Raw genomic sequence first — 115,343 nt, 5'->3', positions numbered from 1 at the left:
CTGCTTGTCTAGCTTGGTGAGCATGTCAGACAAGCCCATGGCGTTGGCCACCGGCGCCCTTAGGTTATGCGACACAATGTAGGTGAACTGCTGCAGATCGCGGTTCTGCTGGTACAGGTCGCGGGTCATTTGCAATTGCCTTTCTTCGGCTTCCTTGCGCAGGGTAATGTCTTTGAGAATGGCCACGTGCTGCAGAATAGTTCCTTCTTCGTTAAGGACCGGGGCAAAGTCAACCGATACCCACACCCGTTTCTGGTCTTTCCGCCAGGCGTTGAACAAGATGTTGAACGGCGCTCCCTGCTGCATCTTCTGCTCTATGGCCAGGGCGCTTTCCTGCTCGGCCTCGGGGCCGCACAGCAACTGCCGGGGGTTCATGCCCATGGTTTCTTCGTACGAGTACCCCAGAATGTGGGACAGGGCATCGTTCACCCACTCCACTTTGTGCTGGGCATCGGTGATGATGACCCCGTTGTTGATCTTGCTGGCCACCAATGACAGTTTCTCCAGCTCCCGTTGCACTTTTACCCGCTCGGTGGTATCAGTGAAGTACACCGAGAGGCCTTCTTCAGAGGGGAACGCCTTTACCTCAAACCACCGGCGAAAACGCTTCACAAAGGTTTCCAGGTAAAGGGCCTGCCCCGTGCGCATGGCCTGGTGGAACTGGCCATAGAAGCTTTCCTCGGCCAGCTCAGGGAACAGGCTCAGGAACGGCTTGCCCAGGCACTCTTCCCTTACCAACCCCAGAACGCGTTCGCATTCCTTGTTGATGAGCCTGAACCGCCAGGATTTGTCCAGCATAAAGAACGCATCTTTGATGCTTTCAAACACCGTGTTGAGGGTTTCTGCCTGTTTCTGGATGGTGGCGTGGGCCAGCCGCACATCGGTCACGTCTTTGGCGATGGAGTGCGCGCCCACCACTTCTCCGTCAATGCTCAGCGGAATCTTGGTGACGTTCAGGTAAAGGGGGTGCCTTTCTGGCAGCGGAATTTCCATGTCAAAATTCACTACGTTGCCTTGAAACGCTTCTTCCAGTTTGGCAAGGCACACCTGCCGTACCTCGGGCGGCAGAATATCGGCCAGGCTCCTGGAGACCACCTCCTCTTTGGTGAGGTTTAGATAGTTTAGGAAGCCCGGGTTGGCGTCCAGGATAATGCCCTCGCGGTTCTCGTAGATAACCTGGTCTGGGTTGTTGTCAAACAAAGACCGGAAGCGCCTTTCGCTCTGCTCCAGCCTTATGGTGGCCAGCTTTCGCTCCGTCACGTCGCGGGCACTGATCACCACGCCGTTCACGGCGGGATTGTGCAGCTGGTTACTGGCAATGGCCTCTACCCACACCCATTCTCCCTGGGCCGTTTTGTACCTGATGTCGGGCACCTGCACCACTTCGGTGGTCTTGAGGAGTTCCCAGGCCCTCTGCGTGGCGGCCATGTCATCTGGGTGCACCAACTCAAACACACTGAGGTTGATCAGCTGGTCGGGGGTATACCCCAGGGTGCGGCCCACCGATCCGCCCAGGTAGGTGTATTCCCCTTTCTCGTTCAGCAGGCTGAGCATGTCATAGCCGTGCTTCACCATGACCTGGTGCCACTCATCTTTCTGCTGCAGCTTCTGGCTGGCGGTGATCTGGTCTGAGGCATCCCGGCCCACACCGTAAAGAATGTTCTCCTCTTGGCTCCAGACCGCCGACCAGGAGATGGCCACATGGGCCCCGTTCTGGTGGATGTAGTGGTTGATGAAGTTCTTTACGGTCCCGTCCTGCAGTGCTTTTTGCAGGGTTTGCTGGGTCCTGGCCCTATCCTGGGGAGATATGAAGTCCAGGAAGTTCTGCCCCAGCAGATGGGCACTGGTATAGCCCAACGCTTCTTCACAAACCTCATTGATAAAGATGATCTTACCAGTGGCATCAATGGCGCAGAGCAAATCTGGTAATTTCCCCATTACCTTCTCTACCACCCTTTTCTCCCAATCTAATTCTACTTGCTTAGAATTCACCTGCTATCTCACTATTGTTCTAGCGCAAGTTACCACATTCAAGAATCATATAAATAGCATTATTATAATAACTCAAAAAGTCATTCATATTATTCAAGTGATTCTTATCTACTGCTCCATCAAGCATATAAATCATTTCAGGCGAAACTCTCTCCCCCACCCCGAACCAGGCCAATAAACCCGAAATAGAATATTATTTAGCCAAAACTCACCACAAGCCAGATAGACACCCCTTGCTATAATGATAGAATGGCAGCGTATTCACAGAAAAGCGACACAAGCAGTTGAAGAACCGGCCCGCGTCTGTTTGCGTCCCCTCTTTTAGGGCTACTTTTGCAAAAACAGGCCAAAAACCGGGTGGGAGCGGTTAAACAAGCAAACGCTGCCGCTAGCGCCTATGAATGTATTTACCCAACAAACCTAAAACGTACCCCCAGCGGTGAATACTTGCCAGGGCCAGGCAAAGGAAGCCAAAACTTGAGGAGTTGTAAGGAAGGTTCAGCAGGAGCAGCCGATGACCGTAAGCAGAAACAGCCTATGCGCAGTTCGCGTTGTCTCCTTTAAGGAAGGAACAGCAGGAAGGAGGTTTGCTGCCAAAAGCCGGAAAATGACAGGAAAACGGATTACAGGTCGGCTACTACCTTTTTGAAGTCCCGCTCGTTCAGGGGTTTGACCAGGCTGGTGGTAATGCCCAGGGAGCGCATTTGGTTCAGGTCAGAATCATTAGACGAGGTGGAGAGCACCACAATTTTGGTCACCGCCTGCTTGGCCATGGGCAGTTTCTTGTACTCTTCCAGAAACGAGAAGCCATCCAGCACGGGCATGTTAATGTCCAGCAAGATAAGGGCGGGAAAATCTTCGGGGCACTGCAGGTTCTGCAGGTACGCCAACCCCTCTAACCCGTTCAAGGCCACAAAGATTTGCTCGGCAATACCGGTTTCCTCAATAACGGTCTGATTGAGGAAATTGGTGATTTCATCGTCCTCTATCAGTAGAATCGACTTGATTTTTTTCACGCACTATCTATTTACCAGGGTTGGGGACCTTTTGTCTGGTAAAATAAAGGGAAAGCAATCAAAAATCAGGTATATGAAATGTAAGAATTTGTTTGAGAGGTAAAATTTTACCCTGTTCCGTTTTTCTGCCTCGGTTTAGCTGGAAAACAGCGCCCGCAAGGCGGGACTCTCCCAGAAAACAGGCGGACGCAGCCCCTAAAAGCCCGGATTGAGCCCTTTGCGGTTGGCGTACCTGCGCAGGACCAGGAAACCCGCCATTCCGCTCACCAACGACGCCATTAAGATGGCAAATTTGGCGTTGGTCTGGAACACCGGCTCCTGGAAGGAAAGCAAGGCGATAAAGATGGACATGGTAAAGCCAATACCGGCCAGCAAGCCTACCCCAAACATCTGCCCCCAGGAAACACCCGCGGGCAGGGCACTCAGGCGCATCCTCACCGAGAGCCACGACAGCAGCAGAATGCCCAGGGGCTTGCCCACCACCAGGCCCAGCAAGATACCCAGACCCAGGGAACTGAACAACCCCTCCACCATGCCCGCCTCAAACCTGATGTTGGTGTTGACAAAGGCAAAAATGGGCATGATGACAAAGTTGACCGGGTTCACAAGGGCGTGCTCCAGTTTCTCCAGCGGAGATTCCCTGGCGGTGTCGTTGGTGGGAATGGTAAGAGCGGTCAGTACTCCGGCCAGGGTGGCGTGTACCCCAGAATGATGGATGAAGTACCACATGAACACCCCGGGAACCAGGTAAAACAAAAGCGAGGTCACGCCAAAGCGGTTGAACGCAATGAGAAGCGCCATAATGCCCCCGGCGTACAGCAGGTAATTGAGGTGCAGGTCTGAGGAGTAAAAGATAGCGATGACCAGAATGGCCATTAAGTCGTCTACAATGGCCAGGGCCGTAAGGAAGATCTTGAGGCCAATGGGCAGGCGGCTGCCCAAAATGGAGAGAATGCCAATGGCGAACGCAATGTCTGTGGCCATGGGAATGCCCCAGCCGCTGGCCGTGGGCGTACCGGCGTTGATGGAAGCATAGATCAGGGCCGGGGCCATTACCCCGCCAATGGCGGCAAAGATGGGAAGTGCGGCTTGCCTGAACGAGGAAAGTTCCCCTTCCACCAGTTCGCGCTTTATCTCCAGCCCTACCAACAGAAAGAAAACCGCCATCAGGCCATCGTTCACCCAGAGCAGTACGGAATACCGCAGCCCTACCGCCTCAGACTCATACCCTACTTCCTGCGCCAGAAAACGCTCCAGGCCCTCGCCCAAGGGTGAGTTGGCCACCAGCAGGGACAAGGCCACGAAGAACATGAGCAGAAACCCGCCTGCCGAGGCAGACTTGAAAAAGGACCTGAATACACGGAGGTTGATGAGGCGATGGAGCATAGGTAAGAGGTTAGAGCACGCCAACCCTGAGGATTGGCTTTACAATTTTCAGAAAAACGGCCTGAGCAGATGGCTGGGCGACTTCAATCCCCTATACCCTTTTCTGGAACTTACTGTTGCGCAGCAAAGAAGCTGCCCTTGCGCCCGAGGGCGCTTCCCGTCCCAAACAGCCCATCCTTCGGTCTGCCGTAGGGCTCAGATGATTTTTCAAATCTTCTTAAAATAGGTATCTCTTTGCCCTAAAACCAAGTACATGGGAAGAAACACCCGCAGATCACAAAAACATCCAGGAATATGGCTACCTCTACTGGCAATCTTCCGGCTCAGTTTCTCCGCCAGCTGCCGTATGCGGCACAGGTGGACCTGCCCCACCTTGCGCCCGGGCTCCAGCAAGAGTTTTACCGCTTGTACCTAGCCAAGCAGAAATCGGTCCTGCTTGCCTATGGGCTGTGGGTTTTCTTTGGCTTGCACTACGCCTACGTGAACAAATGGGGCATCCAGTTCCTGTTCTGGATCACCGCCGGCGGACTGGGCGTATGGTGGTTCATTGACCTGTTCAGGATTCCGAAGATGGTGCGCCGGTACAACCACGCCCAGGCAATGCAGGTGCTGGCCACGTTGCGCAGGCCCCCGCACCTGTAGTGCAGCGCACCCGCGTTTTACGGCTTCTTTTACAAAAATGGCCCTGAATCAGATTTTTGTTCAAGGGAATGTTCTTTGATCAGCGGTTCTTTTTCTCCTGCTGCAACAGTTTGAGCAGCACGCCGTTGGTCCAGCCGAATCCGTCCTGGTTGGGGTACTCGCCCCCGCCCCCTTCGGCCCCGGGCTTTTCCACGTTATACTTCTCGGTGAGCTTGCCGCTTTGCTGGTACACCGCCCTGTTCTGCCTGACCCAGTTGGTGGCAATGGTCCTGGCCAGGGCGTTGTGCTTGTAGGCCCGCAAGCCCTGAATGGTCATCCACTGCAGGGGCGCCCAGCCGTTGGGGGCGTCCCACTGCTGCCCCGAGGTGGTTAGGGTGGTTACCACGCCGCCTGGCTTCAGAAAGTCCCGCTCCAGCCGCTGGGCCACCGCCTTGGCCTGCTCTTTGGTGGCCATGCAGAAAAACAAGGGAGCAACCGCCGCCAGGGTGGGAATGTTGGAGGTCTGCTGCCGGGTAAAGTCGTAGTCGTAGAAGAAGCCGTCCTGGGCGTTCCAGCAGTACTGGAGCAGGGCATTCTTGCGCCGGGCCGCCTTTTGCTGGAAAAGCTGCTCCTGCTCCAGGTTGCCCTGCAGCCGAGCCATCTCGGCCAGGGTGATCTCCATGTGGTAGAGCAGGGCGTTTAAGTCAACGGGCACCAGCTGCGTGGTCCTGATGGTCTGGAGGGTTTTCTGGTCCAGGAACCAGCGGGTGCTGAAATCCCAGCCCGACTCGGCGGCGGCCCTGATGTCGCGGTACACCTGCTCGGCCTGGCGGCCAGAGGCATGGGCCACCTCCACGTCTTCCTTGTAAGCCTCGGGGCGGGGCGAAGGGTCATCGTCCCAGTACCGGTTCAGGATGCTGCCGTCGGGCAGGCGCACCACCCGTCGGTAGGCCGGCGCCGCGGCAGAGAGGGTTTCCTGGCCATTCATCCAGAACGCGTACTCTTTCTGCAGGGCGGGTTCATATTTCTTCAGGATGGCTCTGCCTTTTTCCTGCGCCAGCACCCGCAGCATGAGGGCGTAAAAGGGCGGCTGCGAGCGGCTGATGTAATACGTTCGGTTGCCGTTGGGAATATGCCCCACCGTGTTGATGAGGTAGGTGAAGTTGTCTACCATGTTCTGGATCAGCTGCACCTGCCCGCTCTCTTGCAGGCCCAGCATGGTAAAATAACTGTCCCAGTAATAGATTTCGCGGAAGCGCCCCCCGGGCACCACGTACGCGTGCGGCAGGGTGATGAGCGAGCTTCCCTCTGGGATGGGCTGCCGGGTAAGCACGGGCCACAGCTTGTTGATGTGCCTTTCCACGGGCAGGGCAGCATCTGATCTAAACTCGGTGGCCGGCTCCGGCGGCAGGGTGAAGTGCCGCAGGACAAACGCCTTGAGGTCAAACCCGGGTTTGCCTTTTTCCCGGTCATAGGCCTGCAGAATCTCCTCCGGCGAAGAGTTGGGCAGGCAGTCGGGGAAGGTTTTGGAATCTGGGAAAACGGCTGCCAACTGCACTTGCCTGAACAGTTCGCCTAGTTGCTCATGTGGCCGGTACTGCGCCTGGGTGGCTGCGGCCCAAAGCCCAAGCAGCAGCACAACAAAAGAAACTTTGGCAGCGGCAGGCCAGCGGCGGTAACATGGGTGCTTCATGCAGAGAGGGAATTGCTTCAACCTCCTTCCTTACGCAGAAGCCGCCGCCGAAGGATACATTTCCCTGCTTTGAGGTTCTTGCCTGTTTTATCCCGTTTTCGGTAAAACGGCCTCAAAACCGTGGGAAATTACTCTCCCCCTCTTTCGCCAGTTCTTAACTGGAGTGCAGCAAGCGGTCAATGTCCTGTATTTTCCCGAACACCACCAGGATGTCACCGGCCTCAAAGACCGTTTCTGCTTTTACCACCCCCAAAACGGCAGGTTTATGGTGCACCCGCCCGAACAGGTTACGGGCCTCGCGGCTGCGCAGAATGGTCAGGACGTTCACCTGGTACTTGGCCCGGAAATTCGCTTCGGCAATGGTCATGCCTACGTACCGGTCTGGCACCTTCGCCTCAATGATGTTATAATCCTCGGTCAAATCAAAGGAATCAATTACTCCCCGCATTTCCAGGATTTTCGCCAGACGCTCGGCACTTTCCTGCTCAGGGCGGATGATCTGGTCCACGCCAATGGCCTCCAACACGGTCTGGTGCAGCGGAGAGATAGCCCGGCTCATCAGGCGTTTTACGCTTAATTGCTTGAAAATTGCGGTGGCCATCACCGAAGCCCCGAAATCTTCGCCAATGCCCACCACCACCACATCGGTATCAGCAGTGGGTAAGGTGGAGAGGGCCTGAAAATCACTGGCGTCCATGCAAATGGTATGGGTTACCCGGTCTTTGTAGGTTTCTACTTTGTGCATGTCCTTGTCTACTGCAATTACCTCATGCCCCATTTCGGTTAACTTGATGGAGAGCGAAGACCCAAAATATCCCAACCCAATGACAATGTAGCGCATAGCTTGATCTGTTACGTGATAATGATGGTTTCTTTAGGGTACCGGTAGCGCAACGTAGACACTTTCCGGAACAGCCCGATGATCAAGGTAAGGGTGCCTACCCTCCCCAGGAACATAGTTACGACCAGGACAACCTTGCTGGGCGCACTCAGCAGCCCGGTGATACCCACCGAAAGCCCAACGGTACTGAAGCCCGAAAAGCATTCAAAGGCAACCGCAGCCAGCCCCATTTCCGGATCAAATAAGGTAATCAGAAACACCGCCAACCCAATCACCAGCAAGGAAAGCATGATGATGGCAAATGCTTTGTACACCGATTCCTTTTCCAGTTCTCTTTTAAACACTTCCACCCTGTTCTTACCCCGCGCCAGGCTATAGATATTCAGGAACGCCACCGCAATGGTAGTGGTCTTGATCCCGCCGCCCATGGAAGCGGGGGAAGCGCCAATCCACATCAGCAGCAGGTACAGCAAAATGGTGGGTGCCGTGAGCGCCGCCATGTTTACGGTGTTGAAGCCCGCCGTTCTGGGCGTCACCGACCCAAAGAAGGCTCCCACAATCTTGCCCGGCAAACCATGCTCGGCCAGCGTGTTGTTGTACTCCAACAGAAAGTACACGACCATGCCTGCCGCCAGCAGAATCAGCGAGGTGATGGTCACCAGCAGGGTGTTCACGTTCAGGACCCGGGGCGTGTGCTTCCTGGGCTGGGTTGGAAGGAGGGTGTTCAACCAGGTAAGCGTTTTGTATCTGATGTACCGGTAAAGGTTGAACACAATAGGAAAGCCCAGCCCTCCCAGAATAATCAGAACGGCAATGATAATCTGTAAAGGGTAATTAAAACGCACGATAGGATCATACAGACCCAGCGATAAAGTAGAGAACCCTGCATTACACAACGCCGACACGGAATGGAATACCGCAAAGCTGAGCTTGTCAGGCATAACCTCGTCCGGAATACCCTGGATGACCCCATACAGCAGCAGGGCCCCTAACAATTCCAGCCCCAGGGTAAAGCTCACGATTTTGAAAAGGGTCTGGGTGATCTGCCCCAGATTGTCTTCGTTCAGCCAGTCTTTCATGTACAAAGAACTCTTGAGGGAAGCACCCTGGAAGAAAATGCCAAAGAAACTGGCGAAGGTCATAATTCCCAAGCCTCCTACCTGAATCAGGATAAGGATGATCACCTTTCCCGTAGGTGTGAATACAGTAGCCGTGTCTAGGGTGACAAGCCCTGTGACGCACACCGCGCTTGTGGCGGTAAACAGGGCATCAATGAAACGTATTCCCCTGAACGTAGCCTGAGGCAACAGCAGCAGCAACGTGCCCACCGCCACAAGGAACACAAAGCTCAGCACAAACAGTAAAGCGGGATGCACCGTGCCCCGGTAGAAAAGCAGGGTTTTCTTGGAGACTTCTATGAAGAAAACATAGAAGATGATAAAATGAAGAGGTTGCTCGCTGTCAAAGAACCGCAACAGGGTACTGGCGCTGGTCACTTTGTTCAGGAGCAGGAACCTGGCTATGAGTTCCACCAGCATAAAGGCCAGCAACAGCCCCTCAAAGATCAAAGACGGCCTTCGTACCTCCTGCTTGACAAGCACCAAAATTCTTATGCTTACCGCTGCTAAGACAATAAGAAAGAATACGTGGTAAAAGTAATGCAGCCATTGCCCCGCATCCCCCACCTGCTCGTATCCAATGTCATAGAGAAAAACCAATAGCCCCAGGCTGCTCAGGTACAGCAAGAACGCATCCAGGTAATCTACCGCCTTGGGGGTATTCCTGAGGGCAGCCTGTAGCGGCGAAATAGTACGGTGATGTTTTGGTTGGATCATGTTGCTTGGCCACGCCGGTCTCTTCACGTAGCTGAACGTCCTGATTGCCCCCGTTTACGAAACAAAAGCAAAGAAGCCGGAACATTTTCAGCCCACCAAAGTACTTAAAAAGCAAATGGAAACTACAAACCCAGACGATCATGGATACCTATAATCTGAAACCCGAGCACATGCGGGCTCCGGAACACCTGAACGAGAACGAGATACGGCAAAGCCTGCACGAACTGGACTCCAAGATAAAAGTATTGCAGGGCCGCGCCAATGCCACCACTGCAGACTCAAACAACACGTACCACAAGCACATTGCGGCCCTGGAGGCCAAGCGCGCGCTCATCGCCCAGAAACTGGACAACACCTCCGGCCATACCGAGAGCACCTGGCAGGACATTAAAAAAGGCCTGGACGACCTTACCGATGGCATCAAGAAGCTTTTCTAACCCTTTTTACAGGCGTTCCTAAGCGGGCATGTTCTCTCAGGGCAGGCCATGAAAGAGCCATTCCCAGATAAAAGGAAAGCGTTTAGGGGCTGTTTTGCTGAAAACAGCCCCTAAACGCTTTCTTATTGCACAAGGCGTTACGCACGCCCTCTGCCTTAATTTTTGGAATACTGCTCTGTGATGATGCTCAGAATGTCTGAGGTAAGCGGCTTGGAAAAGAAGTCGTTCACCTCAGACAAGGTGCGGGCGTGCATGATGTCGTTTTTGTCCACTGCCGAGGACAGCACGAAGAGCAGGCACTTCTGGGTGAACTCCGCGGGCAGCTTGCGATACTCCTCAATAAACTCCCAGCCGTCCATGCCCGGCATGTTTATGTCCAGGAAAATAATCTCGGGGAAATCCTGGGGGGCGTTCTGCACCAGGTGGTGCAGCGAGGTTAACGCTTCTTCTGCCCATAAATAACTGTTCACGGTGTCCGCAAACCCCTGACTCTTGATCACGCTTTCGCAAAGGAAGTTGTGGATCTCGTCATCATCAATCAAAAATACTTTCCGGTACTTAGTCATTTTTTAAGTGGTCCTTGAAAACACTCTACACGCGGTTCTTCCCGTTCCGGCGGTCTGCTTTTTCATTCAGCATCGTTCACCCCGGTTCGGGAACAAGTTCTTGTCGTTTTAGAATAAAGAGCGCCGAAATTAACACACGTAACGCTACTCCCCAATTTTTTAGGCCTATTTCAGCAAGATATTGCCGCCCGCCTACCTGTCTGCCTAAAATCCTTTTTTGATGACCTGTTTTTTAGCCGGAAAGCTTCTCTGGATCAGGCACCTGGTTTGCCCTTTGGCTGCTGGCCTGCCCTACGTTGTTGAGCGGTTGGTAAAACTGATAAGTTTCAGTTAGCTTCTGGAAGGCTTCAGATCTGCAAATTGCCTGCTTTCCTGGCCCTACAGCTTTTTCAACCTTCGCTGCTGCCGTTCTGCTGAGGCATGACACCGCTTAGGGCTTTACTCTTTACCACCACCTTCAAAAACAAAGGTCCTCGCTGGTGCTTGTAAAAGACAGTGTATGACCATCATACCAAAAATCGGTAAATAAAATTTTAACAATAATAATATAGACTATTCCTATTAAAACTAAAAAGGTCTATATTTCAGGCATACAAATCAAATGAGCGCTCGTAAGGAAGAAAAATACAACTTCCACTTGTGATCTTTTGCCGCGTCTGCAGCTAATTCTAACGAAAAACCCCAAGCGCTATTGAGTATATTTTTACTTTGCCACCAATGAAACACCTTTCCTGCTGCCTCTTTCTGGCGTTTTTCATACTGATTGGTTTTGCAGGTCCCGAAACCCGGGCGCAGAACAGACCCAAAACAGAACCTAATACTTTGGTTTACAAATTAAAGGCTACGGCTAAAAATGCCATGGCCCGAAGCGCTGCGCCCTCCGCCCTGCAGCAAGTGGTGCAGAAGGTAGCAACCAGCCAAGCTACTCAGAAATTTCCGCATGCCAGCCCTTCCGCTTCGGCCAGGACCCTGGGCAAAAACGCAGTGGACCTTTCCTTGATTTATGAACTCAGGTACTCGCCGGGTCAGTCTTTTGAACAGGTAAAAAAGCAGTTGCTGGCTACCGGACTGGTGGAGTATGTGGAACCCCTGTACTTACATGAGCCCCTGCACGTACCCAATGACCCCAAAGCCGACTCGGTAACTGGCTCCCAGCCTTACCTGAAGAAGATTGGGGCCTACAAAGCTTGGGACCTGACCAAAGGCGACACCTCGGTGGTAATCGGTATCCTGGACACGGGTGTCAAGCTTACCCACCAGGACTTGAAGAACAATCTAAAATACAATTACAATGATCCCTTAGACGGCATTGACAACGACCAGGACGGCTACGTAGACAACTTCATGGGATGGGACTTTGCCGACAATGACAATGACCCCACTGCCAATGCCAACGGCCATGGCACCCACGTGACGGGCATTGCATCCTCCCAGGCAGACAACGCCCTTGGAATTGCAGGGGTAGGTTTCAACTGCAAATTTCTTCCGGTCAAGATCTTCGCGTCTACCCCTACAGGCTCGTTCAGGGGATATGAGGCAATAGTGTACGCGGCCGATCGGGGATGCAAAGTCATTAACCTGTCCTGGGGCGCGGCGAGCTTTGCTTCGGCCTTTGAGCAAGATGTCATCAACTACGCGGCTATCAACCGCGATGTGGTAATTGTGGCGGCCGCCGGTAATACCAATGATGAACTGAACTTCTATCCGGCTTCCTATGACAACGTGCTGTCAGTAGCTGCCTTGGATAAAGATGACGTGAAAGGGGGCAGCCACACCTATAGTCACCATATTGATCTGGGTGCCCAAGGAGTAGACGTTTACACCACCGGTAACGCCAACGATGCTTCTTACATCACTGGGACTGGTTCCTCCTACGCTTCTCCCCAGGTGGCGGGAGCCGCCGCGCTGCTCAGAAGCTTCTACCCAACCTTGAACGCGCTGCAGATTGCCGAGCGCCTACGGGTAACGTCTGATGACAGGTACTCCCTGCCAGGCAACGCTCCGTACCTGGAGAAATTGGGCAAAGGTCGGCTTAATGTATACCGGGCCCTCTCAGAGGAGGCACCGGTCTCCGTTAGGCTTACCTCCTGGGATTTATCCGGGGCTTCTGTGCTGGTGCCGGGCGGAGTCATGGAACTGGTGGGCAACTTCAAAAACTACCTTTCGCCGGTGGCCAACGTAACCGTCACCCTTACCAGCAGCAGCCCCCATCTGCAGATTACCCAGGGAACCGTAACCTTGGAGAGCATGGCCACCCTGGCCAGCACCAATAACCAGGCTACCCCATTTAGAATAAAGATAGCGGACAACACCCCTAGCAACACCCAGGTTACCATCCGGTTTGGGTTCAGCAGCGGCACCTACACCGACTACCAGTACATCAGGTTGATTCTTAACCCAGATTACCTCACCACGGACGTGAATAACCTGATGGCCTCTGTCATGAGTACCGGAAACATTGGATATGACGGCCTCAACTACAGCCAGGGCAAGGGAGTGCTGTTCAAGAAAAACCCACTGCTGGCCGAGGGCGGCCTGCTTATTGGGTATTCGCCAGAGCATGTGTCAGACAATGTCAGGAATGAGAAAGGAAGCACGGACCATGATTTCTACGCCGTCACCAATCTGCAGCGGAAAAACCATTCGCCGTACGCCGACTTTCATGCCTCTAACCTCATGGAAGATTCGCTCACCCAGACCAAGACCGGAAGCCTGCGCATTCAGCAGAACGTATTTGCGTGGGCAGAGGCTCCCAACCGCGAGTTTGTAGTACTGGAGTACATCCTTACCAACCGCACCACGGCCCCCCTTGAAAACGTGTTTGCGGGAATGTTTGCCGACTGGGACATTATTTCAGCGTCCAGGAACATTGCCGAGTGGGACGGTCAACTGCGCCTGGGGCTGACCAGGCATGCCACCGACAACAGTGTGCTGGCAGGAATCCAGTTACTGTCTTCAGGGGCCCCTGGGTTTTACGCCCTGGACAACGACTCAGGACCGGGCACGATCAATCTAGCCGATGGCTTTACCACCAAGGAGAAGTACCAGGCTTTGTCGGGTGGCGTACAGCGGGAGAAAGCCGGTGCCGAGGCCGGAAAGGACGTATACTTCATGATCTCGTCTGCCGTCAGGCCGTTGGCTCCACAGGAGTCAGACACGGTGGCCTTTGCCCTGGTGGCCGGTGAGTCCCTGGCGGACCTGAAAAAGAATGCCGCCGCCGCTTTGGCCAAGTACCAGCAGCTGAAGATGGGCAGAACGGTCACCTCGGCTCCGGAGCCTGGCGCTGATGCGATGGCGGTGTATCCGAACCCCACCCAGGGGCGCGTGACCATCACCCTGCCGCCCGCTCTGCAGCAGTCAGCAGTTACGGTGCAGCTGGTAGACAACAGCGGGCAGGTAACGTCGCAGCACAGTTTTCAGAGGAAGGGCAAACTGGAATTGGACTACAGCCATTTGGCGGCAGGGCTTTATTACCTGCGGATCACCTCCTCTGCCGGGGTGGTGACCCATAAACTGTCCGTTGTGAAGTAAAGCTATTTTAAGGCTATTTTTCAGGAATTGGCTCCAAAACCCAAGCCCATAAAAAAGGAGAGGCGACCACTTGGTCGCCTCTCCTTTTTTATGGGTTCACTTATGATTACGCGTTTTGCTGCTGCAAACGGATCAGGTTAAGCGCTGAACCGGCTTTGAACCACTCAATCTGGCCTTGGTTGTAGGTGTGGTTGGCCTCAAAGGTGTGGGTAGTACCATCTTTGTGGTGCAGCACCACTTGCAACGGAACACCTGGCGTGAAGTTGGTCAGGCCAATTACGTCAATCAAATCGTCCTCCAACACACGGTCGTAGTCTTCTTTGTTGGCGAAAGTGAGGGCCAGCATGCCTTGCTTCTTCAGGTTGGTTTCGTGGATACGGGCGAATGATTTCACCAACACCACTTTCACTCCCAGGTGACGGGGCTCCATGGCCGCGTGCTCGCGCGAAGAACCTTCGCCGTAGTTCTCGTCGCCTACTACTACGGTGCCAATACCGGCCGCTTTGTAGGTACGGGCCACTCTTGGAACTTCGTCATATCCTTCGCCCTGTACCAGGAAGTTCTTCACGCTGTTGGTTTCGCCGTTGAACGCGTTCACGGCCCCAATCAACATGTTGTTGGAGATGTTGTCCAGGTGGCCACGGTATTTCAACCACGGACCCGCCATAGAGATGTGGTCAGTGGTACACTTGCCCTGGGCTTTGATCAACAGGCGCAGACCAGTGTAGTCCTGTCCGTTCCAAGGCTGGAAGCCTTCCAACAGCTGCAGACGGTCAGACGCAGGGTCTACCACCACCTGTACGCTGCTACCGTCAACGGCCGGAGCCACGTAACCGGCATCTTCCACGGCAAAGCCGTTGGCTGGGAACTGGATACCGGTTGGCTCATCCAGCATCACCTGCTCCCCGTTTTTATTGGTGAGTTTATCAGTTAACGGGTTGAAGGTCAAATCACCGGCAATGGCGAAAGCGGTCACAATCTCGGGCGAAGCCACAAATGCGTGGGTGTTCGGGTTACCGTCGTTGCGCTTGGCGAAGTTACGGTTGAACGAAGTAATGATGGAGTTCTTGCGCTTAGGGTCATCGGTGTGGCGCGCCCACTGCCCGATGCACGGCCCACAGGCGTTGGCCAATACCACGCCACCAATCTCAGAGAAGGTCTCCAGGATACCATCGCGCTCGGCGGTGTAACGTACCACCTCAGAACCTGGGGTAATGGTGTACTCGGCGTTTACCACCAAGCCTTTGTCTACGGCCTGTCTGGCCAGGGAAGCGGCACGGGTGAGGTCTTCATACGAAGAGTTGGTGCAAGACCCGATCAACCCTACTTCCAGTTTGGCGGGCCAGCCGTGCTCACGCACCGCAGCGGCAAACTGAGAGATAGGCCAGGCGGCATCTGGCGTGAACGGACCGTTCACGTGCGGCTCCAGCTCGCTCAGGTTGATCTCAATCAGTTGGTCATAGAACGCCTCTGGGTTGGCGTACACCTCGTCATCGGCCCGCAGGTGCTCGGCCACGCCGCTCGCCAGGTCAGCGATTTCGGCGCGGTCAGTGCCTCTCAGGTACTCGGCCATGGTGTCATCATAGGCGAAAACAGAGGTGGTGGCCCCAATCTCGGCACCCATGTTACAGATGGTAGACTTACCGGAGCAGGAAATGGTTTTGGCACCTTCGCCGAAGTATTCCACAATGGCCCCGGTACCGCCTTTCACGGTCAGGATACCCGCCACTTTCAGGATTACGTCTTTGGGTGCAGTCCAACCGCTCATTTTGCCGGTCAGCTTCACGCCAATTACTCTCGGGAATTTCAGTTCCCAGGCCATGCCGGCCATTACGTCAACGGCATCGGCACCGCCTACCCCAATGGCGATCATCCCCAGACCACCCGCGTTAGGGGTGTGGGAGTCAGTCCCGATCATCATTCCGCCCGGGAAGGCGTAGTTCTCAAACACTACGGTGTGGATGATCCCCGCACCTGGTTTCCAGAACCCGATACCGTATTTATTTGAAACAGAAGCTAAGAAATCGTATACCTCTTTGTTCTCTGCGTATGCCTCGGCCAAATCCTGGTCAGCGCCCACGCGGGCCTGGATCAAGTGGTCGCAGTGTACCGAAGAAGGAACGGCCACCGTTGGACGGCCCGCCTGCATGAACTGAAGCAAAGCCATCTGGGCCGTAGCGTCTTGCATGGCTACGCGGTCTGGCGCAAAGTCAACGTAAGATTTACCCCGCTCATACGCCTGGGTGGCTGCACCATTGTATAAGTGGGCGTAAAGAATTTTCTCAGTCTGAGTTAAAGGCCGGCCTACCGCCGTACGTGCTGCCGCAATCCGGTCACCCAGATTGGCATACACCGCCTTGATCATGTCTACATCAAATGCCATAGATCTGCTTTGTATTATTTTAGTTCAGTGCTAACGTCGCGCACAAATGTCGCAAACAGAACACTTTTACACAAACTTTTAAATTTACCCCTAAAAAAGGTTTTTGCGGGCGCTTGCCCGAAATTCAAGTGGCGTACCGTACTTTTGCCCAATGATCAAAAATGCCCTTTTCAGATTCTCATTTTTATCCGTTTTAACGGTCACCGGCGGCCTGCAGGCCTGCTCCTCTTCTTCAACGACGGACGAGCTGAAACCGGGCTCCTGGCGCGGTATCATTGAGGTAAGCGGCCAGGAAATGCCGTTCAACTTTACCGTCTCTGATGAAGGAGGTAAACCGGTGGCGCATTTAATTAACGGAGAAGAGAAAATTTTGATTAACGAAATTTCTCATTCCCAGGACAGTGTGCGGCTGCAGATGCACATCTTTGACGCCACACTCATTGCCAAGGTAGAGGGCGACAAGCTCGCTGGCCGCTGGGAACGGCGCGACCAGGCCCAGCCCTACAGCCTGCCCTTTAGGGCGGAGCGGGGGAATCTGAGCCGTTTTTCCCAAAACCCGGCCAAACCAGCCGTTGACGTTTCCGGAAAATGGGAAGTGCAGTTTACCGGCGAGGCCGGCAAAACCTACCCGGCCATTGGCGAGTTTGTGCAGCAAGGCAACCAGCTGACCGGCACCTTCCTGACCAACACCGGCGACTACCGCTACCTGCAGGGCGAGGTGAGCGGCAGTGACCTGCAGCTGTCGGCGTTTGACGGGGCGCACGCTTACCTGTTCAAGGCCTCGGCCCAACCCAACGGCACCCTGGCCGGTGATTTCTACGCCGGAAAATCAAGCCACGAGACCTGGACCGCCAAACGAAACGATGCCTTCCAACTGGCCTCGGCCGATACGCTCACCTACCTGAAACCCGGCTATGACCGCCTGGATTTCTCTTTCCCGGACCTGAACGGCAAGAAAGTGTCGCTCTCAGACCCGCAGTTCAAGGGCAAAGTGGTGGTGGCCCAGATCTTCGGGTCCTGGTGCCCCAACTGCATGGACGAGACCAAGTTCCTGGCCCCCTGGTACGCGAAAAACAAAGACCGCGGCGTAGAGGTGGTGGGCCTTGGCTATGAGGTGAGCCCCGAGTTTGACAAGGCTAAGGCCCGCGTGGAGAAAATGCGCGACCGCCTGAACGTGACCTACCCCCTGTTGATTGGCGGCACCAAAGACAAAGAACTGGTGGCCCAATCATTGCCGGCGCTCAACCATGTGCTCTCCTTCCCTACCACCATTTTCATTGACAAGCAGGGCAAAGTACGCAAGATACACACCGGCTTCTCGGGTCCCGGCACTGGCAAATACTATGATGAGTTTGTGCAGGAGTTCAACCAAACCGTTGACCAACTTCTGGCCGAGAAATAAGCCTGACAAGGTTAAAAAACAGAAAGGGGCAGATTCAATAGCGAATCTGCCCCTTTCTGTTTTGGGCGTATTATTAAGAAAATGACCTGAAAACAAGCATCTATCTTTTCAGAATTAAAGCCGATGACACCGTCTGGATTTCACTTACTCATAGATGAGCTTTCGGTATTTTTCGTATTCCTGCGGGGTTAGCCGGTAGCTGCTTTTAGACCTTTCGGGGTGCAGCAGTTCCAGCATAAATTGGTTCACCCGGTCAAACTTGGCCAGGTAATCCCACACAAAACCAAGAAAGAACCGTTCATCATCCTCCAGGTGCTGGAGAAAAATCTCCTTCACTTCTTCATTGTCTACCTTCACCAGGGTGAAAAAGGCCGAACATCTGATGCCCGCGTTTTCGCTTTTGGTCAGGGCCACCAGGGTTTTTTCATACAGCTTTTCCACCAGCTTTTTCTTCTTGCCCGGATCTGGCTGCACCAACTCAGGGGCGGGTATCTCCCAGGGTTCTGATGTTTGCGGTTCCTGAACGGGAGTATTGGACGGGGGGAAAACAAAAAGGGAAAGCACCAATAAAATAGTCATTGCCGTTCTTTGGGCCCCTTCTACAGGGCCAATCTTGTACTAGAATAGTGAATGAAATAGAAAATCTACTTGGTAAGGTACCCAAAGAATGGCCGCCGATGCCCAGTCCAAGCCTGCAGTCACTCTAAAAAGAACTGATGATTCAGCGGTTGGTCCAACCTTTCAGTAACTATTAAGGGCCGCGTTTCTCCAGAAAGCACTCAGGATCATCCAAACCGCCAAGCAAAACCCTCCACTTGTCAGCAACGGGGCCTTACCCTTGTTTGATCTTATCAGCAATATAGGCGGAATTCTATAAAGTTGTACATGCTTGGAGGCATTCCACGGGTGCAGGGTTCCTGAAAGCACGATTAGGGGCAGGCCTGTTTCCGGGCTCTTTCTGGTAAAATGGCCCCAAAACGGAAAAGCGCCTACTTCTCGCGCTCTATGGTATAGCGGATGAGCTGCTCCAGGGAATCACGCGAGGGCGAAGCCGGAAAGGTGTGGAGCAGTTGCAGCGCCTCGGCGTGGAGATTATTCATGCACTGGATGGAGTACTCCAGCCCGCCGGACTTTTTCACGAAGTCAATGACCGCGTTGATCCGGTCGGCTTTGCCGTTGTTGTTTTTCACGTTGTAGATGACGCGGCGCTTGGTGAGCCAGTCGGCCTGCTGCAGGGAATAGATGAGCGGCAGGGTCATCTTTTTCTCCTTAATGTCAATGCCCACGGGCTTGCCAATCTCGGCGGTGCCGTAGTCAAACAAATCATCTTTGATCTGAAACGCCAGGCCTACTTTCTCGCCGAACAGGCGGGCGCGCTCCACGGTCTCCGCATCGGCCCCTACCGAAGACACGCCCACGGCGCAGCAGGAGGCAATGAGCGAAGCGGTTTTCTGCCGGATAATATCAAAATACACCTCTTCGGTGATGTCAAGGCGGCGGGCTTTCTCCATCTGCAGCAGTTCGCCCTCGCTCATCTCGCGCACGGCGTTGCTCACAATCTTCAGCAGCCCGAAATCATCATGGTTCAGGGAAAGCAGCAGCCCTTTGGAGAGGAGGTAGTCGCCCACCAGCACGGCAATCTTGTTTTTCCAGAGGGCATTCACCGAGAAGAAGCCGCGGCGGTAGTTGGAGTCATCTACCACGTCATCGTGCACCAGGGTGGCGGTGTGCAGCAGTTCAATGAGGGCGGCGCCGCGGTAGGTGGCATCGGGCACCCGCTCCTGAATGAGCTTGGCCATGAAGAACACAAACATGGGGCGCATCTGCTTGCCCTTGCGCTTCACAATGTAGCCCATGATCTTGTCCAGCAGCAGCACGTTAGATTGCATAGACTGGCGGAACTTCTTCTCGAACTCCTGCATCTCCACTGCAATCGGGGCCTGTATCTGGTTTAAGGGGCTGCTCATCTCTCGGGCGCAATATTACGAGCCTGCGCCCTCAGAAGCAAACGCCGGGTTTGGAATTCCCGTGAATGCGGCGTTACTTCGTTGGCTTTCCTGTTATTTCGTTTGTATGATCCAACGCGCAGACTTCCTTCTCCCCTCGCCGCACGGCCGCGACTTTGCCGTAGACGCCCGCTGGCTGCCAGACGGCCAGGCCAAACCCGTGGTGGTGTTTGTGCACGGCTTCAAAGGCTTCAAGGATTGGGGCCACTTTAACCTCTTAGCCGACTATTTTGCCCACCACGGCTTTGTGTTTGTGAAGCTCAACCTCTCGCACAACGGCGTGGAGCCCAACGGCCATGACCTCACCAACCTGGAAGCCTTCGGCAACAACAATTTCTGCATTGAACTGGACGACGTGGAAACCCTCATTTCTCACCTGAAGAACACCCCGGCCCAGATTCCGGCCCAGGAAATGGACGCCGATTTTATGTTCCTCATCGGCCACAGCCGGGGCGGCGGATTGGTGCTCCTGAAAGCCGCCGAGTCGGCGCACGTGACGGGCGTTGCCACGTGGTCGGCCATCAGTGACATAGACCAGCGCTGGTCCCCCCAGGTGATGGAGAAGTGGAAGCAGGATGGGGTGCAGTACATTGCCAACGCGCGCACCGGCCAGCAGATGCCATTGTACTACCAATTGGTAGAGAACTACCTGGCCAACAAAGAGCGCTTGAACATTCCCAAAGCCGTGGAGAAGCTCCAGATTCCGCTGCTCATTCTGCACGGCGAGCGCGACGAAACCCTGCCCGTACAGATGGCCCATGACCTGCACGCCCGCAATCCGTTTGCCGAGCTGCACCTGCTGCCCAACGGCGACCATTCCTTCGGGGGGCGGCACCCGTACGAGTACAATGAATTGCCCACCCTGGCCAAAGCCGCCGCCGACAAAACCATTCACTTTTTTCAGCAAGCCCTGGAACGCCTCTGATGACACCTATTTACCTACTCCTGGGCAGCAACCTGGGCGACCGGCTTTTTTACCTGCGGGAGGCAGCAGCCCAATTATCGGCTGTTTTCGGGAAAACGGTGCAAAAATCGAAGCTCTACGAAACCGCCGCCTGGGGCCTGGAAGATCAACCTCCGTTCCTGAACCAGGTGTTGGTGTTTGAGACCCGGTTTACCCCCCGGGTGGTGCTGGCGCTCACCCAACGCATTGAACAAGACCTGGGCCGCATCAGAAAGGAACGCTGGGGCGCCCGCGTCATTGACATTGACGTGTTGTTCTACGGCCAGGAAATCCTTGAAACGCCCCAACTGCACCTCCCCCATCCCCAGCTCCATCTCCGCCGCTTTACCTTAACGCCCCTGGCGGAAGTTGCCCCAGAGTTTGTGCACCCGGTGCTGCAGAAAACCATGACTCAATTACTGCAAGAGTGCCCTGACCCATTGGAGGTGAAGACGTTCCTGAAGCAGGATTTTCAGGATTGAATTAATTTTCAGGATTGGATTAGCAGGATTTTTTGGATCAAGAAGCAGGATTCTCTGGATTATGAAAATTTTCAGGATTTGGAATGTTGGCTCAAGAGTATTTTGAGCCGGTTCACTCTAGCTTCCACGTTCCATTTTATGATAATAGGAACTAACTGCGTTTTCAGCCTTTTCTCATAAAACCAGACCAAAAACGCACGTCACCCTATTAAGCATTTCTTACCAATCCAATCCTGAAGATTTTCATAATCCAGAAAATCCTGCTTCATAATCCTGAAAATCAACTCAATCCTGAAAATCCTGCTCCGTCAAACTTCTGGTACACCGAGTTCTGGCTTACGTACTCCGGTACCAGCTGCTTCATTTTCTTGATGACCGCGGCGTTGTCCTGGGTGGCGAACAGGTCAATCAGGAGTTGGATTTCTTTCAGGATCTGCTCGCTGTGCGGGGTGGGCAGGTTCGCCAGCCTGATCTTAGGATGGGCGGTGGCTTGCACAGCTTCGTTCTGGTGGAACAACTCTTCCTCCAGCTTTTCGCCGGGGCGAAGGCCGGTATAGACCAGCTGAATGTCCTTGCCTAGGGTGAGGCCCGAGAGTTTGATCATCTTTTTGGCCAGGTCCACGATCTTGATGGAGTTTCCCATGTCAAAGATGTAGATTTCCCCCCCTTTACCCAGCGCGGCCGCCTCCAGTACCAGCTGGCAGGCTTCAACAATGGACATGAAATAACGGGAAATGTCGGGGTGCGTGACCGTGACGGGACCGCCCTCGGCAATCTGGCTCCGGAACCTTGGAATCACCGATCCGGTGCTGCCCAGCACGTTCCCGAACCGGGTAGTGATAAAGCGGGTGCGCTGCTTGCCGGCGTCGTTGAGGTAATGGTCCATGGCCTGCACGTACATCTCACAGAGCCTTTTGGACGCGCCCATCACGCTGGTAGGGTTCACGGCTTTGTCGGTGGAGAGCAGCACGAACTTCTGGGCCTGGTACTTCACCGCCAGATCGGTCAGTATTTTGGTGCCCAGAATATTGGTATTGAGGGATTCGGTGGGGTTTTCCTCCATTACGGGCACGTGCTTGTAGGCGGCGCAGTGGAAGACTAGCTGGGGCTGGAACGTGCGGAACACGGCCTCCATGCGGGCTTTGTTGCAGATATCGCCCAGCACCACCTCAAAGTTCAGCTTCACGTACAGTTCGGTTAACTCAAGCTCCAGGTCATACAACGCCGATTCGGCCTGGTCCACCAAGATGAGCTGCTTGGGTTTGAACTGGATGAGTTGCCGAACCAACTCACTGCCGATGGAGCCCGCCGCGCCGGTGATGAGAATGGTGCGGTTCTGCAGTTCCTTGTGCAGCAAGGGAGAGTCAATCTCGGCCGAGGGCCGGCCCAGGATGTCCTCAATCCTCACTTCCCTGATCTGCTTGAAGCTCAGTTCGCCGTTGATCCACTTGTACACTGGCGGCACCACCAAGACCTGCACGCCCGCCTCCAGACACGCCTCTACCAGTTGCCGCCTTCTGGCCATGGTTAGGTGCTGCACGGCCACAATGAGCAGGTCTACCTTCAGGTCTTTCAGCTGCTGCGCCACGTCATCGGCGGGCTTCTGGATGGGAACGCCGTTGATGAGCAGGTGGTGTTTCTGGCTGTCGTCATCCAGGAAGGAGACAAACTGGTAGTAGGTTCCCATGTCCTGCTGCAGGGTTCGCAGAGTAATGTTTCCCACCTCACCGGCCCCGAAGATAACCACGTTCACCTTCTGCGAGTTGGTGTGGCTCCACTCATAGTGCACAATCTTGGCCCATCCGCGCACCAGGGAAAGCACCACCAGACTCAGGAAGTAGTCAATGAGCAGCACCGAGATGGGGATAAAATTCTGGTACCCCAACACCTTGTTGTAGAACAATTGGGCCAGCACCAGCAGCAGGGAACTGCCCGAAAGGGCGACAAACAGCTTGCGCAGGTCATCCAGGCTGGTGTAGTGCAGGATGCCGGCAAACGTTCTGCTGTAAAAGAAAGCCGCCGCCCGCACCGCCAGCACAATGGGCAGCATCTGGGCCACGGAAAGCTCGGTGTACTTGCTCAGGTCAAAGTTAAACCTGAGGGAGTACGCCATTAAAAAAGAAAGGGCACACAAACAGAGGTCAATCCCAAAAACCAGTTGTTTTGGAATTTTCTGCCCGAAAACCTGTTGCATGTGCCCCATCTGGTTATTACGTTCTGGTTGGCTAGAGCGAAAGCGGCAATTAGCTTACCTGCCCTACCTCTGCGGTTTTGTTAATCTTCTTCACCAAGCCCTGCAACACCTTGCCCGGACCGCACTCAATGAAGAGGGTAGCGCCATCGGCGAGCATCTGCTGCACCGACTGGGTCCAACGTACGGGAGCGGTGAGCTGTTGGATGAGGTTCTGCTGAATTTCTTTGGGGTCTGTGTGCGGCTTGGCGTCTACGTTCTGGTACACCGGGCAGATTCCTTCCTTAAACTCGGTTTGCCGGATGGCTTCCTCCAGTTCGGCCTCGGCAGATTTCATGAGCGGCGAATGGAAAGCGCCGCCTACCGGCAGCACCAGGGCCCGCTTGGCTCCGGCGGCCTTCAGGCGCTCGCAGGCTTCCTCCACGCCGGCAATGGAACCGGAGATCACTAACTGGCCGGGGCAGTTGTAGTTGGCGGCCACCACCACGTCGTTCACCTCGGCGCAGATTTGCTCTACTTTTTCGTCTTCCAGGCCTAAAATGGCTGCCATGGTAGAGGGTTGCTCCTCGCAGGCTTTCTGCATGGCCAGGGCGCGCTTAGACACCAGACGCAGGGCATCTTCAAACGCCAGCACCTTGTTGGCCACCAGGGCAGAGAACTCGCCCAGCGAATGGCCGGCCACCATCTCGGGCGCAAAGTCTTCGGCCACCGCCGCCTGAATCACCGAGTGCAGGAAAATAGCGGGTTGGGTCACCTTGGTTTGCTTCAGCTCTTCGTCGGTACCGCTGAACATGATGTCGGTGATGCGGAAGCCCAGGATGTCATTGGCGCGCTCAAAAAGGTCCTTGGCCGTTTGGTGCTGCTCATAGAGGTCTTTGCCCATGCCCACAAACTGAGAGCCCTGGCCCGGAAATACGTATGCTTTCATTGGTTGCGTGTTGTTACATTTCAAGCCCGATTACTGAAAAACGGGCCCAAAACAGGTTGGTTTGATTTTGGGAAGGGCAAAGATATAAAAATGGTGCCCATTCCAGGAAACAGGCACCATTCTAAGTTTTAATTTACTTCTGGTCTTGTCAGCAGGGCTTCTAGCGCACAATCTCCACCCAGCCTTTGAACGTGCGCACGTCTGGGGTTCTGCTGTAGAACTCCACCTCTACCTGATAGAAGTACGTGGCGTCTGAGAGCGCTTTGCCGTTGTTGTCAACGCCCGCCCAGTTGAGGCCGGGTTCGCTGCTGCCCTCGAACACTTTGTTGCCCCAGCGGTTGTATACCTTAAGGGTGGCTTTCCTGATAAAGGTAGCGCCCTGCTTAGGGGTGAAGACATCGTTTCGGCCGTCGCTGTTGGGGGTGAAGATATTGGGCAAGGAGAACACAATACAGTTCTCGTTGCAGACCACGTTGCTGCGCTCGCCTTCCTGCCCGTCAAAGCCGGTGGCGGTTACCACGTAACAACCCGCGTAGGAGGCCAGGTCCTGGTGCGTGTACTCGTACACGGCCTGGCCGGTGTTGTCAACGGTGGCAATGCGCACAAACTCCCCGTCATCTGTTTCGCGGTAGTACAGCGTGAAGAAATCAATGGCGCTGGGGTCACAGCCGGTAGGCAGGGTCCAGGTGAGCCGGTTAGAGAACGGAGGAGTGCCCGGCACGAAGTTCTGGTCACACTGCAGCTGGTCAATGGCCAGGATAGGCACGCACAACCGGCTGATGTTCACCTCCTGGCTGTTGTTCAGGATGGGGTCTGGCAAGAACGGATTGTTGAAGGTACCCTCGGTCTGCACGTACACCCGGTACTGCCGGCCGGGCTCCAGGGGCACCGACCGGGAGAACGTGCCCGAGGTTGGGGTGGCCAGCACGCTGTCATAGCGGGTGAAGACGCGGTCGCCGTTGTCATCCAGGAAGATCACGTGGTACTGCGGATCGGCAGTGGTGCTGGCGTTGTTCCAGGGCACATTGTAGGTCCAGTTCAGCTCCATGGTAGCCCCGTTGGCCGTTCCGCGCAGGAACACACTGGAGGCCGAGGACGAGTCCACCAGCACGGTAGGCGTGCCCACGGTACCCGAATGGTAAAACTCCACCCGGTAGGTGTACGAGGTGTCCTGGGTGTTCAGGTTGTTATCGGTGAAGACGGTGTCGTTGAGGCTGGTGAAGTTATAGGCCGCCACCGGCGCGAAGGTATTGCCGGTGCCCCTTGTCTGCCCCTGGGCCCGCAGCAGGCGGTACTGGAACGGGGCGGTCAGCTGCGCGATGTTGGCCGGTCTGGGCTTGCTCCACTCCACCCGTATTTTACCGGTGGTGGTGCTGGTTTCGGTCACGCTCACCTTGGTGATGGAGATAGACTCCAGGGTGGCGCACACCTCATTGGAGGCAATGCTGTTGCCGCCGCCGGGCAACGGGAACTCGGCATAGATGCGGTAGCAGTACGTCTTGTTCCGCTCCAGCCCTTGCCCATTGTTGTTGTCCAGGAAAGTGACCACGCCGGCACTCACCTGCCCCACCAGCGTATACCCCGCCGAGGCCGGAATACCCGTTTCGCAGACATCCGGCTCAAAGTCAGACGGCCCTTCTTTGCGGTAAATGTACATGGTGGTGGCATTGGGGCAGGTGTACGTATTCCAGGTGAGCCGGATGCTGCTGCTGGACTGCGGCACCGCCGACACCAGCACCGGCGGCGGCCCTACCACGGTAATGCGCCAGGGTTGCAAATCTACCAGCTTGATACGGCCGGAGGGCGGTTGGTCCTCGGCCCTGAACAATACCTGGTAGGGTTCCCGGCGCACGTCCTGGCAACTGGTCTGCCAGTTGAAGATGTGCGTGGTGTCGTTCAGCTTAGGGAAGGTGGCCGGTGGCAGCATGCTCCCGATGGCCGAGATAATCACCGGGTCACGGTCTGGGTCGCGGGCCCTGATGGTATCGCGCAGGAGCGTGCCAGCAATGATACAGGTATCCCGGGGAATGATGAGCACCGGCGGCTTGTTGGGGTCTTCCCGCACAAAGATCTGCATGTCCCTGATCACCTGCCCTATGAGGCGGCCGTCACGCCACTCCTCCACCACAATGGCCATGTTGAATTCACCCAGCACGCCGGGGGTGTTCCAGGTCAGTTGGCCGGTGAACGGGTTCAGGGTCAACCCCGCCGGGCCGCCAGGGTTGGTGACGCCCAGAAAGCTTTCCAGTCCGCGGAACCCGGGGGCGGTTCTGCCCAGTGGGTTGCCGCAGGCATCGCTGCCGTTTGCCACCCTGGACTCCAGCAGTTTATAGGCCAGGCTGTCGCCATCGGGGTCGTAGCCGCCCGGGTTGTGCACGAAGATCTGGTTCCGCACGGCCACGTCTACCGGGGCGTACTGCAGCACGGGCGAGCGGTTGATGCCCAGGAAAGGGTCTACCGTAAGGGTACTTTGCAGGAAGAAGGTCTGCTGCACCGAGGAAGAAATGTTCACCACGCCCCCGTTCCGGTTTTCGCCCACAAACGTCACTGTGAACGTGCCCGGTCCGGCGTAGATGTGCTCAAACCGGTAGATGTTGACAAAGGTGTTGTTCTGGCCGTTGCTGAGCAAGGTTCTGGACTCACGGGGCACCTTCTGGCTGGTACAGTCGCCAAAGTACAGGGTGGCCTCCAGGTCCTCAAAGGGCGGAGGGGCTACGCTGTAGGTGATCAGGGTGAAGAAAAACCGCAACGGGTTGCGCGCGGCCGTGGTGTCGCTCTTGACGAAAATGTTTCCGGCGCGCAAGTGGGTGGCCTGCGCGTCTGGCGCAGTGCACAAAGAGATCAGAAACAGCCCGCACAGCACAAACAGTAAGGCTCTCACTTTCTGTAAAACTAGAGGCATATAGTAGCGGTTTGCATGCAAAAACAAATATAGAAGAATCTGGATGCTGGCCATGGACGATTACAACAAAACTGTTGTACCATGGGTATATTTGTCAGGGTTTATGGCTATAACGAAATAAAGGGTTCACTGTTGTTCTGTTTAGAACCATTCGCCGTTTTGGGGCTACTTTTCAGGAAACAACTCCAAAACAGATGCTACTTTACCATGGCCAGGCACAACTTTTCACCCAATTTAGATTTATTCAAAATAGAAAGTTGCATTGTTTGAGAAAGGCGCGGCATGTACCTTTGGAAAGATTTTACCAATCCTTTATACACCTTATTTCTCAACCTTAACACAACAAAATGAGTTGGTTTTCTAAAACGTTTTCCAGTAGCATCGGCCGCAAACTCCTGGTAGCCGTCACTGGTTTGTTTCTCTGCTCTTTTTTAGTGGTGCACCTGGTGGGCAACCTGCAGCTGTTCAAAGATGATGGCGGCGCGTCGTTCAACATCTACTCGCACTTCATGGCCACCAATCCGTTGATCCGCACCATGGAGATTGTGCTGCTCTTAGGCTTCCTGTTCCACATCTACGAGGCCCTAGTACTCACCCGCCGCAACAAAAGCGTGCGCCCGGTACAGTATGCGTATAACCGCCCGCAGGACAACAGCAACTGGTCTTCCCGCAATATGGGCTTGCTGGGCACCGTTATCCTGGTGTTCCTCATCATCCACTTGTACAACTTCTTCTGGCGCGCCCGCTTCGGCGAGCCCAACATGATTCCTATTGAAGGCACAGAGTACGATGACCTGTACTCTGTGGTGGTGCAGTCTTTCCACCTGTGGTGGTACGTGCTCATCTACGTGTTGGGCCAGATTGCCCTGGGCTATCACCTGTACCATGGCTTCTCCAGCGCTTTCCACACGCTGGGCCTCAACCACAAGAAATACACCCCGGGCATTCAGAAATTCGGGGCCTTCTTCTCTATTGTGGTACCGGCTGGTTTTGCCTCCATGCCCCTTTACTTTTTCATCAAAGACGTTGTTTTGAGCTAAGCCGATCAATATGATTCTAGATTCAAAAATTCCCGAGGGCCCATTAGCCGAGAAATGGGACAAGCATAAATTCAATGTGAAGCTGGTGAACCCAGCCAACAAACGTAAATACGACATTATTGTAGTGGGTACCGGTCTGGCCGGTGCTTCTGCCGCCGCCACCCTGGCCGAGCTGGGCTACAACGTAAAAGCGTTCTGCTACCAGGACAGCCCGCGCCGCGCGCACTCCATCGCTGCCCAGGGAGGTATCAACGCCGCCAAGAACTACCAGAACGACGGGGACAGCGTGTACCGCCTGTTCTATGACACCATCAAAGGAGGTGACTACCGCGCCCGTGAGGCCAACGTGTACCGCCTGGCCCAGGTGAGTGTGAACATCATAGACCAGTGCGTGGCGCAAGGCGTTCCTTTTGCGCGGGAGTACGGCGGATTGCTGGCCAACCGTTCCTTCGGGGGGGCGCAGGTAAGCCGCACATTCTACGCCCGGGGCCAAACCGGACAGCAGTTGCTGCTGGGTGCCTACTCTGCCCTGAACCGCCAGATTGCCTACGGCAAGGTGAAGATGTACCCACGCACCGAGATGCTGGACCTGGTGATGGTAGACGGCAAGGCGCGGGGTATTGTAACCCGCCACCTGATCACCGGTAAGATTGAGTCGCACAGCGCACACGCGGTGATCCTGGCCACCGGCGGATACGGCAACGTGTTCTTCCTGTCCACCAACGCCATGGGTTCCAACGCCACGGCCGCCTGGAGAGCCTACAAAAAAGGAGCACTGTTCGCTAACCCGTGCTTCACCCAGATTCACCCAACCTGTATTCCGGTATCGGGCGGTTACCAGTCAAAACTGACCCTGATGTCTGAGTCGCTCCGCAACGACGGACGCGTTTGGGTACCCAAAGCCGTGGGCGACAACCGTGCCCCGCAGGACATCCCCGAAAACGAGCGCGACTACTTCCTGGAGCGCAAGTATCCGTCCTTCGGCAACCTGGTACCGCGCGACGTGGCTTCCCGCAACGCCAAGCTGGTGTGCGATGAAGGACGCGGCGTAGGAACCACCAAGCTGGCCGTTTACCTTGACTTCGCCGATGCCATCAAACGCGAAGGCTTGGACAAAATTAGCCAGAAATACGGCAACCTGTTTGAGATGTACGAGAAGATCACCGGTGAGAACCCGTACACGCAACCCATGCGCATTTACCCGGCGGTGCATTACACCATGGGCGGTCTGTGGGTAGACTACAACCTCATGACTACCGTTCCAGGTCTGTACGCCACCGGGGAGTGTAACTTCTCTGACCACGGCGCCAACCGCCTGGGTGCCTCGGCCCTGATGCAAGGCCTGGCCGACGGTTACTTCGTGATTCCGTACACCATTGGCGATTACCTGGCCCAAATGCCGGCTACCCGCGTGGAGACCACGCACCCTGCCTTCCAGGAAGCCGAAGCAAAACTGCGCGCCGATGTGGACCGCCTGTTGAGCATTAACGGAAACCGCACCGTAGATGAATTCCACAAGGCCCTGGGCCAGATCATGTGGGATTACTGCGGCATGGCCCGTAACGCCGAGGGGCTGCAGTTCGCCAAGCAGGAAATCAGAAAACTGCGCGACGAGTTCTGGAAAAACGTGAAGATTGTGGGCGTGAATGAGGAGCTGAACATCACGCTGGAGAAAGCCGGCCGTGTGGCAGACTTCCTGGAACTGGGCGAACTGATGGTAGATGACGCCCTTAACCGCAATGAGTCCTGCGGCGGCCACTTCCGTGAGGAGTACCAGACCCCTGAGAACGAAGCCCTTCGTGACGACGAGAACTACACCTACGTAGCTGCCTGGCAATATACCGGTGAAAACCAACAGCCCATGCTGCACAAAGAGGAGCTGAAGTTTGAGAACGTGAAACTGACGCAGCGAAGCTATAAATAATGAATAATTAAGAATTAGGAATTAAGAATAACTTGGCAAAACCAGTGAACTACTGCAAGCCAATTCTTTCTTCAATTCCTAATTCTAAATTCTCAATTCTTAATTAGAAAGATAATGGCTGGTAATAATCCTAACAGCAAACCAATGAACCTGACGCTGAAAGTTTGGAGACAGAAGAACTTCCAATCAGCAGGTAAAATGGAGACCTACCAAGTAAAAGATATATCCCCGGAAATGTCTTTCCTGGAGATGATGGACGTGCTCAACGAAGATCTTCTCCGCCAGGGCATTGACCCGGTGGCGTTTGACCACGACTGCCGCGAAGGTATCTGCGGTATGTGCAGCTTGTACATCAACGGTCGGGCCCACGGGCCGGAGCGTGGCACCACCACTTGCCAGCTGCACATGCGTAAATTCAGCGACGGCGACACCATCACCATTGAGCCCTGGAGAGCGGGCCCGTTCCCGGTACTCAAAGACCTTTGCGTAGACCGCTCGGCCATGGACCGCATCCAGCAGGCGGGTGGTTACATCTCCGTAAATACGGGCGGTGTTCCGGACGCAAACGAAATTCCAATTCCCAAAGCCATCGCCGACAAGGCGTTTGACGCGGCAACCTGCATCCAGTGCGGCGCCTGTGTGGCGGCTTGTAAGAATGGTTCTGCCATGCTGTTTGTGAGTGCCAAGGTGTCTCAGCTGGCCTTGTTGCCGCAAGGAAAAGTGGAGCGCAAGACCCGCGTGGAGAACATGGTGGCCCAGATGGACAAAGAAGGCTTTGGCGCGTGTACCAACATTGGCTCCTGCGCGGCGGAGTGCCCGGTGGGTATTTCCCTGGAGAACATCGCCATGCTGAACCGCGAGTACATCAACGCCTCTTTCACGTCTGAGAACGTGTAAGTGTATTCCCATTGCAACAGAAAAGCGGAGCTTCCACCAGGAACGCTTCGCTTTTCTGTTTTAGGGCCCTTTTCTGAAATTCAGCCTCAAAACTGAGGGTTGCTACTGGTTCGGGCTGAGGTTGTAACCCAAATACCCGTAACTTTAGCCCCCGTTCACCGGTTGAACTGGCGTAAATGCGTTCCTGATGATCTTAATAATTTCCGGCACCAACAGACCCAACTCCATCACGCTCAAAGTAGCCACCCTGTATCAAGAGTTGCTTGCCCAAAGAGGACAGGCCTCTGAGATACTGGACTTGCAGGACCTTCCGCTGGACTTTGCCTCCCCCACCCTGTACAAAAGTGAGCTGTACTCCCAGGAGTTCCTGTCCCTCCGCCGCCGGGTGGCCCAGGCCGCCAAAATGGTGTTTGTGGTACCCGAGTACAACTGCTCCTATCCCGGCGTGCTGAAAGCCTTCATTGACGGGCTGGAGTACCCAGAGGCCCTGCGCCGCAAAAAAGGGGCCTTGGTGGGGTTGTCTACCGGGGGGCAGGGTGGCAACATTGCCCTGAGCCACCTCACCGATGTGCTCCACTACTGCGGTATGCACGTGCTGGCCCAGAAACCCAGGTTTCCGCACATCCACAAGCACATGCAGGAAGGTCAGTTCACCAACCCCTTGTACAAGCAGTTGCTGGAAGAACAGATAGAGGAACTGCTCGTCTTTTAGAGATGCATCCAGCATACCATTGCTGCTCCATTTTTATCAGGGACTCCCAAAAAAGAAGCCCGAAAACAAGATCTGTTTTCGGGCTTCTTTTTTAGAAACGGACTTAAAACGCTAGTCTACATTATCGTGCAGGAAACGGTTGTCTCCCAGAAGTTCGTTGTCGTCGTTCAGGTTGAAGCGGGAGATCTTCTGCTCGGCAGAAGGCGCCACATTCTCCAATTGCACGTTTCTGCGCAGGTATGCAGGCACCTCCAGTTTCTCCTTGATGGAGGCGTCTGAATAGGCATCGGCGCTTAATCTGCGGAGGCGCTCGCGGCGCTCGCTCATTTTGTCGTGCAGTGAGTGCCGGGTATCCTGCACCTCAGGGGCAAAGTAAATTTCTTCCTCCACAGGGGCGGCAGGGATTTCATTGGCCTCCAGGTCAAACACCTTTTTGTTCACCGGAGTCTCGGCCACTGGGGCTGGCGTACGCACGGGCTCGTTGGCCACCAACTGCGTGGCGGTAGCCGGCGGAGTAACGGTGTACGTAGCGGCAACTACTGGAGCGGCTGGCTCGGTAACTTCAACAGTTACTGCCTGAGGCTCAGTTGCTCCAACGGGTGTTCCGGCCTCAATATGCTTTTTTGCGGGGGGCAAGGTTATCAGTTCGCGGGCAAAACCCGTAGCAATCACGGTTACCCTGATGCTGGCGCCCAGCGTAGAGTCAATGCCGTGCCCGAAGATTACTTCAGCCTCATCGCCGGCTTTGTCCTGGATGTACTCGGTAATCTCGGTTAGTTCATCCATTTCCAGTTCGGCCTGGTCGCCGGACATGATGGAAAGCAGGATTTTCTGGGCCCCGTGGATGTCGGTGTTGTTCAGCAACGGTGAGGACAGCGACTCTTCGGCGGCGCGCAGGGCGCGGTTCTCGCCTTCCGTGATGGCAGATCCCATCACGGCTACGCCGGAGTCCTTCATCACCGTTTTCACGTCTTCAAAGTCCACGTTCACGTCTGAGGTCACCGTGATAATCTCGGCAATACTCTTGGCGGCGGTGGTTAAGACGTTATCTGCCTTGGCAAACGCGGCCCGGATGGGCAGGTTCCCGAACATTTCACGCAACCGGTCATTCAAGATAACTAGAACGGTGTCGCAGTTGTCGCTCAGTTCCTTGATCCCGTTATCGGCAGCGGTACGTTTCTTTTTTCCCTCAAAGGCAAAAGGAGCCGTTACAATGCCCACGGTTAGAATGTCCAGTTCCTTGGCCACCTTGGCAATGACCGGAGCGGCACCGGTACCGGTTCCGCCTCCCATTCCAGCAGTGATAAACACCATCTTGGTATGGGCACCCAGCAACTCCCTGATCTCCTCTTTGCTTTCCAAGGCAGCCTGCTTGCCACGCTCTGGGTTAGCGCCCGCGCCCAGTCCCTCAGTAAGGTTGGTACCAATCTGAAGTTTGTTAGGAACGCTGCTGCTTTTCAAGGCTTGTTCATCGGTATTGCACACCACAAACTCCACGTCCTTAATGCCTTGGTTGAACATGTGGTTCACGGCATTACTTCCTCCGCCGCCCACACCAATCACCTTGATGATGGACTTAGAGTGCGATGGCACATCAAACTTGTACGATGAAACACTCATGTTATCTCTCCTGAAATTACGCGTTAATAGTTTTGTTGCTTATCGTCAAAATCATCGATCAGCATGCCTTTGGTGCGCTCAAAGATCCTCTTAAAGAAGTCGCTGCCACCGCTGGATTTCTGAACTGGTTTGACTTCGTTCACCACCCGGTTCTCTACGTTGCTATTCGCGGCCATTTGGGTGTAGCGGTTAATGCGCTCATCCAGGGCCTGGTAACCTGCCAAAACTAAACCAACGGTAGTTGCATACATGGGGCTCTTCACAGAGTCTATCTTGCTCTTACCCAAATGCTCGTTCGGGTATCCGATACGGGCATCAAGGCCTGTCAAGTACTCTACTAATTGCACCAGGTTCTGCAGTTGCGCCCCGCCTCCGGTGATCACAACGCCTGCCGCCAATTGGTTGGCATACCCGCTTCTAACAATTTCTGAGTAAACGAGTTCAACAATTTCCTCCATTCTTGCCTCAATAATGAAAGCAAGGTTCTTGAGGGAAATCTCCTTGGGGGTCCGGTCCCGCAAGCCGGGAATAGAAACAATCTCATTCTCAGAGGCTTCGTCGGCGATGGCTTTGCCAAACCGCACCTTCAGTTGCTCGGCCTGGTTCTGCATGACCATGCAACCCTGCTTGATGTCTGAGGTGATAATGTTGCCCCCGAAAGGTAGAACCGCCGTATGGCGGATAATATTGTCTTTGAAAATAGCCAAATCTGTGGTACCGCCGCCAATGTCAATCAAGGCCACGCCGGCTTCGCGCTCTTCCTCGCTCAGCACCGACATGCAGGATGCCAAGGGCTCCAGAATAAGCTGGTCGATTTCTAATCCGGCCCGGGAGATACACTTGGTGATGTTGTTCACGGCGTTGGATTGCGCGGTGATGATGTGGAAGTTACCCTCCAGCCGCACGCCAGACATGCCCACGGGGTCCATGATACCGTCTTCGTAGTCTACTTTGTAGTCCTGCGGCATCACGTGGATGATCTCGCTGCCCGGCGGGGTCACCAGCCGGTACATGTCATTGGTAAGGCGGTTCACGTCCTCCACGGTGATCTCGCTGTCCAGAGAGGTGCGGGTGATGCTGCCGTTGTGCTGCAAGCTCTTGATATGCTGCCCGGCAATACCCACGTTCACCACCTTAATGTCAATGCCAGACTGTTCTTCTGCCTGCCTGATTGCCTTGCGGATGGCTTCCACGGTTTTATCAATGTTGCTCACCATGCCGCGCACCACTCCCTCAGAAACCGCTTTGCCCAAGCCAAGGATCTCCAGCTTGCCGTACTCGTTCTTTCTCCCTACCAGCGCGCAAATCTTGGTTGTTCCAATATCTAAGCCTACAACAATTTTGTCGTTCGTCATATCAATACCTATTCACAAATAATCTGATCCTTGTATTCAATGTTAATGCGGCTGTATTTATCCCAGCCCGCCACAGGCATCACTTCTTTATAGAAAATGAAAAGCTTCCTGAACTTCTCGGGCACATGCACCGGCTTTCCAAATTCTATCCGCTGGTCTCCCACCTGTGTCAAAAAACTCACTTTGCCTTTCTGGTCAATGTCCATCATGGCAAGTTGGGCGCTCCAGAAGTCGTCTTGCTCAATGTACTGCAGCAAAGACAGGTACGGCAAACCCACAGAGTCCTGAAAAAACGAGTTAGCCCTGGAGGGTGCCACCATTGAGTTTGTCACAGGAATGACATGGGCCGTGTACAGGGCAGACAAGGGAAGCTGGTTGCCTTCCTCATCCAGGTACACGTCCTTCTCAGTGCTTAGCAGCCGGGCAATGGGCCGGTTCTGCTGTATCGTGACATTGATATTCCCCTCCAGATCACGAGAGATCTCCGCTTGCTTTACAAATTTATGCGATTTGATTCGCATTTCAAGCCGCTTGAGATCAATCTCTTCTTTTTTCATTCCCACGAGCGGCCGACTGCCATTTCGGGTCAGCAACGCCATCACTTCCGACTCACTAAGAAAGTAATTGTTATACTCATTATCAATTTTAATATTGACTTTTTTGCATATTTTTTCCTCCTGTTTTGCTTTAGAAAATCCTGCCAAAAAAACAAATCCTCCTATACAAAAAGCCGCAAAAAGAAGCGCTTTTACCTTTCTATTCCACAACATGGCCCTTTTTCTCCAATAAGTTTTTAATCTCCGGAACCAGGGTGTCAATGTCACCTGCCCCTACGGTAGCTAACACATTAAAATCCAAATCTTTCCCTAGCTCCTGCAACACGTCTTCCTTGGACAAAAGCCGTTTCCTTGGCCCGGGCAACAGGTCAAATAGCAAGGCTGACGTAACGCCAGGAAGGGGTAGCTCGCGGGCCGGGTAGATATCTAAAAGCCAGACGTCATCTGCGATGCTCAGGCTTTGGGAAAATCCATCTAAAAAGTCGCGGGTGCGGGTAAATAAATGGGGCTGAAAAATTACTCTGAGCGTTTTTCCCGGGTACAACGCCCTAACCGAACGAAGGAATGCCTCTATCTCCCGGGGGTGGTGGGCATAATCATCTAAATATACTTTATTTTCGGTTATAAATACCTTTTCAAACCTTCTTTTTACCCCGGTATATTCCTCAATTCCGGCCTTGATTTTCTGGGCGGGTACGCCCACCAAGGCCACGGCCTGCGCTGCCGCCAGCACGTTCTCCACGTTGTGGAAGCCCGGCACCTGCAAAGCGGTTTCGGGCAGTTGGAAGTTCCGGCCCCGGGCCGAAAATCTCATGGCCCCATCGGCAATTCGCACGTCTGTCACGGTAAGTTCCTCCCCTTCCAACCCGTAGCGGATGACCGTCACCGTGGGATGCACCGCTTCGGCAATGGTCTGGTCGGCGGTATGGTTCAGGAGCAGGAACCCGTTGGGTTTGATCTGACCCACAAACTGACGGAACGACTCCACCAGCGCTTCCTTCTGGCCGTAGATGTCCAGGTGATCAGGGTCAGTGGAGGTCACAATGGCCAGGTCGGGGTGCAGGGTCAGGAAGGAACGGTCGTACTCATCGGCCTCCACCACGCAGAGGGCGCGGTCTTCTTCCTGGTGCGGCAACAGCAAGTTAGAACCCAGATCGGTGGAGATGCCGCCCAGGAACGCCGACGTGGAAACGCCGGCATGGTGCAGCAGGTGCGCCACCATAGAAGAAGTAGTGGTTTTGCCGTGGGTGCCCGCCACCGCTATGAGGTACTGGTCCTGGGTAAGCAGACCCAACACCTGCGAGCGCTTCATGATGGTAAAACCTTCCCGCTCCAGGTATTGCCGCTCTGCATGGGCAGCCGGCACGGCCGGGGTCAGCACCACCAGCGTTTCTGCCTTGTTTTCCCGAAAACGGGCCGGAATCAGCGCCACGTCATCTTCAAAGTGGATCTCGGCTCCCTCCTCCCCTAACTTTTGGGTGAGCGGCGTGGGCGTACGGTCATACCCGGCCACAGCGAAGCCTTTGGCCAGAAACCAACGGGCCAGGGCGCTCATTCCAATGCCCCCGATCCCTAGAAAGTAGATATGACGGTACTGACTCAGGTTCATTTCACCAGTTTTAATAGTTCCTGCACAATGGTCTCGGCGGCCTGCGGCCTTCCCAACTGCCCGATGTTCTCGCGCAGTGTTTCTTGCCTGGCCGGATCGTTGGCCAACGCAAACGCGGCATCCCAAAGTTGCTGGGCAGCTTCTGCGTCTTTCACTAAAACGGCCGCTTCTTTTTGCACCAGTGCCATGGCGTTTTTGGTCTGGTGGTCTTCAGCCACGTTGGGCGAAGGCACCAGAATTGACGGCTTTTTAGCCAGGCACAGCTCCGAGATAGACAGCGCCCCGGCGCGGGAAATCACCACATCGGCGGCGGCGTAGGCCAGGTCCATCCGTTTGATGAAATCAGAAGCTTTGATCTGGTCGGCCGCAAAACCTTTCACTGCCGCTTCGGCGGTTGGGTAGTAGACTTTGCCCGTTTGCCAGATGAGGTTGTAGCCCGCCTGCTGAATCTTCTGCAAGGCCAGTTCGGTGCTTTGGTTCAAGGTACGGGCCCCCAGGCTTCCGCCAATTACCAGAAAGGTCAGCCGATTAGGGTTTAGGCCGAAGTGGGCCATGGCCTCTTCGCGCTTTCCCTCCAGCTGGGTGATATCGCGCCGCACGGGGTTTCCGGTGAGCACAATCTTAGAGCTGGGGAAATACTTGTACATGCTGTCATAGGCCACGCAGACTTTGTCCACTTTGTCGGCCAGCAGCTTGTTGGTAATGCCCGCGTGCGAATTCTGCTCCTGTATGAGGGACGGAATCTGCAGTTTGGTGGCCGCGTACAGCAAAGGACCGCTGGCGTAACCGCCCACGCCCACCACGGCATCGGGCTTAAAGTCTTTGATGATCTTGTACGATTTTCTGATGCTGGAAATCACCTTCAGCGGGAACGACAGGTTGTCCATGGTGAGCCGGCGCTGCAAACCGCTGATCCAGAGGCCCACAATTTTATAGCCGGCCTCGGGCACGCGCGTCATCTCCATGCGGCCCTGCGCCCCCACAAACAAGATCTCGGCCATGGGGTGCAGGCGCTTGATCTCGTTGGCAATGGCAATGGCCGGGTAAATGTGCCCGCCGGTGCCGCCTCCGCTGATGATGAATCTGTACTCCTTGTTAGGCATGCGCAGGTACATTTACGGGTTTGTTCACCGCCGGCGCCGAGGCTTGTTTGGCCTCGTGCTCACTGCGGCTCACGCTCAAAATAATTCCGATGGAGATACCGGTGAAAATCAGCGAGGTACCTCCCATACTCAGCAGGGGCAACGGCAGACCGGTAATGGGACCCAACCCCACGGCCACGCCCATGTTTACCATGGCCTGAATGACCAGACTGAAACTAAGCCCCGCCGAGAGCAAGCCCCCAAAGGCCCCCAAACTGTTGGTCACCGCCATCATGCCCCGGTACAGGAAGGCCAGGTACAGGAACAGAATCACGGCGCCGCCCACCATACCGTATTCCTCAATAATGATGGCGTAGATAAAGTCTGAGTACGGGTGCGGCAACACGTTGCGCTGGTCTGAGTTACCCGGACCCTTGCCCAACACCCCGCCGGTGGCGATGGCGATGTACGACTGCTCCAACTGGAACACCGTCTGGTCTTTGTCCATGAAGTTCTCAATCCGGCTAATGGCTGTTTCCATCCGCTGTCCCAAGGTCAAGGCAATGGTTCCGAAGATGGCGCCCACCGCAATCATGGTCATGATGGGTCTCATGGGCACCCGCCCGATGAACATGAGCAAGATACAGGTCAGAAACAGGAGCAAACCGGTAGAGATGTTACTCATGGCAATGAGCCCGCAAATGAGCCCGCTCCACAGGAACAGCGGAATCAAGGTCTGCTTGGACTCAATGTTCATCTGGCGCTTGCTCAGAATACTGGCCAAATAAGAAATCAGGGCCAGTTTCGCCAAATCCGAAGGCTGGAAGGTCTGGTTGATGATGGGAATGGTGAGCCAACGCGAAGCCTCGTTGATGTTAGACCCTTTCAGGTAGGTATAAATCAACAGCGGCACCGAGAAAATCAGGGCCAGTAAGCTAAGCTTGGCATAATAGCGGTAATTGATTTTGTGCGCCAGCCACACAAAAGCCAGACCAATAAAAATCAGGCTGGAGTGTTTGAACAGGTAGTACTCGGTGTTACCGCCCATCTTTTTATACGCCAGCGTACCCGTGGCCGAATACACCACCGCAATACTGATGAGCCCGAAAGACAGGACGATTCCCCACAAAATCGGGTCGCCTTTGAGATTGTCGCGAAGCCAGTTCTTGATAGGTGTCATGCTACGGTAGGTTTAAGGGCGGCTACTGCCTGGGCAAATGCCCTACCCCGGTGTTCATAATTGTTGAATAAGTCAAAGCTGGCACAGGCCGGCGACAACAGCACCACATCACCGGCTTCGGCAAAATCTTTGGCCAGTTGCACCGCCTCGTTCACATCCTGGGTCTCCACCATTTTGGGGCCGAAATCTGAAAAAGCGGCCAAAATCTTGCTGTTGTCCACGCCCAGGCACACAATGGCTTTCACCTTCTGGCGCACCAGGGGGAGCAACGGAGTATAGTCATTGCCCTTATCGGTACCGCCCACTACCCACACAATGGGTTCGTTGATGCCGTCCAGCGCATACCAAACCGCTTCCACGTTGGTCGCCTTGGAGTCATTGATGAACCGAACGCCCTCTATTTCCCCAACTGGTTGCAGGCGGTGGTCTGCGTTCCGGAACGTGCCCAGGGCTTCTTCTATCTGGCTCGGCGCAATGCCTGCCAGCAACGCAGCTCCAACCGCAGCCATGGTGTTGTATTGGTTGTGCTGCCCGATGAGCGGCGAAGCCGAGGTATCTATTTTAGTGGTGTTTCCTGAAAAAGAGGCCAGAATCGCTTGCCCTTCAAATTTCAGAGCCAAGCCTTCTGCCTCTTTCAACCCGAACGCTAGCGGCGTTCCTGGTACTTCGTGCAAAGCCCGGTACTTCTGGATTTCGGCATCGTCCTGGTTGAACAGGAAGAAATCGCCAGCGGTCATGTTCTGCGCAATCCGGAACTTGGAGGCGGCATATTTTTCCATCTGATACTCGTAGCGGTCCAGGTGGTCGGGGGTGATGTTCAGCAGAATGCCCACGTGCGCCCTGAACTGGTACATGTTGTCCAACTGGAAGCTGCTCAGCTCCACCACGTAGTAGTCATAGCCGCCTTCCAGCACCTTGCCAGCCAGGCTTTCGCCCACGTTTCCGGCCAGCGCCACGTTCAGGCCCGCACTTTTCAACAGGTGGTAAGTCAAGAGCGTAGTGGTGGTTTTGCCGTTGGTGCCCGTGATGCAGATGAACTTGCCCGAGGCGTACCGCCCCGCAAACTCAATCTCCGAGATCACGGGGATGTTTCTTTCCACCGCACCCTGGATGACCGGTGCCTTATCCGGAATGCCCGGACTCTTGATGATTTCCTGGGCGGCATAGATCTGCTCCAGCGTATGCGTGCCTTCCTCAAAAGAGATCTGCGCCTGAGTCAGTTGCTGCCGGTACTTCTCGGCAATGGAACCGCGGTCTGAGACGAACACGTCATAGCCCTTGGCCTGCGCCAACAAGGCTGCTCCCACGCCGCTCTCCCCTGCTCCTAGTATGGCTATTTTCTGCATTGCTTATTTTTTAATTCAATCTTGTAGTAAGCGTCTTTTCTAAAACAGAATCCTAAATCATTTCCTCCTACCCTCTCCTACTCTGAGCTTTTCTTTCTGTCATCCTGAAAGGATCTTGGTCGCGAACGGTAGTGGCGCAATCACAACTGTCCTTCCAGTTTGCCCACAAGATCCTTTCAGGATGACAGCGGCGGGTCTGTTTTGGGCCTGATTTCTATAAATCAGGCCCAAACCGGTTATCTCAACTTCAAGGTTACCAGCGTCAGAATAGCCAGCATGATGCCCACCGTCCAGAACCTTGACACGATCTTGGATTCATGGTAGCCCAGTTTCTGATAGTGGTGGTGCAGTGGTGACATCTTGAAGATGCGTCGGCCCTCCCCGTATTTCTTCTTGGTGTATTTGAAGTAGCTCACCTGCAGCATCACCGAGAGGTTCTCCACCAGGAAAATGCCGCACAGGATGGGGATTAAGAGCTCTTTTCTTAAAATCAGGGCTAAAACGGCTATGATTCCGCCAATAGACAAGCTGCCCGTATCGCCCATGAACACCTGCGCCGGGTAGGAGTTGTACCACAAAAAGCCCACGCAGGCCCCCACAAAGGCGGTACAGAATATCACCAGCTCGCCGGTGTTGGGGATGTACATGATATCAAAGTAATCGGCGAAGATGGAGTTACCCGACACCCAGGCGAACACCGCCAACGTAGTCCCGATGATGGCCGAAGTTCCTGCCGCCAGTCCGTCAATGCCGTCGGTGATGTTGGCGCCGTTGGATACCGCCGTGATGATGATGATCACCAACGGGATGTACAGAAACCGCGCGTACGACCCCAGCAGCGGGCTCGCGAAGCTGAAGAACTGGTGGTAGTCCAGCTCGTTGTTCTTGGTAAAAGGCACCGTGGTAATCATTTTGCGCACATCAGTGAAAGTGCTGGACACGTCAATGGCGGTCAGGCCCTTGGCCGTGAGGTATTGGCGCACTACTACGTCCTCTGAGAAAAACAGCGTGAGGCCCACAATCAGGCCCAGGCCCACCTGGCCCATCACCTTGAACTTACCGGCCAAGCCTTCCTTGTTCTTGCGAAACACCTTGATGTAGTCGTCCAGAAAGCCGATGGCCCCCAGCCAAACCGTTGACACAAGCATCAGGATAATGTACACGTTGTTGAGGCGGGCAAACAAAAGGGTAGGCAACAAGATGGCCAGCAAGATGATGAGCCCGCCCATGGTAGGCGTGCCTTTCTTCTCCAGCTGCCCCTCCAGACCCAGGTCGCGGATAGACTCGCCCACTTGCTTGCGCTGCAGCAACCGGATCAGGCGCCCGCCAAAGATCATGGCGATCAACAGCGACAAAAGTGCCGCCAATCCCGCCCGGAACGAGATGTAGCGCATCACGCCCGCGCCGTACAGGTCAAATTGTCTGTCTAAAAAATCAAAAAGGTAATAAAGCATTCGTTTCTGTTTATCGAGGGAAAAGGACCTGTAACCAGGCCCGCTTCCATTCAACTTCTATTCTTCAAAGGCGCTTTTCCTACTTCTGCAGCAAGGCAAACGATTCCTGCAGCACCTGCTTGTCGTCAAACGGCAACCTCACGCCCTTCACTTCCTGGTAGGTTTCATGGCCTTTGCCCGCCACCAGAATAATGTCATCGGCCTCGGCCAGCAGCACGGCGGTTTTAATGGCCTCCCGCCGGTCCACCACCGACAAGGCCTTTTTCAGGTCGGTCTGTTTCACGCCGGTCTGCATCTGGTTCAGGATTTCCTGCGGATCTTCGTCGCGCGGGTTGTCTGAGGTCAGGATCACGCGGTCGCTCATACGAGCGGCAATGTCGGCCATTACGGGGCGCTTGGCCGCATCGCGGTTGCCGCCGCAGCCCACCACAGTGATCACCTTCTGCTCCGGCTTCCGGATCTGGCTGATGGTCTGCAACACGTTCTCCAGCGCGTCTGGCGTGTGGGCGTAGTCCACAATGCCGGTGATCTTGCCGGGCGACACCACATAGTCGAACCGTCCGGCGGCCGAAGTAAGGCTGGAAAGACTGGCCAGCACCTCCTGCTTGTCCTCACCCAACAGGGTAGCTGCGCCGTACACGGCCAAGAGGTTATAAGCGTTGAACGTCCCAATCAGCCTGAACCAAACCTCCTGCCCTTCCAGCTCCAGCTGCAAACCCTGAATGGAGTTGTCCAGCAAGCGGGCTTTGAAATCGGCTTCCTTGCGCAGGGCGTAGGTGTATTTGGTGGCTTTGGTGTTCTGCAGCATCACCATGGCGCGTTTGTCATCGGCGTTCACCAGGGCGAAGGCTTTTTTGCCTAAATGGTCAAAAAACAGCTTCTTGGCCCGGATGTACTCTTCAAAGGTGCCGTGGTAGTCTAGGTGGTCGTGGGTAATGTTGGTGAACACGGCGCCGGTGAACTGCACACCCGTGACGCGGTGCTGCACCAGAGCGTGGGAGCTCACCTCCATAAACGCGTGGGTACAGCCGGCCTTCACCATCTGCGCCAGCAGGCTCTGCAGCGTAATGGCATCGGGGGTGGTGTGCGAGGCCGGGATCACGGTCTCGTTGATCTGGTTCTGCACGGTAGAGAGTAACCCGGCATTGTAGCCCAGGTCACGGTACAGCTTGTGCAGCAGGGTCACGCAGGTGGTTTTGCCGTTGGTGCCGGTCACGCCCACCAGTTTCAGTTTCTTAGACGGATTGCCGTAGAACTCAGCGGCCACGTAGCCCATGGCCTCCGCGGCGTTGGGCACCTGCACAAAGGTCACCTGCTCCGGGGCGTTTTGGGGCAGTTTTTCGCAAAACACCACCGAAACGCCCTGCGCCACCGCGGCATCAATAAAATCGTGCCCGTCGCGCAGGGTGCCCCTGATCGCAAAGAAAGCCACGCCCGGCCCTGCCTGACGAGAATCCATTGTTAACGCAGAAAGCTCGGGGTTACTGGGCCCGAGCAATTGCGTTGACTGGAGTACCTGAACCAGGTGTTTTAGTTGCGCCATGTCTACTTAGTGTAATGGTAATGATGGATCCTTTGGCCACCGGCTCTCCCGGCGGCAGGCTTTGGCTCTCTACCCGCCCCAGCCCAATGGCCCGTACTTTGAGGCCGTGGTTGCCCAGCAGGTAGAGGGCGTCTTTCAGGGTCATGTCGGTGACGTCGGGCACCCGACCCATTTTCACCGGCACCGGTTTTAGCGCCACCGAATGCGTCTGGGTATCTACCCGCACCCAGTCCTCCTCGGGGCTGAGCGGGTGGGCACTGATGCCCAGCTTGTTGCAAAGGATGGTGAGTTCTTCCTGGTTTCCGGCGTGCAACACCGGCAGTTTGGGTTTAACCCCGGCAGGCCGCCGCACCATGGGCGCATGGATGGCCAAATCCTGGGCGTAGGCTTTGTCGGCCAGCTCGCGAAACACCGGTGCGGCCACGTCACCGCCGTACTGGGCACCCTTCTGCGGGTTGTCAATGATCACGATGCAGCTGTATTTGGGCCGGTCTGCCGGAAAATAGCCCACAAACGAGGTGGAGTACTTACGGGTGTATTGGCCGTTGATTACCTTACGGGCGGTACCGGTCTTGCCGGCCACCTTGTAGTCTTTGCTGCGCACGTTCTTACCGGTGCCGTTTTCCACCACGCCTTCCATCATCTGCTTCAGCTGGGCCAGGGTCTCGTCTGAGCAGATCTTGGGGTCCAGCACCTTGGTCTCAAACTGCTCCAGCACGTGGTCGGCGCGCTTGATGCTTTTCACAATCATGGGCTGCACTTTCACGCCATTGTTGGCCACGGCGTTGTAAAAGGCCAGCGTCTGCAACGGGGAGATTTTCAGCTCATACCCGATGGACATGGTGGAGAGCGACGGACGGCTCCAGCTGCGGTCTTTGGGGGTTTTGATGTACGGCACGGCCTCCCCGTTCATCTGGAAACCCAGCGGCTTGTGCAGCCCGAATTTGTGCAGGTAGTCTACGTACTTCTGCGGGTTCTTCTCAAAGGTCTGCTGAATGAGCTTGGCCACGCCCACGTTGGAAGACTTCTCAAACACCTGCAGCAGGGTGATCTTGCCATACCCGTGTGTATCGGTTTTCACGGCTCCGCCAATGCGCTCAGAGCCCACGCCGGTATCTACGGTGTCGGTGAGCTTCATGTCGGTTTCCTCCAGCAGGGCCATCATGGAGGCCAGCTTAAAGGTGGAGCCCGGCTCGGTGCGGCCCTGGTTCCCCACGGCGTAGTTGTAATCCTCCACGTACACGCCCTCGCCGGCTTTGCCCAGGTTGGCAATGGCCTTGATGTGTCCGGTGCTTACCTCCATCAGGATCACGCAGCCGTGGTGGGCATCATTGAGGGTCAGCACTCTTCTCAGGGCGCTCTCGGCCACGTCCTGCAGGTTAATGTCAATGGTGGTCTGGATGTCAAACCCCGGCATGGGCTTCACCTCGGTACCGTCGTTGATGGGCTTGTTGCCGCCCGCCATGCGCTCATACAGGGCTTCGCCGTCTTTGCCGGCCAGGTGCCGGTTAAAGCTGTACTCCAGGCCTGCGCCTTTCTTGTCTTCGTTGATAAACCCAATGGTACGGCGCGCCAGCGACCCGAACGGCAGGAACCGGCGGTCCAGCTTTTCAAAGATTACGCCACCTCGGTTCTTCCCGGCCCGGAAGATGGGCCACTTGGCCATCATTTTCTTGTCCTGGTAGTTGATGAGGCGGCTGTTCAGGCGCACGTACTTGCGCCCGGCACTGCGGGCGTTCTTGATCTTGCGCTTGTAGTGCTCGGCAGAACGGTCGCCGTAGAAGCGCGAAAGGTGAATGGCCAGCGAGTCAATGCCCTTGGCGAACACATTGTCTGGGGAGATGGTAGGGTCAAACGCCACGCGGTAGAACGGCAATGACGTGGCCATGATGCGGTCATCGTTGGAGTAGATGTTGCCGCGGGTGGCAAACACCGGCTGGTAGTGGAACCGCTTCTCATTGGCGATCTCGCGCCAGCGGTCCCCATCCTTGAGTTGGATGTAGCCTACCTTGTAGATAATGGCGAACGCAAAAAGACAGATAGCCAGAAAGGCCACCCGCACTCGCGTGACGATGGACCTCTTAATATTCATCTTTCTTGAGAACTACTTGAATGGGTGGCGTGGAGCTTTCAACAATGCCGTAGGGAGCCACGTTGCGGGCTACCTCAGACTGTTTACTGGCTTCCATGTAATCAGATTTCAGGGTGGTGTAGTCGGCCCGCAGGTCTTCGGTCTCGGCCTTGGTTTTGTCAATCTGCCGCAGGGTGCGCTCGGCGTAGTGCGTGTTGCCAATGTAGAAGAGCACCACCACCATCAGGAACAACACCTTGGGCAGGTAGCGCACCGGAAGACCCTCGGCGAAGAACCAGTCTACCTTGGTATAGCGGTCCAGCAGCTCAAACAGACTGGTGCCTTTCTGACGCGGCGGTTTGGCCGGACGCGGCTGCTCTGCCTGGGGCACCACCCGTACGGTGTTTGCCTTAGGCCGATTCACTTGCGGACGTACAGTATTGACTGCCATAACTAAAATCGTAAAAAGTATCCCTTTCCCTTCTTTCCTGCTTATTTTGACGATTCCTGCGTCTTTCTCTTCTCGGCCACCCGCAGCTTGGCGCTGCGGGAGCGGTTATTCTCCTGCAGCTCCTGGGCGCTGGGCACAATGGGCTTGCGCGTCACCGAATCCAGGGGCTTGATCTCGTTCCCGAAGAAGTCTTTCTCCACCTCCCCGAAGAACTTGCCCTTGGCGATGTAGTTCTTCACCAGGCGGTCTTCCAGGGAGTGGTAGGAAATCACCGACAGTCTTCCGCCGGGCTTTAGCACCTCCACGGCCTGCTCCAGCATTTCCTCTAGGGCTTTGAGTTCATCGTTCACCTCAATGCGGAGCGCCTGGAACACCTGGGCCAGGTACTTGTTCTCTTTTCCCTTGGGGGTACAGCCGGCAATGGCCTGCTTAAAGTCTGCGATGGTCTCAATGGGCTGCACGTTGCGCGCCGACACCAGCTCTCTTGCCAGCGTCTTGGCGTTCTTCACCTCGCCGTACAGGCCAAAGATTTTGTGCAGCTGTTCCTCTGAGTACTCCATGACCACCTGCTGCGCCGTCACCGGACTTTCTTTGTCCATGCGCATGTCCAGGGGGCCATCAAAACGGGTGGAGAAGCCGCGCTCGGCGGTGTTGAACTGGTGGGAAGAAACGCCCAGGTCGGCCAGAATGCCGTCTACCTGCCGCACGCCGTACAGGCGCAGGTATTTTTTGAGGTACCGGAAATTGGCCTTTACGAACGTGAATTTATCTGAGATGAGCCTCTCAGATTGCTTCTCGGCGTCGGTGTCCTGGTCAAAGGAATAGAGTTGCCCGCCCTGCATTTTCTCTAAGATGTACGCAGAGTGGCCGCCACCGCCAAAGGTAACGTCTACGTAAATGCCGCCGGGTTTAATGGCCAACGCATCTACCGATTCCTGTAGCAAAACGGGCTGGTGGTACTGCATGGGCGTTTAGTCTAAGGTTACTCCACTCGGTTGGTCTCCGAGGAACTTCTGCGCCAATTGGGAGAAATTCTGTTGGTCTTTAATTAAAAATTCGTCGTACTTCTCGGGGTTCCAGATTTCCACCCGGTTCCCCAAACCTACCACAATGGCTTCTTTCTCAATCTCGGCGTAGCGCACCATGGTACGCGGCAAGATGAAACGCCCGGCCCCATCTAGTTCAATCTCGGTGTTGCCCCTGAAGAAGTTCCGCTGAAAGTGTCGGTACTCCTCATTGAACTCGTTCAGACTGGCCACTTTGTCGTAGATGGCTTTCCACTCGGTTCTGGGGTACAGCACCAGGCAGGGTTCAAATCCACGAGTCAGCACCACCTGGTTGCCGCACTCATCAGGCAGGTTGGCCTTGATTTTAGCAGGCAGCACCAACCGTCCCTTCGGGTCTAGCTTACACTCATATTCGCCGGAGAGGAAGTTCATGACGGTGCGGGCAGTGACAACAGTCTTTGGTACAAAACAAAAGTACTAAAGGGGGAAGCAAAGTCAACCACGGTTTCCCACTTTTTCCCACTTTGTGGATAAATCATGGTTATCCACCCCACTTATGCACATTATCCACATTTTTCCTCCCCCACCTTGGGATAACTTTTGGAAAACCTTTCAGAAATATTTGCTAAATAACCCGTGAACACTTAACCAATTATCTGTATATCAAACACTTAACCCCATAAATACACTCTTTTAAGCGGCAGAAAGGGGTTGTGGAGCAGAAGTGGTGGAAAGTGGAGCAAAATTCCGTAACTTTGCAGCATGCAGTGGAAAACCAGACCAATTGTGCTCCTGATCCTGGCGTTCAGCCTGCTTACCGGCTCGGTAGGCGTGGCCGCAACTCAGCGTTTCTGCGCCATGTTGGGCATGACCGCTGCCCCCTCCGCTGCCAAGAAAATGGCCGACATGGGCTGCTGCTCCAAAAAGCAAAAGCCCGCCTGCCCAGAGGCTGCCGCCAAAGTAGGCAAGGAGAAATGCTGCTCGGTTTCCACCACGCACCACAAGCTGGACGTTGAGTCCCTGCTGACGTATGACAAGGTGGAACTGGTGGCCCTGCCGCCAATGCTGGTGAGCTCCTTCCTTCTCCCACTTGTTCCCACCGCGGCCCCGGCCACCACCTGGCCGCTGTATTCAGACAGTTCCCCCCCGCTGGCGGGCAAAGAACTTCTGCACCGCCTGCACATCCTTAACATTTAGGCTACCCGTCTCTTCGCTCACCAGCGTTGAAGCAGCTTTCCCTGCGCTTCTGCTTGCTTAGAAAAGATGTTATACCTAAATGCAACTACACAATGTCTTCTTATAAAAGTCGTGCTTTCTGGGCATTGGCTCTCTTGGTGCTCCTCACTCCGGCTGCCGGATGGGCCCAGACTCTTTCCGGCCGCGTGCTGGACCAAACCAACGCTACCCCTTTGATTGGCGCCTCGGTGCTCTGGCTGGGCACCACCCAGGCCACCAGCACCGATGCCAACGGCTTCTTCTCCCTGAAACCCGCCCCCGCCGGGCAAACCGCCCTGCTGGTCAGCTACATTGGCTACAAAACCGATACCGTGCAGGTACAAGGCCTGGAAAACGTGGTGGTGCGGCTCAAAGCCGTTACGGCGCTGCAGGAAGTAACCGTAACCGGCAAACAAGACCGCTACTCGGCCCTTACGCCCACCAACTCACAGGTAATCACGGCCAAGGACCTGACCAAATCGGCGTGCTGCAACCTGGCCGAGAGCTTTGAGACCAACGCCTCGGTGGAAGTGTCCACCTCCGATGCGGTTTCCGGGGCCAAGCAGATCCAGATGCTGGGGCTGGACGGTTCCTACACGCTCATGACCACCGACAACGTACCCTCGCTGCGGGGTCTGGCTACTCCTTACCGCCTGAACTACCTGTCGGGCACGTACATTGATGCCATTGACATCATCAAAGGCACCGGCTCGGTGCTGAACGGCTATGAGTCTATCTCGGGTCAGGTGAATGTGCGGTTGAAAGACCCCGAGAAATCGGATCGTTTGTACGTGAACTTATATGGCAACAGCCTGGCCAAATGGGACGCCAACCTCAACACCTCGTTTACGCTTACCCCCAAACTGAGCACCGTGCTCATGCTGCACACCGACCAGATCAGCAACCGGGTAGACGGTAATGACGACGGCTTCCTGGACCTGCCCCTGGGCAAGCACTACAACGTGTTCAACAAATGGAAATACAACACGGGCAAGCAGTGGGTGGCCGAGCTGGGCATTCAGGCGCTGCGCGAAACCCGCACCGGCGGGCAGGTGGGCTACCGCGCGGGCATGCCCCAGCGCGAGGGCAGTTTTTATGGCACTGAGTCGGAGACCGACCGCTTCAGCGCGTACTCCAAAACTTCCTACACGTTCAAGAACAAGCCTTACCAGAGCATCGGGTTGATTTTGTCGGGGGCCCGCCACCAGTTTGACTCGCACTACGGCGTGCGGACCTATGACGGGCACCAGAACAGCGGTCTGGCCAACCTGATCTTCCAGTCGGCGTTCGGCAACACCGCCCACACCTACAAGGCCGGTTTAAGCTACCAATACGAAGACTACCAGGAAGTACTGGCGGGCCAGAGGCTGAGCCGCAGGGAGCGCGTTCCGGGGGCGTTTTTTGAATATGTGTACCAAAACAGCACCAACCTTACCCTGGTGGGGGGCCTGCGGGCCGATCACCACAACCTGTACGGCTGGGTGTACACGCCCCGGTTTAACGTGAAATATGACTTTACGCCCAACACCATCCTGCGCCTGGCGGCCGGCAAAGGCTTCAGGGTGGCCAACCCCATTGCCGAGAACGTGGCTTCGCTCATCAGCAACCGGGCCTTCTTCTTCCAGAACAACCTGCAGCCCGAGAAAGCCTGGAACCTGGGCGGAAGCTTCACGCAGTACTTTGAGGTGGGCGAACGCAAAGGCGCCTTCATCACCGACTACTACTATACCACGTTCCAGAACCAGGTGGTGCCCGATATGTACAGCAGCCCCTACCAGGTGGTGTTCACCAACCTCAACGGCCGCTCGTTCTCCAAGAGTTTCCAGGCCGAGCTGCAGTATGAGCTCACCTCCATGCTGGACGTGAAGGCGGCCTACAAGTACTTTGACGTGCGCACCACCTACAACGGACAACTGCTGCAGCGGCCTTTTATCCCGAACCACCGGGCATTCCTGAACCTGGGCTTCGCGACGCCCTTTGACAAATGGCGCGCCGACCTGACCACGCAGTGGTTCGGCACCCGAACCGTGCCCGTGATGGAACACGACATGGATCAACACACCGCCCCCATCAAAACCCGAACTGTTCACCCCTACGCGGTGTTTAATGGACAGATCACCCGCGCCTTTAAACGTTGGGAGGTGTACCTGGGCGGCGAGAACCTGCTCAACTACCGGCAGGACAACCCCATTATTGCCGCCGACCGGCCGTTCAGCCAGGAGTTTGACGCCAGCATGGTGTGGGCTCCGGTGATTGGGCGCGTGATCTACGCCGGCATGCGGTTTACCATTAAATAATTGATTGCTGGTTGTTCATTGTTGATTGCTGGTTTCAAAATTCTATCTGATTTCAGAACAAACAATCAGCAATGAACAATCAACAACCAACCCATTTTGGCCTGATTTTGGCAAAACTGCTTTAAAACAGAAATTAACTTTTAACCAATACCATTAACCCCAACCCAATACATATGAAAACCCTTAAAATCTGGATGCTTTCCCTGGTACTCACTGGTGTCACTTTTGCTGGGTTTGCCCAGGGCGGCAAGAAAGGCGAGGAAGTAAAATTCAAAACCTCCGCGGTGTGCGGCATGTGCAAGGCCACCCTGGAGAAAGGCCTGGCCTACGAGAAAGGCGTGGAGAAAGCCACCCTTGACGTGGACAGCAAGATTTTGACCGTGACGTACAACGGCCAGAAAACCTCGGTGGAAAAACTGAAAAAGGCCGTGAACGACCTGGGCTACGATGCCGACAACGCACCGGCCACGCCCCGCGCGTACGACCGTCTTGATGCCTGCTGCAAGAAAGACGCCGCCAGCCACCACTAATTCTTCCTTAACCCACCACAAAAAAGCCTGCTCCGGAGCAGGCTTTTTTGTTTTACCACCTGGGGGCGACACCAACGCCAGGGTTACCTTCTAAACAAGGTACCCCACAACGGTTTCCGAACCAAACCTACTGATTATTAGATTATTCCATCCATAAAAACTCGTCACGCCATCAACCCAGCCGTAGTTGCCACGTACCTCCTTCAGTACAAATACCTAAGCTATGAAAACCATCATCTTTATCCATGGCATGTTCCAGAACCCCAGGAGTTGGGAGCAGTGGGTCACTTATTTTACCGAGCGCGGCTACAACTGCCTGGCGCCCGCCTGGCCCTTGCACGACGGGGAGCCCGCCGAACTGCGCGCCAACCCGCCAGCTGGTTTGGGGGAACTGGGCCTGGACGATATCATCTCTGAGATGGAAACCCACCTGCTCAACCAGGGCACCAAGCCCATTGTGATCGGGCACTCGGTGGGCGGGTTGCTGACCCAGATCTTCGCCAACCGTGACATGATCTCGGTGGGCGTGCCCATCTGCTCGGTGGCTCCCAACGGCATGATTGACTTTGATCTGTCGTTTTTCAAGAACAGCGCCACCATTGCCAATCCGCTCAAGGGCGATGAGCCCGCGTACATGGACCTGGAAACCTTCCACGCCGCCTTTGCCAACACCCTCAGCGAGGCAGACGTACGCGAGGCCTACGAGCGCACCGCCACGCATGACAGTCGCAACGTTTTCCGGGACTGTATGGGTCCCTCGGGTAAGATTGACTTGGACCGGCCCCACGTGCCGCTGCTCTTTATCTCCGCCGCAGAAGACAAGATCTGCCCCGCCGACCTGGTCGCTAAAAACGTGCGGGCGTACGACGAGGGCACCGGCGCGGTAGCCTTGAAGGAGTTCCCCCACCGCAGCCACTTCATTTGCGGCGAACCGGGCTGGGAAGAAGTAGCCAACTACATCTACCAGTGGCTGGAAACCCGCACGCCCTAAAGGCCGGTGGTGGGCTGCTGGAAAAAAGTAGTAGGTGGCAACCCAGCCGCACGGGAAGGGAGGCGTTTCGGGGCGGTTTTCCGGAAATCTGCCCTAAAACGCCTCCCTTTCATGGTTTACGCGCGATTCTTGCCCCAGGCGCGCCCGCGAATCAAAGAAAGCCGCTAATTTAGGAGCATCATCCAGCCACCAACCCCTTTTTGATGCACGTACCTAAACGCCTGGCCACGCTGGCCCTGCTGGCGCTGAGCCTGAGCGGGTTTGCCCAACAGCAACTGCCCATGCCCCGCAACATTGCCGCCGCCTACCAGAAAGGCACCCGCAGCCTCACCGGCGCACCCGGCCAGCACTACTGGCAAAACTCCGCCAACTATACCATCAAGATCGACTACAACCCCACCACGCGCCTGCTGGCCGGCACCGTAGACATCGCCTACCGTAACAACAGCCCAGACACGCTCAAGCAGATAGTCTTCAAGCTGTACCCCAACCTATACCAGAAAGGCGCTCCCCGGGCCAACCGCATTGACCCCAAAGACGTAAGCGAGGGCGTGCAGATGGAGCGCCTGAGCGTGAACGGCGAAGCCCAGGACGTGCAGAAACTCCGCATGGACGCCACCAACCTCACCCTGCGCATCAAACCCTTGGCCCCCAAGCAAACGGCGAACTTTTCCCTGGCCTATCACTACACCCTGAACGAGGGCTCACACAACCGCACCGGCCAGGTAGACCCGCAGGGCGCCGCCTTTGTGGCCTACTTTTTTCCGCGCATCGCGGTGTATGACGATGTGGAAGGCTGGAACCGCATCCCCTACCTGGGTCCGCAGGAGTTTTACAACGATTTCTGCCGGTTCAACACCGAGATCACCGTTCCCAAGGATTTTGTGGTGTGGGCCACCGGCGACCTGAAAAACGCCGACGAGGTGTTCACCAAAAAATTCGCCAAACGCCTGCAGGAAGCCGAGCGGAAAGACGCCATCACCGCCATCATTGACAGCGTGGACCTGAAGCGCGGCAACATCACGGCCCAGAACGCCCGCAACACCTGGAAGTTCGAGGCCGACAATGTGGTGGACTTCGCGTTCGCCACCTCAGACCACTACTTCTGGAACGCTTCCAGTCTGGTGGTAGACCCCAAGACCAAACGCCGCACCCGCGTAGACGTGGCCTTTAACCCGGCGCACAAAGACTTTGAGGAAGTCATCCACTTCGCCCGCAAGACCGTGGAGGCCATGAGCTACACCTTTCCCAAGTGGCCTTTCCCCTACTCGCACGAGACTGTGTTTGACGGCCTGGACCAGATGGAGTACCCCATGATGGTGAACGACAACCCCGTGGCAACCCGCGAAGACGCCATCACCCTCACCGACCACGAGATTTTCCACACCATGTTTCCGTTCTACATGGGCACCAACGAAACCAAGTACGGCTGGATGGACGAAGGCTGGGCCACGCTGGGCGAATGGATCATCTCCCCCCTCATTGAGCCCAAAATGGTAGACGATTACGGTGTGGAACCATATTCCCTGATGGCGGGCACCGAAGTAGACCTGCCCATTGCCACCCTGTCTACCCAGCAATCTGGGGCGGCGTTCTTCCTGAACTCCTATCCCAAACCGGCTTTGGGGTACCTGTACGTGAAAGACCTGCTGGGCGATGAGCTGTTCACCAAGGCCCTGCACCACTACATTACCCTCTGGAACGGCAAGCACCCGCTGCCCTGGGACTTCTTCAACGCCATGAACGCCGGGGCCGGCCGCAACCTGAACTGGTTCTGGCAGCGCTGGTTCTTTGACAACGGCGTACCCGACCTGGCCATCGCCAAGGTACAGCAGCAGAACGGCGCGTACCAGGTCACCGTGGAAGCCAAAGGCACCAAGCCCGTACCTGTGGACTTAGTCATCACTTACGCCGATAACTCCACCTCTACCGTGCACCAATCCATTGCGGTCTGGAAAACCGGCGCCCAAAGCACCCAACTGGAGTTTAAAGCCACAAAACCGGTGAAGAAACTGGAACTGAAACACACCCACACCTCAGACGCTAACCGCGCTGATAACGTGTACGTGGTGCAGTAATCTTTTTCTGACTAACAGATTCACCTTGTCATCATTACATCCACCTTGTCATCCTGAAAGGATCTTGTGGGCGAGCTAGAGAGACTCTGAACAAGCGCTACTACCGTTCGCTCACAAGATCCTTTCAGGATGACAAAAAAGAAGTCTGCAGGCCATTGGCTTCAAAACGCAAATCGGGGTAAGAGAACTTCCTTTCTCTTACCCCGATTTGCGTTTAAGGCCTATTTTCCAGAAAAGCGCACTAAATCTCTACTTCCCTTTCACCAGCCGGTCTTTCTCCTGGTAGAGCTTCCACCAGGGAAGATACGGCTTGTCGTGGTGCTCATAGTGGTACCCGAAGAAGTAACAGCTCAGGAAGGCCCAGAGGTGGTTCCGGCTTTGGGTGCCAGATTTGTGCTTGTTCTCCGGCTCGTGCTCTCCGCGGTGCGGCAGATATGTCCCGAAGTAGAACAATTGGAACGTAGCCAGCACAGAGGGGACCATCCAGAACAGGATGATGTTCTCTACCGGAAACCACAACTGTAACAGGTGATAGGTGCCCGCCATCAGAAGCACTTGAAGTACTGTTATATACTGGCTGGCGAAGCTGAAGAACCACAGAAAGAAGTTGCCTCCGTGGTAATCAGGGTCCTCGTCGGTGGCGACGTGGCGGTGGTGCAGGTGGTGTTTGGGGTACAACCGACCGTAATAATTATAAGCGAAGAGCCCGGCAGTGATGGTGCCGATGAGGGTGTTGAGCTTTTTGTTGCCCGGTGCCACCACCCCGTGCATGGCATCATGGGCCGTGATGAAAAGCCCGGTGTACAAATGCATCATCACCAGCACCGCCAGATAGGTGAGCGGCGACCGGAACTCCACAGGCCAGTGCAGCAAGAACCAGAGAGTGCTTCCCCACGCCACCATGATGATGAGCGCGATGATGATTCCGGTGTGTTTCTTGAAAAACTGGCTCAAAACGGGTGCTCTCTTTGGTTATGTATTTCCGCAGGTAATTGACCTTTGGCTTTCTTGACGTAGGTCTAAGCTTTTAGCGCTACTTCTTTAATCATCCTACGCAAGTTACAAACTTGCGGCAAGGGGCTCCAAGTTGAAAACTTAAAGCAGAGGAATTGGGGCTTATAACCCGGTACTTAACATAGAAAGTTCTTGCCGTGCCCTACTCAGCTTCAATAGGTACGGAAGTAAATCCGCGCCGTAGGAGCCATAAAAGTTTAGAACCGGACATTGAGCAAAACTTTGAGCTTCGTTTTAGGCCAGTTTTCGGAAAAAGAAGCCACAAACCGACAGACCTTCTACTCCACTCGTGTCGTGCTACTTGATACTTGCTACCTGCTACGGAACAAGTCTAAAACTGCAGCAAGGCATCACGTACTTCTTCCATGAGCCACATGGGCGTGGAGGTGGCGCCGCAGATGCCAATGGTCTCGCCGGGGGCAAACCACTCGGGTTGCAGTTCCTCCACCTTAGACACGAAGAAGGTGTTGGGGTTGGTGTCTTTGCAGACCTGGTACAGGACGCGCCCGTTGGAGGATTTGGTGCCGGACACAAACACCACCTTGTCAAACTTCTGGGCGAAACGGCGTAGCTCTTTATCGCGGTTAGAGACTTGCCGGCAGATGGTGTCGTTGGCGTCTACGGCATAGCCACGGCTTTCCAGTTCGTCTTTAATGCGGTAAAAGCTGGCGGTTCCCTTGGTGGTCTGGCTGTAGAGCGTGATGTTCTGGGGCAGTTCGTGGCGGAGCAGTTCGTCCAGGTTCTCAAACACGATGGCCTCGTTGTTGGTCTGGCCCAGAAGCCCCAGCACTTCGGCGTGGCCGTGCTTGCCGTAGATGAAGATCTTCTCCTTCTTGTCAAACGAGGTCTTGATGCGGTTCTGGAGCTTGAGCACCACCGGGCAGGAGGCGTCTACCAGGGTAAGGTTGTTCTCCAGCGCGGTCTGGTAGGTAGAGGGCGGCTCGCCGTGGGCCCTGATCAGGACCGCCTCGTTCTGCAGCGTCTTGAGGGTGTCATAGTTGATGATGCGCAGGCCCTTCCGCTGCAGGCGCTCCACCTCCACGTCATTGTGCACAATATCGCCCAGGCAGTACAGGTAACCCTGTTCTTCCAGCAGGTCCTCGGCCATCTGGATGGCGTAGATCACCCCAAAGCAGAACCCCGAATTTGAATCAATGTGTACCTGTAGCTGACGCATATGGGTTAAACAAATTCTATTACTGGTTTGTTTACGCTACCCTTAGGTTTTTTGCCTAAAAATCACCTTAACAAGATGACTTTCAGGCAAAAAAGCATAAAGCGCTTGCGGTTCCCGGCTGGGTAAAATTCCGTAGTCCTCTATCATAGGGGGAGCTTTTCCACCTGTTTCCTTTCCTGCTCGGTGAGCAGGTCTTTGCGCAGCAGGAAGTCGCGCATGATCTTCACCGTCTCTGCCGAGATGCCCGAGCGCGGGTGCTTCAGGATGGCCGCCATAAACACCTTTTTGTCCTCTTCCAGGTTGGGGCTCATGTTCAGGTACCGCGGAATGTAATTTTCTATGGAGAACCGCAGAAAACGCACCTCAGGGTCGGTGCGGTCAAGGGCCACCGCCCGGTCAAACACATCAGCCGACTGCCGCAGGTACCGGAGTTTGCTCATGGGGCTCCAGACGTGTTTGGCCATGATGGCGTGCGACACCGCCTTGTAGCCCAGTTTCAAAGGATCGTTGCCTTGGTACTTGTCCATGAGGGTCATGAAGCGCTTGGCAACGTTTTCGTCTTTGGTGGCGGTCTGGTAGTAGTTCAGCAGGGCCGCATGGGCATACGGGTCTGTTTTCTGGCCAAACGGCACAAAAAGGAGGCAAACCGACAGGAGGGTAACAAGTAGCTGCATTAGATTGTATTTAACTGGTACCTAATGTAAGAACCCAGCAGCAAGGCCAGTTTCGTGTTATCAGGCACTCTTACGCGTTCTGCCATAATATGGGCAGCCGGTAGTTCCTTAATTTTCTTAAATAGCTTAAGATAGTAGATGTAGGCCAGGTACACGCCCAGGCGGGCTCCCCGGGGCAAGCCCAGAATGCCCTGGTAGGCCCGGTCAAAGTCCTGCTGGATATCGGCCTCTATCTCTTCTTTGTCTTTGTTGCAGAACGACCGGAAGTCTACCTGCGGGAAGTACACCCGCCCGCGGTCATGGAAATCACTGCGGATGTCGCGCAGGAAGTTTACCTTCTGGAACGCGGCGCCCAGGGAGCGGGCCGGGGCTTTGAGGCGGTCAAACATTTCCGCGTCGCCCTCGCAGAACACGCGCAGGCACATGAGGCCCACCACCTCGGCCGAGCCGTAGATGTATTCCTCGTACAGGTCGCAGTCGTATTTCTGGTCCAACAGGTCCATCTCCATGCTGTGCAGGAACGCGTCTATGAACTCGTGGTCAATACCGTACTGGTGCACCACCATCTGGAAGGCGTGCAGCACCGGGTTGAGGCTGATTTTCTCTTCTAGGGCCTGGTAGGTTTCCTGCCGGAACCGCTCCAGCAGGGCGGCTTTGTCATGCGTATGGAAGGTGTCCACAATCTCATCGGCAAACCGCACAAACCCATAGATGGCGTAAATGGGGTCGTGAAACCGCGGATGCATGGTTTTGATACCCAGCGTGAAGGAGGTGCTGTAGCGCTGCGTAATGAGCTTGCTGCACTCCAACGTGGTGGTATCAAACAGATTCATGGGCGATTGCGTCATCACTAAACGGTTAAGGTGGTTTCCTGCGGGGCGAACGCTTTCTGGACTTCGGCGGCCACCACCTGCCCTGAGATCAGGGACGGCGGCACCCCTGGGCCTGGAACCGTCAGTTGCCCCGTGTAAAACAGGTTGCGTACTTTCTTGCTCTTGAGGCTGGGCTTGAGCATGGCCGTCTGCAGCAAGGTATTGGCCAGGCCGTAGGCATTGCCCTTGAACGCATGGTAATCGTTGATGAAATCCTGGTGCGCATAGGTGCGCTTGTAGACCACGTGGGGCCTGATCTGCTGCCCCGTGATCTGCTCCAGGCGCTCCATCACCAAGTGGTAGTAATAGTCTCGGGTTTCCTCCCTATCCTCAAGGTCAGGGGCTACGGGTATTAAGATAAACAAATTTTCTTTTCCGGGGGGCGCCACCGTGGCATCTGTCCTGGAAGGCACCGACACATAGAACAAAGGTTTTTTGGGCCAGGCCGGCTGGGTGTAGATCTCATGGGCGTGCGGCCCGAAGTCTTCGTCAAAGAACAAGTTGTGGTGGCGCAGGCCCTCCAGTTTTTTATCCACGCCCAGGTAGTAAATGAGGGAGGAGGGCGCCATCACCCGGCTGTCCCAGTATTTATCAGTATAACTACGGAATTGGGCCGGCAACAGTTTGCTTTCTATGTGGTGGTAGTCAGAGCCGCCTATCACCACCTGGGCCTCATAGGTGCCTTTGGTGGTTACCACCCTTGAGATGGCTCCAGCCTGCAGGTCAAACCGGGTTACCTCCTCGCCCAGCCTGAGGTCAACGCCTTGTTCGCGGGCCAGCGCCACCATGCCCTCCACAATCTTGTGCATGCCACCCATGGGGTACCAGGTGCCCAGGGCCATGTCGGCGTAGTTCATGAGGCTGTAAAGGGCGGGCGTGTTCTGCGGCAGCGCGCCCAGGAACAGGATGGGAAACTCCATGAGTTGGAGTAAGCGCGGGTGCCGGAAGAACTTGCGCACGTGCTTGTGCATGGACTGGAACACATCCAGGCGCAGCACGTCTACCAGCAGCTTCAGGTCCAGGAACTCGGTGAAAGAGCGGCTGGGCTTGTACACCAGGTTGTTGATGCCTACCTCATACTTGTAGGCGGCCTGTTTAAGGAAGGCGCGCAGGTTCTGCCCCGCGCCGGGCTCCAGCGACTCAAACAGGGCCTCCAACTGGGGCATGCCGGCCGGAAGCTCCAGCGCATCGCCCGGACCATACAAGACCTGGTACGAGGGATCTAGCCGCACCAACTGGTAATAGTCGGCGGTGGTTTTCCCGAATTTCCGGAAAAACTGCTCAAAAACGTCTGGCATCCAGTACCAGCTGGGCCCCATGTCAAAGGTGAAGCCCTGGGCCTCAAAGACCCGGGCCCGCCCCCCGGCTACGTCGTTCTTCTCCAGCAGGGTGACCTGGAAACCGGCCTGGGCCAGGCTGGCGGCGGCCGCCAGACCGGCAAATCCGGCGCCTATGACTACTACTTTCTTTTGGGGAGCATCAAGCATGGCAAAGGGAATGGGGTGGTTTGGTGCGGTTGGATGTTACAGATACGTAAAATCCAGAATATAGTAGAAGTAAGATACACTCTTTTTTCAGGGCCTTTCTTCCTTCCGGCGGGGCATTGCCCATTAGAGGGCTTCTAGTCGGCGTAAGCGTACACCAGCAGAGCCTGCTTCAACTCTTTGCGGGCCAGGTGAATGCGGTTCTTCACGGTACCAATGGGCAGTTTAAGCTGGTCTGAGATCTCCAGGTACTTGTAGCCCACGTAGTACATCATGAACGGGGTTTTCAAATCCTCGGGCAACCGGTCAATGGCCTCCTGGATGTCCTCCAAGGCGAAAGCCCCCGAGGCCCCGTTCACGGCAATCATACGCGCGTCTGAGGGGTGAAACTGGATGTACTCAGTGGTGTCAATGGAGCTGCTGCGCTTGGTGATCTTGTTGTAATGATTAATGAACGTGTTGCGCATGATGGTGTAGAGCCAGGCTTTGAGGTTGGTGCCGGCCTTAAACTTATCACGGTTCACAAAAGCTTTCAGGAGGGTTTCCTGCACCAGGTCCTTGGCGTCATCGGTGTCGCGGGTCAGGTTGTACGCAGCGGGTCTGAGGGTGGGCGCCATGCGCTCTACAACGGAAGTAAATTCTAGTGCAGTCATCCTGTTTAATGTTTAATACCTAACGTTAAACAATACTACGAAACAGATTTTACTTAGGCTACTTTTGTTTAATGTTTTTACATACTAACTAAACAATAAGTTAATAAAAGTGGCTTGTTCTGGATTCTTGTTCAGAGAAACTAACAAAAGCATCAACAAATCCTGGGTACTTCACCTAGGAGAAGGCTTCCGTTACCAGGGAGGAACACCGCCCCAAGCCCGCCGGAGAACCACTCCTTTGGGAAATTATTGGAGGGATAAATAGAGGAAGAAATGATAAATAAGCCAATGGGAGGCACACAGCGGCCTACCGCCAGAACAAGGATTTGTTTTAGGGCTGTTTACAGGAAAATACAGCTAAAACAGCAAACGGGCAGAGCGCTTCCTAGGCTGCCTTAAAGAAAAGTCTTCTACGGGTGTCGTTCCTCAGGCCGGCACGGCCTGGAACTTCGCCAGCCACTGCTCAAAGTCCTCCAGGCAGGCAAAGTAGGTGACCCTCTCCGGTAGGCGCTGCTGCATAGTCTGCAGGATAAAGCCCGACACCAGGATTTCAGCCGTGGGCACCGCCTCCAGCACCTGGGTAAGGTAAGCCGCTACCGCATCGCGCGGGGGCGTGGCGGTAAACACTGAGCACAGGTAATGGGGCTGGAACTGGCGCGCAGCCTGAATCAGGTCTTCCAGGGGAAGGTGCTGCCCCAGGTACAGCGTGCGGAAACCCGCCGCCCTGAACTGGAAATGGGAATACAGCAGGGAAAGCTCGTGCAGCTCGCCCTCGGGCAGGTACAGCAGCACCTTGGGGGCCTCGGCCGTGCGGGTCACGGGCTGCCCGTCAATGGCCACCAGCATCTTCTGCCTGATCAACTGGCTGATGAAATGTTCGTGGGCCGGCGTAATGTTCCCGGTCTGCCACAGCAGCCCAATCTTCTGGAGGAAAGGGTAAATCACCTGCCGAACCGACCTGGGGAAGCCCATCTGCAGGACCGCCCGGCTCAGCACCCGCTCAAACTGGCCCTCGTCCATGGCAACCATGGCCCCAATCAGCTGACTGATGAACTGGTCCTGGCCCAGCTCGGCCTGGGTTAGCTGCAGCACTTCGTGGGCAACCTGCTCCGGCGAGAGCTGGGCTATCCTGGAGATTTTGTAGCCTTCCTGGTACAGGAACGCCACGTTGAGCAGGTTCTTGAGGTCTGCGTCATCATAATACCGGATATTGGTAGCCGTACGCTTGGGGGTGAGCAGTTGGTACCGCTGTTCCCAGATACGAAGCGTGTGGGCCTTGATACCCGAGAGATGCTCCAACTCTTTGATAGAGTAATGCGCCACAGGAGAGAGTTTAGAAACGAAACGTAAAGTTAGCGCTTCCGGGCGATACGAAAGAATTTAGGGTGTACCCAGAGCATGCCAAAAGACTCTGAGCCGTCTTTGCCTTTGGTTTTATGGTGTACCTTGTGCGCTATGTCCAGGGCCCTGAAATAGGTGTTCTTTGTTTTCCCGAACAGCTTGACCCGCCGGTGGATAAACAAATCATGCACCAGGAAATAGGCCGCGCCGTACAGCGAGATGCCCACTCCAATCCAGAACCGGTAGTCCAGCGTGTCAGACCCATAAATAAAGCACAGAGCGGCAATCACCCCATAGAACGCAAACGAGACATCGTTGAGCTCAAACAAGTGGTTGTGCCGGGTGTGGTGCGATTTGTGGATGCTCCACAAAAAGCCGTGCAACACGTATTTATGCACGCTCCACGCCACCAGCTCCATGAGTACAAAGGTTCCTACTACTATCGCCGCGTTCGTCAGCATACTCTCTTAACCACTAGGTGTACCAATTGTTTAACAGGTTTTACAGAAATACAGGTTAAAAATAGAAATCTGCGAGGCAGAAGGTGCTACGTGTTCTAGAACTTTTCTGTTAAGGTGCCACCCTTCTTTTTAGGCTCGCGGGCAAGCCGAGAGGCGGCGGCAAACCCCTACCAGGAGAGGGGCTGCTTCTCCAGAAAGGCCTGGATGCCGCGCTGGCAGTCGCCGGTGGAGCGGGCCAGGGCACTGCGCTCGGTGGCGTACTCCAGGGCATCTTTCAGGGGGAGTTCCTGCACGTGGGCAATCATCTCCTTGGTCACTTCCATGGCATGGCCCGAGTTCTGCTGGCACAGGCGCTGCGCCAAGGCCGTTACCCGCTCACTTAACTGCTCCTCGGGCACCACCTCGGTAACCAGGCCCATGGCCTTGGCTTTCTCCGCCGACACCAGGTCGCCGGTGAGGAGCAACTCTTTGGCGCGGGCCTCCCCTATCTTGCGCAGCAGGAACACTTTTACCAGGGCCGGCAAAAACCCGATCTTCACCTCAGTGTAGCCAAACTTGGCCGAGGTAACGGTATAGGTAAAATCACAGACGGTGGCCAGGCCGCACCCACTGGCAATGGCGTGCCCCTGCACCTGGGCAATGACCACTTTCTTGAGGGTATAAATGAGATAGAAGAGCTGCATGAGGTGCGCAGAGTCCTCCAGGTTTTCCTGGTAGGAGTTGTGCTGCACCTGCTGCAGGTACTCCAGGTCCGCCCCGGCGCAGAACACCGGCCCGGTGGCCCGTAGCACAATCACCTTGCAGTCTTCCTCGTTTTCGGCGTGGTCAAAGGCCAGCTTCAACTCGGTCACGGCCTGCGCATTGAGGGCGTTGCGCTTCTCCGGCCGGTTCAGGGTAATGTACGCCACCCGGTCTGTGCATTGGTAGTCTATGTATTGAAAGGCGAGCGCTTCGCTGGTAGTGGTTTGCGATTGTTCCATGGTTCTTTCTACGGAGCCCCCGCCTGAAAGGTGGAAAATATTTCGGTCGCCCTCCCGGTGCGGTTTGCTCAAGGGCGTTGATCCCCTCGGCCCTAAAAGGCAAAAAATAACCCAGCCTCTCGCAAGGCCGGGTTATGGGTAGTCACTGCTACAGGTCAGAAGCTGGGTTACAAAGAAGTAAAGCGGCGTATTTAGCCCGTTTTCCCAAAAACAGCTCAAAAATAGCAGCCACTTCAGCTTGCCCCGGTAACCAGAGCGCGCGCGGCACAGGAATGCCTGCCGCCCAAAACTACATGGTTCTGAAGCTCTCAATCCACGGAATCAGGTCTCTGATCATGGGCTCCAGGCTGCTGCCGTGGCCACCCCCGGGTATGGAGACAAACTTCAGGTTGGGGGCTCCCGCCGCTTTCATGGCGTTGTAGGTGCTCACGGTGTTGTCATACGGCACCATAATGTCGGCGGTGCCGTGGTACAGGCGGGTGGGACTCTTCGGCACGAAGTTCTTGAGGCTGTTGCGCTTGAGGGCTGCCTTGAGGGCCTGTTCCCCGTCGCCGCGCAGTCCCGCCAGGAACGCCGGGTTAAACAGTTTGGCCGGATCTTTGGCCAGGGCGCTGTTGATGGAGCTGCTGGTGCGGGTTCCGTCTATCAGCTCCTGAATGCGGGTGGCGTACGGTTCCTGGAAGAAATCGGTGAGCGGGCGGTTCCAGTTGTAGGTAGCGTTGTAGGCCTGCAGGATAAAGGCCAGGTTGGCCGGATACTCGTAAGGCTTGCCCCCCACCACGCGGCTCAGCATTCCTTCCAGGTCATACCCGCCGGCGCCGGCCGCCGAGGCCGTCACGGTTAGCCCATGCTCGGGGTTCTCCTCTATCTCTTTCTGGGCGGCCATGGTCACGTACCCGCCCTCTGAGTAGCCCGCCAGAAACAACTGCCCCGACATTTTGATGTTGTTCTTCTGGAAGAACGACTTGCCGGCCTTGATCATGTCTACCACGGCGGTACCGGAGTGCTGCACGTCATAGTACGGGTGCAGGATCTGCTTAGAGGCCCCGTACCCGATAAAGTCGGGCACCAGGGTGAGGTAGCCGGCCGCCCCAAAGGGCTCAAACCCGGTGAGGGAGGTAAGCTGGAAATTGCTGGGCGCGTACTTCTGGTCAAAGGTGGTGCCGTGGTGGGCGCTCAGGATGGGGGCTGGCGCCGTTGCATTCAGGGGCACCACCATCAGCCCCGAGGCCTGGATCTCCTGCCCGTTGTACTGCGTGAGGTAAATGACCCGGTACACGTCCACGTCATATTTGATGAGGGTGGCCAGCTCAGACCGGCCGTTGGCGTTGGCAATGTCCCGCAGGCCGGCGGCGGGAATAGTGGTCAGCTTCTCAGCCGATACCAGGTGTTCTTTGGGAGCGGTCTGGGTCTGCTTTTGCTCCAGCACCTCAGATTCCTTGCAGGAAGAAAACCACGAGGTAAGGGCCAGCGACACAGATAAGAATATCGTTTTCAAGAGGTTTGGCTTCATGGTAAAATATAACTTAGAAAGGACCAGGCGCCCGCTAAAGTTCCACAGAGCCAGGCAGTTTTGGGCCAGTTTCTGCAAAAACTCAGCAAAAGCGAACTTGGTTATACGCAGCCGTTTTCACCCCGAATTGTCCTTTTCCGTATACTTGTGTGCAACCATCTAACAAAGAGATCACCATGGCTAAAAAATCTTTTCAGGAACTGATCAGCAGCCCGGGCATGCCGGTGCTGGTAGACTTCTACGCCGATTGGTGCGGCCCCTGCAAAACCATGGCCCCCATTCTGCAGCAAGTGGCCCAGCAGTACGCAGGCAAACTGAAAGTGATCAAGATAGACGTGGACAAGAACCCGGCGGTGGCCCAGCAGTACCGCATTCAGGGCATCCCTACCCTGCTCCTCTTCCAGGAGGGCAAGCAGCTGTGGCGGCAGTCTGGGGTGGTGCCGGCGCACCAGCTGAGCCAGGTGGTGCAGCAGCACCTGCGCTAATCTCACCCAAAGCGGGTAGCCCTTCTGTAATTTTTTCCCGAACTCTCCGACTAAGGGAGAAAGGCCCTGGCGTTGCTGGCGGGTAACCTCCTCCGGCGCAGCCGTGGGCCTCGTACTTAAACCCGGTTTCATTCGTTTCCTTAGCATTTCCACCCAGATAAAACTATGCTCAAAAAATCATTGACGGCCCTGGCGTTTGCCGCGCTCCTGCATTTTCCGCTGCTGGCCCAGAACCAGGCAGAACCCACCTACCGGTTTTCAATTGACCTTGGCAAGGTTGTAGACGACAAATTGCAGGTGACGCTGCTCACGCCCGATTTCAAGGAAGACGAGGTGCTCTACCACCTGCCCAAAATGGTGCCGGGCACCTATGCCGTCTATGATTTCGGGAAGTTTGTCTCTGCGTTCAAGGCCCTGGACAAGAAAGGCAAGGCCCTGCCCGTGGAGCGCCTGGACCAGAACACCTGGAAGATCAAGAAAGCCAAAAAGCTGGCCCGTCTGGAGTACCTGGTAGACGACACCTGGGACACGCCCAAGAAAGAAGACATTGTGTTTGAGCCCGCCGCCACCGACATTGAGGCCGGCAAGGTGTTCCTGATCAACACGCACGGGTTCTTCGGGTACTTCGCCAACAGAACCAAGGAGCCCTACCAGATCACCATTAACAAGCCGCAGGAGTTCTACGGCGCCACCGCCCTCAGAACCACCAACTCTACGCCCACCGCAGACACCTACCTGCTGCAAAACTACAATGACCTGGTAGATGCGCCCATGCTCTACAGCCGCCCAGACACGGCCATGCTCAAGGTAGGTAACGCCGACGTGCTCATCTCTACCTACGCGGCCGGCGGCGGAGACCGCTCCAAGAACCTGGCCCAGAACATAAGAACCATCCTGGAGGCGCAGAAAAACTACCTGGGCGGCACCCTGCCGGTAGACAAGTACGCCTTCCTCATCTACATTGACAACAAGCAGAACCGCACCGGCGCGTACGGGGCCCTGGAGCACTCCTACTCCTCGGTGTACTACTTCCCCGAGATGCCGCCTGCCATGCTGGCCGAGCAGGTGCGCAACATTGCCGCGCACGAGTTCTTCCACATTGTGACGCCGCTCAACATCCACTCAGAGGAGATCGGGAACTTTGACTTCAGCAACCCCAAGATGTCCAAGCACCTCTGGCTGTACGAAGGCGTGACCGAGTACTTCGCGCACCACGTGCAGGTAAACCAGCGCCTCATTGAGCTGCCCGACTTCCTGGGCGAGTTGCGGAGCAAGATCATTGCCTCCCAGCAGCAGTACAACGATGCCCTGGCCTTCACGGAGCTGAGCCTGGGCGCCCTGGACAAGCACGAGAAAGAGTACGGCAACGTGTACCAAAAAGGCGCCCTCATTGGCATGGCGCTGGACATCAGACTACGGGAGCTTTCGGGGGGCAAATACGGCATCCGGAACCTCATGAAAGACCTGAGCCAGACCTACGGCAAAGACAAGTCGTTCAAAGACGAGGAGCTGTTTGACAAGATCACCGCGCTCACGTTCCCCGAGGTGCGTGATTTCTTCGCCCGCTACGTAGAGGGCACCGAGCGCCTGCCGTACGCCGAGCTCTTCAAGAAAGTGGGCATCACGTACCAGCCCTCGGGCATCCAGAAACGGGTGTCTTTGGGCAAACCCACCATTGGCTATGACCAGGCCTCGGGGCACCTGATGGTGGCCAGCGTGGAGAACCTGAACGCCTTCGGGAAGCAGCTGGGCTGGAAAGCCGGCGACCAGATCTGGCAGATCAACGGCGAAGACCTGAACCTGCGCAACGCCACCGAACTGCTCAACAAACACGTGGTCAACGGCAAGGAAGGGAGTCCCATTAAGGTTACCGTGGGCCGCAAAGACGCCAGCGGCACCGTGAAACCCATTGAACTGACCGCCAACCTGGTGGCCTCAGATGAAACCGTTTCGCACCTGCTCACGCCAGACCCCAACGCCACGCCGGAGCAACTGGCCCTGCGCCAAGCCTGGCTGTATTCTAACCTGTAGCCAGCAGATTGCCTCAGATCCGTTTCAGGGCCGTTTTCTTAAAAATGGCCCTGAAACGGATTTTACTTTCCACCACCGTAAGCCCAAGAAATGTGCTGCCAAGATCAGCAAAGAAGCAATCACTTTCGAGGTGCTGGCGCAAGTGCCCGCCCGTACCGCTGGTTTGGGGCTAGCTTGGCAGAAACAGGCTAAAAACCGGGCGAGCACCCTTCCAGGCGGCACCAGCCCCCGCTTGCGCCCAGGGATGCTTGGTTCTAAAATCTTGCCTAAGCCTCTGGTTTTGCTAAAACCCTTTGGCAACAAACCGGTTCTCTTCTCAGGTCACCACCACGGGCTGCGGCTCTGCTCCGGCACGGTTTGGCGGTTCTGATAGAAGCATGTTCATCTTTTTATACTATCTTTAACTCTAGCGTTTCAGTCTGGCCCATTGTTTGCCCAACCACCGCCTGCAAGTGCTCCGCCCTTTCAGGAAAACATACCAGCGGGTCAGGCGTTATGTTCTACATCTGACACAAGCAAGCGTGCGTTTTTACTCCCCACATAGTGCGTGCACCAGACCGGCTTTCTGGCCTTGGATGCTCTTTTTCCTTTTCCTTTTGCTGGCCTTTTCGCCCGTTGGGGCGCAAAACCGGGTGGCCTTGAGCGGTGTGCTGCGGTCTGCGGCCTCCGGCGAACCCCTGATTGGCGCCAGCGTGTCGGTGGCGGGGACCACCACGGGCGTGGAGACCAACGTGAACGGCGCCTTTACGCTTTCGCTTGCCCCCGGCACCTACCAGATTCAGTTTTCATACCTGGGGTTTGAGACCCTTACCCGTGAGGTGGTGCTCAGGAAGAACACCCGCCTGAACGTGCAGTTAGAGGAAACCGCCAATAAGTTGAGCGAGGTGGTGGTAGAGTCGCAGCGGAACTCGTTTCAGGAGCGGCTGAGCACCCCGCAGATGAGCATGGAAACCCTTACCACGCGTGAGGCCAAGCTGTTGCCGGCCCTGTTTGGCGAGGTAGACATCATCAAGACGCTGCAGCTGAAACCGGGCATCCAGAGCGGTGGTGAGGGCAGCAGCGGCCTGTTTGTGCGGGGCGGCAGCAATGACCAGAACCTGGTGCTGCTGGACGATGCCCTGGTCTACAACCCCAGCCACCTGTTCGGGTTTTTCAGCGTGTTCAACCCAGACGCGGTGCGGGGCGTGGAGCTGTACAAAGGCGGTTTCCCGGCGCAGTTTGGCGGTCGCCTGTCCAGCGTGCTGGACGTGAAAATGCGCGAGGGCAACCGCAACGAGAACGACGTGAGCGGCGGCATTGGCCTGATTGCCTCGCGGCTCACGGTGGAAGGCCCCATTCAGAAAGGCAAATCCTCGTACCTGGTCTCGGGGCGGCGCACCTACGCCGATGTGTTCACCCGCATGATCAACAAAGCCAAGGAAAGCGACCCCGACTGGAGCCCCATCCCCGACTACTACTTCTATGACTTCAACGCCAAGGCCAGCTTTGACCTGGGCGAGAAAGACCGGCTTTTCTTCAGCGGGTACTACGGGCGCGACTTCTTCGCCTTTGATGACGAGAACTTCAACTTCAATTTCAACTGGGGCAACAAGGTGGCCTCGGCCCGCTGGATGCACCAGTTTTCGCCCCGTTTTTTCGTGAACACCACGTTTGCGGCCTCCAATTACGAGTACGAGATCAAGAACGAGCTGGACATCTACTCCTTCAGCCTCACTTCCAACATCACCGACCTCAACCTGAAGACCGACTTTGAATACATTCCTTCGGAACGCCACCACCTGCGGTTTGGCGGCAGCGTGACAGATCACCGCTTTGTGGTGGGTCGCCTGGAGGCCAACAGCCAGGACGGCTCAGTGAACGTGGGCGCGGGCAATACCTACCGCGGGCAGGAGTACGGCCTGTACGCCCAGGACGACTGGACGTTTAGCCCCGTGTTCACGCTCAGCTACGGCCTGCGCCTCTCGGGCTTTGTGAACGAGGGCAAGCACTTCCTGGGCCTGGAGCCCCGCGCGGCGGCCAGTTACCGCTTCTCAGAGACGCTTACCCTAAAGGCCAACTACACCCGCATGTTCCAGTACGTGCACCTGATCTCCAACTCGGGCGCCTCGCTCCCCACCGACATCTGGTACCCGTCGTCGCCCGGCGTGAGGCCGCAGCGCTCAGACCAGGTGGCCCTGGGCCTTACCAAGCTCATCAAGGACAAATACCTCCTGAGCACCGAGGCCTACTACAAGAAAATGAACCGCCAGCTGGACCTTAGGGATGGGGCAGAGATCTTCGCCAACCCCAACCTGGAGCAGGAGTTTGTGTTTGGCACCGGCGAGAGCTACGGCCAGGAGTTCTACGTGGAAAAGAAAGAAGGCAAAACCACCGGCTGGATTGGCTATACCCTCTCCTGGAGCAACCGCACCTTCCCAGACATCAACAACGGAAAGACCTTCCCTACCCGCTTTGACCGGCGGCATGACCTTTCAGTGGTGGCCATCCAGGAGGTGAGCAAGCGCATCAACGCCACGGCCACGTTTGTGTACGGCACGGGCAATGCGTATTCCCTGCCGGTGCAGCGCTTTATCTTCCAGGACGTGGAGGGCGAAGATTACACCGTTATTCCCGTATACCCAGAGCGCAACTCCTTTAGGCTGGCCGCCTACCACCGCCTGGACCTGAGTCTGGTGTACAAACTGCGGCCCAGACGCGGCAGCTCAGACCTCACGTTCAGCGTGTACAATGCCTACAACCGCCGCAACCCGTACTTTGTGTTCTTTGAGACCGTGCGCGATGAGGCAACTGACCAGATCACCGGCTTTGTGGCCAAGCAGGTTTCCCTGTTCCCGGTGATTCCTTCGGTGACCTATAACTTTAAATTCTGATGTTGTTCCAGAAACTTTTTACCCGGTCCCTCTCTCTGCTCCTGCTGCTTGGCACGGGCCTTTCTTCCTGTGACATGGAGCAGGAGATTGAGGTGCCCCTGCCTGACCTTCCGCCCCAGCTGGTGGTGGAGTGTTACCTGGAGGACGGCAAACCTTTCCGGCTCTCGCTCTCTGAGTCCTCGGGCTATTTCGCGCCGCCCGAGGCGCCCCTGGTGAAAGGTGCCACCGTGACCATCACCAAAAACAACGAGGCGCCCATTGTCCTACGCGACACCCTGCTGGTGGACGAGGAGAACGAGAAAGTCTACACCCACTTTAACCGCCGCCTGGTTACCAGCAAACCCGGCGACGTGTTCACCCTGGTTATTACTGATACGCAGGGCCGCCGGCTCACCGGCACCACCAAAGTGCTCACCGTCGTGCCCCTGGACAGCGTGGGCTACAAGTTCAACGACAAACCCGAGCAAAGCCAGGAAGCCTACCTGCTGGCCCGCTGGAAAGACGAGGCCGGGGTGAACAACTTCTACCGCCTGCTGGCCCATAAGAAAGACTCTACCGGCATAGACAGCCAACTGGACGCCGAGGTGAACGACCGCCTGCGCGACGGCCAGAAAATCACCTACAACACCACCTACCGCTTTGACCGCCATGACACACTGACCGTGAAGCTGTTCCACGTAGACGAAATTTACTATGATTTTATCTCCAGCGTGGAGGATGCCCGCCGCGCCAACGGCAACCCCTTTGCCCAGCCGGTCAGCATCAGGTCTACCGTGGCCGGGGGCTTTGGCGTGTTCACGCACCTGAACTACAGCGCCAAAGAGTTGATTATCAAGTAAGGGCAGCCTGCCAACGGCGTTGCGTTTAGGGCAGGTTTTCAGCAAAACAGCCGTAAAGCAGGATCAGCAAATACGTCCCATAAACCGCACCGGCCTTGGATTTTTCTCCAAGGCCGGTGCGGTTTATGGTGGTTTGGTTTTAGCCTTCTTTTATGAAATCAGGCTCCAAACGGATGAGGAATAATCTAGTTGTGTTTAGGCAATCGGCTGGCTAGTTCGCCCACAAGATCCTTTCAGGTTGACCAGGGGGAGTACTTAAGACTTTAGACTCAAGACTCAAGACTCAGGACTCTCTTTAGGCTTGCCGCTGGATTAGTTCTTTGATCAGCAGGGTCATGTTGGGTTCGGCCTTGGCGGCGGCTTCCAGAATGTCCAGCAGCACTACTTTCTTGATTTTACCGGGCACGCACAGGTCTGTGATCACAGAAACGGCGAAGACCGGCAGGCCCATGTGCACGGCGGCAATCACCTCGGGCACGGTGCTCATGCCCACGGCATCGGCGCCAATGGTACGCAGGTAGCGGTACTCGGCTTTGGTTTCCAGCATGGGGCCCGGCACGCTCACGTACACGCCGGTTTTCACGTCTAGTCCGTGCTGGTTGGCAATGTCCAGGGCTTGCTGCACCAGGTGCTCGTCATAGGGTTCGCTCATGTCGGGGAAACGGGGGCCCAGTTCCTCCGGGTTCTTCCCGATGAGCGGGTTGGTGGGCTGCAGGTTGATGTGGTCGGTGATGACCATGAGGTCAGAAGTGTTGAAGTCTGGGTCCAACCCGCCGGCGGCGTTGGAGACGAACAGTTTCTGGATGCCCAGCAGCTTCATCACCCTGATGGGGAACACCACCTGCTCCATGGTGTAGCCCTCATAGTAGTGGAAGCGGCCCTGCATCACCACCACGGGGCGGCCACCCAGTTCCCCGAAGATCAGTTTGCCGGAATGGCTCTCCACGGTAGACACCGGAAAATGCGGAATATCGGCGTAGTCTAAGCTATAGGCTATGGTAAGGTCTTGCACCAGGGCACCCAGGCCGGTGCCCAGCACGATCCCAAACTGGGGGGTATAGGAATTGATTTGCTGACGGATGAAATCTGCGGCTTCTTGCAGGGGTTGGATCATGGTCTTCTTTTCTTAGGCGAATGTTTCTGGCCTGTTTTACGGAAATAAAAGGAAAAACAGGCGTTTAATGGCGGGGCCAAGGTCGGAAAAAAACGGCAAACCCGGGAAGCGGCCTGGCCTTAAAACAAAAAAGACTGCCGGGTGGGCAGTCTTTTTCAGGATCTGTTTCTGGGCCATTTACTGGATTTCCAGCTCAAACGGCAGGCGCGCCTGAATGCCCTGTAGCTGCATCACGCGGGTGTACTGCTGGTAGTACGGCCACATAGCGCCCAGTTCCTGGCGCAGCGCGTACGTCTTCATCTGGGTCTCGGTGTCAGACAGCAGCTCTTCCATGAAGCTTTTCTGGGCCGGCAACTGGCGCAGGCGGTAGTCGCCTTGTCCCAGCTTGGCCTTTTTAGCGGCAATGGCAATAGCCTCCTCCAGGCCGCCCAGCACGTCAACCAGGCCGCGCTGCTTGGCCTCAATACCCGACCATACCCGGCCCGAGGCCACTTTCTTCAGCTCGGCCACCGGCATGTTTCTGGATTTGGCGGCTTTGGTGGTAAAGTCCTCATAAATGCGCTCCACTTCGCGCTGGATGTGCATTTTCTCGTACGGCGTCATGGCGCGCGTCACCGACGGGATGTCTGAGAACTTGCCGGTCTTCACGCGGTCGGTGGTGATGCCCAGCTTGTTTCTGAGGAAGTTCTCTGAGTTCACCATCATGCCAAACACGCCAATGCTGCCGGTAATGGTGTTGGGGTGCGCCACAATGGTGTCACAGGCCATGGCAATGTAGTACCCGCCCGACGCGGCCACGTCAGACATGGAGGCGATGATGGGCTTCACCTTTTTGGTGAGCATCACCTCGCGCCAGATTATGTCGGAGGCCAGGGAGCTGCCGCCCGGCGAGTTGATGCGCAGCACCACGGCTTTCACGTTTTTGTCCAGGCGCGCCTTCCGGATGGCCTCTGACATGCCCTGTCCGCCAATGGTCTCGTTGCTGCCTTTGCCGGTCACAATGTCACCGGTGGCGTAGATCACGGCAATTTTGTTGGAAGAGGAGCCTTCCTTCTTCTCGGGGTCGGCGGCTTTGCGGTAGGTGCCCAGGTTCACCAGCTTGAGTTCTTTGTCTTTCTTCACGCCGGTTTTGCTCTTCATAAAATCGGTGGCCTCGTCATAGTAGCCCAGGTGGGTGACCATGCCCAGGCGCAGGGCATCCTGCGCGTTGTGCACCAGCATGGAGTCTGACACGTTCTTGAGGTAAGCCACCTCTTTCTGGCGCGCCTTGGCAATGTTCTGGAGCATAAAGTCATTGAGCGAGTTCAGGAACGACTGGGTCTGCTCACGGCTGGGCTCGCTCATCTTGTCCAGGATGAACGGCTCCACGGCGCTCTTGTACTCACCCACCTTGAAGATGTAGGGCTGCAGGTCCAGCTTTTCCAGGGTGCCCTTGAAGAACATCACCTCAGAACTTAAGCCGTTGAACTCCAAGGTGCCCTGCGGGTTCAGGTAGAACCGGTCGGCCACGGAGGCCAGGTAGTAGGCCTTCTCGGTAGAGAACTCGCTGTAGGCCACCACAAACTTCTTGGATTTCTTGAAGTCCAGCAGGGCGTTCCGGATTTCCTCTACTGAGGCCATGCCGGCCTGCAGCAGGTCCAGGTTCAGGAAAATGCCTTTGATGTTATCATCGGCCTTGGCCTTGCGGATGGAGGCTTTGATCTCGTCCAGGCCTATGCCCTGCTCTCCGAACACCTCGCCCAGGCCCATGTCAGCGAAGGGGCTGCGGGGTGAGCGCTCCACTACGGGCTGGCTCAGCTTGATCTCCAGCACCGAGCCTTCGGCAATGGAGACGGTGTCATCAGAAGAAACGGCGGCGGCAATGCCCAGCAGGAGCACAAACCCCAGCACCATGAATAAAAACAGGCCCACTAGGGTGGCCAGTACAAACTTAAAGAATTGTCGCATAAATCAGGTAGATCAAAAATCAGCACCAGCCTTGCCCGGTGACGTTGCTCTATTGGTCGTACAGAGGCAGGAATTCTTACAGGCAATTTCTGGCTGCCCTAAGTTAACCGCCAGGCCTGCCAAAACCAACCCTTCCGCCGCTGCCGTTGCAGGAAGAACGAGCTGGCCCTTGTTTTTAGCCTTTTCTGGCGGGCGATTTGGGGCTGTTTTTCCATTCTTCGGCCCGAAAAGCCTGGGCATCTTGCCTCTATTTAAGATATTTGCGGCTGGCTTTCAGAGCGGGCTATTCTACCGGGTGTCCGCCCGCCGGGATAGCCAATTGCCGCCACTGCCGTATATAGGCTAACATGAACAGATGGATACTCTTCGCGCTCCTGCTCATTGGGTCGCTCGCCGCCCCGGCGCAGCACCGGCGTAACCTTAATTTCAAGTATTTCGGGCTTACGCTGCACCCCAAGGGAGATGACAACGCCGACCTGATGCCGCTCAACCCAGACGGCAAGGGCTATTTTGTGGTGAACGTGGGCGCCAGCGTGGGGTATGAGCAGTTCTTTGTGCCGGGCAAGTTCTCCTTCAAGGCCATCCAAGCCCTGTACGCCGACTGCGCCATGCGCTTTGCCGGTTTCACCCACCTGGGCGTACGGGCGGTGATCTTTGACATTGGGCGCCACTCGCTCAACGGCGGCATAGGGCCCACGCTGGTGTACCGCCGCAACTGGTCTGAGTTGGAAGGCTACAACCTGTCTACCTCGTTCTTTGGCGGCGACCCCGACGACAAGTGGCAATACAAAATGATCTGGTACGCCGGTGAGTTTGAGTACAACTACCAACTCTCTGACCGCGTGGATTTCTCCACCGCCTTTGTGCCGGGCTACCCCAACATCATGAGCCTGTCGGTGGGGGTGCGCTATTGGCTAAAAGACAAAGTAAAGGAGTAGCCTCTTTTTGAGGTTCTGTTTTAAGGCTACTTTCTGCAAAACGGGCCCAGAACCCGCGCCAATTGCTTTTGCCATGCCTATAACAAAATGCCCTTCCTCAAAGAAGAAGGGCATTCCCATGCTCTGGGGGACATACAATGCTGTTTGGGGCTCATTTTTCTGAAACCGGCCCTAAAACCTGGGCGGCACTTAAGGCAATTCTGTTGGAGAGCTTCATCCGGTTGACATAGCGCATGAGCGCGTCTTCCAAAGCAGGTAGCAATTGGCCCCGCTCACTGCTTAAGGCGCTGTACCGCGGTCTGGGTGCCTGTTGCCCTTGCAATTCATTGGCTGAAAAACCCTGGATAAGGCTTGGGTTGAGTCCTGCCAGTTCTGCTCCTTTCCGGGCGAAATCTGCCCAGGAGAGCTCGCCCTCGTTGGTCAGGTGCCAGATACCAGATTCTTCATCTACCAGCAAATCCAGGCAGGCATTCACCAAATCAGGCACGTAGGTGGGCGAAATGATGATGTCTTCCGGCGCCAGGAAGGAATTACCTGCCAGCAGTTGCTGGAGCATCAAGGTCAGGAAGTTGGATTCGTCCCAGGGCCCGAAGAAAGAACTGGTGCGCACCACCAAAGCGTTGGGGTGCATGTCCAGCACGTACTTCTCAGCTAAAGCTTTGCTTTTGCCATACACGTTCAGGGGGTTCACGGCGTCGCTCTCCAGGTACGGTTGCTGCTTGAGGCCGTCAAACACCAGGTCAGAGGAGAAGGTCAGGTACTGGATGCCCCGCTTCTGGCAGGTGGCCGCCAGCAGCATAGCTCCGTGTGCGTTTACCAGATCACAGGCTTCGGCATTGTCCTCGGCGTCATCCACTTTCACGTAGCCTGCCGCGTTGATCACCGCCCAGGGCTGGTAGTAGTTGATGGCCCGCTCAATGGAAAACGGATCGGTGATGTTCATCTGCTTGCGGCCCACCAACCGGTACGGGATGTGCCTGTCTCCGCACAGTCGGGCAAACGCACTGCCTAACGTGCCGGTTGCCCCGGTGATGAGAATAGGACGGGTGGTGTTTTCCAGGTGGTGTACCTGTTCCTCGGTGAGGCCGGTTCCGTCTGGAATGGTCTCGGTTTCATAGATGGGGTTCCAGTTCAGGCGCCAGTAGGCTTTGGTGCCTCGCCCGAATCGGCTTTCCTCGCGCCGCAGGAAAATCTGGGAGTGTTCCTCCAGGTTTTCTGGGGTGAACGGATAGAAATACCGGTCGGGCCGCTGCCACCAACCCGGCAATTGAAACAGCGGGTGCTCGTAGTTTTTACCCTGGGCCAGCTGGGTCAGCATCTTAGCCAGGGCGGTAGGTCTTGGTTTAGGCCCGCGCACGTCAAACACGCCCGGTTCATAGAAGCCATCGGCACGGGTAACCAGGTTCACCCAGTCAAATGTGCCCAGCAAAGACCAGGCGGCCACGCCCACTATATTCACTCCATTCTGCTTCAGCTCGGTACAGGAATCCCACACGTGCTTGAACCACTGGATCTGCTCTTCACGGGCTCCGCAGATATGCACCTCGGTCACGGAAATAGGTAGTCCGTAGCGTTCCCAGGTCTCGCGCAGCAATACCTTGTGGCCCGAGTAGAAACCGGCCGGATCGTCCGTCTTTACCCTTAGGGCTTCCACATCAGCGTAGTGGTGAATACCGTTTCCGCCGTGCGACCACTCCGGAAACCCTTCCATCTTCTCATCCAAGTAGCGCTCGCTGGTAGGGTAATGGTTGATGCCAATGATATCAGGCGGTCAGGGATTATCCCGGAACCACTGCAGGTCCTCTTCCGGAATGCCGCTGTCCACAAAGTACTTCCACATGGAATCTTCCGGCGACAGGTTCCCGGTAAGCAAATCAAGGCTCACCCAGCGGCGCTCGTTATCGGCGGCGGCCTGGTACGCCAACAAAGGCGTGCTATAGGTTTTGCCCAGGTCTTCGGTCTGCACCAGTTTGGCATGGGGGATCACCTCCCTAATGGCGCGCATGGCCAAAACTGTGGCTTTGCACTGGTGCAGCAAGGTTAAGCCAAAGGTGTAACCATCGCGGCCGTGGGGGTACCAGACACCGTACAACCCGCTGAACCGGGCGGTTGTCAAAGGCTCATTTACCGGCGTGAAGTATTCCAGCCAAGGATATCTTTCTGCCACGGCGCGGGCGTACTCGGCCACTCCTTCGGGGAATTTGGGGTCTGCCAGGTTGGTGTGGCGCGGTCCGCTCCCGTGATGCACCAGGCCAAGAATCGGGGTAATGTTATGTTCCTGCAGCAGTTTCAGTCGTCTGTCTCCCCAGGACCAGTCAGCGGTGGCGGGCCCATCAGGAGCCGTAAGTTCCCACAGCAACGGGTAGCGCATTTTACTAACGCCAATGGAGGCAAAAAGGGCGATGTCTTCTTCACGGATGGCGTGGCCATTGAGCTGCATTTGGTCCATGTACTCATCGCCCACCCGGTTCACGGTACATTCCAGACCGGCCCACACTTCGGGGTAAGCGGGGTTCAGGTTATCACTTTTCTCCATATCTGTAGTGTTAGGCTCTGAGCTCCTGACAGGTTTACTATTAGCCAATTATAAACTTGTCTTTGCCTGATGCGAGAAGGATTATGGTACAATTCCTATCTACCCACCGGGCAATCAGTCAAAGCTGGTTGTAGAATTAATAAGATTTTTTCCCAGTCTTAGCTTGTAATTAAGTACTGGTTGAAAAAATTACGGGTAGGTAGAGGCATAGTTTAGAAACTGGAAGAATTCAAGTATCTACACCAAAGAAATAGTACTTATCTATAAAACACCCCGTAGTTAAGCTGAATTTGATAGGTATTTTTAACTTTTTTGATAAACTACAGGTACTCGCTGCCTGTCATCTGATTTAGAGAGACTTACTCCTTCAAAACTCAATTAGGATTAAGCTGGTTTACCAGATTTCCGTGGAAGAGGAAAATTTCAAAGAAAGGTTAGGCTCCTTAAACCAGAGCGTCTTCAGCAATTTTAGAACTATAAAAAGGAGCCTTCCCTCAGAGGTTTACCTTAAACCAATGGGCAGGACACCCTCATAGGTGGGGTATAATGGCTTAGTACCATCAAGGAGGGACAAACAGAAAAATCCGTTTTAAGGCCGCTTTTAGCAAACGAACCTTAAAACGGATTTTCTTAGGAACTGAATGATGATTGCTGCTCTAGTACCGGTACCACCCTTCCCACTGGTTTCGCAGGTTCTTGCGCATTTCATTCTCGCGGGCGTTGTTGCCCGGGTTGAAGAACATGGTGCCTTTCAGCTCATCAGGCAGGAAGTTCTGGGGCACGAAGCTGCCTTCGTAGTCATGCGCGTACTTGTATTCCTGGCCGTACCCAATCTCCTTCATGAGCTTGGTAGGTGCATTACGCAAGTGCAGCGGCACCGGCGGACTGCCCTGCTCCCGCACATACGCCCTGGCTGCCCTGATTGCCTTGTACGCGGCATTACTTTTAGGGGAAGTAGCCAGGTAAATGGCCGTCTGCGAGATAATGATATCACACTCTGGGTACCCAATCACCTGCACCGCTTGGAAACACTCGCTGGCCATGATCATAGCGGTAGGGTTGGCGTTCCCGATGTCCTCCGAGGCCATAATCAGCATCCGGCGGGCGATGAACTTGGGGTCTTCCCCGCCTTCAATCATGCGGGCCAGCCAGTACACCGTGGCATTGGGGTCTGAGCCGCGCATGGATTTGATGAACGCCGAGATAATGTCATAGTGCGCCTCACCGCCTTTGTCATACAGGGCCAGGTTCTGCTGGGCAATCTGCTTTACCACGTCATTGGTGATGACCACTTTGCCGTTGGCCTGGCCGCTGCCGTCAATCACAATCTCCAGCAGGTTGAGCAGTTTGCGGGCATCACCGCCCGAGATAGTGAGCAGCGCCTCATATTCCTGCACCTCAATCTCGCGCTTTTTCAGGATCTCATCCTCCGTGAGAGCCTTCTGAACCAAATCAATGAGTTCCTGCTTCTCCAGCGATTTAAGAATGTACACCTGGCAGCGGGACAGCAGAGCGGGAATCACCTCAAAAGAAGGGTTCTCGGTGGTGGCGCCAATCAGGGTCACAATCCCTTTCTCCACGGCCCCTAACAAAGCATCCTGCTGCGATTTGTTGAACCGGTGGATCTCGTCAATGAACAAGACCGTTCCCTGCCGCTTGCGGGCGTGTTCAATCACCTCGCGCACGTCTTTCACGCCGGCATTAATGGCGCTGAGCGCCACAAACGGCACTTTCAGTTGCCCGGCAATGATCCCGGCCAGGGTAGTCTTGCCCACGCCCGGCGGTCCCCAGAAGATCATGGAGGGCACCATGCCGGCCTCAATGTACCGCCGGAGCACGCCTTTGGGGCCCACCAGGTGCTGCTGGCCGGCGTATTGGTCTAGGTTTGTGGGACGCATGCGCTCCGGTAAGGGAGCCTTGGTTGACTGGAACATGGTACGCTGGTTTCAAGGGAAAGCCTCCGCTACTGCCTAGGCCGAAACAAAAGGCTAAGTTACTTTCTTTCCGGCATTGTTTGGGGCCTGTTTTGGCGAAAACTGCCCTAAAACCCGCGCCCGCCTGGTTCCCTGCGGGAAAGCCCGGTTGAAGGCGAGGGCCGGCAACCTGCCTCCCAACTACCGGCCCTCGCCTGCGTACCCTTCACTATTGGTTTTCACTTTTATAAGCTATGACGAACGCTACCCTGGGCCGTACGCTGCTCACGTCCATTGCCGGCTTCACCACGGTGGGCGGTTTCCTGATGGACTGGAACAAAACGCATCTGTTCAATCCCCGCTGGACTCCCCACGCCAAGTTCCATGATGCCATGACCATTTTGCTGGGTTCCCTGCTGGGCGGCACCAGTCTGTATTTGCTCCGGAAAAAAACGGGCGATCAAGAGACGCAATTGCAGGCCGCCACCCTGCTGCCCGCGTTCTTTTACGCCGCGCAGGTCGGCAGCTTCGCTTTTCCCGGCGCCAGGGGCATGGACGCGGAGTTCCCGGAGAAAATTCCTTCCCTGGGTCCTTTGAAATTGAACGAGGGTCCGTTCTCGCTCCTGATGCTGGCGGGCCTGGGGGCCGGGTACCTGCTGGCCCGCAAGAAGCACTCCAACCCAAACGCCGCTTTAGACTAGTACGCCAGATCCGCCAGCTGGTCAGGCGGCCGAACAGGGAGGCAGGGCCAGTTTCAGGAGTGGGCTACCAGAACGTGCAGGGCAACTGGGCGGTCCCTGCCCTTCCCTTCTCCCAAGACGGCAAAACCACGCGGCACGAGGTCTGCTTCAACATGAAGTTCCCCGGGTCACTCCCCGAAAATCTGTTTACCGTGGCCGGGTGCAGGGCCGCGCGTTGGTAACTCCTGTTTTTTCTTTATTTTCAGGAAATTTGCCCCAAAACAGTCCCACACACTCCATCATACCTTACCCAAACCCAAACACACCCAGCCATGGCCACCACTAAACCCAGCGCAGAGCAGATAGAACAGAAGTTAGCCACTTTTTTTGAAAGCGCACCCGCCTTTGCGCAGCCCATCTGCGAGAAAATCAGGACTGCCATTGCCGCCGCAGACCCCGAGCTGAAAGCCACCTGGAAATGGAGCGTGCCCGTGTACGAGAAACCCGGGCCGGGCATGGTCTGCGGCTTGGGCATCTTCAAGCAGCACGTGAGCCTTTCTTTCTTCCAGGGCGCCCTCCTGCCCGACCCGCACCAGCTGTTCACCAAAAGCCTGGACGCCAAAACCATGCGCAGCATCAAGTTCACCGCTGCGGACCAGGTGCCGGAAGAAAAATTGGTGGAGTACGTGCGGGCCGCCACTCAGCTGAAAGCCGGGACCGCGGCAAAATCCGCAGAGCGGGACGTCATTGTGGTTCCGGAGGACCTCAAACAGGCCTTAGCCGAAAGCCAGCAGCTGGAGAAATTTGAGAAATTAGCCTACACCCACCGCAAAGAGTACGTGCGCTGGGTAACCGAGGCCAAACGCCCCGAAACCCGCGACAACCGCATCCTGAAAACCGTGGAGCGCATCTCTGAAGGCAAAAAGTTCAGCTAAGTCCCCTCCCGCTGTCGTGGATTTCCCGCAGGAACTCGCGGTGGTCGCCCAGGTGGTAGAGATCGGTTTCCACCTCCTCGGTGGAGGCATAGAGGCTGCGCCCGTATGCCATGCCCAGGTACTTGGCGGTCAGCTTGAACGGCACCTCAAATCCGTCGGGCAACTCAGCGTCGGCACCTACCGCCAACAGGAATAGGGCCTTGCCTTTGAGCTTCCGGCCCAGGGGTTTGTGCACGGTCACCAGGTCGGTGAGGCGGTCGAAGAAGGTTTTGAGCAGTCCGCTCATGGCGTACCAGTACACCGGCGTGGCCAGCACCAGCACCTGATACTGCAGCACCCGGTTTATGACCGCCAGGAAATCATCCTGGGCAGGGTACTCGTTCTCATAGGAGTACGGGCTGATGGTGTGCTCCCGCAGGTCCAGGATCTGGTGCGGTGTCTCCTGGAAGACCTTTTCCACCAGGCGCCGGGTATCGCTGTCTGGCCGGGCACTGGCCAGCAGAATAAGTGGGTGTGCATCCATACGCCTATTTACGTACGCGAGCTCGCTACATATAGACTTCTGCCCTCTTCTGCCAGATTCTGGCTTTGTTTCTTTCCTGTTTTACGGGAAATACCTTTGATTTTGCGAGAAGCGATAATTGCAGCAGTACTCTCTGCTTTGGATGCAGTGGTTGAGGGTATCGCCTAACGGCAGTTACAAACTACCCTCATGGCAAGTTCAGGTCACAGACTTGAACCATAGTCTGTTGCTTGAACCATACTATATTAAAATATGTGCCACAGAGGAAGAACTTGAACAAGATCAGCTACTGAAGGCACGAGCTGCAAGCTCGCGCCAGCGGCCGGCAAAGTGGATCACGGCAGTGGCAAACTGCCTTCATGATAGGTCCAAGTCACAGACTTGAACCCTGTGTACCTATCTTGAAAGGGCGGAAGAAACGGACGGGTGCTTGTCCTTAGCCCGAACTATTGACTCCGAACTATGGCGCGGATTTACTTCCGTGCCTTTCGAACGTAAGGCACGGAAGTAAATCCGCGCCATAGGAAGAGAGGGTCTAGCACAATGATTAGCATCACCGTTGCTATGCAAGTCCACAGCTGGAAGATCCCGATTCCAGTCTTTGGCTCGAGCGCCTCGCTTGTGGCCTTTGAAGAACAGAAACTAAGAATAGGCTGCAGCGGTGGGCCGCAAGGGCAGTGCGAGGGGCAAAGACGGGGCCCCGCGGCCGTGAGCGCTTTTCAGAAAAGATGAAACAATCTTGTTAATAAATCCATAGACAAGTGCTAGCTACGCCCGCAACAGCCCAAACGCTGGTCAAACCAGCGGAAGCAACGAATTCTGTCAAGCTGCAGCCAACACAACCGAAGCTCGTCCCTTACTCCACCACATGCGCCACAAACTGCGACAAATTGGTGATGATGCCGCGCTCCCGCCTGAACCCGATGGCACAGCCCTCACCGGCCCAGAAAACACCGGCCTGGTAGCGGTAGCCCTGCGCGTCCTGCGGCAGCTCGGCCCAGGCCTGGTAAATGTGGGGTTGGTGGCCGTACTCGCCCTGGGTGGAAGCCACGTCTGAGGTATCCCGCACCTGGATGTTCTGGCCTTCGCGGCCGAAATAGGGTTTTTGCACCGATTTTCCCGAAAAGGGCTCAAACTCGGTGCGGAGCAGCAAGGGATGGTACGGAAACTGCTGCCACAGCCACGCCAGAAAGCCTTTACTCTGGAAGATGAGCGCGTACGCGGGGTTGGCGATGACCACGGTGCGGCTGAACTGCAGGTCAATCACGTCGGCGCACAGGTCTGGCTCCAGCTCCACAAACAGCTCCCAGGGCACCAGTTTGAACAGGAACGGAAAGCGGCGCCACTGCTCGGCCCCGGTTTGGGCCCAGATGCCGCGCTCGGCGCCAAGGGTGGACACCTGCATCTCATCGGCGGCGCAGATGTGCGTGTCAAAGCCGGCCTCGCGGGCGGCCTCGGCCAGCACCTCGCAGTTGGTGTAGTCCTCGCGGCTGCCGCCCAGGTACACAAACAGCACGGCCGGCTCTAATTCTGGATTCAGGCCCTGCCAAGTCCTGAACTGGTCTACCAGGGCCTCGTACAGGCCATTGGCTTGCTGGCTCTGGTGCTTGCCGGCGGCGGCCAGGCTGGCCCACTGCACCACCGCCGTTTCGGGGATGGAGGTGGCGGTGTCGGCGTTGAACTCCAGCAGCTTCATGCCGTCTGGCGTCTGCGCAAAGTCAAACCGGCCGTAGAGGTGCCAGTGCCGTTCATCGTTCCAGGAGTGCCGGATGGCGCGCCACAGCTTTTCGTGGATACCCAGCTTGCGCAGGAAGTCGTCGGGCAGGTCATCGGGCACGGCTTCGGTCATCATCTGGTACAGCGTGGAGGCCGCCTCCAGCAACTCGTCGGCCGCGTCCTGGGGCAGTACCACTGCCTCGCCCGAAAGATACGTCTGGCACTCTTCTTCTACTACCCACTCCCAGCCCATCTGGTGTACCATCTGGGTTACATCGCCGTGGTGCGGCATAAGTTTTACAGGAAGCGTCTGGTCTGGCATAGCGGTGGCAATTAAGATGATTGGTTCTGTACTAGGAAAGCACCAGCGTTTTAAGCCGATTTTTGGGGAAAAGGGCCTGAAACAGAGCTGGCAAATAAAATACGTCTTACGTTATGGGTGAGCAGTGGCCGCAGGTGCAGGAACAAACCTCTTAGGGCTAAAGCCCGGGCACGGCAAGGCTTGCCTTTGGGGCGATTCCCCTGGGGAACCAGCGGGCAATTGGTGCTGCCCTTAGCTGCCGAACCCACCGGATCTGCCCCCGAAGGTGCCTGAGCGGCTGTTGCTGGGCGCGGTGGACCGCACGTTGCCGGGCGCGGCGGCCGGGCGGCTGTAGGTACCGGTGGTGCCCCTGAACGCCTGAGCCCCGCGGCTGCGCTCTACGGCGGTCTGCTGGCGCCAGGCCTCGGTGCGCTGCATGGTGTTGGGGTTGGCGTAATACCTGGGGTTGGGCGACATCATGCGGCCGGCCATGTAGCCAATACCGCTCCACATGAGCACGTTCATCATGCTAAAGCCGCTGCCGTTGGTGGGGTTGGCCTGGGTGTATTCCTGCATGCGGCGCTCCAGCTCCAGGCCCTGCAGGGTGTCTACCTGGCCGTTGTTGTGCTTGAGAATGGCCATGACCTGCCCTGCCTGGGCGGGCCGCTCATCGGTGATTTTCCAGTTGTCGGGGCTCACCTCGGTCATCTCAGTGATCACGCCCTGGCTGTATTTGGGAGCGCTCTCGCCGGCGTTCCACTCAGTGGAGGTTTCATTCTGGGCGGAGCGGTTGTCTGAGCAGGAGGTCAGGCCCAGGCAGGCGGCGGCGCTCACCAACAACACGTTGCGCGAGAAATCACCAATCAGGAAATAACGCTTTTTCATAGTATGAGATACGCAAGCCATTTTGGGCTTGTTTTTGTAAAAGTACACCTAAACTACAGAATAGGTCGCGGAAAAGCCCTGTTTCTTACTACTCCCACAACGGATAATGCTCCAGGTGCACTTTTTTCTGGAAGAAAAGCTGGGTAGAGGCTTCAAAAGAGGCCGTGTAGTCAGACACGTAGAAGTGGGGTTCGCCTAGTAAACGCTCGGCGGCCATGTCTAATTGCGTGAGCACCTGCCCCACGTGGCGGGCCACCAGTTCTGAGGCGTCCAGCACGGCTACCTTGTCCTGGTAAAAGGCCTTGATTTGCTCTTTAATGAGAGGGTAATGGGTGCAGCCCAGAATCAGGGCCTCAATGCCGTCCAAAGCCGGGTCTGAGAGGTAGGTCTGGATCACGCTCTCTGAGATGGTGTTGTTGAAGAAGCCTTCCTCTATCATGGGGGCCAGCAAGGGCGTGGCCAGCGACTTGAGTTGCACGCCGCAGTCCAGGTCCTCTATCTTCTTCTTATACACGTTGGAATGCACGGTCTGCTTGGTGCCAATGAGGCCCACCGTGCGGCCGGCAAATTGCTGGGCCACGTGGGCCACTACCGGGTCAATCACATTTAACACGTGGGCTTTGCTGCCCACGTATTCGCGCACCAGCTCATAGGCCGCCGCCGAGGCGGAATTGCATGCAATGAGAATAATTTTACAATTCTGCTTCAGGAGCAGATGGCAAATTTTGACGGCATACGCCTGGATGGCCGCCGTTGATTTGTCGCCGTAGGGCAGGTGCGCGGTATCTCCAAAATACACCAACTGCTCCTGGGGCAAGTGCGCTTTTATGGCCTTGGCGACGGTTAAACCGCCAATCCCGCTATCAAACACGCCCAGAGGGCGCTCGCGTTTTTCAGCTTTCGTCATGAGTTATACTTGTATAGAAAAAGCCGACCCGGGCTCATCCGTAAAAACACCTATATTCTTATAATACAAAATTAAACTGTACTTTTCCGCAACATCCTTGTTTTTATGGGCGTAAAAGACCATACAAGTTGAAACTAAAATAGGAGGAATAAAAATGAAAGTATTATCAACCCGTGCCCACGGGATCATGGATTATCTGGTGGGTATTCTTCTGATTGCGGCTCCATTCATTTTGGATTTTGACCGAGGCGGTGCCGAAACCTGGGTGCCGATCATTGTGGGTGCCGTGATTATCCTGCAAGCCCTCATGACCAACTTTGAGGTGGGTATGTTCCGGGCCTTGTCCATGAACATGCACTTGAACATGGACTACCTGATTGGTGCCTTCCTGGCCGTGTCTCCCTGGATCTTCAATTTTGACGAATATGTCTACTTACCTCACCTGATTGTGGGTGTAATGATTATCCTGGAGGCCCTGATGACCCGCGTAGTACCAGAACACGGTGCTGCCACCCGTCAGCCATACAGAGGCACCATGAACCACGGACACACCCACTAAGGGTAGTCTGTAAAGAATTGAGTTAAAGCAGAAAAGGCTGGGCTAGTCCCGGCCTTTTTTTGTGCCCGTTTGTTTTTGCCGCCCGTCTGGCATACGCCTTTCTGTTTGCGTACCTTTGCCCCATGAATTACCTTTCAGCAGATTCTATCTCTAAAAGCTTCGGCGACCGCTGGCTTTTCCAGAACCTTACCTTTGGCATTAACCGCGGGCAGCGCGTGGCCCTCATTGGGGCCAACGGGGCCGGCAAGACCACCCTGTTGCAAGTACTGGCCGGCACCATGCCCCCCGACAACGGTACCGTGAGCCTGCGCCGCGGCCTGCGGGTGGGCTACCTGTGGCAACAGCCCGAGTTTCCGGCCGGCGCCACCGTGCAGGAGGCCATCTTCTCGGGCCAAACCGAGGTCCTGGACGCCATCCGGGAGTACGAAGCCTGCGTAGCCGACCCCACCACCTCCGATGCCCGCATGCAGCAGGTGATGGAACGCATGGAAACCCTGCACGCCTGGGAGTATGAGGTAAGAACCAAGCAGATCCTGGGCCGGCTGGACATCCAGAACCTGGACGTACAGGTAGAGCACCTGTCTGGCGGGCAGAAAAAGCGCGTGGCCATGGCCCGGGTCCTGATTGAGGAACCCGACCTGCTGATCCTGGACGAGCCCACCAACCACCTGGACCTGGAGACCATTGAATGGTTTGAGAACCTGCTCACCACCGAACAGACCACCCTCCTGATGGTCACCCACGACCGGTATTTCCTGGACCAGGTAGCCAACGAGATCGCCGAGTTGGACCGCGGCCAACTCTACACCTACAAAGGCAACTACAGCTACTACGTAGAAAAGAAAGCCGAGCAGGAAGAAGCCAACGCCGCCGAGGTGGACAAGGCCCGCCAGCTCATGAAAAAAGAACTGGAGTGGATGCGCCGCCAGCCCAAAGCCCGCGGCACCAAGTCCAAGTCCAGGATAGACGCGTTCTATGACATCAAGGAGAAAGCCAGCCAGAAAGACACCCGCACCCAACTGGAGCTTTCGGTGAAAAGTACCCGCCAGGGCAACCAGATCCTGGAGATCAGCCACCTCACCAAGCGGTTCGGCGAGAAGACCGTTCTGAAAGACTTCAGCTATGTTTTCCGGAAGCAGGACCGCGTGGGCATTGTAGGCCCCAACGGCGCCGGCAAGACCACACTCCTGAACATGCTCACGGGCCGCCTGGCACCTGACAGCGGCGAGATCATCCCCGGCCAGACCACGGTGTTCGGCTACTACACCCAGAGCGAGTTAACCTTCAAGGAAGACCAGCGGGTGATTGACGTGGTGAAGGAAGTGGCCGAAGTGGTTGAAACCGCCAACGGCGAAACCATTACCGCCAGCCAGTTCCTGCAGCACTTCCAGTTTCCGCCGGCCCAGCAATACACGTTCGTGAGCAAGCTGAGCGGGGGCGAGAAACGCCGCCTGCAACTGCTGCGCGTCCTGATCAAGAACCCCAACTTCCTGATCCTGGACGAGCCCACCAACGACCTGGACATTCCCACCCTCAACGTGCTGGAAGACTTCCTGCTGCAGTTCGGCGGCTCCCTGCTCATCGTGTCGCACGACCGTTACTTCATGGACCGCCTGGTAGACCACCTGTTTGTGTTTGAGGGAGACGGCCACCTGCGCGACTTCCCGGGCAACTACACCGACTACCGCGAGTGGGCCAAGGAGCAGGAAGCCCTGAAAGCCGAGGCCGACGCCAAGGCGGCAGCAAAGCCCGCACCGGCCGCTGCCCCAATTCCAGGCACCGCAAGCGCCCCCGCCGCCGACAACGGTACCAAGCGCAAAGCCTCCTTCAAAGAGAAGCAGGAGTACGAGCGGCTGGAACAGGAGATTGAAGCCCTGGAAAGCGAAAAAGAAACCCTGGTCACGGAGATGAACAGCGGCACTGCCGACCACGTACGCCTGGCCGAACTGGCCCAACGCATCCAGGAAATCAACGATGCCGTGGAGGCCAAGACCGAACGCTGGCTGGAGTTAGCCGAGATTGTGTAAAAACACGTTCGCGTCAGCGGGTCCGTTTACGGGGTATTTTTCAGAAAATACCCCGTAAACGGACCCGCTGCGTTTAGGTAAGTTATTGGAAATCTGGCCACAAAATAGCTTCCGCTTCCTGGAGCACCGCGGCCACAATCTGGCTAGCGGGAAGCTCCCGGGCCAGGTACGCGGCTTGTCCGGCCCAAAGCGGGAACACCTTGGCGACATCCTCGGGCCCTACCTTTTCCCGCAGCGCCCTGGTCAGGACTTCCTGAACCGGATAGGGCAAAACCAGGGCCTCATGCGGAGCCATCTGCCGGGTAAACTCATTCCGGATGGCCCTGCCCCAACGGCCGGTAAACGCTTTGGTGAGCACGGTAGACTGGTCCTGGCTGGTTGCCACGGCCGCTTTGTAGGCTGGCGGGGCGGCACTCTCGGGGCACCGGAGAAAGGCACTCCCCAGCTGCACCCCTTGCGCGCCTAACGCAAACGCGGCGGCCAGGCCGGCCCCATCCATAATACCACCGGCGGCGATCACGGGCACCCGCACCGCACGGACAATTCCCCGCACCAAGGCGGCCAGGCCAATCTGGGGCGGGGCCTCGGGGTTCAGGAAGGCCCCTCTGTGCCCACCGGCTTCCGTGCCTTGCGCTATCACCGCCGAAACGCCTTGCTCCTGCAACCGTAGGGCCTCATCCAGGCAAGTGGCGGTACCCATGGTGACAACCCCTGCTTTCCGGAAGGCATCTAACACCTGAGGCTCCAGCACCCCGAAGGTGAAGCTGACCACCGGCACTTTCTCTTCCAGCAGCACGGGGATTTGGTCCTGCGCCAGAAAGATTGGCAGGTTCTCCAGGGCGGGTTGCTCCCACTCCAGCTGATAGCCCTCCCCAATTAGCCGCAGGACGCGGTGCATGCGGGCACCTTGCGCAGGATCTACCTGGCCCGGATGAGGATGGGCGAACAGGTTAACGGCAAACGGCTTGGCGGTATGCGACTTTACTTCCCTGATCAAGGTCCGCACCCGCTCCGGGCTTTGGCCGCCTACGGGCAAGGAACCCAGCGCACCGGCATTGGAGACGGCCGCCACCATGGCGGGCGTGGCGATGTGTAGCATGGGGGCCTGCATCAGCGGATAAGCTACCTGCAACAAATCCGTTAGGCTGTTCCGCCATTCCATTGCAGGGATGGGTTTTAGTACACGTTTGGCTTTCTTTGGTAACTGAACGCGAAGCCCACTTTCTGGGGCGTGCTCACCTGCTGTTCTTCCAGCTTCTGTTTTACGGTTATTTTCCGGATTTCATCCACATCTGGCGCCACCAGGTCATTGTTCACCGAGGCCACCATGGCACTTTCCACAAACAACCGAAGCGTCTCGGGGGTAATCTTGTTTTTGGCCATGTCGTGGTAGGTGAGGTCCAGTTGCTTCACCCCTTCCAGGTAAAAATGGTTGTCAATGTTGATGAGCACCCGCCCCAGCAGGTAGCCGGGGTCGTTGAGGCGGTTGTACTTTATGGAATCGGCCATGAAGTTGTAGGCCATGATGTGCCCGAAGAAGCGCCGCCGGAAGTCTTCCTCCACGTACCGGCTCTTCATGAGCTCATGGTCCTCGGGCAGGGTGATCACATTGGAGTGCATCACAATCACGAGCAGGTCTCCCGAAAACTTCACATGAAACTCAAACTCATTCACGCTTCGGTACTCAATCACTATGTTGTCTTCTACCTCGGCAATGCGGTTTTTCAGGTTTTTCACCAATTCTACGGAGCAAGCCCGCAGCTGCTCAAAGGTTTGTTTGGTGTTCCTGAAGATAGCCTGCTTGGTAGCAGACTTTTGCCGCAAACCTTCAAAGATTGACTCTATCCGATCTTCCATCAATACAGTGTTTCGTGGTACATGCTTTCTGCGCCGGGGGCAAGAGGCATCTATAGTAGTACCCACCCGCCGGCCTTTAGGTTACTGTTTTTACTGGGTAGCCGGAAAAACCAGGCCTCTGCGGGCCAGTTCGGCCAGTTCCTGTGCAGAGGCGCCCGCCCACTCCTGCAGAACGCCCCAGGTATGCCTTCCCAAGGGCGGCGGCCCGGCCAACCGCAACGGCTGAAACGCCTCCCCGCCAAAGGCCACCTGCCGGACACCTTTGGGCTCCCCGGCCTCGTTGGGCAGCAACTGGGCCTGGGCAAGCGCCTGCCCCAAAGCCTCGGGCACGTCATGTACCGCTCCGGCGGGCACGTGGTGGGCAATGAGCCTCTGCAGCAGTTCTTCCCGGTCTTGGGATGAAATCAGGTGGGCCAGCCGGACGTTCAGGGCATCGCGGTGGAGCACCCGTTTGGTGTTGGTCTGGAAGGCTGCATCCTGGGCCAGGGCGGGTTCGCCCAGCACTTCGCACAGATTCCGGAACTGGCGGTCATCGCCCACGGCCAGCACCACTTGTTTCTGGTCGGCGGTTCTGAAGATGGTGCCGTAGGGCACTATGTTGGGGTGCTCCGACCCCATGCGCTGCGGTGACACGCCGGCGACCAGGTAGTTGGTAGCCTGGTTGGCCAGAGAAGCAATGGCGGCTTGCAGCAAAGACACCTCTACTAACTGCCCCCGCCCGGTCTTCTCCCTCACATAGAGCGCGGCCAGCAACCCTTCTTTCAATTGGTGGGCGGCCATGAGGTCAATGAGGGCCACCGGCATCTTTACCGGGGGGCCTCCCTGCTCCCCGTTCAGGTACATGAACCCGGCCTCGGCCTGCAACACCGCATCATAGCCGGCCCGGGGCTGGGCGCTGCCATAGCCCGTGATCTGCCCGTACAGCAGCCTTGGGTTTAGGGCCGCCAGGGTGGCATGGTCCATCTGGAGTTTCTGGGCATCGCCGGGCTTAAAGCTGGCCAGCACCACGTCTGCCTGCGCCACCACTTTGTGGATCAACTCTTTCACGGGGGCCGCCGACAGGTCTACGCAGACCGATTCTTTGCCCCAATTGGCGGCGGCAAAGTACGCCGATATGGTTTGGACAGGGTCTTCAGTGGCCAGCTTCCAGCGCCGGGTGACATCACCGTGGGTTTTCAGGTTCTCGATCTTGAGCACCCGGGCTCCCAGCTCGGCGAAGAACTGCCCCACGCTGGGCCCTGCCAGCACACTGGCCAGCTCTACTACAACAAGGCCATGAAAAAGCCCTTTCTGTTCTGTCATGTGTTTTTGAGTAGTTTTCCCAAAAATGGCCAAAAAACCGGGAAATGGAAACCCGGGCTATTCCACAAAAAAAGCAGGCAGCAACCAAGGGTCGCTGCCTGCCCGGCATCCTATCAATCCATTTTCTTTTACCGGATCATAATCCGTTGGGTAGTGCTTTGGCCGTTGGCCGTGATGGAGATCATGTAAACCCCGGCTTTCAGGTTAAGGCCTCTCAGGTTCATTGGCACCTCAGACCCTACGCTGTTCAGTTCCTGGCTATGGAGCACTCTGCCGTTCATGTCTACCAGGCGGATGGTGGCATTGCCCTGCACCAGTTCCTGGAAGCGGATGCTCACGTTGCCGTCGGTTACCGGGTTAGGGAACACGCTCACCGCGGCCGCGCTGGCTCCTGAGGCGTTGTGTTTCACCGCAATCACTTTGGAGTACTCAAAAGCGTTGTCTGTGTCTACTTGTTTCAGGCGGTAGTACACGGTTCCGGCGGCGGCGCTACGGTCTGTGAAAGCGTAGTCTACCAGTACCGAGGAGTTGCCGTGGCCTTTCACCTGGCCTACCTTCAGGAAGTCGCGTCCGTTGAGGCTGCGCTCAATCTCAAACCGGTCGTTGTTGATTTCAGAGGCAGTGCTCCAGGTCAGTTCCACCGCGCCGTTTCTGGAGGCTCCGTTGAATCTTACCAGCGTTACCGGCAGCGGGTTACCAGGCTCACACTCAGTCACAATCACGGTTTCCTCGTCTGCCACGCTGGCACATTCGTTGGAACCGGTTACCCTGATGGTGAGCGGCTGACCAAGTTCTGATTCATCCAACACCGCGATGATAGATACATAATCTGGGCCTTCGTCAATCACCAGGAAGTTCTCTGGCAGGTCAAACACGTAGGTCACGCCGGGTTCTGGGTTCGCCACGCGGAAGGTGGTGGCCTCTTCTGCCAGGTTACACACGGTGTCTGGGGCTACCAGGGCTACTACCGGTCTGTCGCATGGTCCTGTGGGGCAATCTTCCACCTCAACGGGCAGGCAAACCGCCTCGGCTCCGCAGTTGTTGCCATTTACGGCCACCACGGTCACAAACAGGGTGGAATCTGGCTTGGCGTCATTTACCTTGATGTTCACGTAGCCGTAACCCTGTGACACAATCTGGAACTCTTCTGGCAGGAAGAACTGGTATTTCACCCGGCCGGTAGGATCTGGTCTGTCAACCCCGAACTTGTAGATTCTGTCGCCGGAGGCACACACCACGGCTGGGGCTTCTACATCCAGGTCTGGCTTGGCGCAAGGGCTGCAGGTGGCTTTCCGGTTTACCGCAATGGTTGCTTCCCCGGCCTCGCAGACGGCCTTGTTCTTTTTGGCGTTGCTGGCCACCGCTACTGATACCTGACCGGCAGCGTTGCCTGCTTTCACAATTAAGGTGTTGGTTTTCTCGCCGGAAACAATGGTCCATCCGGAAGGAACGGTCCATAGGTAGTCGTAGGAAGATTTCCTGCCATTTCCGTTGCCGTTTCCTTTGCCTTGGCTGGCCGAAGCTTTGAACACCAGCACATCGCCGGGGCAGAAGCTGTTGCTTCCGTCAATGGACACTGCTACTTCGTTGCCTGGTTTCACTGGCATGGTGGCCACCTTGGTACCGCAGACGGCATGGTTCACGGTCACTTTCATGGTTCCGTTCTTCATCCCTACTTTCACCCGCACGCGGTTGGTACCCTGGCCGCTCACAATGCTCCAGCCTACTACCGGGGCACCGCTCTGGGCTCTTGGCACATCCCAGGTATAGGAAGTGTATTCATTTCTGATGGAGTATTCTACCTCATCTCCGGGGCAAGGATTGGCCGGACCTTCAATAGGTCTGGGCTGGGAGTCTTTGCAGTTGTTGCCGTTGTTACCGCCGCCATTGCCGTTGCCGCCTCCATTATTACCGCCTCCGTTACCGTTTCCGTTGCCATTATTGCCGTTGCCGCCACCGTTATTGCCGTTGCCGTTGCCGTTGTCGTTACCGCCACCGGTGTTGCCGCCGGTAACCCCGCAGGCCTTAGGATCAAACGACACCATTCCCACAGTGGTAGAGGCTTTGGCCTCGGCTCTGAGGGAGGTCATTTTGCTGAAATCTTCTGCGGTTATGGTATAAGAGAAGTTGGCGGTTTTGCCGTTCTTATACCCAGAGCCCACATTGAACTTGATGGAATAGAAAGGATTGTTGGTACCGTTCTCGTAGCCGGAAGTACCGGTGGCAGAGATGGCCTTCACGCCCCGGGGCAACTCAAAGGAGGCGTGGCTCAGGTCGCGGTTGCAGTTTACTTTTACCCCAAACGCCAGGGTAACGGTACCGTTGCTGTTGCGGGTAATACCTTTGAAATTAAAATCAAAACATTCATCTGATTTTGTACCGGCACATTGCGCCTGCGCCTGGTACGTGAATCCCAAAAATATGAGCAAAAGGGTGCTAGCCCATGAAAGTATAGTTCTTTTCATGATCGGAAGAATTTAAAGCAAAATTGGATTGAGATAAGACGCTATAATCCTGGGACCGTATAAATAGGTCCGGGAGAGAGGGGATAGTCTGGTTAAAGCAACTGGAAAAGAGCTATGCGTTCACTAACCAGAGAGAAGAAAGGGAGAAAGTATAGTATGTTTCATATGTCTCTAACTTTATTTTTTCTAAATACCTTAGTAATCTTCTATTTATTACTTCTTCTCTCTTTAACGAGAGCATTTTTGACTAGTTACAAGCAAATTGCACTTTCAATATAGAGCACAAAAACATTCTTACTTAAATACAAACATATTTATATCCCTTCAGGCGTTTCAGAGCCGTTTCAGGCAAAACCGCTTAAATACGCGTTTTTGAATATAGCACGTAACTAATAAATCAACCCTCCTAAATCACCTATCCGCAACCTAAACTGTCCTGCTTCATTACAAAAAACAGCACCACAGCAGCCCATCTGCTTCTTTTAGATTTAAGGCAGAATTCTCCTGCTATTTCAGGCTACTCGCGTCACCTGCCCCACCACTTCCAGGCTTATGGCGCTTGCCTGTATTTGAACCCAGACTCAACCCCTGCTTTACCTTACCTGTACTATATATAAAAGGAAGCAGGTAGCGGCCAATGGCTGCTACCTGCTCACTCCTATCAATCCAACTCTTCTATCTAACCATGATCCGTTGCGTGGTGCTCACTCCGTTGGCGGTAACTGAGATCAGGTACACACCTGCTTTCAGGCCTAGGCCACTCAGGTTCACCGGCACTTCAGACCCCATGCTGGCCAGCACCTGCTGGTGCAACACCCTGCCGCTCATGTCTACCAGCCGGATGGTAGCGTTCCCTTCAAGGGGCGCCTGGAAGCGCAGGCTTACCGTACCGTTGGTGACCGGGTTGGGGTACACGCTCATGGCGGTTGAGTTTCCGGCGGAAGTGTGTTTCACCGCTATCACTTTGGAGTACTCAAAGGCGTTGTCAAAATCTAGCTGCTTCAGGCGGTAGTACGCAGTACCCTGCACGCCGCGGTCTGTGAAGGAGTACTCTACCATGGCAGAGGAATTTCCCTGGCCTTTCACCTGGCCCACTTTCACAAAGTCCCGGCCGTTCAGGCTGCGCTCTATCTCAAAGCGGTCGTTGTTGATCTCAGAGGCCGTTGCCCAGGTCAGCTCTACCGCCCCGTTGCGGGACACCCCGTCAAAGCGGGTGAGGCTTACCGGAAGCGGGTTCCCCAGTCCGCAGTTGGTCACCACTACGCTTGCTTCGGCCGTCTGGGTGCCGCAGTCATTGGTCGCCGTTACCCTGATGGTTTGGGGCTGGCCCAGCTGCTCTTCTTCAAACACGGCCACTACGGTTACGTACCCATTGCCTTCCTCCAACACCACAAAGCTTTCGGGTACTTCAAAGGTGTAGGTTACGCCCTCTTGTACCTGGGCCACACTGAAGGTGGTCGGCTCATCGGCCAGGTTGCAGATAGTGTCTGGGGCCACCAGTTGCACGGTGGGCACCTGGCACACGCCGCCGCCGCAGGCTTCATTGGTTTCAACAAACAGGGCATCAGAGGCCTGGTTGCAGTAGCCTTTTTTAGAGCCGCCTACCCCATTGCCGTTGTTGCCGTTGCCGCTGGCCGGCGTTTTGTCCATCACGTAAACGCTAACCTCTCCGTCGGTAGCACCCGGAATAACCACCAGTTTGTCGGTACCCTGGCCGCTCTGAATCTTCCAGTCCGCGGGCACAGTCCAGTTGAAGGTGAATTTCCCCTTGGCTTTTGCTTTTCCCTTGCCTTTCTCCACTGAGGCGGTGTAGGTCTGGGGCTCGTTCACGCAGACAGAATCTGGTCCTGCGATCTTTACCTCAAAGTCTTTGCCCGGCTTTACCGGAAGCGTGGCCACCTTGGTGCCGCATACCGGGTCTGTCACTTTCACTTTCATGGTACCGCTTTTCTGGCCCACCCGCACCGTCACGCAGGAAGTACCCTGGCCCGACAAGATCTCCCAACCTACCGGCGGTTCCCCGGCCTGGGCTCTTGGCACGTCCCACTCAAAGGAAGTGTAGTTGCGGTCGTCTTCAATACAATAGACTTCAATATCACCCGGACATGGATGCTGATTACCGGAGATTGGTCTGGGTTGAGAGGTATTACATTGAGCTTGCGCTTGCCCAACAACGGCTAAAAGTATAAGCATAAGGGTGCCGGCCCATGAAAGTACAGTTTTTTTCATGATAGGATTATTTTAAGTAGACTTGGATTGTAATTGGACGTAGTTGTCCTGGGTCCTTTTGGGGAAGGATGGTATTGGGAACGGAAAATGAAGAAGGACCGAAGCGTTTGCCGCGGGCTTTTTCTTATCTATTCAAGCAGAGGGGAAAGTATTGGTTGCTTCATGGTTTCTGGCTTGGGGTCTCAGTTAAACAACTTGGTTATTTTCTATTTTAGTTTCTATAGGCTTTAACGACCCGCCCTACCTTCGGTTTCACGCAATTGAATTTTAGAAAAATTTTACAAACATATTATTTATTATATCCTATTAATTTGCTAAACATTTGGCTAAAACCGACTAAAAACGCCTTTATTAGAACAAAGCCCAGTTTTTGCCTATTGCATTTTTACCATCTGCTTCAAAATAAAACCCAATCAAACATTTATATATAGTACAATTTACATACCTAAACATAGCTATATATTACACCGCCTACATTACAGGGCACCAGACCGTCTGTTGCAACAAAAAGAGAGTGGTTTGGCAGAAAAGCCTATCTTTACAGACCGTTACTAGAAAGCCCGTGTCTTTCTTCACCGGCTTACCATTCAAGAAGATCTAGAACAATGAACGTGACATTTGATGATTTTAACCTGCAGCCAGACCTGCTAGAAGGCATAAGGTCTATGGGCTACAAGCAGGCTACTCCTATTCAGGCGCAGGCCATTCCGCACATATTAGAAGCAAAAGACCTGATTGCCTGCGCGCAGACCGGTACCGGTAAAACCGCCGCGTTTCTGGTGCCTACCCTCAGCAAGATTTCCGAAGCCCGGTTTGACTTTACCAGCACCCTGGTGCTGGTACCCACCCGCGAACTCGCCAAGCAGATAGACGACCAGGTAGAAGGCCTCAGCTACTTTACCGGCGCCACCTCCATTGCCATTTACGGGGGCAACAACGCCCAGAACTGGGACCAGCAGAAGAAGGCCCTTACCAGCGGGGCCGACATTATCATTGCCACCCCCGGCCGCCTGATTGCCCACATGCAGATGGGCTATGTGAAGCTGGACAAGCTAAAGTACCTGATCCTGGACGAGGCCGACAAGATGCTGGACATGGGCTTTATGGATGACCTGATGAAGATCATTTCGCAGCTGCCCAAAGAGCGCCAGACCCTGCTGTTTTCGGCCACCATGCCGCCCAAGATTCGGCAATTTGCCAAGCAGATCCTGCAGGAACCCGAAGAGATAAGTCTTTCCATCTCCAAGCCGGCCGCCAACATTGACCAGCAGATTTACCTGGTGTATGACAACCAGAAACTGAAGGTGCTGCAGCACATCTTAAAAGACGCCGAGGTGCAGTCCATGATCTTGTTCACCTCCCGCAAGAACGCGGTAAACGAGATTGTACGCTCCCTGCAGAAGATGGGCTTTGAGGCAGAGGGCATCAGCTCTGACCGTACCCAGGAAGAGCGTGAGGCCACCCTGCAGCGCTTCCGGAACAAGCAGCTCCAGGTACTGGTTGCCACCGACGTGATGTCCAGGGGGATTGACGTAGAAGGCATCAGCCACGTGGTGAACTTTGACGTGCCCCAGGATGCGGAGGACTACGTGCACCGCATTGGCCGTACGGCCCGGGCTGCCACCTCTGGTACCGCCATCACCTTTGTGAACGAGCAGGACCAGGAGCGTTTGGTTAAGATTGAAAAGCTGATTGAGCGGGAATTGCCCAAATTGCCGCTGCCGGCGGGTCTGGGCGAGGGACCGGCGTTTGATCCGGTGGGCAACAGCCGCCGGGGAGGCCGGGGCCGGGGCGCCTCTTCGCACGGCAAAGGCAGCCGCCCTGCCGGGGGCGAACGCGGCGAGGGCCGCCGCAGAGAAGGCGGAGCCAGCCGTGACCGCGACCGCAGAAGAGAAGGCAAGCCGCGTGGCGAAAAGCCAGCAGGTGCCAGCCCGGAAGCCGCCGCACCTCGTCCACCCAGACAGGAAGGACAACCCCAGGCCACCCAAGGCCAAAGCGAGGAAGTAAAGCGCAAAAAGAAACGCCGCAAGAAACCCGCTAACCGCAAGCCCGCCGAAGGCAGCCAGCCAACGGCGACATCCACTTCTGCGGAGTAACTGTTGTCTGACAACAATCATGGGTGGCTGTTTTGGGGTTTTTTACCCACCAACACCCCAAAACCGGACTCCCCTTTTTTTGCCTTAGCTGCTTCTCTTTTCTTTCATCGCTGCTCAAGCGTTTGTCAGCCAACCGGTTCATAACCTTGATGAACGTCTAACCTGATACCTTTCTCAGAAGAAGCTCAGGGCGTCTTGTCTTAACACTACGTTGGTATTCTCACGGTACTGCCAATGGTTGGAGGCGACCTCCTTCACCATAGTCACAAACACTAGGTTAGTATTCTCGTCCCCTTCAAGCCTAGCTTGGCTTGCTTCTTTCCAGCCTACTAATCACAAGTACTGATTGGGCTAGCATTTCGGGTTCTTGCGCATAGACATTGAATCTCCCCTCCAATATAGGTTAGAAGTAGAAACCTTCATTTATGTTCATCCATGAATCAATGTTCCTAGATGGATGCAGCTTTTCCTCGGTCTGTCCCCCAACAGACCGAAACGCCCATTTCGAGATTGCAAACAGGAAACCACCATCTTTCACGTCTGGTTTGGCCTGTCAGGGGACAGGCCAAGGGGACAAAGCAACCAGAAGTTGTATGAAAATAAAGGAAGAGGACAGGAGAAACGGAAGCACCTTACGGAAAATGGCCCCGAAACCTAGTATTAATCCACTCTTCTCTGGAGCCTTCCCCAGAGCCTGCCTCGCCCCACTTAAAGCCGCCAGCTTCTTTACCGCATCACTCCTCCTATCCGCTGCGGCGGCCATCCAGGTCTGTTAGAATTACGGGTGAATAGTTGATTTCCACATATTATTAAATTAATTTAGGTAATCAATTCCACTTTCCACACCCCACGGGTACCGGCTGGCCGGCCGGTCTATGATACTGCCGCTCGCATTTGTTAAGGTCGCCCATCTGGCTTTCCATGGAGTCTGTATTAAAGAAAAATAAAGAGAAGTTCATCTTGCTCAGCCTAGATGAATTTGCAAAGTGGCTCCCCGCGCATCTGCCTGCCCGGCAGGTTACCACCATCCAGAACCACCACACCTACCAACCCGACTACTGGAGCTTCGCCAAGGCAAAGAACCACTTTGAGCTGCTGCGGGGCATGGAAAACTACCACACCAGAATCAACGGCTGGCAGGACATTGGCCAGCACCTCACCACTTTCCCCGATGGCAAGGTGGCCGTGTGCCGCAACTTTGAAACGGCGCCGGCCTGCATTAAGGGCAACAATACCGGCGGCTTCTGCCTGGAGCACGTGGGCAACTTTGACCTGGGCAAAGACCAGATGTCTGAGGCTCACCGGCAGACCATTGTGGTGGTGAATGCACTGCTGTGCCACCACCTGGGCCTGGTCCCTTCCACCGCCACTATTATCTACCACCACTGGTATGACCTGGCCACCGGCAAGCGGGACAAGATTGCCGAACAGGCCAGCAAGACTGCCAACACCAAAACCTGCCCGGGCACGGCGTTCTTCCAGGGCAATACCGTTACGGCCGCCCGGCAGTACTTTATTCCGCTGGTGCAAGCCACCCTGGACAACCTCCTGCTGCACAAGGCACTCTCAGATGTACTGGCAAACTCCGCCCCTGCAATCTCCCAGCCAGCGGCTTCAGCTCCGGCTCTGGTGAAGATGGTGGTAAAAGCCCGGTCTTTGTACGTGAGGCCCTCGCCCAGCGTGGCGGGCCAGGCCATCAATGCCCTCAGGAAAGGAGATATTGTTACCTGCTACGACGTAGCCGGAAAATGGCACCGCATTCACCCCATAGAACAGCAATGGGTAGCGTCTAAATGGCTGGAAGAAGCCTAGCCTCTTCCTATGCGCAGAAATGAAAGCCTAAACAAACAGCATCATGGCTCCAAACCGAACAACCGTAAACATGCGCGAATTCACCACCGGCAACGGGCGCGTACGCGCAATGCTGGACCAGCTCAAGGAAGACCTGCAGGGCAAAGAGTTCTCAGATGTGATAGACGCCCAGGGCCACCAGTATGTAGACCTGGTGATGGAGGGTGGCGGCATGCTGGGCATTGCGCTGGTGGGCTACGTATACACCCTGGAGGAAATGGGCATCCGTTTCCTGCAACTGGGCGGCACCTCGGCGGGCTCCATCAACGCCCTGCTCATGGCCGCCGCCGGCCACCGCACCGAAAAAACCAGCACCTGGATCTTGGAGGAACTGGCCAACCAGGACTTCTACCAATTTGTAGACGGCGATGATGACGCCAAAGACTTTATTGAGGCCATCCTGCACAAAAGAAAGTGGTACACCCAGCTGTTCAAGACCACGCAGGTCCTGGACAACTTCCGCGAAGACTTTGGGTTAAACCCCGGCACCGCGTTCCACCGCTGGATGAAGGCCCTGCTGGCTAAGAAAAAGGTAGACACCCTGCAGAAACTACGCGAGCGCCGCAAAGAAGGCCTCAGTGACTTGTTCCTCCGGAACTCCGATGCGGTGTACCGGCACCAGAAAGCCGAGCGGCTGGCCCTCATTGCGGCCGACGTGACCACGCAGACCAAGGTGGTGTTCCCCGAGATGGCTGACCTGTACTGGAAAACGCCTGAACTGGTAAACCCCGCCGACTTTGTGCGGGCCTCCATGTCCATCCCGTTCTTCTTCCAGCCGTACCGGATTAAGAACCTTCCGTTCAGTGACGGGTCCTTCGCCCGCTGGCGCGAGGTGGGCTACTGCGGCAACGTGCCAGACGAAGTCATCTTTGTGGACGGCGGCATCATGTCCAACTTCCCCATTGACCTGTTCCATGAGCACGGCAAGGTACCCAAGGCGCCTACCTTCGGGGTGAAACTGGGCGTTGACCGCCACTCGCCCAAGGTGGTGCACAAGATCACCGATCTGGTGGTGGCCATCTTTGACGCGGCCCGGCAGGTGCACGACTTTGACTTTATCCTGCGCAACCCAGATTACAAGCACCTGGTGCAGTGCCTGCCCACCGACGAACTCAACTGGCTGGACTTTAACATGAGCAACGCCGACAAAATCAAGCTGTTTGAGATTGGCGTGAAAGGCGCCGCCGATTTTCTGAGGACCTTCAACTGGAAGAAGTACAAGCAGCTTAGGGAAAGGAACGCCACTCCCGCTCCCCGTCCGCCGCTGCCCCTCACGCCCACGCCCAACTAGGGCCTTGGTCAAAAAAGCAGCGCCGTTTAGGGGCCGTTTTTGGTAAAACGGGCCCTAAACGGCGCTAGCCGTGAGGTAAATAGCCCCACCTCGGCCGTGGGCTAACTGGCTACCGGCAGCTTACCTGTCCAGCAGCAGCCCTATGCCCAGGAGCACCACAAAGCAAAGGGTGGAGAGCGACATCTGCTTCAGGAGGGGGTCCAGCTCGGAGGGAGTTTGCCGGCGCTTCACTTCGCGCCCGTTATAGGCCAGCAACGGCACGGCCCCCAGAAACAGCCAGGGCCAATACGTGGCGTTCTCCCGCACCCACACAAACACCACCGCGCAGGCAATGCCCGCCAACAGCAGCAGCCAATGGTACCTCCGGGCCCGCAGCGCCCCCAACCGCACCGGCACCGACCGCTTCCCGGCCAGTTCATCTGACTTCATGTCGCGGATGTTGTTCACGTTGAGCACCGCCGCCGAGAAAAAGCCCAGGCTGGAGGCCGGCAGCAGCAGCTCAGAGAAAAGGCGTTCGGTTTGTAGAAAGTAGGTGCCCAGCACGCCCACCCAGCCAAAGAAAAAGAACACCGAGATATCGCCTAGCCCGGCGTAGCCGTAGGGTTTGCTCCCGTTGGTGTACCCAATGGCCGCCCAAATGGCCCCCAGGCCCAGCACCAGGAAAAACAGGAACAGGTACAGGCCCGAAGTGCCCAGGGCCACCCACAGCAGCGCAATGCCAGACACCAAAGACAACCCGCTGAATACCACAATGGCCGCCCGCATCTGCCCCGGCGAGATCTGGCCCGCCTGCACCGCGCGCTTGGGGCCCTCACGGTGCTGGCTGTCGGCTCCGTGTTTGGTGTCGCCGTAGTCGTTGGCCAGGTTGGAAAGGATCTGCAGGAACAGCGTGGTGAGCACGCACAGCAGCAGCACCGGCCACTTAGAAAGATGATCGGCGGCCGCCAGAAAGCCGCCCATGCCAATACAGGACAAAGAAAGGGGCAGCGTGCGCAACCGGAAAGCCGATACCCACGTGCCCGCAGTTGGCCGTTTTAGGGCCGTTTCTTCTACATTCACTTAAAATTGCTTAGCTGTTGATGTCACGCAGCAACTCCTCGCTCAGAGGAGACACTTTGGAAGGATAGAATTTAAGAAGCTTGCCGTCTTCAGAGACCAGGTATTTGCAGAAGTTCCAGGTGGGTGCCTGGGCGTTGCTGCCGTTGCTGTCCTTGCTGGTGAGCCATTGGTAGAGCGGCTGCTGCGCTGCCCCCACCACTGAGGCCTTCTGGAACAGCGGGAACGTTACCCCAAAGTTCTTCTGGCAGAATTGCGCAATCTCCTCATTGGAGCCTTTTTCCTGGTTCCCGAAGTCGTTGGCCGGGAAGCCCAGCACCACCACTTTGTCGCCGTGCAGCTTGTGGAGCTTTTCCAGGTCGGCGTACTGGGGCGTGTACCCGCACTCAGAGGCCACGTTCACAATCAGGAGCTTCTTGCCCTTGTATTTCTCCAGGCTGGTTTCCTTGCCATCAATGGTGCGCAGGGGAATGTTGTAAATTGAGGTGGTAGCCGCTGTATTCATGGTGGTAGCTGTTGGTTGGTCTTGGGTGGAGGCCGCCGGCGAAGAACAGGCGGTTAACAGCGTAAGCGAGAAAAGGGTGATGAGCTGTAGCATGGCTTTTAATGGGTTAGGTTCTCCTTAACCGCCGCAACGCGGTTATGTTTTTCTGCAGGGAAAGCGGGCAAGCCGAAAAGTGGTTTTCGGGCTAATTTTCTAAAATTACGCTAAAAACCACTTCTCCGCCTGCCGCTCTGTCTTATACGTAAAAACGCCAGACTACATTCTGTCTGGCACCGCAATGCCCAGCAAGCCCATCATCTGCTTCAGGGTTTTGGCCACCTGGGCCGACAGGGCAATCCGGAAGCTCAGCCTCTGCGGGTTGGCCTCCTGGAAGATGGGCACCTCGGTGTAGAAGCGGTTGTAGGCCTTGGCCACGTCAAAGGCGTACTGCGCAATGATGGAGGGCGCGTAATTGCGGGCCGCGTCGCTGATGATGGTGTCTGCGTAGTTGAGCAGCACCAGGGCTTCGCGCTCGGTTTCGTGCAGTTGCTCTACGCCGGCAAACGCCTCTGCCCCGGCAGAAATGCCCAGTTCATTCGCTTTCCGCTGAATGGCCGCAATACGCGCGTGGGTGTACTGGATAAACGGCCCGGTGTTGCCCTTGAAGTCAATGGATTCCTCGGGGTTGAAGAGCATCCGTTTCTTGGGGTCTACCTTCAGCAGGAAGTATTTGAGCGCGCCCATGGCCAGGGTATGGTACAGCTGCTGCGCCTCCTCTGGGGTGAAGCCTTCAATCTTGCCCAGCTCGTCGGTTTTCTGGCGGGCGGTGTCTATCATCTCGTCTACCAGCTCATCGGCATCCACCACGGTGCCCTCGCGCGATTTCATCTTGCCGCTGGGCAGGTCCACCATGCCGTATGACAGGTGGTAAATGCCGTCGGCGTAGGGTTTCTGCAGTTTCTTCAGGATGGCTTTGAGTACCTGGAAATGGTAGTTCTGCTCATCGGCCACCACGTACACGCTTTGATCGTAGTGGAAATCCTGATATTTTAATTCGGCGGTGCCGAGGTCCTGCGTGATGTACACCGAAGTTCCGTCGGCGCGCAGCACCAGCTTCTCGTCCAGACCTTCCTCCGTGAGGTCAATCCAAACGGAACCGTCGGGTTTCTTGAAGAACACGCCTTTTTCCAGGCCTTCCTCCACGCGGTCCTTGCCTAATAAATAGGTGCCGGATTCGTAGTAGAACTTGTCAAAGTCTACGCCTATGTTTTTGTAGGTGGCGTTGAAGCCCTCGTACACCCAGCCGTTCATCTTCTCCCACAGCGCGATGGTAGCCGGGTCATGCTGCTCCCATTTCTGGAGCATTTCCTGGGCTTCCAGCATGAGCGGAGCCTGCTTTTTGGCCTGCTCCTTGTCCATGCCCTGGGCTACCAGCTCATCTATCTCTTTCTTGTAGGCTTTGTCAAACTCCACGTAGTACTTGCCCACCAGGTGGTCACCTTTGATGCCGGAGCTTTCAGGGGTTTCGCCCTGCCCGAACTTCTCGTACGCAATCATGGACTTGCAGATGTGGATGCCGCGGTCGTTCACCAGGTTGGCTTTGATCACGTCATACCCGGCGGCTTTCAAAATCTCTGCCACGGAGTAGCCCAGGAAATTGTTGCGCAGGTGCCCCAGATGCAGGGGCTTGTTGGTGTTGGGCGAAGAGTACTCCACTACCACGCGCTGTTTTGGGTCGGTTTCGGCCAAATCAGCCCCAAAACCCGACACCTGCTGGGCAAACTGCTCCAGCCACACGCTGTCTTTGATCTCAATGTTCAGGAAGCCTTTGACCACGTTGTAACCGGCCACTTGCGGGGCATTCTGCTTGAGCGACTCGCCCAGCGCCTGGCCAATCTGCTCTGGGCCTTTGCCCAGGGCTTTGGTCAGCGGAAAGGTGACAAACGTGAACGTGCCGGCAAACTCCTTGCGGGTGGGCTGCAGGTTGATCTGCTGGGCGGGCAACGTATGCTGGAAGGTATCTTGCAAGGCCTGGCTCAGGGCCAGGGCAATCTGGTTCTCAAGTTGTTTCATTGGTTCTTACGCAGTAGGCGCCGCCTGGGCTTCCTGGGCCAAACGGTTCTGAATCGCTTCAGTGGTGTATTCTAATATGTCAAAGGCGTTTTGCGCCATGGTATTCTCGGCATCCAGCGTGGGGTTGATCTCCACCATCTCAAAGCACACTACTTTGGGGTGGCTCACCAGGTGGTAGCACAGCTGCTTGGCCTGCTCCACGTTCAGGCCTACCTCTACCGGCGTACCGGTGCCCTTGGAGAACTTGGAGTCCAGGCTGTCTACGTCAAAAGACACGTAGATCAGGTCGCAGTCGCGCAGGCGGTAGAGGGCTTCCTCGGCTACTTGTTCCACGCCTTTGGCAATCACTTCTGGGTAGGTGAAGTTCTTGATGTTGTGCTTGTCAAACAGGTACACCTCGGGCTTCTCGTAGCTGCGGGTCACAATGTAGACAATGTTCTCGTGCCTGATCTTGGGCTCCTCGGTGCCCACTTTTTTCAAAGACTCCCAGAAGAAAATGGTCTCCTGGTCGGGCTCGTTGGTTTTGCAGTCCAGGTTGTCTTCGCCCAGGGAGGCCGCCAGCGGCATGCCGTGCATGTTGCCAGACGGCGTGGTGTAGGGCGAGTGGATATCGGCGTGGGCGTCTACCCAGATCACGCCCAGGGTTTTGTCTGGGTACGTGGCCTTGATGCCGGCAATGGTACCGCCGGCGTTGGAATGGTCACCGGCCAGCACCAACGGGAACATTCCCAGCTCTAATGTTTGTTCAACAGTGTTGCTGATGCGTTTGTACGTCTGCAGAATGCTGTCAATGTATTTGGCGTGGGGGAAGAGGTTCTTCTCAAACATGACGTCATTGAAGTTGGGCACTTCCACCGAGGTAAAGCGTTTGAAGTAGTCTGAACCTTTGTTCAGGCACGCGATCTTGAGGGCGTCTACGCCTAAACTAGCCCCGCGCTTTCCTGCCCCAAGCTCAGATTTCACTTCTATCAGTCTGATTTTTTTCATGCGAAACGGAAACTAGTTTTTGCAAAGATGGTAAAATACAAGCAATATTGCACGTTACCCGCATTGGGTAAGTTCTTACATTCTAATGGATAAATACACCGATCTCATTCACCAAACCTTTGATTTCCCCACCGAGGAATTCACCGTACATAATAACGAACTCTCTTTCAACGGAATCCCCATGATGGAACTGGTAAAGCAGTACGGGACTCCCCTGCGCCTTACCTACCTTCCTAAAATCAGCTCGCAGATCCAAAAGGCCAAGATCCTGTTCAAGGAGTCTATGGAGAAGCTGAACTACCAGGGAACCTACACTTATTGCTACTGCACCAAGTCTTCGCACTTCTCCTTTGTGCTGGAGGAGGCCCTGAAGAACGACATCCACATTGAAACCTCATCTTCCTTTGACATGCCCATCATCAGGGCGCTGTACGAGAAAGGCAAGGTGAGCAAAGATGTGTTTGTGGTGTGCAACGGCTTTAAGCGCGAGCTGTACCGTAACCACATCACGGCCATGATCAACGACGGCTTCAGGAACGTGACGCCGGTGCTGGACCATTTGGGCGAGATTGACCACTATGAGCAGTTTGTGGAGGGCGAGTGCCAGGTAGGCATCCGGCTGGCGTCTGATGAGGAGCCCAAGTTCCAGTTCTATACCTCGCGCCTGGGCGTGAACTACAATGATGTGGTGAAACTCTATGAGAGCAAGATCAAGGATAATCCTAAGTTCAAGCTCAAGATGCTCCACTACTTCATTAACACGGGCATCAAGGACACCTCTTACTACTGGTCTGAGCTGAGCCGCTTTGTGCACAAGTACTGCGAGCTGAAGAAGCTGTGCCCGGAGCTGGACACCATTGACATTGGCGGCGGTTTCCCCATCAAGACGTCTATCCAGTTTGACTACAACTACCGGTACATGATTGAGGAGATCCTGCGCACCATCCAACGCATCTGTAAGGACGAGGGCGTGCCGGAGCCCAACATCTTCACCGAGTTCGGGATTTACACCGTGGGCGAAAGCGGGGCGCACATCTACTCCATTCTGGACACCAAGCTGCAGAATGACAAGGAGCTGTGGTACATGATTGACGGTTCGTTCATCACCAACCTGCCCGACACCTGGGCCCTGAACCAGCGCTACATCCTACTGGCCTTGAACAACTGGGACAAGAACTACCAGCGTCTGAACCTGGGCGGCCTCACCTGCGACAGCCAGGACTACTACAACTCTGAGATGCACTCGTTCCAGGTGTTCTTGCCCAAGATTCAGAAAGAGCAGGAAGAGCCGCAGTACATTGGCTTCTTCCACACCGGGGCGTACCAGGAAAGCCTCAGCGGATACGGCGGCATCAAACATTGTCTTATTCCGGCACCCAAGCACGTGATCATTGACCGCGAGGCAGACGGAAGCCTGAAATCATGGGTGTTTGCCGAGGAGCAGGACGTGGAATCTATGCTTGAAATACTAGGGTATAAGTAAGAATGGTAGGATTAGGAAATATTTTTCCTAATCCTACATCATTCCTAAACAAAAACCGTAGATTTGGAGTAAGATACCTCAAATGTTGTACAATAATTATATGAAGAACCTTTTCCTACTAGCTTCCATCTGTACGCTGGGCTTTGCCTCCTGCAAATCATCTACTTGCCCCGCCTACACTCAGAAATCAGACCGCTCGGTGGAGCAAAAAGTGATGGTGAAAGCTGTTACTGAAGCTTCTGCAGTGAACAAAGTGAACGGATAACGTTCTTCTGCGCACATAATGACATTGCCTTGAACCGGAAGCTGCTTCCGGTTCTTTTTTTGCCCTCTGCTTTCTTGCGGTGCGCAAGCAAGCCTCGGGTTAACAACATAGCTGCTCCCCTTTCCCGTTTCGGGCTTGTTTTCAGGAAAAAGGCCCCAAAACTCCTTTAGTTGCAAAGCGGTTTACGCCCGCACGCGAATACGTTAAAACGTTAAACTCCTCATTCTCCCTGCCGGGCGATAATCCACTGGGCGGCCTCTAACAAATTACTTTTCTGGTACAGGTGCGTTCCCGGTGGGTGGGGGCCAACCAAGACTGCCGCAACGCCGCACTTGCGGGCGGCCTGTACGTCGCGGGGCTGGTCTCCTACCAGCCAACAAGCCGCAGGGTCCAGCCTAAGCCTGGCCAGGGCCTTCTCCAGCATGAGGCTATCGGGTTTCCTGGCCAGCGATTCTGAGACCGAGGGGTGGCCGGGTGCCATGTACAAGGCGTCTATTATGTTTCCGCAGGCAGTTTGCAGTTTCTGGTGGCAGGCCAGCACATCGACTTTGGTGTACAGGCCCTTGGCGATGCCCGCCTGGTTGGTCACCACTACCAAGAGGTAGCCGTGTTGCTTTAGCAGGTGCAGGGCCTCGGGCACTCCTGGGGCTACTTCAAAATCATCGGGTCGCCAGGTGTAGTCGCCCCGTTCCACGTTCAAGACCCCGTCCCGGTCCAGGAACACCGCTTTGTTGGCTTTGGTCTGGTTCTGCTTTTCCATGGGGCACAAAGTACGCAGAATGGGCGGGTATTTCACAGAAAAGCGTTTTTGGCCTATTTTCTCTGCAATGGGTGTAAAACGTGTTCCTCACTTCTGCGTACGTAGGGACAAACCCACACTTACATTTGGTCCCCCATGCGCGTAGCCATTATTGGAGCAGGAATCTCAGGATTGGCATTGGCTTACTATCTCCAGAAGCTAGGGATACGCTATGACCTTTTTGAAAGCGAAGCCCAGGTAGGAGGCGTGATCAAGAGTACCCGCCAGGGCGCATACCAGCTAGAACTGGGCCCGCACTCGCTGCAGATGAACAAAGACCTGCAGGAGCTGGTGCGGGAGCTCAAGCTGGAAGACCAGGTGGTGCGCCCGGCCACCAACAACCAGAACCGCTACATCAAGAAAGACGGCGAGTATTACTGCATTCCGGCTTCGCCCCGCAAGCTGCTGCTGGACTCCTTCTTTCACTGGCGCACCAAACTCAAGATTACGCAGGAAGCCAAGGTACCGCCCCAAGAAGTACCCGAGGAAACCGTGAGCCATTTTTTCCAGCGCAGGTTTGGGCAGGAGGTGGTAGACTACCTGGTTAAGCCCATGGTGGCCGGCATTTACGCCGGTGACCCAGACAAGCTGCTGCTGGAGAAAACGTTTCCGGTGCTCAAGCAACTGGAGCGAACGCACGGCTCGGTGCTCAAGGGCATAGACCTGCAGAAGGAACTCCCCAGAAAGCCGTACTTCTCGTTGCTCAAGGGTTTGCAGACGCTACCGCAGGCCATTGCCTCCAAGCTGATCTCGCTGCACGTGAACCACAAGGTGGAGATGGTGCACAAAGCCAAGGGCAAGTACCTCCTGAGCATCCAGCACGACGTAGAAGGCCTGGCCGATGAGGAGTTTGACGCCGTGGTGGTGGCCCTGCCCGCTCATGCCGCCGCCGAACTCCTGGACTACACCACCCCGGGGTTTGCCGCCGCCCTCCACAACGTGACCTACGCGCCCATGACGGTGGTGCACACCGCTTATCGGAAGCACGCCGTGGGCTATCCGCTGGATGGTTTTGGCGCCTGGCATCCGCAGAAAGACGAGCCTTTCAGCTCGGGCACTGTCTGGAGCAGCTCGCTGTTTCCCCGGATCTGCCCCGACGATGAGGTCTTGTTCACCTCTTTTGTGGGCGGCAGCCAGGCCCCAGCCCTGGCCTCGCTCCCAGACGCCGACATCCTGCTTCATGTGCACGAGGAGCTGAAGAAAGATTACGCCATCTCCTCTAACCTGCCCGTGTTTCAGCATTGTTACCGGTGGCCCGCCTCCCTGCCCCAGGCAGATTTGTTCATCACCGATGCTCATCTGATGGCGGAGAGGATGGAGCAGGATCACCTGTTTGCCTGCGCCAACTGGATTGCCGGGCCCACCGTAGCAGACTGCATCAAGTACGCCAAGCGGCTCGCCCAGAAAATATATTCCCTGCGCCTTTCGCTCCAATAAGCCCCCATCGGTTATATTTGGGGGATGAAAGAGTCTGTGGTGGTCATCCCGACCTACAATGAAATAGAAAACATTGAGGCTATTATTAGAGCGGTTTTCTCCCTCCCACATCCTTTCCATTTACTGATTGTTGACGACAACTCGCCCGACGGCACCGCCGAGGCGGTCATGCGCCTGCAGGCGGAGTTCCCCGACCGGCTTTTCCTGGAGCAGCGCAAAGGCAAACTGGGCCTGGGCACCGCCTACATTCACGGGTTCAAGTATGCTCTGCGCAACGGCTACCACTTTATCTTTGAGATGGATGCCGATTTCTCGCACAACCCCCATGACCTCATGCACCTGTACAATGCCTGCGCCTACGAGGGCTATGACCTGGCCATTGGCAGCCGTTACAGCAGCGGGGTAAACGTGGTGAACTGGCCCATGAGCCGGGTGCTCCTCTCCTACTTTGCCAGCCGGTACGTGCGCCTGATCACGGGCATGCCCATCCATGACGCCACGGCGGGGTTCAAATGCTACTCGCGCCGCGTGCTGGAAACCATCAACCTGGACAAAATCCGGTTCATTGGCTACGCCTTCCAGATTGAGATGAAGTTTCTCACCTACAAGTTTGGCTTTAAAATCAAGGAGGTGCCCATCATTTTCACCGACCGCACCAAGGGCCAGTCTAAAATGAGCAAGGGCATCATTAGGGAGGCGTTTCTGGGAGTGATCCAGATGAAGGTGGGCAGTTATTTCCGGCGCTTTGCCCGCTAGGGCTTAGCCCTTGTTTTTGAGCCACTTTCCTGAAATTAGGTCCTAAACCAAGGCCGGCTCAGGCGGGTACGCATGGTTTTGCGGTTCTTTAGGCGTATCTTTCCTCTTTTCCAACTCGGCGGTGATCATGGTTGGCGCCAGATGCGCTCTAAACCGGTACTGTCTAAACTTTAATACCCCTAAACACAGTGAAAACAGATATCATGTTTTGGGTGGGGTTCAATGCCTTTGTCCTCATCTTGCTAGCGTTAGACCTGTTCGTCTTCCACCGAAAAACGCACGTAGTCAAAATCAAAGAGGCCCTGCTCTGGAGTTTGTTCTGGATCCTGCTCTCTTTCGCCTTTAACATTTTCATCTACTACTGGAAAGGCAGCGGCCCGGCGCTGGAATTCCTCACGGCCTACCTCATAGAGAAGTCCCTGAGTGTGGACAACCTGTTTGTCTTCATCCTTATCTTCAACTTCTTCCAGGTGCCGCAGAAATACCAGCACAAGATCCTGTTCTGGGGCGTGTTGGGGGCCTTGTTCTTCAGGGCAGTCTTTATCTTGGTGGGGGTGGCCCTGCTGGCCAAGTTCCACTTTATTGTGTACATCCTGGGCGCGTTCCTGATTTTCACGGGTATCAAGATGGCCACCTCCTCCGGCAACGAAGACATTGACCCGGAGAGCAATCCGGTGGTGAAGTTTGTGAGCCGCTACATGCCCATTACCAACCGCCACTATGAAGACAAGTTCTTTGTACGCTTAGACAAGACCCTCTTTGCCACGCCGCTGTTCCTGGTGTTGGTGATGGTAGAGACCACCGACGTGGTGTTTGCCGCCGACTCTATTCCGGCCATTCTGGCTATCTCCAAAGATCCTTTTATTGTGTACACGTCTAACGTGTTTGCATTGCTGGGCTTGAGGGCGCTTTACTTCGCACTGGCGGGTATCATGCAGTTGTTCCACTACCTGCACTATGGCTTGTCCCTGATTCTGGTGTTCATTGGCGTGAAGCTGGTTATCTCAGAGTTCTACCACATTAACATGGTGTTCGCCCTGGGCGTGGTGGCCTTCATCCTGACTACTTCCGTGATTCTGTCGCTGGTGTTCCCTAAAAAGGAGAAACCTATTGTTCCCCTTCCGGGACAGGAAGAGAATCCGGAAGCCTAGCAGTTCCAGTATTTACAAAACCGCCCCGGGTTTTCAGGCCAATTTCAGCAAAACGGCCTAAAAACCCGGGGCGGTTTGTTTTGTGGGTATTGCGCTTTGGGGTCAGTTTGCCTGGTTTACTGTGCCAAACGTTTTCCTATTGCTTGCCGAACATCGCTGTTTCCTGGCCCTTCTGCCGAAAACGCCGCAAAAACACGGCACCGAAACAGCGGACCCCAGTACCATGATAGTCTGCATAGCACCTATAAAGAAAAGGGCAGCTCTGATTTAGAGCTGCCCTTTTCTTTTGGATATTGGAATCTTAGAAGTCTAGCAGGTCAATGGGCGCCAGCATCTCCATGGTGTCTACCACCTGGGTAGTATCTGGCTTAGGAATGATAAAGCTGCCCGCGCGGCCGCTTAGGTTCACGTACGGCGAAACCCCGGCATGCTCAGAAGGCGAGATAAGCCCGCGCTTGAGCATGTTGCCGCTGATGAGTTTGAAGAAGTACCTGGGGTAAGCCCGCAGCTCGCCATAGCTGTTGAAGTAGGTTCTGTACTGCTTCGGCTTGGGCACAATACTGGCCAGGAACAAGCACTCCTCAAAGGTAAGCTGGTGGGGCTGTTTGGAGAAATAGAACCGGGCCGCTTCCTTGATGCCGTACACGTTGGGGCCCCACTCAATTATGTTCAGGTACACCTCAAACATGCGCTCTTTAGAGGTAAGCCGCTCATTCTCCAAGATCCAGACAATCAGCGCCTCTTCCACTTTTCTGGTGATGGTCTTCTTTCTGGTAAGGAACGCGTTTTTCACCAGTTGCATGGAGATGGTGCTTCCGCCCCGCACAAACGAGTTTTCTTTGATGTTGGTGATGAGCGAATGCCGGAAAGCGCCGTCATGGAACCCTTTGTGGGTAAGGAACCGTGGGTCTTCGGCCGTCATGATGGCGTACTTCAGGTAATCAGGTATCTGGTTGTAGGGCGTGAAATTTGGGTTGGAGGGCCCTACGGCAAACGTCCTCACCACCTTGCCGTTCTCATACACCGAGTGCGTAAATTCTGTGTTCAGTTTCCGAAGGTCGTGCTGCCCAAAATCAGTGATATCAAAGTTGGTGGCATCCAGGTCTGACTCAAACTTGAGGCTGTCTACCCGGGCCATGTCTACGTAGAAGTTCAGGCGGTAGGTAAAACTTCCCGTGGCTTTCATGCCCTGGAACGTGTCAAACAAGCCCGGTGGCATGGAGGCGAACAGGTCATTGGCCGGAATCTCGGGAGAGTTGATCCTGATCCCGATTTTGCGGTTTGGCCGGGTCTCGTAGGTCAGTTCCGGATAAAATACCGCCTTGTTAATGCGCACCTCAGACTCTGGTTCCAGCGCGTAATAATGGTCGCCCAGCGTGATCTTGTACTTTAAAGCCCCGTTCTGCACGGTGACGTTTTCATCCGCAATCTTAGGGTGGTTCAAGACCAGGCCATGGGCGCTGGACTCGCCTCTGATGGTAAGCTGATTGTTCTTGAAAACCTTATCGGTGATGCTCAGGCTGAGGGTATCAAACCGCATGGTCGCGCCAAACTTCTGCTGAATGTACGGCACCTCAATGGTGCGGGACTGGTCATCACCGTACATCTTGGCAGACAGCAGGTACTCATCCGGATCTATCAGGCCCTTCACGTACATGGTATTGGTCACGGAGTCGGTGGTGATGGTCATCCGCGCCGCAATCTCCCCGTCTTCCATGATCATGGTGGGCAACTGCATGTTAATGACACGCCCGTCGCTGCTAAACACTACGCCCAGATTCCTGAAGTTCACCCCATCTGGTACATTCTCAAAGGCGGTTTCTATCAACCTGTTCAACAGAGTACCGTAATTAGAGCGCTTGGCGGTGGTGTCTACCGGTTCATTGCTAGCTTGCTTTCGGTAGAGGAAAGAGAAATTATCGGTGCTGTCTTTCTTGAAAGCGGTGATTACCCCGTTGGCCATGTCAAACTGCTTGAAGACCATCCTCCCCAGAAAAAGGGACCTGAAACTAACGGTGGCCTCCACGGTATCAATCTGCAAGAGCTTTGGTTGGCCATCGGGCAGCAAGGCAATGTTGGTCACCAGAACCGTGTTGAAATCGGTGAACTGGGCGTCGCCAATCTGCAGTTGGGCGGGATATTTATTGTCTACCTTCTGGATGACTTTGGCTACCGCGTACTTTAAGATTCTCTCGCGGTTAAGCAGGAAGGCCACAAAGCCGATGACCAGAAGCGTGGCAAACACTCCTACTCCTATCAAAAGCTTCTTTTTATTCCTGATAAAAAACTCTGTGAACTTAGACAAGGTGATTTCTGGGTTAGTTGTAATATGGAGTCAAAAATATACTATACCCCACTATGCAAAACTAATGCATTCCCCGCATACATCACAATGAGCGGGCATTGCAACTGGGTAAATACGTGAAGTGTAAGATAAAGTTGACCAAACAAAACAACAGAGCCAGACCTTTAAGTTCGCTTCTATAGAGGTTATGAACTTCCTTTATATCTTTGGGTAAAATCCTAGATTATGAATTTATCTGCGCTTACCGCTATCTCCCCTGTTGACGGCAGATACCGTTCCCAAGTAGCCCCCTTAGCCGAATACTTCTCTGAATTTGCCCTGATCAGATACCGTCTCCTAGTTGAAGTAGAATATTTCATTGCCCTGTGTGAGCTGCCACTGCCCCAACTGGAAGGCATGGACACCAGCCTGTTCACGGCCATGCGGGAGATTTACGAGCGCTTCTCCCCGGAAGACGCCGAACAGATCAAAGCTACTGAGAAAATCACCAACCATGATGTGAAAGCGGTGGAGTACTTCCTGAAAGAAAAGCTGGAACTGTTAGGGTTAGGCGAGCAGAAGGAATTTGTACACTTCGGACTAACCTCTCAGGATATCAACAACACGGCTATTCCAATGTCTCTGCAGCTGGCCATTCAGGAGCAATACCTACCGGCCCTGTTCCATTTGCGGGACACACTGGCGGCACTTGCGGTAGAATGGAAAGAAGTGGCCATGCTTGCCCATACCCATGGCCAACCAGCCTCCCCTACTCGTCTTGGAAAAGAAATCCAGGTGTTTGTTGAACGGCTTGAACAGCAACTAACCCTTCTAGAACAGGTTCCTTACGCCGGCAAATTTGGCGGCGCAACTGGAAACTTCAACGCTCATTTTGTAGCCTATCCGTCCATTAACTGGGTAGAGTTCGGGAATAAATTCTTACTGGAGAAGTTAAACCTGCAAAGAAGCCAGGTAACCACCCAGATAGAGCACTATGATCATCTTGCCGCCTTATTTGATGGAATCAAGAGAATCAACACCATACTCATAGACTTTGCCCGCGACGTCTGGCAGTATATCTCCATGGGGTATTTCAAGCAGAAGATCAAAGAAGGAGAAATTGGCTCCTCGGCCATGCCCCACAAGGTTAACCCAATTGACTTTGAGAATGCCGAAGGAAATCTGGGAATGGCCAATGCTATCTTCGCGTACCTGGCAGAAAAACTTCCGGTTTCCCGACTGCAGCGCGATCTCACAGACTCTACAGTTCTGCGTAACGTTGGCGTGCCGGTATCCCATACCTTACTAGCCCTGAACTCTTTGCAAAAAGGAATAGGTAAGCTGCAGTTAAACCAAGAAGCAATACATGCCGACCTGGAAGAAAACTGGGCAGTTGTCGCTGAAGCAATTCAGACCGTACTCAGAAGAGAAGGATACCCTGCACCCTATGAAGCCCTGAAAGGCTTAACCAGAACCAATGAGAAAATTACAGAAGAATCAATCAAAAGCTTTATTGATACCTTAGAAGTGTCAGAACAGTTGAAAGCGGAATTGAAAGCTATCTCTCCTTTTAACTACACCGGTATGACTCTTTACTAACCATGGTAATTGAGTGTCATTAATGATAATTTGGTAAGTACATAAACAAGAAAGGCGGACTTTGTTAGTCCGCCTTTCTTGTTTGGCAAGTATAGCAAGGCCCACCTGCCATGACAGGTGGGCCTCTCTTTTGGTGTCTGCTTATAACTCTGCGGTTGCTCCAAGGTGAGGAGAACAGGCCTGAGGTACCGCAGCCGTGGTTGACGCTGTTCCCCAAGAGCTAGAAGTGAGGGGCAAGCCAAGGCCGAAAAAGGTATAGCACCCTGATGAATAAAGTTCCCTCTCTCATCCCCCCCTGTAGAACGCGGACGCCCACCGCTGCGTTTGTTGCAGGGTGGGCGTGCGTTAGTGGGGGGTTGGCGGCGACCTACTCTCCCGCGTGTGACCGC

Annotated in this window: 89 protein-coding genes (1 of these 89 running past the window's edge); 33 read left to right on the top strand and 56 right to left on the bottom strand. The window is 55.5% G+C overall.

All coding sequences use genetic code 11. The features are described from left to right. From JT718_RS09580 to nhaA, 3 genes are all read right to left on the bottom strand, one after another. Window positions 1–1,992, bottom strand: partial view of a PAS domain S-box protein gene (locus JT718_RS09580; protein ID WP_205502105.1) — the 5' portion only. Its footprint begins 588 nt before the window's first position; 1,992 of the gene's 2,580 nt are visible here — the first part of the coding sequence; the start codon lies at window positions 1,990–1,992; its stop codon lies beyond the left edge, outside the window. Window positions 1,993–2,615: 623 nt separating this feature from the next. Further along, window positions 2,616–3,008 (bottom strand): response regulator, encoded by a 393-nt coding sequence (locus JT718_RS09575; protein WP_205502104.1) that lies wholly within the window; start codon window positions 3,006–3,008, stop codon window positions 2,616–2,618. 195 nt (window positions 3,009–3,203) lie between these two features. After that, the gene (gene nhaA, locus JT718_RS09570; RefSeq protein WP_205502102.1) at window positions 3,204–4,394 is read right to left on the bottom strand and encodes a Na+/H+ antiporter NhaA; all 1,191 of its coding nucleotides are present in this window, start codon (window positions 4,392–4,394) and stop codon (window positions 3,204–3,206) included. Between the two features lie 294 nt (window positions 4,395–4,688). On the opposite strand from nhaA, the gene JT718_RS09565 reads away from it, so the two are divergent. Continuing rightward, window positions 4,689–5,036: a TM2 domain-containing protein gene (locus tag JT718_RS09565; protein WP_205502100.1), complete on the top strand. Its 348-nt coding sequence runs from the start codon at window positions 4,689–4,691 to the stop codon at window positions 5,034–5,036. Between the two features lie 79 nt (window positions 5,037–5,115). Here the strand turns inward: JT718_RS09565 and treF are convergent, their stop codons facing one another. The 3 genes from treF to JT718_RS09550 all read right to left on the bottom strand — a co-directional run bounded on the left by treF (window position 5,116) and on the right by JT718_RS09550 (window position 9,384). Then, window positions 5,116–6,708 carry an alpha,alpha-trehalase TreF gene (gene treF / locus JT718_RS09560; protein ID WP_205502098.1) on the bottom strand — a complete coding sequence of 531 codons (1,593 nt, stop codon included), beginning with the start codon at window positions 6,706–6,708 and terminating at the stop codon, window positions 5,116–5,118. A gap of 154 nt (window positions 6,709–6,862) precedes the next feature. Then, window positions 6,863–7,549, bottom strand: a complete 687-nt coding sequence (locus tag JT718_RS09555; protein ID WP_205502096.1) for a potassium channel family protein — start codon at window positions 7,547–7,549, stop codon at window positions 6,863–6,865. Between the two features lie 11 nt (window positions 7,550–7,560). Then, window positions 7,561–9,384, bottom strand: a complete 1,824-nt coding sequence (locus tag JT718_RS09550) for a TrkH family potassium uptake protein (RefSeq protein ID WP_205502094.1) — start codon at window positions 9,382–9,384, stop codon at window positions 7,561–7,563. A 140-nt stretch (window positions 9,385–9,524) separates the two neighbouring features. Here JT718_RS09550 and JT718_RS09545 point away from each other — a divergent pair, with 140 nt between their 5' ends. Next, window positions 9,525–9,821 (top strand): sll1863 family stress response protein, encoded by a 297-nt coding sequence (locus tag JT718_RS09545; protein ID WP_205502092.1) that lies wholly within the window; start codon window positions 9,525–9,527, stop codon window positions 9,819–9,821. 155 nt (window positions 9,822–9,976) lie between these two features. On the opposite strand, the gene JT718_RS09540 is transcribed toward JT718_RS09545, so the two are convergent. Then, the gene (locus JT718_RS09540) at window positions 9,977–10,387 is read right to left on the bottom strand and encodes a response regulator (RefSeq protein WP_205502090.1); all 411 of its coding nucleotides are present in this window, start codon (window positions 10,385–10,387) and stop codon (window positions 9,977–9,979) included. A gap of 858 nt (window positions 10,388–11,245) precedes the next feature. Here JT718_RS09540 and JT718_RS09535 point away from each other — a divergent pair. Further along, a complete protein-coding gene (locus JT718_RS09535; protein ID WP_205502089.1) occupies window positions 11,246–13,918 on the top strand; it encodes a S8/S53 family peptidase in 2,673 nt (890 codons plus the stop codon). A 106-nt stretch (window positions 13,919–14,024) separates the two neighbouring features. On the opposite strand, the gene JT718_RS09530 is transcribed toward JT718_RS09535, so the two are convergent. Further along, window positions 14,025–16,301, bottom strand: coding sequence for an aconitate hydratase (locus JT718_RS09530; RefSeq protein WP_205502087.1), 2,277 nt, complete (start codon window positions 16,299–16,301; stop codon window positions 14,025–14,027). Window positions 16,302–16,452: 151 nt separating this feature from the next. Here JT718_RS09530 and JT718_RS09525 point away from each other — a divergent pair, with 151 nt between their 5' ends. Continuing rightward, window positions 16,453–17,703, top strand: a complete 1,251-nt coding sequence (locus tag JT718_RS09525; RefSeq protein ID WP_205502085.1) for a peroxiredoxin family protein — start codon at window positions 16,453–16,455, stop codon at window positions 17,701–17,703. 144 nt (window positions 17,704–17,847) lie between these two features. On the opposite strand, the gene JT718_RS09520 is transcribed toward JT718_RS09525, so the two are convergent. Together JT718_RS09520 and JT718_RS09515 are read right to left on the bottom strand one after the other, a co-directional pair. Beyond that, window positions 17,848–18,282, bottom strand: coding sequence for a hypothetical protein (locus JT718_RS09520; RefSeq protein ID WP_205502083.1), 435 nt, complete (start codon window positions 18,280–18,282; stop codon window positions 17,848–17,850). Window positions 18,283–18,692: 410 nt separating this feature from the next. Continuing rightward, complete coding sequence (locus JT718_RS09515) at window positions 18,693–19,670, bottom strand: polyprenyl synthetase family protein (protein WP_205502081.1); 978 nt, start codon at window positions 19,668–19,670, stop codon at window positions 18,693–18,695. Between the two features lie 106 nt (window positions 19,671–19,776). Here JT718_RS09515 and JT718_RS09510 point away from each other — a divergent pair, with 106 nt between their 5' ends. After that, entirely contained in the window at window positions 19,777–20,634 is an 858-nt protein-coding gene (locus JT718_RS09510) for an alpha/beta hydrolase family protein (RefSeq protein ID WP_205502079.1), read from the top strand. Further along, on the top strand, window positions 20,634–21,134 hold the full coding sequence (gene folK / locus JT718_RS09505; protein ID WP_205502077.1) for a 2-amino-4-hydroxy-6-hydroxymethyldihydropteridine diphosphokinase: 501 nt from the start codon (window positions 20,634–20,636) through the stop codon (window positions 21,132–21,134). The genes JT718_RS09510 and folK overlap by 1 nt, the downstream gene beginning before the upstream one ends. 280 nt (window positions 21,135–21,414) lie before the next feature. Here the strand turns inward: folK and JT718_RS09500 are convergent, their stop codons facing one another. The 3 genes from JT718_RS09500 to JT718_RS09490 all read right to left on the bottom strand — a co-directional run bounded on the left by JT718_RS09500 (window position 21,415) and on the right by JT718_RS09490 (window position 27,155). Then, window positions 21,415–23,247 (bottom strand): polysaccharide biosynthesis protein, encoded by a 1,833-nt coding sequence (locus JT718_RS09500; protein WP_205502075.1) that lies wholly within the window; start codon window positions 23,245–23,247, stop codon window positions 21,415–21,417. A gap of 130 nt (window positions 23,248–23,377) precedes the next feature. After that, window positions 23,378–24,253, bottom strand: a complete 876-nt coding sequence (fabD, locus tag JT718_RS09495) for an ACP S-malonyltransferase (RefSeq protein WP_205502073.1) — start codon at window positions 24,251–24,253, stop codon at window positions 23,378–23,380. Window positions 24,254–24,413: 160 nt separating this feature from the next. Beyond that, on the bottom strand, window positions 24,414–27,155 hold the full coding sequence (locus JT718_RS09490; RefSeq protein WP_205502071.1) for a T9SS type B sorting domain-containing protein: 2,742 nt from the start codon (window positions 27,153–27,155) through the stop codon (window positions 24,414–24,416). Between the two features lie 347 nt (window positions 27,156–27,502). Between JT718_RS09490 and JT718_RS09485 the strand changes: the two genes are divergently transcribed. The 4 genes from JT718_RS09485 (at window position 27,503) to JT718_RS09470 (ending at window position 31,728) form a co-directional block, all read left to right on the top strand. Beyond that, on the top strand, window positions 27,503–28,195 hold the full coding sequence (locus JT718_RS09485) for a succinate dehydrogenase cytochrome b subunit (RefSeq protein ID WP_205502069.1): 693 nt from the start codon (window positions 27,503–27,505) through the stop codon (window positions 28,193–28,195). Between the two features lie 10 nt (window positions 28,196–28,205). Next, window positions 28,206–30,119: a fumarate reductase/succinate dehydrogenase flavoprotein subunit gene (locus tag JT718_RS09480; RefSeq protein WP_205502067.1), complete on the top strand. Its 1,914-nt coding sequence runs from the start codon at window positions 28,206–28,208 to the stop codon at window positions 30,117–30,119. Window positions 30,120–30,263: 144 nt separating this feature from the next. Then, a complete protein-coding gene (locus JT718_RS09475; RefSeq protein WP_205502065.1) occupies window positions 30,264–31,016 on the top strand; it encodes a succinate dehydrogenase/fumarate reductase iron-sulfur subunit in 753 nt (250 codons plus the stop codon). 187 nt (window positions 31,017–31,203) lie between these two features. Continuing rightward, a complete protein-coding gene (locus JT718_RS09470) occupies window positions 31,204–31,728 on the top strand; it encodes an NADPH-dependent FMN reductase (RefSeq protein ID WP_205502063.1) in 525 nt (174 codons plus the stop codon). Between the two features lie 111 nt (window positions 31,729–31,839). On the opposite strand, the gene ftsZ is transcribed toward JT718_RS09470, so the two are convergent. From ftsZ to mraZ, 13 genes are all read right to left on the bottom strand, one after another. Next, complete coding sequence (gene ftsZ, locus JT718_RS09465) at window positions 31,840–33,348, bottom strand: cell division protein FtsZ (RefSeq protein WP_205502062.1); 1,509 nt, start codon at window positions 33,346–33,348, stop codon at window positions 31,840–31,842. Between the two features lie 23 nt (window positions 33,349–33,371). Then, window positions 33,372–34,703 carry a cell division protein FtsA gene (ftsA, locus tag JT718_RS09460; RefSeq protein ID WP_205502060.1) on the bottom strand — a complete coding sequence of 444 codons (1,332 nt, stop codon included), beginning with the start codon at window positions 34,701–34,703 and terminating at the stop codon, window positions 33,372–33,374. Window positions 34,704–34,711: 8 nt separating this feature from the next. Continuing rightward, the gene (locus tag JT718_RS09455) at window positions 34,712–35,473 is read right to left on the bottom strand and encodes a cell division protein FtsQ/DivIB (RefSeq protein ID WP_205502058.1); all 762 of its coding nucleotides are present in this window, start codon (window positions 35,471–35,473) and stop codon (window positions 34,712–34,714) included. Continuing rightward, complete coding sequence (gene murC / locus JT718_RS09450; RefSeq protein WP_205502057.1) at window positions 35,460–36,869, bottom strand: UDP-N-acetylmuramate--L-alanine ligase; 1,410 nt, start codon at window positions 36,867–36,869, stop codon at window positions 35,460–35,462. Before murC ends, JT718_RS09455 begins: the two co-directional genes overlap by 14 nt. Further along, window positions 36,866–37,972: an undecaprenyldiphospho-muramoylpentapeptide beta-N-acetylglucosaminyltransferase gene (gene murG, locus JT718_RS09445; protein ID WP_205502055.1), complete on the bottom strand. Its 1,107-nt coding sequence runs from the start codon at window positions 37,970–37,972 to the stop codon at window positions 36,866–36,868. Before murG ends, murC begins: the two co-directional genes overlap by 4 nt. Further along, window positions 37,965–39,131, bottom strand: coding sequence for an FtsW/RodA/SpoVE family cell cycle protein (locus JT718_RS09440; protein WP_205502053.1), 1,167 nt, complete (start codon window positions 39,129–39,131; stop codon window positions 37,965–37,967). The genes murG and JT718_RS09440 overlap by 8 nt, the downstream gene beginning before the upstream one ends. Further along, complete coding sequence (murD, locus tag JT718_RS09435) at window positions 39,128–40,477, bottom strand: UDP-N-acetylmuramoyl-L-alanine--D-glutamate ligase (RefSeq protein ID WP_205502052.1); 1,350 nt, start codon at window positions 40,475–40,477, stop codon at window positions 39,128–39,130. The genes JT718_RS09440 and murD overlap by 4 nt, the downstream gene beginning before the upstream one ends. Before the next feature lie 236 nt (window positions 40,478–40,713). Beyond that, window positions 40,714–41,931 carry a phospho-N-acetylmuramoyl-pentapeptide-transferase gene (gene mraY / locus JT718_RS09430; protein ID WP_205502050.1) on the bottom strand — a complete coding sequence of 406 codons (1,218 nt, stop codon included), beginning with the start codon at window positions 41,929–41,931 and terminating at the stop codon, window positions 40,714–40,716. 79 nt (window positions 41,932–42,010) lie between these two features. Further along, window positions 42,011–43,474 (bottom strand): UDP-N-acetylmuramoyl-L-alanyl-D-glutamate--2,6-diaminopimelate ligase, encoded by a 1,464-nt coding sequence (locus JT718_RS09425; protein WP_205502048.1) that lies wholly within the window; start codon window positions 43,472–43,474, stop codon window positions 42,011–42,013. Continuing rightward, window positions 43,413–45,566, bottom strand: a complete 2,154-nt coding sequence (locus JT718_RS09420; protein ID WP_205502045.1) for a PASTA domain-containing penicillin-binding protein — start codon at window positions 45,564–45,566, stop codon at window positions 43,413–43,415. The genes JT718_RS09425 and JT718_RS09420 overlap by 62 nt, the downstream gene beginning before the upstream one ends. Further along, entirely contained in the window at window positions 45,556–45,996 is a 441-nt protein-coding gene (locus JT718_RS09415) for an FtsL-like putative cell division protein (RefSeq protein ID WP_205502043.1), read from the bottom strand. The genes JT718_RS09420 and JT718_RS09415 overlap by 11 nt, the downstream gene beginning before the upstream one ends. A gap of 41 nt (window positions 45,997–46,037) precedes the next feature. Beyond that, a complete protein-coding gene (gene rsmH / locus JT718_RS09410; protein ID WP_205502041.1) occupies window positions 46,038–46,961 on the bottom strand; it encodes a 16S rRNA (cytosine(1402)-N(4))-methyltransferase RsmH in 924 nt (307 codons plus the stop codon). Window positions 46,962–46,967: 6 nt separating this feature from the next. Then, window positions 46,968–47,435, bottom strand: a complete 468-nt coding sequence (gene mraZ / locus JT718_RS09405; protein WP_205502039.1) for a division/cell wall cluster transcriptional repressor MraZ — start codon at window positions 47,433–47,435, stop codon at window positions 46,968–46,970. 330 nt (window positions 47,436–47,765) lie between these two features. Here mraZ and JT718_RS09400 point away from each other — a divergent pair, with 330 nt between their 5' ends. From JT718_RS09400 to JT718_RS09380, 5 genes are all read left to right on the top strand, one after another. Continuing rightward, window positions 47,766–48,200: a hypothetical protein gene (locus tag JT718_RS09400; RefSeq protein ID WP_205502037.1), complete on the top strand. Its 435-nt coding sequence runs from the start codon at window positions 47,766–47,768 to the stop codon at window positions 48,198–48,200. A gap of 92 nt (window positions 48,201–48,292) precedes the next feature. After that, the gene (locus JT718_RS09395; RefSeq protein WP_205502035.1) at window positions 48,293–50,515 is read left to right on the top strand and encodes a TonB-dependent receptor; all 2,223 of its coding nucleotides are present in this window, start codon (window positions 48,293–48,295) and stop codon (window positions 50,513–50,515) included. A 173-nt stretch (window positions 50,516–50,688) separates the two neighbouring features. Then, a complete protein-coding gene (locus tag JT718_RS09390; protein ID WP_205502033.1) occupies window positions 50,689–51,045 on the top strand; it encodes a heavy-metal-associated domain-containing protein in 357 nt (118 codons plus the stop codon). A gap of 223 nt (window positions 51,046–51,268) precedes the next feature. Then, entirely contained in the window at window positions 51,269–52,036 is a 768-nt protein-coding gene (locus JT718_RS09385) for an alpha/beta hydrolase (protein ID WP_205502031.1), read from the top strand. A gap of 203 nt (window positions 52,037–52,239) precedes the next feature. Next, window positions 52,240–54,114: a M1 family metallopeptidase gene (locus JT718_RS09380; protein WP_205502030.1), complete on the top strand. Its 1,875-nt coding sequence runs from the start codon at window positions 52,240–52,242 to the stop codon at window positions 54,112–54,114. 249 nt (window positions 54,115–54,363) lie between these two features. Here the strand turns inward: JT718_RS09380 and JT718_RS09375 are convergent, their stop codons facing one another. The 10 genes from JT718_RS09375 to JT718_RS09330 form a co-directional block, all read right to left on the bottom strand. Continuing rightward, the gene (locus JT718_RS09375; protein WP_205502534.1) at window positions 54,364–55,017 is read right to left on the bottom strand and encodes a fatty acid desaturase; all 654 of its coding nucleotides are present in this window, start codon (window positions 55,015–55,017) and stop codon (window positions 54,364–54,366) included. Between the two features lie 442 nt (window positions 55,018–55,459). Continuing rightward, a complete protein-coding gene (locus tag JT718_RS09370) occupies window positions 55,460–56,305 on the bottom strand; it encodes a 4-hydroxy-3-methylbut-2-enyl diphosphate reductase (RefSeq protein WP_205502028.1) in 846 nt (281 codons plus the stop codon). Window positions 56,306–56,448: 143 nt separating this feature from the next. Continuing rightward, window positions 56,449–56,979, bottom strand: coding sequence for a hypothetical protein (locus tag JT718_RS09365; RefSeq protein ID WP_205502026.1), 531 nt, complete (start codon window positions 56,977–56,979; stop codon window positions 56,449–56,451). Continuing rightward, on the bottom strand, window positions 56,979–57,827 hold the full coding sequence (locus JT718_RS09360) for a phytoene/squalene synthase family protein (protein WP_374729163.1): 849 nt from the start codon (window positions 57,825–57,827) through the stop codon (window positions 56,979–56,981). The genes JT718_RS09365 and JT718_RS09360 overlap by 1 nt, the downstream gene beginning before the upstream one ends. 2 nt (window positions 57,828–57,829) lie before the next feature. Further along, window positions 57,830–59,338 carry a bifunctional phytoene desaturase/3,4-desaturase gene (gene crtID / locus JT718_RS09355; RefSeq protein WP_205502024.1) on the bottom strand — a complete coding sequence of 503 codons (1,509 nt, stop codon included), beginning with the start codon at window positions 59,336–59,338 and terminating at the stop codon, window positions 57,830–57,832. A 134-nt stretch (window positions 59,339–59,472) separates the two neighbouring features. Beyond that, window positions 59,473–59,988: an RNA polymerase sigma factor gene (locus tag JT718_RS09350; protein WP_205502022.1), complete on the bottom strand. Its 516-nt coding sequence runs from the start codon at window positions 59,986–59,988 to the stop codon at window positions 59,473–59,475. Window positions 59,989–60,414: 426 nt separating this feature from the next. Further along, on the bottom strand, window positions 60,415–61,311 hold the full coding sequence (locus JT718_RS09345) for a MerR family transcriptional regulator (RefSeq protein WP_205502019.1): 897 nt from the start codon (window positions 61,309–61,311) through the stop codon (window positions 60,415–60,417). A gap of 29 nt (window positions 61,312–61,340) precedes the next feature. Continuing rightward, the gene (locus JT718_RS09340) at window positions 61,341–61,790 is read right to left on the bottom strand and encodes a sterol desaturase family protein (RefSeq protein ID WP_205502017.1); all 450 of its coding nucleotides are present in this window, start codon (window positions 61,788–61,790) and stop codon (window positions 61,341–61,343) included. 167 nt (window positions 61,791–61,957) lie between these two features. Continuing rightward, a complete protein-coding gene (locus JT718_RS09335) occupies window positions 61,958–62,770 on the bottom strand; it encodes an enoyl-CoA hydratase/isomerase family protein (RefSeq protein ID WP_205502015.1) in 813 nt (270 codons plus the stop codon). A gap of 289 nt (window positions 62,771–63,059) precedes the next feature. Continuing rightward, the gene (locus tag JT718_RS09330) at window positions 63,060–64,268 is read right to left on the bottom strand and encodes an alpha/beta fold hydrolase (RefSeq protein ID WP_205502013.1); all 1,209 of its coding nucleotides are present in this window, start codon (window positions 64,266–64,268) and stop codon (window positions 63,060–63,062) included. A 191-nt stretch (window positions 64,269–64,459) separates the two neighbouring features. On the opposite strand from JT718_RS09330, the gene trxA reads away from it, so the two are divergent. The 4 genes from trxA to JT718_RS09310 all read left to right on the top strand — a co-directional run bounded on the left by trxA (window position 64,460) and on the right by JT718_RS09310 (window position 70,508). Next, window positions 64,460–64,768 (top strand): thioredoxin, encoded by a 309-nt coding sequence (gene trxA / locus JT718_RS09325; protein WP_205502012.1) that lies wholly within the window; start codon window positions 64,460–64,462, stop codon window positions 64,766–64,768. Between the two features lie 165 nt (window positions 64,769–64,933). Continuing rightward, window positions 64,934–66,799, top strand: a complete 1,866-nt coding sequence (locus tag JT718_RS09320) for a M61 family metallopeptidase (protein WP_205502010.1) — start codon at window positions 64,934–64,936, stop codon at window positions 66,797–66,799. A gap of 575 nt (window positions 66,800–67,374) precedes the next feature. Continuing rightward, the gene (locus JT718_RS09315) at window positions 67,375–69,669 is read left to right on the top strand and encodes a TonB-dependent receptor (protein ID WP_205502008.1); all 2,295 of its coding nucleotides are present in this window, start codon (window positions 67,375–67,377) and stop codon (window positions 69,667–69,669) included. After that, the gene (locus JT718_RS09310) at window positions 69,669–70,508 is read left to right on the top strand and encodes a DUF4249 domain-containing protein (RefSeq protein ID WP_205502007.1); all 840 of its coding nucleotides are present in this window, start codon (window positions 69,669–69,671) and stop codon (window positions 70,506–70,508) included. The genes JT718_RS09315 and JT718_RS09310 overlap by 1 nt, the downstream gene beginning before the upstream one ends. A 295-nt stretch (window positions 70,509–70,803) precedes the next feature. Here JT718_RS09310 and JT718_RS09305 read toward each other — a convergent pair whose 3' ends face one another. After that, window positions 70,804–71,622: a purine-nucleoside phosphorylase gene (locus tag JT718_RS09305; RefSeq protein WP_205502005.1), complete on the bottom strand. Its 819-nt coding sequence runs from the start codon at window positions 71,620–71,622 to the stop codon at window positions 70,804–70,806. 177 nt (window positions 71,623–71,799) lie between these two features. Further along, window positions 71,800–73,569 carry a signal peptide peptidase SppA gene (gene sppA, locus JT718_RS09300; protein ID WP_205502004.1) on the bottom strand — a complete coding sequence of 590 codons (1,770 nt, stop codon included), beginning with the start codon at window positions 73,567–73,569 and terminating at the stop codon, window positions 71,800–71,802. A gap of 347 nt (window positions 73,570–73,916) precedes the next feature. On the opposite strand from sppA, the gene JT718_RS09295 reads away from it, so the two are divergent. Then, window positions 73,917–74,507, top strand: a complete 591-nt coding sequence (locus tag JT718_RS09295) for a hypothetical protein (RefSeq protein ID WP_205502002.1) — start codon at window positions 73,917–73,919, stop codon at window positions 74,505–74,507. Between the two features lie 151 nt (window positions 74,508–74,658). Here the strand turns inward: JT718_RS09295 and JT718_RS09290 are convergent, their stop codons facing one another. The 3 genes from JT718_RS09290 to JT718_RS09280 all read right to left on the bottom strand — a co-directional run bounded on the left by JT718_RS09290 (window position 74,659) and on the right by JT718_RS09280 (window position 78,977). Beyond that, the gene (locus JT718_RS09290) at window positions 74,659–76,230 is read right to left on the bottom strand and encodes an SDR family oxidoreductase (RefSeq protein WP_240337014.1); all 1,572 of its coding nucleotides are present in this window, start codon (window positions 76,228–76,230) and stop codon (window positions 74,659–74,661) included. 48 nt (window positions 76,231–76,278) lie between these two features. Continuing rightward, entirely contained in the window at window positions 76,279–77,043 is a 765-nt protein-coding gene (locus JT718_RS09285; protein ID WP_205502001.1) for a family 1 glycosylhydrolase, read from the bottom strand. A gap of 656 nt (window positions 77,044–77,699) precedes the next feature. Beyond that, on the bottom strand, window positions 77,700–78,977 hold the full coding sequence (locus JT718_RS09280; protein WP_205501999.1) for a replication-associated recombination protein A: 1,278 nt from the start codon (window positions 78,975–78,977) through the stop codon (window positions 77,700–77,702). A 233-nt stretch (window positions 78,978–79,210) separates the two neighbouring features. Between JT718_RS09280 and JT718_RS09275 the strand changes: the two genes are divergently transcribed. Further along, a complete protein-coding gene (locus JT718_RS09275; RefSeq protein WP_205501997.1) occupies window positions 79,211–79,657 on the top strand; it encodes a DUF6640 family protein in 447 nt (148 codons plus the stop codon). 311 nt (window positions 79,658–79,968) lie between these two features. After that, window positions 79,969–80,571 carry a DUF1801 domain-containing protein gene (locus JT718_RS09270; RefSeq protein ID WP_205501996.1) on the top strand — a complete coding sequence of 201 codons (603 nt, stop codon included), beginning with the start codon at window positions 79,969–79,971 and terminating at the stop codon, window positions 80,569–80,571. Here JT718_RS09270 and JT718_RS09265 read toward each other — a convergent pair. The 4 genes from JT718_RS09265 to murI all read right to left on the bottom strand — a co-directional run bounded on the left by JT718_RS09265 (window position 80,564) and on the right by murI (window position 84,903). Then, window positions 80,564–81,094, bottom strand: coding sequence for a flavodoxin family protein (locus tag JT718_RS09265; protein ID WP_205501994.1), 531 nt, complete (start codon window positions 81,092–81,094; stop codon window positions 80,564–80,566). The genes JT718_RS09270 and JT718_RS09265 overlap by 8 nt on opposite strands. An 856-nt stretch (window positions 81,095–81,950) precedes the next feature. After that, window positions 81,951–83,132 (bottom strand): glutathionylspermidine synthase family protein, encoded by a 1,182-nt coding sequence (locus tag JT718_RS09260; protein WP_205501993.1) that lies wholly within the window; start codon window positions 83,130–83,132, stop codon window positions 81,951–81,953. Between the two features lie 231 nt (window positions 83,133–83,363). Beyond that, window positions 83,364–83,996 carry a Cj0371 family chemotaxis-regulating polar lipoprotein gene (locus tag JT718_RS09255; protein ID WP_205501991.1) on the bottom strand — a complete coding sequence of 211 codons (633 nt, stop codon included), beginning with the start codon at window positions 83,994–83,996 and terminating at the stop codon, window positions 83,364–83,366. Window positions 83,997–84,084: 88 nt separating this feature from the next. Further along, complete coding sequence (gene murI / locus JT718_RS09250; protein ID WP_205501989.1) at window positions 84,085–84,903, bottom strand: glutamate racemase; 819 nt, start codon at window positions 84,901–84,903, stop codon at window positions 84,085–84,087. 154 nt (window positions 84,904–85,057) lie between these two features. Here murI and JT718_RS09245 point away from each other — a divergent pair, with 154 nt between their 5' ends. Together JT718_RS09245 and JT718_RS09240 are read left to right on the top strand one after the other, a co-directional pair. Beyond that, complete coding sequence (locus JT718_RS09245) at window positions 85,058–85,462, top strand: SPW repeat domain-containing protein (RefSeq protein WP_240337013.1); 405 nt, start codon at window positions 85,058–85,060, stop codon at window positions 85,460–85,462. A gap of 122 nt (window positions 85,463–85,584) precedes the next feature. Beyond that, on the top strand, window positions 85,585–87,489 hold the full coding sequence (locus JT718_RS09240; protein WP_205501988.1) for an ABC-F family ATP-binding cassette domain-containing protein: 1,905 nt from the start codon (window positions 85,585–85,587) through the stop codon (window positions 87,487–87,489). A gap of 82 nt (window positions 87,490–87,571) precedes the next feature. Here the strand turns inward: JT718_RS09240 and JT718_RS09235 are convergent, their stop codons facing one another. From JT718_RS09235 to JT718_RS09215, 5 genes are all read right to left on the bottom strand, one after another. Continuing rightward, the gene (locus tag JT718_RS09235) at window positions 87,572–88,651 is read right to left on the bottom strand and encodes an NAD(P)H-dependent flavin oxidoreductase (RefSeq protein WP_205501986.1); all 1,080 of its coding nucleotides are present in this window, start codon (window positions 88,649–88,651) and stop codon (window positions 87,572–87,574) included. Window positions 88,652–88,665: 14 nt separating this feature from the next. Further along, window positions 88,666–89,346, bottom strand: coding sequence for a hypothetical protein (locus JT718_RS09230; protein ID WP_205501985.1), 681 nt, complete (start codon window positions 89,344–89,346; stop codon window positions 88,666–88,668). Between the two features lie 90 nt (window positions 89,347–89,436). Continuing rightward, window positions 89,437–90,648, bottom strand: coding sequence for a CaiB/BaiF CoA transferase family protein (locus JT718_RS09225; protein WP_205501983.1), 1,212 nt, complete (start codon window positions 90,646–90,648; stop codon window positions 89,437–89,439). A 128-nt stretch (window positions 90,649–90,776) separates the two neighbouring features. Next, on the bottom strand, window positions 90,777–93,113 hold the full coding sequence (locus tag JT718_RS09220) for a T9SS type A sorting domain-containing protein (protein ID WP_205501982.1): 2,337 nt from the start codon (window positions 93,111–93,113) through the stop codon (window positions 90,777–90,779). Between the two features lie 675 nt (window positions 93,114–93,788). Beyond that, window positions 93,789–95,342 (bottom strand): PKD-like domain-containing protein, encoded by a 1,554-nt coding sequence (locus JT718_RS09215; RefSeq protein ID WP_205501980.1) that lies wholly within the window; start codon window positions 95,340–95,342, stop codon window positions 93,789–93,791. Between the two features lie 605 nt (window positions 95,343–95,947). On the opposite strand from JT718_RS09215, the gene JT718_RS09210 reads away from it, so the two are divergent. From JT718_RS09210 to JT718_RS09200, 3 genes are all read left to right on the top strand, one after another. Continuing rightward, on the top strand, window positions 95,948–97,438 hold the full coding sequence (locus tag JT718_RS09210; protein ID WP_240337012.1) for a DEAD/DEAH box helicase: 1,491 nt from the start codon (window positions 95,948–95,950) through the stop codon (window positions 97,436–97,438). A 921-nt stretch (window positions 97,439–98,359) separates the two neighbouring features. Next, on the top strand, window positions 98,360–99,250 hold the full coding sequence (locus JT718_RS09205) for an N-acetylmuramoyl-L-alanine amidase (protein ID WP_205501978.1): 891 nt from the start codon (window positions 98,360–98,362) through the stop codon (window positions 99,248–99,250). A 43-nt stretch (window positions 99,251–99,293) separates the two neighbouring features. Continuing rightward, window positions 99,294–100,580: a patatin-like phospholipase family protein gene (locus tag JT718_RS09200; protein WP_205501977.1), complete on the top strand. Its 1,287-nt coding sequence runs from the start codon at window positions 99,294–99,296 to the stop codon at window positions 100,578–100,580. A 120-nt stretch (window positions 100,581–100,700) separates the two neighbouring features. Here JT718_RS09200 and JT718_RS09195 read toward each other — a convergent pair whose 3' ends face one another. The 4 genes from JT718_RS09195 to JT718_RS09180 all read right to left on the bottom strand — a co-directional run bounded on the left by JT718_RS09195 (window position 100,701) and on the right by JT718_RS09180 (window position 105,180). Continuing rightward, a complete protein-coding gene (locus tag JT718_RS09195; protein WP_205501975.1) occupies window positions 100,701–101,639 on the bottom strand; it encodes a 1,4-dihydroxy-2-naphthoate polyprenyltransferase in 939 nt (312 codons plus the stop codon). A 10-nt stretch (window positions 101,640–101,649) separates the two neighbouring features. Then, window positions 101,650–102,234, bottom strand: coding sequence for a glutathione peroxidase (locus tag JT718_RS09190; protein WP_205501973.1), 585 nt, complete (start codon window positions 102,232–102,234; stop codon window positions 101,650–101,652). 162 nt (window positions 102,235–102,396) lie between these two features. Next, on the bottom strand, window positions 102,397–104,193 hold the full coding sequence (argS, locus tag JT718_RS09185) for an arginine--tRNA ligase (RefSeq protein ID WP_205501972.1): 1,797 nt from the start codon (window positions 104,191–104,193) through the stop codon (window positions 102,397–102,399). 6 nt (window positions 104,194–104,199) lie between these two features. Further along, window positions 104,200–105,180 (bottom strand): arginase, encoded by a 981-nt coding sequence (locus JT718_RS09180; protein WP_205501970.1) that lies wholly within the window; start codon window positions 105,178–105,180, stop codon window positions 104,200–104,202. Window positions 105,181–105,265: 85 nt separating this feature from the next. Between JT718_RS09180 and JT718_RS09175 the strand changes: the two genes are divergently transcribed. Together JT718_RS09175 and JT718_RS09170 are read left to right on the top strand one after the other, a co-directional pair. Then, window positions 105,266–106,663 carry a type III PLP-dependent enzyme domain-containing protein gene (locus JT718_RS09175; RefSeq protein WP_205501968.1) on the top strand — a complete coding sequence of 466 codons (1,398 nt, stop codon included), beginning with the start codon at window positions 105,266–105,268 and terminating at the stop codon, window positions 106,661–106,663. 100 nt (window positions 106,664–106,763) lie between these two features. After that, window positions 106,764–106,928 carry a hypothetical protein gene (locus JT718_RS09170; protein WP_205501966.1) on the top strand — a complete coding sequence of 55 codons (165 nt, stop codon included), beginning with the start codon at window positions 106,764–106,766 and terminating at the stop codon, window positions 106,926–106,928. A gap of 220 nt (window positions 106,929–107,148) precedes the next feature. Here the strand turns inward: JT718_RS09170 and JT718_RS09165 are convergent, their stop codons facing one another. Continuing rightward, window positions 107,149–107,688: a D-glycero-alpha-D-manno-heptose-1,7-bisphosphate 7-phosphatase gene (locus tag JT718_RS09165; RefSeq protein WP_205501965.1), complete on the bottom strand. Its 540-nt coding sequence runs from the start codon at window positions 107,686–107,688 to the stop codon at window positions 107,149–107,151. Between the two features lie 135 nt (window positions 107,689–107,823). On the opposite strand from JT718_RS09165, the gene hemG reads away from it, so the two are divergent. The 3 genes from hemG (at window position 107,824) to JT718_RS09150 (ending at window position 111,071) form a co-directional block, all read left to right on the top strand. Further along, window positions 107,824–109,164 (top strand): protoporphyrinogen oxidase, encoded by a 1,341-nt coding sequence (gene hemG / locus JT718_RS09160; RefSeq protein WP_205501964.1) that lies wholly within the window; start codon window positions 107,824–107,826, stop codon window positions 109,162–109,164. A gap of 24 nt (window positions 109,165–109,188) precedes the next feature. Continuing rightward, a complete protein-coding gene (locus JT718_RS09155) occupies window positions 109,189–109,920 on the top strand; it encodes a polyprenol monophosphomannose synthase (RefSeq protein WP_205501962.1) in 732 nt (243 codons plus the stop codon). A gap of 188 nt (window positions 109,921–110,108) precedes the next feature. Beyond that, on the top strand, window positions 110,109–111,071 hold the full coding sequence (locus JT718_RS09150; protein WP_317195496.1) for a TerC family protein: 963 nt from the start codon (window positions 110,109–110,111) through the stop codon (window positions 111,069–111,071). Window positions 111,072–111,372: 301 nt separating this feature from the next. On the opposite strand, the gene JT718_RS09145 is transcribed toward JT718_RS09150, so the two are convergent. Further along, on the bottom strand, window positions 111,373–113,331 hold the full coding sequence (locus JT718_RS09145; RefSeq protein WP_205501960.1) for a biosynthetic peptidoglycan transglycosylase: 1,959 nt from the start codon (window positions 113,329–113,331) through the stop codon (window positions 111,373–111,375). Between the two features lie 270 nt (window positions 113,332–113,601). On the opposite strand from JT718_RS09145, the gene purB reads away from it, so the two are divergent. Next, on the top strand, window positions 113,602–114,954 hold the full coding sequence (gene purB / locus JT718_RS09140; RefSeq protein ID WP_205501958.1) for an adenylosuccinate lyase: 1,353 nt from the start codon (window positions 113,602–113,604) through the stop codon (window positions 114,952–114,954). Window positions 114,955–115,343 lie beyond the last annotated feature (389 nt).

This window comes from Rufibacter psychrotolerans, assembly GCF_016924645.1.
Lineage (GTDB): Bacteria > Bacteroidota > Bacteroidia > Cytophagales > Hymenobacteraceae > Nibribacter > Nibribacter psychrotolerans.
The sequence above is the reverse complement of the archived record's forward strand: the minus strand, read 5'-3'. Positions and strand labels throughout refer to the sequence as shown.

What these genes read in the sequence shown, in the direction of transcription:
- JT718_RS09270 (WP_205501996.1), top strand. Translation starts at nt 79,969, where the DNA reads ATGGCCACCACTAAACCCAGCGCAGAGCAGATAGAACAGAAGTTAGCC.
- rsmH (WP_205502041.1), bottom strand. Translation starts at nt 46,961, where the DNA reads ATGCAGTACCACCAGCCCGTTTTGCTACAGGAATCGGTAGATGCGTTG.
- JT718_RS09530 (WP_205502087.1), bottom strand. Translation starts at nt 16,301, where the DNA reads ATGGCATTTGATGTAGACATGATCAAGGCGGTGTATGCCAATCTGGGT.
- JT718_RS09550 (WP_205502094.1), bottom strand. Translation starts at nt 9,384, where the DNA reads ATGATCCAACCAAAACATCACCGTACTATTTCGCCGCTACAGGCTGCC.
- JT718_RS09230 (WP_205501985.1), bottom strand. Translation starts at nt 89,346, where the DNA reads ATGGAAGATCGGATAGAGTCAATCTTTGAAGGTTTGCGGCAAAAGTCT.
- JT718_RS09475 (WP_205502065.1), top strand. Translation starts at nt 30,264, where the DNA reads ATGAACCTGACGCTGAAAGTTTGGAGACAGAAGAACTTCCAATCAGCA.
- JT718_RS09455 (WP_205502058.1), bottom strand. Translation starts at nt 35,473, where the DNA reads ATGTTGTGGAATAGAAAGGTAAAAGCGCTTCTTTTTGCGGCTTTTTGT.
- JT718_RS09520 (WP_205502083.1), bottom strand. Translation starts at nt 18,282, where the DNA reads ATGACTATTTTATTGGTGCTTTCCCTTTTTGTTTTCCCCCCGTCCAAT.
- JT718_RS09515 (WP_205502081.1), bottom strand. Translation starts at nt 19,670, where the DNA reads ATGAGCAGCCCCTTAAACCAGATACAGGCCCCGATTGCAGTGGAGATG.
- JT718_RS09545 (WP_205502092.1), top strand. Translation starts at nt 9,525, where the DNA reads ATGGATACCTATAATCTGAAACCCGAGCACATGCGGGCTCCGGAACAC.
- JT718_RS09175 (WP_205501968.1), top strand. Translation starts at nt 105,266, where the DNA reads ATGGATAAATACACCGATCTCATTCACCAAACCTTTGATTTCCCCACC.
- JT718_RS09425 (WP_205502048.1), bottom strand. Translation starts at nt 43,474, where the DNA reads ATGGCGCAACTAAAACACCTGGTTCAGGTACTCCAGTCAACGCAATTG.
- JT718_RS09280 (WP_205501999.1), bottom strand. Translation starts at nt 78,977, where the DNA reads ATGTTCCAGTCAACCAAGGCTCCCTTACCGGAGCGCATGCGTCCCACA.
- JT718_RS09485 (WP_205502069.1), top strand. Translation starts at nt 27,503, where the DNA reads ATGAGTTGGTTTTCTAAAACGTTTTCCAGTAGCATCGGCCGCAAACTC.
- JT718_RS09385 (WP_205502031.1), top strand. Translation starts at nt 51,269, where the DNA reads ATGAAAACCATCATCTTTATCCATGGCATGTTCCAGAACCCCAGGAGT.
- purB (WP_205501958.1), top strand. Translation starts at nt 113,602, where the DNA reads ATGAATTTATCTGCGCTTACCGCTATCTCCCCTGTTGACGGCAGATAC.
- JT718_RS09305 (WP_205502005.1), bottom strand. Translation starts at nt 71,622, where the DNA reads ATGATCCAACCCCTGCAAGAAGCCGCAGATTTCATCCGTCAGCAAATC.
- sppA (WP_205502004.1), bottom strand. Translation starts at nt 73,569, where the DNA reads ATGCGACAATTCTTTAAGTTTGTACTGGCCACCCTAGTGGGCCTGTTT.
- JT718_RS09470 (WP_205502063.1), top strand. Translation starts at nt 31,204, where the DNA reads ATGATCTTAATAATTTCCGGCACCAACAGACCCAACTCCATCACGCTC.
- JT718_RS09535 (WP_205502089.1), top strand. Translation starts at nt 11,246, where the DNA reads ATGGCCCGAAGCGCTGCGCCCTCCGCCCTGCAGCAAGTGGTGCAGAAG.
- JT718_RS09260 (WP_205501993.1), bottom strand. Translation starts at nt 83,132, where the DNA reads ATGCCAGACCAGACGCTTCCTGTAAAACTTATGCCGCACCACGGCGAT.
- JT718_RS09220 (WP_205501982.1), bottom strand. Translation starts at nt 93,113, where the DNA reads ATGAAAAGAACTATACTTTCATGGGCTAGCACCCTTTTGCTCATATTT.
- JT718_RS09370 (WP_205502028.1), bottom strand. Translation starts at nt 56,305, where the DNA reads ATGCGTCAGCTACAGGTACACATTGATTCAAATTCGGGGTTCTGCTTT.
- JT718_RS09375 (WP_205502534.1), bottom strand. Translation starts at nt 55,017, where the DNA reads ATGGTGGCGTGGGGAAGCACTCTCTGGTTCTTGCTGCACTGGCCTGTG.
- JT718_RS09235 (WP_205501986.1), bottom strand. Translation starts at nt 88,651, where the DNA reads ATGGAATGGCGGAACAGCCTAACGGATTTGTTGCAGGTAGCTTATCCG.
- JT718_RS09285 (WP_205502001.1), bottom strand. Translation starts at nt 77,043, where the DNA reads ATGGAGAAAAGTGATAACCTGAACCCCGCTTACCCCGAAGTGTGGGCC.
- murC (WP_205502057.1), bottom strand. Translation starts at nt 36,869, where the DNA reads ATGAACCTGAGTCAGTACCGTCATATCTACTTTCTAGGGATCGGGGGC.
- JT718_RS09540 (WP_205502090.1), bottom strand. Translation starts at nt 10,387, where the DNA reads ATGACTAAGTACCGGAAAGTATTTTTGATTGATGATGACGAGATCCAC.
- murG (WP_205502055.1), bottom strand. Translation starts at nt 37,972, where the DNA reads ATGCCTAACAAGGAGTACAGATTCATCATCAGCGGAGGCGGCACCGGC.
- JT718_RS09380 (WP_205502030.1), top strand. Translation starts at nt 52,240, where the DNA reads ATGCACGTACCTAAACGCCTGGCCACGCTGGCCCTGCTGGCGCTGAGC.
- JT718_RS09190 (WP_205501973.1), bottom strand. Translation starts at nt 102,234, where the DNA reads ATGCTACAGCTCATCACCCTTTTCTCGCTTACGCTGTTAACCGCCTGT.
- JT718_RS09395 (WP_205502035.1), top strand. Translation starts at nt 48,293, where the DNA reads ATGTCTTCTTATAAAAGTCGTGCTTTCTGGGCATTGGCTCTCTTGGTG.
- folK (WP_205502077.1), top strand. Translation starts at nt 20,634, where the DNA reads ATGACACCTATTTACCTACTCCTGGGCAGCAACCTGGGCGACCGGCTT.
- JT718_RS09275 (WP_205501997.1), top strand. Translation starts at nt 79,211, where the DNA reads ATGACGAACGCTACCCTGGGCCGTACGCTGCTCACGTCCATTGCCGGC.
- trxA (WP_205502012.1), top strand. Translation starts at nt 64,460, where the DNA reads ATGGCTAAAAAATCTTTTCAGGAACTGATCAGCAGCCCGGGCATGCCG.
- JT718_RS09440 (WP_205502053.1), bottom strand. Translation starts at nt 39,131, where the DNA reads ATGACACCTATCAAGAACTGGCTTCGCGACAATCTCAAAGGCGACCCG.
- JT718_RS09320 (WP_205502010.1), top strand. Translation starts at nt 64,934, where the DNA reads ATGCTCAAAAAATCATTGACGGCCCTGGCGTTTGCCGCGCTCCTGCAT.
- hemG (WP_205501964.1), top strand. Translation starts at nt 107,824, where the DNA reads ATGCGCGTAGCCATTATTGGAGCAGGAATCTCAGGATTGGCATTGGCT.
- JT718_RS09170 (WP_205501966.1), top strand. Translation starts at nt 106,764, where the DNA reads ATGAAGAACCTTTTCCTACTAGCTTCCATCTGTACGCTGGGCTTTGCC.
- JT718_RS09155 (WP_205501962.1), top strand. Translation starts at nt 109,189, where the DNA reads ATGAAAGAGTCTGTGGTGGTCATCCCGACCTACAATGAAATAGAAAAC.
- JT718_RS09510 (WP_205502079.1), top strand. Translation starts at nt 19,777, where the DNA reads ATGATCCAACGCGCAGACTTCCTTCTCCCCTCGCCGCACGGCCGCGAC.
- JT718_RS09400 (WP_205502037.1), top strand. Translation starts at nt 47,766, where the DNA reads ATGCAGTGGAAAACCAGACCAATTGTGCTCCTGATCCTGGCGTTCAGC.
- ftsA (WP_205502060.1), bottom strand. Translation starts at nt 34,703, where the DNA reads ATGACGAACGACAAAATTGTTGTAGGCTTAGATATTGGAACAACCAAG.
- treF (WP_205502098.1), bottom strand. Translation starts at nt 6,708, where the DNA reads ATGAAGCACCCATGTTACCGCCGCTGGCCTGCCGCTGCCAAAGTTTCT.
- JT718_RS09310 (WP_205502007.1), top strand. Translation starts at nt 69,669, where the DNA reads ATGTTGTTCCAGAAACTTTTTACCCGGTCCCTCTCTCTGCTCCTGCTG.
- JT718_RS09565 (WP_205502100.1), top strand. Translation starts at nt 4,689, where the DNA reads ATGGCTACCTCTACTGGCAATCTTCCGGCTCAGTTTCTCCGCCAGCTG.
- JT718_RS09180 (WP_205501970.1), bottom strand. Translation starts at nt 105,180, where the DNA reads ATGAAAAAAATCAGACTGATAGAAGTGAAATCTGAGCTTGGGGCAGGA.
- JT718_RS09555 (WP_205502096.1), bottom strand. Translation starts at nt 7,549, where the DNA reads ATGCGCTACATTGTCATTGGGTTGGGATATTTTGGGTCTTCGCTCTCC.
- JT718_RS09200 (WP_205501977.1), top strand. Translation starts at nt 99,294, where the DNA reads ATGGCTCCAAACCGAACAACCGTAAACATGCGCGAATTCACCACCGGC.
- JT718_RS09165 (WP_205501965.1), bottom strand. Translation starts at nt 107,688, where the DNA reads ATGGAAAAGCAGAACCAGACCAAAGCCAACAAAGCGGTGTTCCTGGAC.
- JT718_RS09365 (WP_205502026.1), bottom strand. Translation starts at nt 56,979, where the DNA reads ATGCAGCTACTTGTTACCCTCCTGTCGGTTTGCCTCCTTTTTGTGCCG.
- JT718_RS09210 (WP_240337012.1), top strand. Translation starts at nt 95,948, where the DNA reads ATGAACGTGACATTTGATGATTTTAACCTGCAGCCAGACCTGCTAGAA.
- JT718_RS09335 (WP_205502015.1), bottom strand. Translation starts at nt 62,770, where the DNA reads ATGGAACAATCGCAAACCACTACCAGCGAAGCGCTCGCCTTTCAATAC.
- JT718_RS09295 (WP_205502002.1), top strand. Translation starts at nt 73,917, where the DNA reads ATGAACAGATGGATACTCTTCGCGCTCCTGCTCATTGGGTCGCTCGCC.
- murI (WP_205501989.1), bottom strand. Translation starts at nt 84,903, where the DNA reads ATGACGAAAGCTGAAAAACGCGAGCGCCCTCTGGGCGTGTTTGATAGC.
- JT718_RS09265 (WP_205501994.1), bottom strand. Translation starts at nt 81,094, where the DNA reads ATGGATGCACACCCACTTATTCTGCTGGCCAGTGCCCGGCCAGACAGC.
- JT718_RS09480 (WP_205502067.1), top strand. Translation starts at nt 28,206, where the DNA reads ATGATTCTAGATTCAAAAATTCCCGAGGGCCCATTAGCCGAGAAATGG.
- JT718_RS09350 (WP_205502022.1), bottom strand. Translation starts at nt 59,988, where the DNA reads ATGACTGCACTAGAATTTACTTCCGTTGTAGAGCGCATGGCGCCCACC.
- argS (WP_205501972.1), bottom strand. Translation starts at nt 104,193, where the DNA reads ATGAAACAACTTGAGAACCAGATTGCCCTGGCCCTGAGCCAGGCCTTG.
- JT718_RS09420 (WP_205502045.1), bottom strand. Translation starts at nt 45,566, where the DNA reads ATGAATATTAAGAGGTCCATCGTCACGCGAGTGCGGGTGGCCTTTCTG.
- JT718_RS09500 (WP_205502075.1), bottom strand. Translation starts at nt 23,247, where the DNA reads ATGGCGTACTCCCTCAGGTTTAACTTTGACCTGAGCAAGTACACCGAG.
- JT718_RS09315 (WP_205502008.1), top strand. Translation starts at nt 67,375, where the DNA reads ATGCTCTTTTTCCTTTTCCTTTTGCTGGCCTTTTCGCCCGTTGGGGCG.
- mraZ (WP_205502039.1), bottom strand. Translation starts at nt 47,435, where the DNA reads ATGAACTTCCTCTCCGGCGAATATGAGTGTAAGCTAGACCCGAAGGGA.
- JT718_RS09525 (WP_205502085.1), top strand. Translation starts at nt 16,453, where the DNA reads ATGATCAAAAATGCCCTTTTCAGATTCTCATTTTTATCCGTTTTAACG.
- JT718_RS09215 (WP_205501980.1), bottom strand. Translation starts at nt 95,342, where the DNA reads ATGAAAAAAACTGTACTTTCATGGGCCGGCACCCTTATGCTTATACTT.
- JT718_RS09340 (WP_205502017.1), bottom strand. Translation starts at nt 61,790, where the DNA reads ATGCTGACGAACGCGGCGATAGTAGTAGGAACCTTTGTACTCATGGAG.
- JT718_RS09415 (WP_205502043.1), bottom strand. Translation starts at nt 45,996, where the DNA reads ATGGCAGTCAATACTGTACGTCCGCAAGTGAATCGGCCTAAGGCAAAC.
- murD (WP_205502052.1), bottom strand. Translation starts at nt 40,477, where the DNA reads ATGCAGAAAATAGCCATACTAGGAGCAGGGGAGAGCGGCGTGGGAGCA.
- JT718_RS09360 (WP_374729163.1), bottom strand. Translation starts at nt 57,827, where the DNA reads ATGACGCAATCGCCCATGAATCTGTTTGATACCACCACGTTGGAGTGC.
- fabD (WP_205502073.1), bottom strand. Translation starts at nt 24,253, where the DNA reads ATGAAAGCATACGTATTTCCGGGCCAGGGCTCTCAGTTTGTGGGCATG.
- JT718_RS09490 (WP_205502071.1), bottom strand. Translation starts at nt 27,155, where the DNA reads ATGCCTCTAGTTTTACAGAAAGTGAGAGCCTTACTGTTTGTGCTGTGC.
- JT718_RS09255 (WP_205501991.1), bottom strand. Translation starts at nt 83,996, where the DNA reads ATGAAAAAGCGTTATTTCCTGATTGGTGATTTCTCGCGCAACGTGTTG.
- mraY (WP_205502050.1), bottom strand. Translation starts at nt 41,931, where the DNA reads ATGCTTTATTACCTTTTTGATTTTTTAGACAGACAATTTGACCTGTAC.
- JT718_RS09205 (WP_205501978.1), top strand. Translation starts at nt 98,360, where the DNA reads ATGGAGTCTGTATTAAAGAAAAATAAAGAGAAGTTCATCTTGCTCAGC.
- ftsZ (WP_205502062.1), bottom strand. Translation starts at nt 33,348, where the DNA reads ATGAGTGTTTCATCGTACAAGTTTGATGTGCCATCGCACTCTAAGTCC.
- JT718_RS09245 (WP_240337013.1), top strand. Translation starts at nt 85,058, where the DNA reads ATGAAAGTATTATCAACCCGTGCCCACGGGATCATGGATTATCTGGTG.
- crtID (WP_205502024.1), bottom strand. Translation starts at nt 59,338, where the DNA reads ATGCTTGATGCTCCCCAAAAGAAAGTAGTAGTCATAGGCGCCGGATTT.
- nhaA (WP_205502102.1), bottom strand. Translation starts at nt 4,394, where the DNA reads ATGCTCCATCGCCTCATCAACCTCCGTGTATTCAGGTCCTTTTTCAAG.
- JT718_RS09225 (WP_205501983.1), bottom strand. Translation starts at nt 90,648, where the DNA reads ATGACAGAACAGAAAGGGCTTTTTCATGGCCTTGTTGTAGTAGAGCTG.
- JT718_RS09240 (WP_205501988.1), top strand. Translation starts at nt 85,585, where the DNA reads ATGAATTACCTTTCAGCAGATTCTATCTCTAAAAGCTTCGGCGACCGC.
- JT718_RS09390 (WP_205502033.1), top strand. Translation starts at nt 50,689, where the DNA reads ATGAAAACCCTTAAAATCTGGATGCTTTCCCTGGTACTCACTGGTGTC.